Consider the following 100223-nt stretch of genomic DNA (forward strand, 5'->3'; position numbering starts at 1 on the left):
GGGCCGCGACGGGAAGATCGACACCGGGGCCGCCCGGTCGACCGTGCACGTCGGTGCCGAGGTGCAGGGCATGCTCGACCAGTCCCGTGCCGACCAGGTCGAGGCGACGAACCTGAAGACCCACGAGGACTACGAGAAGGCGGTGGCCAAGCGGGCGGGGTGGATCGAGTTCGGCGCCGCGGCCGGAGTGGCGGCCGGCGTCGCCTTCCTCCCCGCGACGGCTGCCGTGGGCGCGGCCGCGGTCCTCATCCCGCTCGCCACCGATACCGCCAGTGGGGCCGTCGAGCAGGTCATCGGCCAGGTCATCGGCGATATTTCCGACAACTCCGTGGACGAGCACAAGGACAAGGTGGAGGACCTCACCCGGGAGGAGAAGACCAAGGTCTACTCCGCCGGCGAAGGAATGGCCGAAGCCCCGATGGAAGCGTTCATGGCGCAACACGGTGTCGACATCAACAGCGAGTTCGGTCAGGACCTGAAGGAGTCCATGAGGATCGGTTACGCGACAGGCAACGACCGTGAGAACCAGCAGGGCAGTGACCCGGAAACCGGCTGACCCGGTGAGCGGCAATGAGACAGAGAGATGCTTGATGTCCATCAAAGGTAGGCGTATCCGCAGCGGGCTCCCCGGCGTGGCCGTGGGTGCCGCTCTGCTCGTCGGTGCCGTCGGCTGCGGCGGGGGCGAGAAGGCGGCCGACGAGAAGTCCGTAGCCGCCGAGGAACTGTGCGGGGGCGCCGTGTCCGCCGAGGCGGGGGCGGCGCTGAAGGTCATCACCGGGTCGGCCCGGTTCGAGGAGTCGGGCGGGACGTCCACGGTCGCTCATGCCGCGGAGGAGATGATCGGCATCTTCTCGCCTCTGGACACCGGCTCTCCCGGCGGGTACGGCGACATCTGCCGGATCTACACCGCCGCCGCAACACACGGTGACGAGCTCAGGGTCACTTGGCGCCTGTCCTACCAGGGCCCTGGGGACGCGAAGCCCGCTTCGAAGTTCACGCCGCTGGACATGGGGGAGTGGGCGGGAACCGCACCGGACGAGGCATTCATCGGCTTCGCCTGCCGCAGCGAAGACCTCCCCGGGTCGGCGCAGACACCCGGCCACATCCGGATCGGCGTCGAGCGGACGGGAATGCCGCAGGAGGCCGAAGGCGACGTCGAGGCGTTGAAGCGGGCTTACGCGACCGTGGCGCACTCGGTGTCGCTCGCCATGGTGAAGCAGCTGGGCTGCGAGGGGGAGACGGGACTTGAGCCCCAGCCCTCGTTGGGCCCGGCGTAGTGCCGGTGCCGGGGCAACTGACGGCGACGCGTACGCGCTTGCAGGCGACGTCCACGACGGCGGGTCAGAGGACCTCGTACGCACGTGGATCGAGGCGGAGGAGACCTGGACCCGGCCGAGGCGCACCGTCACCCGCCGTTGACTAAAGTGATCTCCGAAGCTTCGAGGGGGAGGTTGCTGTGCTGCCGAGCGATCGGGGGGCGAGGGGGGCGGTGCTCGCCCCCGCGCGAACGGGGCTGTTCCGGACGGTGCTTCCGGTGGCTCTGGCGTTGCTGGCGCTCGGAGTGGGTACGGCGCCCGCGCACGCGGACACGGTGCTCTCCGAGCAGTGGCACCTCACCCGGATGCAGGCCCAGGAGATGTGGCGGACCAGCACCGGGGCCGGTGTCACGGTCGCGCTCATCGACACCCGGGTGCGCGAGGTCCCCGAGCTGGCCGGGCGGCTGCTGCCGGGCAAGGACTTCCGGGAGGGAGCCGCCGGTGAGCGCAACGACCGCGGCACCACCGCCGCCTCCGTGATCGCCGGTACAGGCAAGGGGCCCGGCGGCCAGGAGAGCGCGTTCGGGCTCGCGCCCGGGGCGAAGGTGCTGCCCCTGGAGGTCTCCGACGGCCAGGGCACCGGCAACGCCGCCGCTCAGGACGACGCGGTCAACACCGGACTCGCCCCGGCCCTCCGGTACGCGGCCGACTCCGACGCGAAGATCATCAGCGTGTCGCTCTCCGCGTCCAGCGACACCGACGAGGTACGCGCGGCCGTGGACTACGCCCGCGGCAAGGGAAAGCTGATCTTCGCGGCCGTCGGTGAGTCCGTGATCGACGCGCCGCTGGTGCGGTACCCGGCCGCGACGCCCGGGGTCGTCGGCGTCAGTGCCGTCGGCAAGGACCTGAACGGCCTCAAGAAGGCGGGCGCCGGGCTCACGGTGGATCTCAGCGCTCCCGGCGAGGACATCATCAGCGCGTGCGCGGGCTCGACCGGACTGTGCCGGAGCAAGGGCACCGCGGTGGCCACCGCGCTCGCCTCCGCGTCCGCCGCGCTGATCTGGGCCGAGCACCCCGCGTGGACGGCCAACCAGGTCCTGCGCGTCATGGTCGGCACGGCGGGTGGCCCGACCAGCGGGGCCGTACGCAACGACTTCATCGGGTACGGAATCGTCCGGCCCCGGATCGCGCTGAAGACCCCGGGCGACCCGGGGGCGGCCGACCGGGACCCCATCTCCGACTACCGCACCGCGTCCCCCACTCCCCGACCGTCGGCCTCCCCATCGGCTTCCGCGTCCGCCTCGCAGGAGCCCGGCGGGGCGGGCTCCGGTCCGGCGCAGGGTGCGCCGCCGTCCGCCGCGGCGGACGGCGGACACAGCGGGGCCTTCTGGATCGCGCTCGCCGTGTGCGCCACCGGGCTGCTCTGCGTGGGCTTCGCGACGCCGCCGCTGCTGGCCGACCGGCGGCGCACACGGCCGGCCGGCTCCAGGGCCTGATCCGCCGGACGGACAGGCCTCAGTCGTCTTCGAGCCGCCACGCGGCCGTGCCGCCGCCCACGGCGAGTACGGCCCCGCCGGTGGCGAGCGCGGTGAGGAACCTGCGCCGGGCATGACCCATCGGCGCGGGCCCGGGGCCCGCCGGGATCAGCCGGGCCGCCTCGGACTCGTACCGGCCGATCAGCGGCGCGAGTCCTCCCTGCCGCCAGACCTTCTCCGCACGCCGCGAGTGCGCGAACGCGAGAGCGATCTGTTCCGGACCGGGCCGCGCGCCCGGCTCCTTGGCGAGGCAGGGGGCGATGAGGGCCCGCAGCGGCTCGGGGACGGACGACAACTGCGGCTGCCCGTGCACGACTTCGTACTGCACGGCGGCGACATGGCCGCCCGTGAAGGCGCGTTGCCCGCCTGCCGCGTACACCAGCACGGCACCCAGCGAGAAGACGTCGGCGGCCGGGCCCACCCGGTGCCCGAGCACCTGCTCGGGCGCGCCGTAGCCCGGCGTGACGGGGATCTGGCCGGTCGTCGTGAGGGTGAGCCCGTGTTCCGGGCGGGCGATACCGAAGTCGATGATGCGCGGCCCGTCCGACGTCAGCACGATGTTCGCCGGTTTGAGGTCGCGGTGCACGATCCCGGCGCCGTGGATCTCGTGCAGGGCGCGGGCCAGGGCCGAGGCCAGGGCGTGGAGCATCGGGGCGTCGAGCGGGCCGTGGGCCGCGATGGCCTGCTCCAGGTCGGGACCGGCCAGGAACTCGGCCGCGATCCACGGCCGCCCGCTCTCGACCTGCGCGTCCAGCACCCGGGCCACACCCTTGCCGGTGACGGACCGCGCGGTCTGCGCCTCCCGGACGAAGCGCTGCACCAGCTGCTGGTCGTGGGCGAGTTCGGGCCGCAGCGACTTCACCGCGGCCCGGCGGCCGTGGCCGTCCTGCCCGAAGTAGACCTTGCCCATCCCGCCCTCGCCGAGCACACCGAGCAGACGGTACGGGCCGAGCCGGAGCGGGTCTCCAGGGCCGAGCGGTTTCATGGCGGGTCCTTCTCGGAGGGGTGGGGGAAGTGAGGGGGAGGGGACGGTCAGGCGTCGAGGCGCAGGGCCTCCACCTCGCGTTCCGTGCCGTTGCCGACGAGCGTGTCCTTGCCGGGTGCGAGCGCGAAGTTGCGGATCGGGGTCCGCAGCGAGCGTACGTACGTCCGGCTGCTGAGCTCGATCGCCCCCAGCCCCTGCTCGTCCCCGTAGTAGAGGTGCTTGCCGACGACGACGGGCGGCGCCCCCGCGGTGGTGCCGCTGCCCTCGGGAACCGTGACCTCCCAGAGGAGTTCGCCGCGTTTCGGGTCCAGGGCGACGATGCCCCGCCGGCCCTCGGCCGCGTACACCACACCGTCCCGTACGGCCGGCGGCCCGTAGTGGTCACTGCTGTCCGTCGTGTCGCCGAGACCGCGGTCACGGCCGAACTCCCAGAGCACCGCGCCGTTGGACAGGCCGATCGACTGGAGCACGGTCGTACCGATGTAGAGGTGCGTACCGTCGTCGGCGAGCTGGGCGCCGCTGCTCGCCAGGGTGGAGCTGTTGTCGGCCGCCGCCTCCAGGGATCTGCGCCACAGCTCCTTGCCCGAGCCGGTGTCGTGCGTGCTGAGCGCGAGGTCGAACAGGGTCTGCGCGACGACGATCCGGTTGCCGATGACCTTGCCGATCGCCCCGCCGTAGCCGCTGCCCTTCTCCGACTCCTGGATGGGGACGCGCCAGCGGAGCTTTCCCGTGCGCGCGTTCACCGCGTACAGATGCCAGTCGAACGTCTCCGCGCTGTCGCTCCCGGCCGTCAGGTACACCGTGTCGGCGGTGGCGCAGAGGAGTTCGCCACTCGCGTCCTCCGCCAGCCCCAGGTCCTTCAGCGTGGTCACCGTACGGTCCTGCCGGCCGGTGGCCGGGTCGATCGTGACGACCTTGTACGGCTCCGTCGGCTCGCCGACCGTCCAGTAGAGCAGGGAGCCGTCCGTGACGGCCCGGCCCTCGAACAACGTGGGGAAGAACATCCAGAGTTCGCGGCCGTCCACCGGATCGAGGCCCCGCAGCTGGCCCCCCGTCGTCACCACGACGCGTTTGCCCACGAACAGCGGCGGCATCATCGCGTCGGCCTTCCCCTCGCCGGTGGTCCACAGCACGTCCCAGGGGCCCTCCGTGTCCCGGGCCGCCGGGGAAGCGGCCGCGCCCGGCCCGGACGCGGCCGGCGAGCCCTTCGCCGTGCCCTTCGCTTCGGACCGGCCGGGCCTCAGCCACACTCCGGCGCCCGCGACCGCCCCGGCCGCCACCACCCCGCCGAGGGTCAGGAGCCCGCGGCGGGACAGCGCCGCGCGCCGGGTTGCCGGTACGGCGGCGGTGACGGGCGGCTCCGTGGGCGCCGGGAGACGCTCGGGGTGGAACTGCCAGACCTCGGCCGCGCGGCGGGCGATCTCCGAGAGGAGCGGGTGGGGGAGGTGGTCGGCGAACTCGCCGTGCCCGTCGTGGAGCGCGGAGGCCAGCTCCCCGGTGGCCGGGCGCAGCGCGGGGTCCTTCGCCAGACACCGGGCGAGCACCGGGGCCAGCGCCTCCGGAACGCCGGTCAGGTCCGGGTCGGCGTACCGGACGCGGTAGAGGAGGTCGGCGGGCTGCCCGCTGCCGAACGGGCCGTGGCCGGTGGCGGCGAAGACGAGCACACCGGCGAGCGCGAAGACGTCACCGGCCGGGGTGTGCTCCTGTCCGGTGGCCTGCTCGGGGGACATGAACGCGGGGGTTCCGGCGGCCGCGCCCACGCGGGTGAGGCGGTCGTCGCCGAGCGCGCGGGCGATGCCGAAGTCGATGACCTTCGGCCCGTACGCGGTGATCATGACGTTGGACGGCTTCAGGTCGCGGTGCACCACGTCGGAGCGGTGCAACTGCCCGAGCGCGCCGCACAGGGCCGCGCCCACGGCCCGTACGGCGGCCTCGGGGAAGGGGCCGCTCACGGCGACCGCGTCGTCCAGGGGCGGGCCCAGGACGTACTCCGTCGCCATCCAGGGCACGTCCGCGAGCGGATCGGCGTCGACGACCTGGGCGCCGTGCCGGCCGCCGATCACCCGGGCCGCGTCGGCCTCCAGCCGGAAGCGGGTGCGGAACGCGGCGTCGGCCGCGATGTGCGCGTGCACCGTCTTGAGGGCGACGGTCGCACCGCCCGGCGTGCGGGCCAGGTAGACCGTGCCCATGCCGCCGCTGCCGAGCCGGGCGGCCAGCCGGTACGGGCCGATGTGCGAGGGATCGTCGTGGAGCAGGGGTTTGATCATCGGTCAGGCTCCGAGGGGAGGTCGTACGTCGGCTGCGAGGATCTCCGCGGACTGCCGGGCGATCGCCGCGACCACCCGGCCGGGCAGCCGTAGCGCGCCCGCCTCGGGTCCCGTCTCCAGGACGGTGGCGACGGGGGCCGCGGCCGCCTGCGGTGCGAGTGCCTCCAGGACGTCGGTCGCCCGGGGGCGGGCCGCGGGGTCGCGGGAGAGACAGGCGGACACGAGCGAACGCAGCAGGAGGGGGAGTTCGTCCCGGTCGGGGACGGTGTGGCCGGTGGCCGCGTACGCGAGGACCGCGCCCAGGGCGTAGACGTCACCCGGCGGCCGGGGGCGCCCGCCCGCGGCCTGCTCGGGCGGGAGGCTGCCGGGGTCGAGGCCGGGAAGGCCCGACCGGGCCGTGCCGTCCTCGGCGGCGGCGCGCGCGGCGCCGAAGCACGTGAGCCGGGGGCCGTCACCGGCCAGCAGCACGGCGGCGGGTGACACCCCGGCGTGGGTCGTCCCGGCCGCGTGGGCGGTGGCCAGCGCCTCGGCGAGACAGCGGCCCAGGACGCGCAGCGTCTCCTCGGGCAGCGGCCCTCCGTTGACGGCCAGGGCCGTCGGGAGGGGGAGTGCGGGGACGTACGGGCGCGCGCACCACACGGTCGCGCCGTACTCCGCGTGCTCGGTGACGGGGGCGGCCCACGGGCCGAGCAGATACCGGGCGGCCTGCGCCTCGGTGAGGAACCTGCCCGGATCGGTGCCGGGGAGCGGCACGCTCACCAGCGCGGTCCGGTCCCCGTCCGCGGTGCGGGCGATGAAGCGCTGTTCGGGGACGGCGGCGGCGCCGGGGCCCGTCGGGTCCAGCCGTGCGACGACGAGGTAGGGGCCGATCCGCCGGGACGGAGCGAGGTGCGGCAACTGCATGGAACGGAAATCCCCCCGGACGTCATCGGAACAGGGGGAAGCCTACTCAGTGATCGATTCCGGAGCCTTCGCGGCCGAGCGCCGAGCGCCGAGCCCCGAGCGCGGCCGCCTTCGCCCGTAAACGCGACCGCCCGCCCCCGGTGTGAGGGGCGGGCGGTGGCGTACGGAGACCGTGACCGGATTCGAACCGGTGTAACTCGAGTTGCAGTCGAGCCCCTGAGCCTCTCGGGCACACGGTCGGGTGTGGTGTTTCCGTCCTTGCCCTGACGACGTTAGGGCGGCCGTGCGGGGCGTTCAAGGGGCCCGGCGGCCCCGCAACACGACTGCCATACGCCGTTCATGACCGGGCGCGGCCGGGGTGTGGCCCGGGCCGCGGACCTACGACCAAGGGACGAGCGCGGAGCCCGCCCTCCGACAGGGGCCAAACAGGATCTTGCCCCTTACTCTTGGCCCATGACCGCCCTCGAACCGCGCGACGCCGACGTCTCGCCACTCCCCGAGCCCCCCGTCGTCGTCGAGAGCGAAGAGGAACGCGAGGGCGTGCTCGGGCGGACCCACCGGGCGCTCAGCATCGGCATCGTCTCCGTCGTGCTCCTCATCGCCTTCGAGGCCACCGCGGTCGGGACGGCCATGCCGGTCGCGGCGCGCGAACTGCGCGGCATCCCGCTGTACGCGTTCGCGTTCTCCGCGTACTTCACCACCAGCCTCTTCGCCATGGTGCTCTCGGGCCAGTGGGCCGACCGCCGCGGGCCGCTGGGGCCGCTCGCCGCCGGGATCAGTTCCTTCGCGGCCGGGCTCCTGCTCTCCGGGACCGCGGGGAGCATGTGGATGTTCATCGCCGGGCGGGCCGTCCAGGGGCTCGGCGGCGGGCTGGTGATCGTGGCGCTGTACGTGGTGATCGGCCGGGCCTACCCCGAGCGGATCAGACCGGCGATCATGGCCGCCTTCGCGGCGAGCTGGGTGATCCCCTCCGTCGTCGGCCCGCTCGCTTCCGGGACCGTGACCGAGCACCTCGGGTGGCGGTGGGTCTTCGTCGGCATCCCCGTGCTCATCGTCTTCCCGCTGGCCCTCGCGCTGCCCGCGATCCGGCGGATGGCGGCGGGACCCGCCGGCGGTTCGACGGGCGCGGAGCCGTTCGACCGGCGACGCATCCGGCTCGCGCTCGGCATCTCGGTGGGTGCGGGGCTGCTCCAGTACGCAGGCCAGGAGCTGAACTGGTTCGCCCTGCTCCCGGCCACGGTCGGGGTCGCGCTGCTCGTACCCGCCGTACGCGGACTGCTGCCGCCCGGCACCGTACGGGCGGCGCGGGGGCTGCCCGCGGTGGTGCTGCTGCGCGGGGTCGCGGCCGGGTCGTTCATCGCCGCCGAGTCCTTCGTACCGCTGATGCTCGTGACGCAGCGCGGGCTGACCCCGACGATGGCCGGCCTTTCGCTGGCCGTCGGCGGTGCGACGTGGGCGCTCGGCTCGTACATGCAGTCGCGCCCGCGCCTTGAGCAGCACCGGGAACCGCTCATGGTGGCCGGCATGGTGCTCGTCGCGCTGTCGATCGCGGCGGCGCCCACCGTACTGATCCAGGGCGTACCGGTCTGGATCGTCGCCGTGGCCTGGGCCTTCGGGTGCTTCGGCATGGGCATGGTGATCGCGTCGACCAGCGTGCTGCTGCTGAAGCTGTCGGCGCCGGAGGAGGCCGGAGCCAACTCGGCGGCCCTCCAGATCTCGGACGGGCTGTCCAACGTGCTGCTGCTCGCGGGCGGCGGGGCCGCGTTCGCGGCGCTCGGCGGAGGAGCGCTGGGCGCGGCGGTGCACGAGGCGGGGGCGGGGGGCGCGGGCTCGCATCCGGGCGCCTTCGTGGCGGTGTTCCTGCCTATGGCGGGGGTGGCGCTGGCAGGGGCGTGGGTGGCGGCGCGGGTGCGGACAAAGGTGTAACACCAAGTGGTACCACGCGGTACCATTTACCTCATGGCTGGTCTGAATCTGCGGTTCACCGAGGAAGAGCTGGACGCACTGCGAGCGCGTGCCGAGTCGGAGGGGCGCAGCATGCAGGCGTTCGCCCATGACGCGGTGATCACCGCTATAAACGAACACTCGCGCCTCTTCAACGAGGCGGCGGACCATGTGCTGAAGGTGAGTGAGGAGCTCAACCGGAGGCTTGCCTGATGAAGTACTTGACACTCCCCGAGCTGCTCATCCTCGCGCAGCGCCTCGGGACTGCCGAGGTGCGCGACTACGGGCTGCTCGACTCGGCACTCGCCCGCCCGCAGTCGAGCGTGTTCGGTCAGGACGCCTATCCGGATGTGTGGCAGAAGGCCGCGGCGTTGATGGAGTCCCTGGCCCGCAACCATGCGCTGGTGGATGGAAACAAGCGTATCGCCTGGTATGCCACCTGGGTCTTTCTGCACATCAACGGGCACCCGCTGAGCGCGGACTTTGATGTGGACGAGGCCGAACAGTTCGTCCTGGACGTCTGTCAGGGGGTCATGGACATGGCCAAGATTGCGGAGCAGCTGCCTCGGTTCGCGGCGTAGACGTTTCCTGTGAAGAGGGTCTCAGCGACGCCGAACCACGGCTCGTTCGTACGGGGTTCCGGCCGGGCCCCCGGTAAGGTGGCCCGGTTGTCGTATCTCGTACGAGGTTGTGCGAGCCCCGCGGACAGCGCCCCACGTACCCGAGAGACCCGAACCGGAGACCGTGACTACTACCGCCTCCCACCACCTCTCACCCGCCTTTCCCGGCCGCGCCCCCTGGGGTACGGCCGGCAAGCTGCGAGCCTGGCAGCAGGGCGCCATGGAGAGGTACATCCAGGAGCAGCCGCGCGACTTCCTCGCGGTCGCGACGCCCGGCGCAGGGAAGACCACCTTCGCGCTGACCCTCGCCTCGTGGCTGCTGCATCACCATGTCGTCCAGCAGATCACCGTCGTCGCGCCGACCGAGCACCTCAAGAAGCAGTGGGCCGAGGCCGCGGCCCGGATAGGGATCAAGCTCGACCCCGAGTACAGCGCGGGCCCCGTGAGCAAGGAGTACCACGGGGTCGCGATCACGTACGCGGGTGTCGGCGTCCGGCCGATGCTGCACCGCAACCGGTGCGAGCAGCGCAAGACCCTCGTGATCCTCGACGAGATCCACCACGCCGGTGACTCGAAGTCCTGGGGCGAGGCCTGCCAGGAAGCGTTCGACCCGGCGACCCGGCGGCTCGCGCTCACCGGGACGCCCTTCCGGTCCGACACCAACCCGATCCCCTTCGTGGCGTACGAGGAGGGCAACGACGGAATCCGGCGCTCCTCGGCCGACTACACGTACGGCTACGGCAACGCCCTCGCCGACGGTGTCGTGCGCCCGGTCATCTTCCTCAGCTACAGCGGCAACATGCGCTGGCGCACCAAGGCCGGTGACGAGATCGCCGCTCGGCTCGGCGAACCGATGACCAAGGACGCCATCGGGCAGGCGTGGCGCACCGCGCTCTCGCCCACCGGGGACTGGATTCCCAATGTGCTCTCGGCCGCCGACAAGCGGCTGACCGAGGTGCGCAAGGGCATCCCCGACGCGGGCGGGCTCGTCATCGCGACCGACCAGGAGTCGGCCCGCGAGTACGCCAAGATCCTGAAGAAGGTGACCGGCCAGAAGGCGACCGTCGTCCTCTCCGACGAGAAGGCCGCCTCGAAGAAGATCGACCAGTTCGCCGCGGACGAATCGCGGTGGATGGTCGCGGTGCGGATGGTGTCGGAGGGCGTCGACGTGCCGCGCCTCGCGGTCGGCGTCTACGCCACCACCATCTCGACGCCCCTCTTCTTCGCACAGGCCGTCGGGCGCTTCGTGCGCTCGCGGCGCCGGGGCGAGACCGCCTCCGTCTTCGTACCGACCATTCCGATGCTCCTCGACTTCGCCAACGAGATGGAGGTCGAGCGGGACCACGTCCTCGACAAGCCCAAGAAGGGCAGTGACGAGGAGAACCCGTTCGCCGAGGAGGACAAGCTCCTCTCCGACGCGGAGAAGCTGGAGGACGAGGAGACCGAGGAGCAGCTGCCCTTCGAGGCGCTGGAGTCCGACGCGGTCTTCGACCGGGTGCTGTACGACGGTGCCGAATTCGGCATGCAGGCGCACCCGGGCAGCGAGGAGGAGCAGGACTACCTGGGCATCCCGGGGCTGCTCGAACCCGACCAGGTGCAGCTGCTGCTCCAGAAGCGGCAGACCCGGCAGATCGCGCACAGCCGCCAGAAGCCGGCCGAGGAGGCCGACCTGCTGGAGAAGCCCGCCGAGTCGAGGCCGGTCGTCACCCACAAGCAGCTCCTCGGGCTGCGGAAGTCGCTCAACACGATGGTGTCGGCGTACACGCACCAGAGCGGCAAGCCGCACGGCGTGATCCACACCGAGCTGCGCCGGGTGTGCGGCGGACCGCCGAGCGCCGAGGCGACGGCCGGGCAGATCCAGGACCGGATCAAGAAGGTCCAGGAGTGGGCCACCCGTATGACGTGAGTGGGGCGCCGCGCCCTGCGCGTACCGCCGCCGGCCCGGGCAGGAGCACCGCTCCTGACCCGGGCCGGTTGCTTTCTTGGAAAAATTTTGGCTGATTGTTTACGGCCTGTTAACGCTGGTTCACATGTGGTACACAAGCCGTATACGGAGCGTGGCGGACGAGTCGCCCGACCAGGACGCGCGTAGATGTCCGGGTTCCGGACGGTGCCCCGCTGACCGGCGGTTATGCCCGGCGGTCGTACGGGGGTTTCCGCAGACGCCCGGATTCTGGACGAGGTCTTCCGCTGAGCGGACTGGCTCGCTACTGTCCCGGCCATATGAACGCCCCGTGGCAACGCCGCCGCGGAGCGCAGCCGGTGCCATGGCCAGCCGGCGGCCTCTCGGTGCGTCGCCGCTGGGACCGGTGCCGCGACTTCGGCGAGAGAGCCGCCGCCACTCACCAAGAGGAGAGGGCGTCGTGACCGCGGAGACATCCCAGACGCTCGACCGAGGACTGCGCGTCCTCAAGCTGCTCGCCGACACCGACCACGGCCTGACCGTCACCGAGTTGTCCAACAAACTCGGCGTCAACCGCACCGTGGTCTACCGTTTGCTCGCCACACTCGAACAGCACGCACTGGTACGCCGCGATCTCGGCGGCCGGGCCAGGGTGGGCCTGGGCGTGCTCCGACTGGGCCGTCAGGTGCACCCGCTCGTCAGGGAGGCCGCGCTGCCCGCGCTGCGTTCGCTGGCCGAGGACATAGGGGCCACCGCCCACCTCACGCTGGTCGACGGCACCGACGCCCTCGCCGTCGCGGTCGTCGAGCCCACCTGGACCGACTACCACGTGGCCTACCGCGCCGGCTTCCGGCACCCGCTGGACCGGGGAGCGGCCGGCCGGGCGATCCTCGCCGCCCGGCAGCAGACCGCGCCGGACCACCCCGGCTACACCCTCACGCACGGCGAGCTCGAAGCCGGCGCGAGCGGGGCGGCCGCGCCGCTCGTCGGGGTCTCGGGGGTGGAGGGCAGCGTCGGCGTGGTGATGCTCGCGGACGCCGTACCGGAAAGGGTGGGTCCTCGTGTGCTGGACGCCGCCCGGGAGGTGGCGGACGCCCTGCGGTGACGGGGTCCTGCCGTGCCCGCCCGGCGAGGGAGGACAGAGGCGGTGGAGGACAGAGGGGGGCAGATAGATTGGGCGGGTGCTCTCTCGTCTCTCGCGCCCCCGCGCTCTCGCCCTCTGCGCGCTGCCCGTCCTCGCGGTATTCGGTACGGCCGCCTTCGCACCGCTGCCGTTCACCCTGGCGGAGCCGGGGCTGACCGCGGACGTCCTCGGGAAGGACCAGGGGAAACCGGTGATCACCATCAAGGGCACGCCGACCCGGACCACCGACGGTCAGCTCCGGATGACCACGATCGTCGCGACCGGGCCGACCGCCGATGTCGGTATCGGTGACGTGATCGACAGCTGGTTCAGGACGGACCGGGCGGTCATGCCCCGCGACGCCGTCTACCCGACCGGCGGCTCCGAGAAGGAGATCGAGCGGCACAACCTCGAAGACATGAAGGAGTCGCAGGACGTCGCCGTCGACGCGGCCCTGACGTACCTCGGCAAGGCCCCCGGCTCCGTCGACGTCACCCTGAACCTCGCCGACGTGGGCGGGCCGAGCGCCGGGCTCTTCTTCTCGCTCGGCATCATCGACAAGCTGGAGGGCGACGGCTCCGGCGGCGATCTCACCGGCGGCCGCAACGTCGCCGGTACCGGCACGATCACCGCCGACGGCAAGGTCGGCGCCGTCGGCGGTGTGTCCCTGAAGACTCAGGCGGCCCGCCGGGACGGGGCCACGGTCTTCCTCGTGCCGAAGGCCGAGTGCAGGGAGGCCGAGGCGGAGCTGCCGAAGGGCCTGCGGCTGATCCCGGTCACGACGCTGAGCGGCGCGGTGTCCTCTCTGCGGGCGCTGGAGAAGGGGGGCGAGGTCCCGGCCTGCTGACGCCCTTCCGGGCGGCGGCTTCCGGCAGCTCCCTCGTACGGTCCGGCTCCTCCATCGTGCGCCAGGCGGGGAAGACCAGCGGGCTCAGCGTCGCCAGGAAGTACACCCCGCCCATCGCGAGCAGCGCTCCCGCCGCCCCCAGGCCCTCGACCAGCAGGCCGGCCGCCAGACCGCCCACCGGCATGGCGAGTTCACAGCCCGCGGTGAGCGCGCCGGAGACCCGGCTGCGCAGCTCCTCGGGGACGCGTTCGTACGTCATCGTGGTCAGGATCGGGTTCAGCATCCCGCCCGCCACCCCGCCCAGTGCCATCGTGACGGCCAGCGGCAGCGTCGTACTCGTGAGCGCGGCGACCGCGAACCGCGGTGCTCCGCACAGGATCACGCACACGGTGAACACCGTCCGCCGTGAGAAACGGTGCCCCACGGCCCCGTACAGCAGCGCTCCCGTCAGCCCGCCCGCACCGAACAGGGCGGTGAGCAGGCCGAGATCGGTGGACCCGCCCAGCTCGCCCTCGGCGTGCACCGGCAGCAGGACGGCGTTCCAGCCCTGGTCGGTGCCGTTCATGAACATCACCATGACCACGACGGCGAGCAGCAACCGGTTGCCCAGCAAGTAGGCGTATCCCTCGCGGAGTTCGGCACGGTACGCGCGCAGCGACACCGGGGCCGCGGCCTTGCGGGGTTCGGCCGCCCGGACCCCTCGTACCCCTGCCGCGACCAGCAGCGCGGACACGATGAACGTCGCCGCGTCCAGCAGGAGCACGGTCTCGGCGCCGACGAGCGAGATCAGCACACCGGCCAGCGCGGCCCCGACCATCCGGGCGCCGCGCGACACGGCGTCGAAGAGGCTGGCGGCGCGGGCGAGCGTGGTGCCCGCGTGCTCCGCGAGGTCGGGGACGAGGACGTAGCGTGCCGTGTTGCCCGGCGTGTGGACCAGGCCGTTGAGAGCCATCAGCGCACACAGCATCCAGAATTCGAGCGCTCCCGCGTAGTGGAGCAGCGGGATGGTGGCGATGGCCGTACCGCAGATGGCGTCCGAGGCGACGGAGACCCGGCGGCGGCCGATCCGGTCGATGACGGGACCGCCGATCAGCGCGGCGACGACGATCGGCAGGGTCGCGCAGAAGGCGACGACACCGGCCCGGCCCGCGCTGCCCGTGGTCTCCAGGACGAACCAGGGGACGCCGATGAGGGTGAGCGAAGTGCCCGCGGTGGATATGGAGTTGGCGGCGAGTACGGCGGTCAGTGGTGTGCGGTGGCCCATGGAATCCCCCCGGGTCGTGGTTATGCCGTGCGAGGCGCGCGCACTGCCGCGCGGGCGGGGCGCTCCTGGGTGAGTCGCAGGCCGAACTCGATGAGTGCCCAGCCCAGTTGGGTCCGCAGGTGCCTGGCCTCCGGTCGGATCTCCGCCGCCTCGTGACGCAGTTCGGCGGAGCGGTAGGTGTGTATCCGGAGGTGGATGTCGGGGTGCATGGCGGTGTTCCCTTCAGTCGGACGTGCGAGGGAAGGCGTGCAGGTGGAAGCGGACCTTGGCGGACCCCTCGGTGCCGGGGGCCACCTCCCGCTCCCGGTAGCTGTTGATCAGCTCGTGCACCTTGGAGTCCAGTTCCATGGCGAGTTCCGGCGTGAGCCGAAGCGTCCAGTCGCTGAGGTCGTGGGCGTCGGCCCAGTCCGGCCAGTCGCCCATGGTGCCGATGAACGTGTTGAGTTCCTGAGTGTGGAGGGAGGCGACCTCGTGGGTGAAGAGGTTCGCGGCGCCCCGCACTGTCGGGTCGTCGTTGGTGTGGAGCTCGGAGTTGAACCGGATGGACTCGTGGGCCGCCTGCCACCAGCGTTCACGCCCCTTGCCGTGCTCGGGGGCGTCCTCGACGAAGCCGTACGTGGCGAGCTGGCGCAGGTGGTAGCTGGTCGCCCCGCTGGACTCGCCCAGGATCGCGGCGAGTTGCGAGGCGGTGGCGGGGCCGTCGGCGCGCAGCTTGCTCAGCAGGCGGATGCGCAGGGGGTGGGCCAGCCCCCGCAGGGTGCGTGGGTCGAGCTCGTGGGTTCTGTCCTGCGGGATCTCGGGCATGGGCCTACCGTAGAGTCGCAAAGGAATCTTTGCAAGCATTTTTTGCAATGACTTCTTTGCAACTCTGCCTCCCTGCTCACCCCTTCGTGATCAGCCCCTCCTCGACCAGCCAGTCCTTCGCCACCTCGTGCGGGTCCTCCCCGTCCACGTCCACCTTGGCGTTGAGCACCTGTGCCACCTCCGTCGTCAGCTTCCTGCTGAGCGGGTCGAGCAGCTCCGCGATCTCCGGGTACTTCTCGAAGGTCGCCGTGTGGATGACCGGTGCCGCGTTGTAGTTGGGGAAGAAGTGCTTGTCGTCCTCCAGTACGTCCAGGTCCATCGCCCTGATCCGCCCGTCCGTGGTGAACACCTCACCGAGCAGACAGGAGTCGGACTTGGACACCTGGGTGTAGATGATCCCGGCGTCCATCTTCTGGATGCTGGCGGCCGGGATCGACATGCCGTACGCCTTCTCCATGCCCGGCAGGCCGTCGTCGCGCGAGGCGAACTCGTTCTCCACGCAGACCGTCACCGCGCCCGGGTCCTTCTTCGACAGCTCGGCGACGTCCGACAGCGTCCTGAGCCTGTACTTCGTGTTGTTCCTCTTGCTGATCGCCAGCGCGTAGGTGTTGTTGAGGGTGGACTGCGGCAGCCAGGTCACCCCGTTGCGGCGGTCCTGGTCGCGGACCGCCTCCCACTGCTTCAACGGGTCGACGATCGGCTTCGCACGGCCGAGGTAGGTGATCCAGGCCGTGCCCGTGTACTCGTACATCGCATCGGCGTCGCCCTGGATGATCGCCTCGCGCGCACTGATCGAGCCCGGCAGGTTCGTCCGGTCCAGGACCTCCGCACCAGCAGCCTTGAAGATCAGACCGATCATCTGGCCGAGGATGATGTTCTCGCTGAAGTTCTTCGAGGTGACGGTCAGGGATGCGCCCTTGAGCGGTTCGCCCGCCCCGACCGAGCCCGGTTCCACCTCGTCCACCATCGGCGAACCGCTCTTCAGCCCGCACCCGGCGAGTACCACGGACGCCACCACGATCCCTGCCAGCACGCTCCTCGCCCTGCGGCGGCCCACCATCACGGTGCCTCCAGTCCACGCGGCGTCAGCGACACCTCGACCAGCGACGCCATCCAGTCCACCAGCAGCGCGAGCACCACCGTGAGGACGGAGCCGAGCACCAGAACCGGCATCCGCTGGGTCTGGATGCCCGAGGTGATCAGGTCGCCCAGCCCGCCGCCGCCACCGAACGTGGCCAGCGTCGCCGTACCCACGTTGAGCACCAGAGCCGTCCGGACCCCCGCGAGGATCAGCGGCACGGCGAGCGGCAACTCGACCTTGGTCAGCGTGCCCACGCCCGACATCCCGATGCCGCGCGAGGCCTCGATCAGCGTCGGATCGATCGACCTGAGACCGGCGACCGTGTTGGAGAGCACCGGCAGCACGGCGTAGATCACCATCCCGACGATCGCCGTCGACGGGCCGATGCCCAGCCAGATCACCAGCAGCGCCAGCAGGCCGATCGCCGGGGTGGCCTGCCCGACGTTGGCGACGGCCGTGACCACCGGGGCGCCCTTGCGCAATCCGCGCCGGGTCAGTGCGATGCCGAGCGGGATCGCGATGATCAGCACCCAGAAGGTGGAGATCGCGGTCAGCCTGACGTGCTGCCACCACCGCAGCTGCACATTGCCGCCCGAGAGCGAGTTCTCCGCGATCGAGTCGAGAGAGACGTTGGTGATCCACACGTAGGTGAGGGCCAGGACCACCGCGAGGGCGAGCGGCACCACCACCAGCTTCTGCCAGGTGATCCGCCGCGCCGGTCCGGCCGGGGCGGGGACGGGATCTTCCTCCTCGTCACGGAAGGCATGGCCGTCGACGTCGTGCTCGCCGGGCGGCCGGGTCTCCGGCGCCCCGCGCCCCGGCGGAACCTGATGGCTGGGAGTCATGCGGAGGTGCCACCACCCTCCAGCTCCTGTTCGGTCCGGTGGGCCCGCAGCTCCTCCAGATCGTGTTCGTGCTCGATCGCGGTGAGCCGGTCGGCCTCCAGGAGCTCCTGCACGGAGTTCATGAGAGTCACCATGTCGACGACACCGATGAACTCACCGCGCCGCCCCGTCACCGCCACCCGGCCGCCGCTGTCGATCAGCACCGCCTCCAGCGCGTCGTGCAGCGTCGCGTCCCGCGTCACCGTGTCGTGCACCAGCTGCCCTGCGCGGGCCAGGGACCCGCGGGCCCGCATCAGGTCACCGCGCCGCAGCCACTTGTACGGGCGGTTCCTGCGGTCCAGCATCAGCAGCTCGGTGTGCGGGCCGCCGCGCAGCTTGTTGAAGATCGACTGGAGCGGGTCGTCGACCGTCACGGTGGGGAAGTCCGCGATGCCCACGTCCCGTACGCGCGTGAGGTTGAGCCGCTTCAGGGCCGCGCCCGCGCCCACGAAGCCGGAGACGAAGTCGTCCGTCGGATTGGTCAGGATCGCCTCGGGTGTGTCGAACTGGGCGATGTGCGAACGCTCCCGCAGCACCGCGATCCGGTCGCCCAGCTTGATCGCCTCGTCGAAGTCGTGCGTGACGAACACGATCGTCTTGTGGAGCTCGTGCTGGAGCCGGATCAGCTCGTCCTGGAGGTGGTCACGGGTGATCGGGTCGACGGCGCCGAACGGCTCGTCCATCAGCAGCACCGGCGGATCGGCGGCCAGCGCCCTCGCCACCCCCACCCGCTGCTGCTGACCACCCGACAGCTGGCGGGGATAGCGCCCGTGGAACTCCCTGGGGTCGAGACCGACCAGGTCGAGCATCTCCTCCACCCGGTCCTTCACCCGCGACTTCGACCAGCCGACCATCTTCGGTACGAGCGCGATGTTCTCCGCGACCGTCATGTGCGGGAAGAGGCCGGACGACTGGATCGCGTACCCGACCTTGCGGCGGAGCTTCACCGGGTCGATGTCGGTGACGTCCTCGTCATTGATCCTGATCCGCCCGGACGTCGGCTCGATCAGCCGGTTGATCATCTTCAGGGTGGTGGACTTCCCGCAGCCGGAGGGCCCCACGAAGACGACCGTCTCACCGGCCTTGATCTCCATCGAGACGTTGTCCACGGCGGGGCTGGGATTGCCGGGATAGGTCTTGGTCAGGTTCTCCAGCTGGATCGTGGCGCCGGACGTCGCCGTCCTGCCGGCTTCGGCATCGGTCGCGGTCTCAGACACGGATACCCCTAGGAATGGTCAGCCGCCCGAGCAGGACGTACGCGGCGTCGAAGAGCAGGGCGAGGATGACGATGCCGAGCGTGCCGGCGAGGACCTGGTTGATCGCGTTGGCGCTGCCCAGCGAGGCGATCCCGCGGAAGATCTCGTTGCCGAGGCCGGGGCCCGAGGCGTACGCGGCGATGGCGGCGATCCCCATCAGCATCTGCGTGGAGACCCGGATACCGGTCAGGATCGGCGGCCAGGCGAGCGGCAGCTCCACCTTCCACAGCCGTGCGATGCGTGACATCCCGATGCCCGTCGCCGCGTCGACGAGGGACGGATCGACGCCGCGCAGCCCGACGATGGAGTTACGGACGACGGGCAGCAGCCCGTACAGGGTGAGCACGATGACGGTGGGCGGCACACCCAGTCCCACCAGCGGGATCAGGAGACCGATCGCGGCGAGGGAGGGGATGGTGAGGACCGTCGCCGTGGAGGTGATGGCCAGGGACCCGCCCCAGCCGCTCCGATAGCTGACCACACCGATCAGGATGCCCAGCGCGGTGGCGATGACCATGCACTGGAAGACCGCGCTGACGTGCTGGAACGCGTCGGTGAGCAGTTGCTGGTGCCGATTGCCCAGGTACTCCCAGAAGCTCACCCGTCACTCCCCGGTTTCAGTCGGTGTCCTCCGCGGCCTGCTCCACCAGCGGGATGATGCGGAGCGGGACCGGGTTCTCCATGACGATCGCCGTGGAGGCCCGGACAATGCCATCAAATCCGACAACAAGGTCGATCACCCGCTGGAGATCCGCGTTCGAGCGGGCGACGAGCCGGCACAGCATGTCCCCGTGCCCGGTCGTGGTGTGCAGCTCCAGCACCTCGGGAACGCTGCCCAAATGGGCCCGGACATCCGCCCCTTGGCCCTGTTTGATCTCCAGCGTGGCGAAGGCGGTGACCGGGTAGCCGAGCGCCGCCGGGTCCACTTCCGGGCCGAAGCCGCGAATTACCCCGTTCGCCTGAAGGCGGTCCATCCGGGCCTGCACGGTCCCGCGCGCCACCCCGAGACGCCGTGACGCCTCCAGCACCCCGATGCGGGGCTCCCGGGCCAGCAGCACGATGAGCCGTCCGTCCAGTCGGTCGATCGCCATGGTGTGAGCCTCCGCAGGGGTCGAGTGGGCGATGGTCATCATGTACAGATGACCGCCGCCGACGGCACCCCCACTGCGCAGATTGCCCAGTCGGATCGCGAACTATTGCGCACCTTGCGAAGCGGGGAGAACCTTCGGATATGACTGAGACTCTGCACACCACCCCCGACACCGCACGGCAGGCCGACCCCTTCCCGGTCAAGGGAATGGACGCGGTCGTCTTCGCCGTGGGCAACGCCAAGCAGGCGGCGCACTACTACTCGACGGCGTTCGGCATGAAGCTCGTCGCCTACTCCGGACCGGAGAACGGCAGCCGCGAGACCGCGAGTTACGTCCTCACCAACGGCGGGGCCCGCTTCGTCCTGACCTCGGTCATCAAGGCGTCCACCGACCACGGACGCTTCCTCGCCGAGCACGTCGCCGAGCACGGTGACGGCGTCGTCGACCTGGCCATCGAGGTCCCGGACGCGCGCGCCGCGTACGCCTACGCGGTGGAGCACGGCGCCCGTGGCATCACCGAGCCGTACGAGGTCAAGGACGAGCACGGCACGGTCGTGCTGGCCGCCATCGCGACGTACGGCAAGACCCGCCACACCCTCGTCGAGCGCACCGGCTACGACGGCCCGTACCTGCCGGGCTTCGCCGCCGCGGACCCGATCGTCGAGCCGCCGGCCAAGCGCACCTTCCAGGCCATCGACCACTGCGTGGGCAACGTCGAGCTCGGCCGGATGAACGAGTGGGTGGCCTTCTACAACAAGGTCATGGGCTTCACGAACATGAAGGAGTTCGTGGGCGACGACATCGCGACCGAGTACTCCGCCCTGATGTCGAAGGTCGTCGCGGACGGCACGCTGAAGGTCAAGTTCCCGATCAACGAGCCCGCGATCGCGAAGAAGAAGTCGCAGATCGACGAGTACCTGGAGTTCTACGGCGGCGCGGGCGTCCAGCACATCGCGCTGGCCACGAACGACATCGTCGCCACGGTCCGCTCGATGCGCGCGGCGGGCGTGTCCTTCCTGGACACCCCCGACTCGTACTACGACACGCTCGGCGACTGGGCCGGCGAGACCCGCGTCCCGGTCGAGACCCTGCGCGAGCTGAAGATCCTGGTCGACCGCGACGAGGACGGCTACCTGCTCCAGATCTTCACCAAGCCGGTCCAGGACCGCCCGACGGTCTTCTTCGAGATGATCGAGCGCCACGGCTCGATGGGCTTCGGCAAGGGCAACTTCAAGGCCCTGTTCGAGGCGATCGAGCGCGAACAGGAGAAGCGCGGCAACCTCTAGGCCGTGCGCGGCCCCCGCGGGGGCCGCACACCTCCCCTGCGTCTAGGCGCTCGCCGAAGGGCGGGCCGGGCTCTTGGCCGGGGCCGCCGGCTTCGAGGGCCCGGGCGTCTTCGAGGGTTCCGGTTCCGGCGTCTTCGAAGGAGCGGGGGCGGACTCCGTGGGCTCGGGCTCCGGCTCGGGCTCGGGTTCCTGCGACGGGGCCGGGGCGGGCTGCATGTCCTGCGGGCCGCCCTCCGCCGGGGCGCCCAGGGCGTTCAGGGCGTTCTCCGCCAGGGGCGCGGCCAGCGGGGAGAAGGACGGGTTGGTGCGCAGGGCCTCCTCCAGGTGGCGGCGGGCACCGCCGTACTGGGCCAGCTCCCGTTCGATCACGCCCAGGTGGTACGCGTACGAGGCGTTCCTGACACCCGTCTCCATGGCCCTGCGGGCGTACTCCAGGGCCTGTTCCGAGTCGCCCGCGCGGTGCAGCGCCCAGCCCAGGGCATCGGCCACCGCCGCGCTGCGGTGCTGGCCGGACCACTCGGTGCGCAGCAGCTCCACCGCCTTGGCCGGGTCGCCGTGGTCCGTCTCCAGGCGGGCCAGGACCAGGTTCTCGTTCACCCGGGCGGCCTTGGCCCGGGCCACCATCTCGCGCAGCTTCGTGTACTGGGTGAGGGCGTCGCCGTCGAAGCCCAAGGACTCGTACAGCTCGCCCAGTTCGAGGACGTACTCCGGGCGGGGGAGCTTCGCCACCGCCGTCTGGTAGGCGGACAGCGCCTCGTCCGTGCGGTCCAGGGCCACCAGCGCCCGCGCCCGGCCCGCGTGCGAGGCGTGGTGGCCGCTGTCGGTGCGCAGGGCCGCGTCGTACTGGGCCACGGCCTCGCCCGGCTCGCCGCGCTCCCAGGCCAGATCGCCCAGCCGGTGCAGGGCGTCCGCCTTCTCCGCCGGGGTGGTCGCCCGGTCCGCCGCCTCGCGGGCGGTGGCGAGCGCGTCCTCGCGCCAGCCCCTGTCGCGGTACATCTGGGCCGTCCGGGCCAGGGCGGGCACCCCCTGGCGGAGCTGACCGAACTTCTCCGTCGCCGCGCCGGCCGCCTTGTAGTCGCCCAGACCGTTGTAGGCGTCGATCAGGACCTCGTACGTCCGCCAGGACTTCGGCTCCCGCGCCCGTACCGTCTCGCCCCACTTCTTCGCCGCGAGGAAGTCGTGCCGGGCGTTGGCGAGCGCCGCCAGGCCCACCCACGCCTCCCCGTTCCCGCGCTCGCCGGGCTGCGCGGCCAGCGAGCGCCGGAGCGCCTGTTCCGCCTGGGTGTAGTGCGTCGCGTCGGAGGTGCGCCGCCCCCACTCCACGTACGCCGAACCGAGCACCGCCCACTGCGGCGCGTCCTTCGGATGCTCGGCCACCCACTTCCGCCGGTCCCCGATCAGCGCCGTGAGGTCCGGGAGCGCGGCGGGGGAGCCGGCGGTCGTCGCCTTCTGGGCCCGTTCGACCGCGCCGGGCACGCGGGGCCCGGCGCCGCTCCGGTTCTCCGGCACGGCCACCACCGCCCCCGTCACGAGCACGGCAGCCGCCACCGCGCCGAACGCGGCTCTGCGCAGGGTCGTACGCAGCGTGGGGGGAGGCGGTGCGACGGCTGTGGCGCCCTCCGGCGGGAGCGCGGTCCCGCCCGGCGGGGAGGCATGGGGCTCGGGCGGCTGACGGGATTCCGGGTCCTGCTGCGGCATGGCATCCATACCGATCACTCTGCGTCAGTACGAAGAGCACACCGCGCCTTGCGAACGCTGCCGCAGACGGGTTCACACCATTGGCCCCGGGTGTCAGTCTTGGATCATGGACGATCTTCTCGAACAGCTGCGTGCCGGTCTGCCCGCCGAGGCGCTGATCACCGATCCCGACGTCACCGCCGCGTACGCCCACGACATGGCGAGCTTCTGCGACGCGGGCACGCCCGCGGTCGTCGTGCTCCCGCGCACGGTCGAGCAGGTCCAGCACGTCATGCGCACGGCGACAGCACTGCGCGTCCCGGTCGTCCCGCAGGGCGCGCGCACGGGCCTGTCGGGGGCGGCCAACGCCTCCGAGGGCTGCATCGTGCTCTCCCTGGTGAAGATGGACCGGATTCTGGAGATCAGCCCGGTCGACCGGATCGCCGTCGTCGAGCCGGGCGTCGTCAACGCCGTTCTGTCACGCGCCGTGAACGAGCACGGCCTGTACTATCCGCCGGACCCCTCCAGCTGGGAGATGTGCACCATCGGGGGGAACATCGGCACCGCCTCCGGCGGGCTGTGCTGTGTGAAGTACGGGGTCACCGCCGAGTACGTGCTCGGCCTGGACGTCGTCCTCGCCGACGGGCGCCTGCTCACCACGGGCCGCCGCACCGCCAAGGGCGTCGCCGGATACGACCTCACCCGGCTCTTCGTCGGCTCCGAGGGCAGCCTCGGGATCGTGGTCAAGGCCGTCCTCGCGCTGAAGCCGCAGCCGCCGCAGCAGCTCGCCCTGGTCGCGGAGTTCGCCTCCGCGGCAGCCGCCTGCGACGCTGTCTGCCGGATCATGGAACGCGGCCACACCCCGTCACTCCTCGAACTGATGGACCGTACGACGGTCCGCGCGGTGAACGCGATGGCCGCCATGGGCCTCCCCGAAACCACCGAGGCGCTGTTGCTCTGCGCCTTCGACACCCCGGACCCGGCCGCCGACCTCGCCGCCGTCGGGGAGCTCTGCACCGCCGCGGGAGCCACCGAGGTGGTCCCGGCCGAGGACGCCGCCGAGTCGGAGATGCTCCTCCAGGCCCGCCGGATGTCGCTCACCGCCCTGGAGACCATCAAGTCCGCCACGATGATCGACGACGTGTGCGTACCGCGCTCGAAGCTCGGCGCGATGCTCGACGGGACCGCCGCCATCGCCGAGAAGTACGGCCTCACCATCGGCGTCTGCGCCCATGCCGGTGACGGCAACACCCACCCCGTCGTCTGCTTCGACCACACCGACGCCGACGAGTCCCGCCGGGCCCGCGAGTCCTTCGACGAGATCATGGCCCTCGGCCTCGAACTGGGCGGCACCATCACCGGCGAGCACGGCGTCGGCGTGCTGAAGAAGGAGTGGCTCGCCAGGGAACTGGGGGAGGTCGGCGTCGAGTTGCAGCGCGGCATCAAGGCCGCGTTCGACCCGCTGGGGCTCCTCAACCCGGGCAAGCTCTTCTGATCCCCGTCCCGTCACACCTCACCGTCCTGGGACGGGGACTCGTCCGAGGACCACGGGTCGCTCAGCCACAGGTCGTCGGCGGGCAGCGGGGCGAGCAGCTCGGCGAGCGCCTCGTCCAGGCCGAGCCGCTCGCTCTCGGTCCCGGGCGGCACCACCCGCAGCGTCCGCTCCACCCAGGCGGCCACCGCGGCGGACGGCACCTCCAGCAGGGCGTTGCCGTCGGGCGATGTCAGGGCGACGCAGATGACGTTGCGTTCGTCGATCTTCGTCGGCCAGATCCGTACGTCCCCGTGTCCGCACGGCCGGAACACGCCCTCCACCAGCAGCTCCCGCGCGAACGTCCAGTGCACGGGGGTGTCGGAGCCGATGTGGAACGTGATGTGCACGGCGTACGGGTCCGTGGTGCGGTAGCTCAGCCGGGCGGGGACGGGGATGGAGCGCTCGGGGGACAGGACAAGCTTCAGTTCCAGCTCGCGTTCCACGACGTTCAGCATGAGAGTGCACGACCTTCCGGTGCTCGGAGGCCGGTCCCGTGACCGGCCCGCACAAGGAGAGAGCGCCCTCCCTGCCACCTATTACGCGACTTCTCAAAAAAACTTCAGCCGTGCCCGTAAGAAGGTCCAAACGCCGGGACCGGCCCGGGGGTGGGCGGCCGTCTGATAGATGTGGACCCTTGTACGGACGGTCTGAGACCTCGAAGAGATACGGGACCACGGTGATGAGCGCGCCAACCCCGGCACCCGGTGACGACAGCCCCCGCGAGGGGTACTACCCCGACCCCTCCATTCCCGGGTACGTCCGGTACTGGAACGGCGCGTCGTGGGTTCCCGGTACGAGTCGGCCGGCGCCGCAGCACGGTGAGACGGCCCCGGCGCCGCCGCCCGCCGAGACGGCTGCCGAACCGGGGCAGCGGGCGGCCTCGGTGGAGGAGACCGGACCGGTCTTCTTCGACGAGGTCGACGACGTCGACGAAGTCCACGGAACCGGGGGCGAAACGGGGCCCGGTGGGCGGCCGGCCGCCGCAGGCCCTTCCGGGCCGGCGCCCGCCTGGCAGGCCGACACCTCCCGCCAGACCGGCTTCGGCGGAGACCGGGACCGCCGCGTCTCCTGGGGTGGCGGACAGGGCGCCCCCGACGACAGCACTCCCGCGGACGGGGCGCCGGACGGACGTACCCCCGACCGCGCCCCGGTCAACCGTGAACCCGCCGACCCCCGTCGGCCCGCGGCGCAGGACCCGACCGGCGGTGCGCTGCCCGGTATGCGGGACCGCGGCACCCCCGTCCCCGACGGCACGACGGCCATCCGGTCCGACCGTCCCGCAGCGGACGCGGGGCGCCCGCCGGCCGACGGGACGGTCACGATCCGCGCCACGGGAAGCCAGGGACGAAGCCGGGGCGGCCAGGGAAGCCAGGGCGGCGGCGCCGGGCCGAACCGGCCGCACGGCAACGGGCCCGCGCCTGCCGACGGGACGATGACGATCCGCGCGGTGGGCCCCGGCGCCACCCCGCAGACCGCCGCACCCGCACAGCGGCAGGGCCCGCCCGAGGCGGCGCAGCCCCCGCAGGTCCACCACCAGGCCCCCGCACCGGCCCCCGCACCGGCCCCCGCACCGGCCCCCGCCCCCGTGCCCCCGGCGCTCCACACGCCCCTCACCCCCGGCCCCGGCGGCGGCTCCGCCTCCTGGGCCCAGCAGGTCCACCAGCTCGCCCAGCCCGAGCAGGCGGCCCGCCCACCGCAGCAACACCAGCCCCACCAGCAGCAGCACCAGCCCCAGCAGGCACACCAGGGCCCCCGGTCCGACCAGCCCGTCGTGCCCTGGAAGCCGCCCGTCGACGACCACTTCCAGCAGCTCGCCCGCGCCCAGACCTCGGCCAGGCCCGCCGGGCTCGGCAAGCGGCTCGCCGCCCGGCTGCTGGACACCGTCGTGCTCGGCGCGGTCGTCGGCGCGGCCGGCTTCCCGCTCGTCACCCAGGCCATGGACCACATCGACGGGAAGATCGAAGCCGCCAAGCAGTCCGGCGAGACGGTCACCGTCTGGCTGGTGGACTCCACGACGGCCGGCCTGTTCGGCGGGGTGCTCGGCGCCTTCCTCGTACTCGGCTTCCTCCTTGAGGCGCTGCCCACCGCCAAGTGGGGACGCACGCTCGGCAAGAAGCTCTGCGGCCTGGAGGTGCGCGACATCGAGTCCCACGGCCCGCCCACCGTGGGGGCCGCGCTGCGCCGCTGGCTCGTCTACGGCGTGCTCGGCATCCTCGTCGTCGGGGTGCTCAATGTGCTGTGGTGTCTGATCGACCGTCCGTGGCGTCAGTGCTGGCACGACAAGGCGGCCCGCACCTTCGTCGCGGGCTGACGCCCCGTCGCGCGCCCTTCGTCCCGCCCTTCCCCCGAACGCACCTGAGCCGTTGCGGGCGGGGGTGGGCCGGGGTGCACTGCCCCCATGAGTAACGACCAGCCGACGCCCGGCCAGCCGCCCGAGGACGACGATCCGTTCCTCAAGAAGCCGCAGGAGCCGACGCCGCCGTCCGGGGGTTCCCCCTACGGCAGTGTGCCGCCCCCGCCGCCTCCGCCGCCGCCGTACGATCCGGGCCAGTACGGCGGTCAGTACGGTGGGGTCGACCCGCTGGCAGGTATGCCGCCGCTCGCCGAACCGGGCAAGCGGATCCTGGCGCGCCTGATCGACTTCCTCATCATCTCGATCCCGCTGTATCTGATCTCGCTGCCCTTCGGGGGCGCGGTCGACGTCACGAACGACAGCGGTGACGAGGACTTCTCCTCGGCCATCAGCAATTCGTACACCGGGCACCAGCTGCTCTGGTCACTGATCGGTCTCGTGGCCTACGTCGCGTACGACACCTATCTGACCAAGAAGGACGGCCGGACGATCGGGAAGCGGCTGCTGAAGCTGCGCGTGGCGATGCTCAACGACGGCAGGGTGCCGGACACCAGCGCCGCGCTGATGCGCGCGGTCGTGCTGTGGCTTCCGGCGCTGCTGTGCTGTCCCTGCCTGTGGTGGCTGATCAACATCGTGCTGATGTTCACGGACAAGCCCTACCGGCAGGGTCTCCAGGACAAGGCGGCCAAGACGGTCGTGGTTTCCGTCTCGTAGCTCCGGGTCGCCACGCCCTCGTGCTCACGCCACGCCCTCGTGCTCACGGCGCGGCCGGCGTACTCAGCGGCGCAGCGAGTGTTCCTCGACCCGTTCGGCGGAGCGGGCCGCGGGGACCTTCGCCGCGCTTCCGTGGAATGTCTGTCGCGTACGGACTGCGGCCGACGGTGTCGCCGCCCCGTTCGGCCGCGCCGCCCTGGTGCGCTTCGGCAGGGGCACGGCCAGGGCCACCAGGAGGCCGAGCGCGAGCGCGGCGGTACAGACGACGGCCACGCCGACGACCGAACTCGTGCGGGAGACCAGCAGCATGGCGAGGGCCGAGAAGACGACGGTGACCGAACCGTAGGAGAGCTGTGCGGCAGTTGGATGCGGCATGGCGATATCCGTCCTCGGGACGTCGATGGGGGCAGTCTCTCAACACGGTCGCACTGTCAAGCGACTCTACGACGGTGGATGCCCGAGTGGAACGGGTAGTAAGCGTGACCTAACCCACGGTGCCGATGCACGGGGGGCGCACTGGGTCACGTTCCTCGCAACAGGGCGGAACAACGCGCCCGTTGACGTCCGGTGAACGTCCGGATACCGGAAAGGGTCTCCTGCATAGTGCACTTGGCCTGTTCAAGTCAAGATCTGTCTTTTCTTCCGTAACTCCGATCGAATGTCGTCACTTGTGACGCGTTTACGCGCGCGGCCGGTCAGTAACCCCCAGGCCGCGGACGCGGGCGCTGGGGAGGACTGCATCAAGTGACCACTAAGAGACGTGCGCTCCGCGCCACCGCGGTTGCCGTGGCCTTGGCCGCGAGCGCCGCGACGGCTTCGGCTTTCGCCACCGCCCAGGCAGACGACCAGACGTCGGGCTCCGGTGCTTCCCTCGTCGACCGCCGTGACCCGGCGGCTCCGGCGAAGGGGCACGACCACGACCTGGAGGGACCCTTCAGCGAGCAGCAGGACGCACAGCGTCAGGCCGCCCTGGAGCAGGTCATCTCCGGCGAGAAGAAGGTCGCGAACCGCGGCGGTTCCAAGGTCGTCAAGCTCGACGACAAGAAGTACGTCGAGCTCGGCCGCGAGAAGACCGACAAGATCTTCACCATCCTGGTGGAGTTCGGCGACCAGGTCGACAACACCACCATGTTCGACCCGGACGGCGACGGCCCCAAGCCGCCCGTCAAGAAGTTCGGTGGCACGCCCGGCCCGGCGCACAACCAGATAGCCGAGCCCGACCCGGCGAAGGACAACAGCACCGCCTGGAAGGCCGACTACAACCAGGCCCACTTCCAGGAGCTGTACTTCGGCGAGGGCAAGGGCGTCGACTCGCTCAAGACCTACTACGAGAAGACCTCCTCCGGCCGCTACTCGGTCGACGGCGAGGTCTCGGACTGGGTCAAGGTCCCGTACAACGAGGCCCGTTACGGCTCCAACTACTGCGGCAGCACCAACTGCGCCAACGTCTGGGACACCGTCCGCGACGGCGTGAACGCGTGGGTCGCGGACCAGAAGGCCAAGGGCCGCACGCTCGACGAGATCAAGGCGGACCTGGCGCAGTACGACCAGTGGGACCGTTACGACTTCGACGGTGACGGCAACTTCAACGAGTCCGACGGCTACATCGACCACTTCCAGCTGGTCCACGCCGGCGAGGACGAGTCGGCGGGCGGCGGTGCCCAGGGCACCGACGCGCTGTGGGCGCACCGCTGGTACGCGTACGGCACCAACGCCGGTGCGACCGGCCCGGCCAACAACAAGGCCGGTGGCGCGCAGATCGGTGACACGGGCATCTGGGTCGGTGACTACACCGCGCAGCCCGAGAACGGCGGCCTGGGCGTCTTCGCCCACGAGTACGCGCACGACCTCGGCCTCCCGGACCTGTACGACACCTCCGGCGGCGGCGAGAACTCGGTCGGCTTCTGGTCCCTGATGTCGGCGGGCTCCTGGCTCGGCACCGGCAAGGGCGAGATCGGCAACCTGCCGGGCGACATGACCGCCTGGGACAAGCTCCAGCTGGGCTGGCTCGACTACGACGTCGCCAAGGCGGGCAAGCGCTCGCTGCACAAGCTGGGCGTGTCCGCGTACAACACCAAGGACAAGCAGGCGCTCGTCGTCGAGCTCCCGGACAAGGCCGTCACCACCTCTGTCACCAAGCCCGCCGAGGGCTCGAAGCAGTGGTGGAGCGACATGGGCGACGACCTGTCGAACACCCTGACCCGCTCGGTCGACCTCACCGGCAAGTCCGCCGCGTCGCTGGACCTTTCGGGCTGGTACGACATCGAGGCCGACTACGACTACCTCTACACCGAGGTGTCCGAGAACGGCGGCGCCAGCTGGACCGCGCTCGACGGCACGGCCGACGGCAAGGCGATCCCGCGCGACGCCAGCGACAAGCCGGCGCTCACCGACGTCTCGGGCGCGTACAAGAAGCTCTCGTACTCCCTGAACGCCTACGCGGGCAAGAAGATCGACCTCCGCTTCCGCTACCAGACGGACGGCGGCGCGGGCGGCAAGGGCTTCACGGCCGACGCCATCACGGTGACCGCCGACGGTGCCGCGCTCTTCACGGACAACGCCGAGGGCGACGACAACGGCTGGACCGTCAAGGGCTTCTCGCGGATCGGTGAGTCGTTCACGAACGACTACCCGCAGTACTACATCGCCGAGAACCGCCAGTACGTGTCGTACGACAAGACCCTCAAGGTCGGCCCGTACAACTTCGGCTTCTCGACGACCCGTCCCGACTGGGTCGAGCACTACCCCTACCAGAACGGTCTGATGGTGTGGCTCTGGGACAAGTCCCAGAAGGACAACAACACCTCCCAGCACCACGGCCAGGGTCTGATCCTTCCGGTCGACTCCCACGCCAAGCCGATGAAGTGGGCCAACGGCTCGCTGCTGCGCAACAAGATCCAGCCGTTCGACGCGCCGTTCAGCTGGCAGCAGACCGACGGTTTCACGCTCCACAACGCCGACGTGCCGCTGCGCATCAAGCCGTCGCGCGGTGTCCCGGTCTTCGACGACCGCAAGGGCACGTACTGGTACGCGGAGAACCCGACGGGAAGTGTCAAGGTCGCTGACACCAACACCCGGATCTCGATCGTCAGCGAGCCGCGCAGCGGCTCGACGATGACCGTCCTGGTTGGTCCGTCGACCAAGTAATCCGTAACACAGCAGGTCAAACCATGATCGGCCGTCGCCCTCTAGCGGGCGGCGGCCGATCGTGTTTAGGTGCCTCTTGTTCAGATCCTTATTGACACGATGTCTCATGGGGGAGCGCGACAGATGGCTGGCGGAGGTTTCTGCAGACTGCCGAACGGCACGGTGGTGGTGGCACTCACCCTGACCCACACGGCCGGGGGGACCGACCCGGCCGCGCCGGTACGGGTCCTCGTGCACGCGGTCAACCGGGCCCGCGCCCTGACCCGGCTGCGCAACCTGGGCCTGCGTGCCGTCTACCTCCGCGGGAACGCCCAGCCGCCCACTCCGGACGAGATCACCGCTGTGCTGCACCACCCGGACGGCCTGCTGTGGCGGACCTCGCCGCAGACGGGCCAGGAGCTCTGGCACCCGATCCGGGCCCTGCTGCGATCCGGCGGCGGCTACGCGGGCCCGGTCCGCCCGGCCGCCTGAGGGCTCCGGGCGGCTCAGGCGGCCGGCTGGACCACCGGCTTCCCGGTGAGCTCCACGCCCGCCGTACGGAGCTCCGACAGGGCCCTCTCGGTGGTCCCCTCGGCGACGCCGGCGGTCAGATCCAGCAGTACGTGGGTCGTGAAGCCCTCGCGGGCCGCGTCGAGCGCCGTCGCCCGGACGCAGTGGTCGGTGGCGATACCGACCACGTCGACCTCGGTGACGGAGCGGTCCCGCAGCCACTGGGCGAGACCGACCCCGTTCTCGTCGACGCCCTCGAAGCCGCTGTACGCCGCGGCGTGCGCGCCCTTGTCGAAGACGGTGTCGATGGCGCCCGAGGCGACGGCGGGGGCGAAGTTCGGGTGGAAGCCCACCCCCTCCGTACCGGCGACGCAGTGCGCCGGCCAGGAGTGCTCGAAGTCGGGCCGGTCCGAGAAGTGGTCGCCCGGGTCGACGTGGTGGTCGCGGGTGGCGACCACATGGCGGTAACCGGCCTGGGCCTCACCGATCAGGTCGGTGATGGCGGCGGCGACATCGGCGCCTCCCGCCACCGCGAGGCTGCCGCCCTCGCAGAAGTCGTTCTGAACGTCCACGACGATCAACGCGCGGTGCATGGCGGGTGTCCTTCGGTGGGGGAGTGGCGACGGGGGGAGAGGTGCGACGGGCCGGGCCGGGTGGGGATGCCATCGAGCCTAGAGACTCCCGCCCCACAATCAAGCCCGTCCGGGGGCCCCGGTGCCGGCGCGCACCCTCAATTCCTTGCGGCGGTCGGGGGCAAGCGGCGCCCGGACGGCCCGGGCACCCCTCACACGTACTCGGTGGGGATCACCGGCTCACCGCGCGACAGCTGGCCCGCCGACATCGGCAGACCCCCGCGGGCGGCGATGTGCCGGACCCGGGCGGCCTCCAGCGGCTCACGCGCGACGACCTCACCACCCCGCACCAGCTCCACCAGCAGCTGCCGGTCGGCCAGCTCCTCGGGGACCGGCCCGGTGCCGATCACCTCGGCCTCGGCCACCCCGTGCTCGTCCAGCCGGCGCGCGGCCCACTTGCGGCCGCCCACCGAGGACTTGGCCCCCAGCGACTTCTTGGCGACCGGACGCAGCGGGGCCGCGGGGTCGGCCGAGCCGGCGCGGGCGACCAGCTTGTAGACCATCGAGCAGGTCGGGTGGCCGCTGCCCGTGACCAGCTGGGTTCCCACTCCGTAGGCGTCGACCGGCGCGGCGGCGAGGGAGGCGATCGCGTACTCGTCCAGGTCGGACGTCACCACGATCTTCGTCTCGGTGGCGCCCAGCTCGTCCAGCTGCTGCCGTACCCGGTGCGCGACCAGGAGCAGGTCGCCGGAGTCGATCCGTACGGCCCCGAGCTCCGTACCCGCGATCTCCACCGCCGTACGGACCGCCTCGGTCACGTCGTACGTGTCGACCAGCAGGGTCGTGTTCCGGCCGAGGGAGTCCACCTGGGCCTGGAACGCGTCGCGCTCCGTGTCGTGGAGCAGGGTGAAGGCGTGGGCGCTCGTCCCCACGGTCGGGATGCCGTACCGGAAGCCCGCGGCCAGGTCGGACGTGGTGTCGAAGCCGCCGACGTACGCGGCGCGCGCCGACGCCACCGCGGACAGCTCGTGCGTGCGCCGGGCACCCATCTCGATCAGGCCGCGACCACCGGCCGCGGCCGACATCCGGGAGGCCGCGGCGGCGATCGCCGAGTCGTGGTTGAGGATGGAGAGGATCACCGTCTCCAGCAGCACGCACTCGGCGAAGGAGCCCTCGACCCGCAGGATCGGCGAGCCCGGGAAGTACACCTCGCCCTCCGGGTAGCCCCAGATGTCACCGCTGAAGCGGTAGTCGGCCAGCCATTCGAGTGTCGGTGCGTCGACGACGTTCCGGTCGCGGAGGAAGGTCAGCATCTCGTCGTCGAAGTGGAAGTTCTCCACCGCGTCGAGTACCCGCCCGGTGCCTCCGACCACTCCGTAGCGCCGCCCCTCGGGCAGCCGCCGGGTGAATGCCTCGAACACCGAGTGCCGGTCCGCGGTACCGGCCTTCAGTGCGGCCTGCACCATCGTGAGCTCGTACTGGTCGGTGAAGAGTGCGGTCGACGGCACACCGACCCGTCGCCCAAGGTCCGCTGAGTTCATGACACGGATGCTACCCCCTATTTCGTCAAAGTGACGAGATGTAGGGTCCGTTTGTGCGATGAGCCCTCCCGGGTGGCAGCATGGGGTAGGTGAGCGTTGCTGCCCCCGTAGAGATCGAACGTCCCGAATCGGCCGAGGAGACCTCCGTCGTCCCCGAGCCCGACGTCCCCTGGGTGACGCTGGTGCACAACGACCCGGTCAACCTCATGAGCTACGTGACCTACGTCTTCCAGGCGTACTTCGGTTACTCCAAGGACAAGGCCCACAAGCTGATGCTGGACGTCCACCAGAAGGGCCGCGCCGTCGTCTCCAGCGGGAGCCGCGAGGAGATGGAGCGCGATGTCCAGGCCATGCACGGTTACGGCCTCTGGGCGACGCTGACCCAGGACCGCAACTAGCCTCGCCGTCGACCCCGCCCCTCCTTCCGCCCCACCATCGGAGAATCCATGGCCGGCCATTTCGAGGCCACCCCCGGCGGCGGCGCGGCCGTCGCGCTCGACGAGGTCGAGATCGCCATCCTGCGCTCCCTCGCCGTCCAGCTGCTGGAACTGATCGGTCCGGGTGACGAGCCCGCCGAGGGCGAGGACCCGCTGGCCGCACTCTTCGCCGAGGGCCCCAGCGAACCGCCGTCCGACCCCGCCCTGGCCCGCCTCTTCCCCGAGGCGTACGGGGACGAGGACAAGGAGCTGCGGGAGGCGTCCGCCGAATTCCGCCGCTTCACCGAGAACGACCTGCGCTCCCGCAAGCGCGACGACGCCCTCACCGTCATCAGGACCCTGGACGCGCTCTCGCCCGTCGGGGACGGCGGCGCCGTGCTCCGGCTCACCGCCGACGAGTGCCACAACTGGCTGGGGTCCCTCAACGACCTGCGGCTCACCATCGGCACCCGTCTGGAGGTCTCCGACGAGGACGGTGGCGAGGAGGGCTCGCTGTACCGCCTTCCCGACAGCGATCCGCGCAAGCCCATGGTGATGGCCTACCTCTGGCTCGGCGCCCTCCAGGAAACGCTCGTCGAGACCCTGATGCCGTAAGGCCGCGCGTGCGGTGTGCGCCGGAGCCGGCGGTGTTCGCTCAACGGACGCTCAAATCCGAATAACGATCCCGTCACCTGAATGGCCTTTTTTGCTGCGCCTGGAAACGCTTGTCCGCTTTTTCCTGTGGTGTGTGCCACACGATGACTCCTGGGCCGCCCGGGTATGCGTGATAAATCTTCACGACCGCCCGGGGACGCCACCCCTGTCCCCGGGGGCGCTACAGGCCGGCCGAACGCCGGCGGCACTCCATCCATATCCGGGGGGATCAGGACCTGATCCGCAGCCTGCGAGGGCGCGGATCGGCGTGGAGAAAGGCGCACCACCCATGACATCGGCACAGGTCGACAACGGGCACGCGGGCCAGGAGCCCGCGCATGCCGAAACATCGGGCGAGGGATACCAGCGCGGTCTGGGAGCCCGGCAGATCCAGATGATCGCCATCGGCGGAGCCATCGGCACCGGACTCTTCCTGGGCGCGGGCAAGGCCATCGACCGGGCGGGGCCCAGCCTCATCCTGGCCTACGCCATCGCAGGCCTGGTGATCTTCTTCATCATGCGTTCCCTGGGCGAACTCCTCATGTACCGCCCGGTGTCGGGCTCCTTCTCCGAGTACGCCCGCGAATTCGTCGGCCCGTTCTTCGGGTTCGTGACCGGCTGGACGTACTGGCTGTTCTGGGTCGTCACCGGAATCACCGAGGTCACGGCCGCCGCCACCTATATGACGTACTGGTGGGACATTCCCCAGTGGCTGTCCGCGCTCGTATTCACGGTCATTCTGTACGGCGCCAACCTGATCTCCGTGAAGCTCTTCGGTGAGCTCGAATTCTGGTTCTCGATGGTCAAGGTCACCGCGATCATCGGCATGATCCTGATCTGCGCGGGCGTCCTCACGATCGGTTTCTCCGACGCCGGGGACACCGCCACCGTCGCCAATCTCTGGAACGACGGGGGCTTCTTCCCCGAGGGCATCGGCGGCACGCTGATGACCCTCCAGATCGTGATGTTCGCCTTCCTCGCCGTCGAGCTCGTCGGCGTCACCGCGGGCGAGTCCAAGGACCCGAAGACCGTCCTGCCCAAGGCCATCAACACCGTGCCGTGGCGCATCGCCGTCTTCTACGTCGGCGCGCTGATCATGATCCTCTCCGTGGTGCCGTGGAGCACGTTCAAGCCGGGCGTCTCGCCGTTCGTCGAAGCCTTCGAGCAGATGGGTCTCGGCGTCGGCGCCGCCATCGTCAACTTCGTCGTCCTCACCGCGGCGCTCTCCTCCTGCAACTCCGGCATGTACTCCACCGGCCGCATGCTCCGCGACCTGGCACTCAACGGCCAGGGCCCCAAGTCGTTCACCAAGCTGACGAAGAACGGCCTTCCGCTGGTGGGCACCACCTTCTCCGCCGCGCTGATGCTCGTCGGCGTCTGGATCAACTACCAGTGGCCGGGCGACGCGTTCAACTACGTCGTCTCCTTCGCGACCATCTCCGGCATGTGGGCCTGGATCATGATCCTGGTCTGCCAGATCCGCTACCGCGCCAAGGCCGACCGCGGTGAGCTGCCGCAGTCCACCTTCAGGGCCCCCGGCGCCCCCTTCACCAGCTGGTTCGCGCTCGCCTTCATCGGCCTCGTCATCGTCATGATGGCCGTCGACAAGGACGCCAGGATCTCGCTGTACTGCGCCCCGCTCTGGGCCCTGATCCTCGGTGTCTCCTACCTGGTGCTCAAGGCCCGCAACCCCGAGAACACCGCCTTCGTCAAGCGCTGACCCCGCCCGAAGGCCTCCCCGGACGCCCGGCCGCCCCAACGGCCCCGTCCACCATGTGGGCCCGCCCGTACCACTCCCCGGTACGCGCGGGCCCTCATGCATATCCTGAACGCCATGCTGACCCTTACCCAGGCGCTGTACGACCAGATCGTCGCGCACTCCCGAGCGGACCACCCCGACGAGGCGTGCGGCGTGGTCGCCGGCCCGGCCGGAACGGGCCGCGCCGAACGCTTCATCCCCATGCTCAACGCCGCCCGCTCGCCCACGTTCTACGAGTTCGACTCGGGCGACCTGCTGAAGCTCTACCGCGAGATGGACGACCGCGACGAGGAGCCCGTGATCATCTACCACTCGCACACGGCGACCGAGGCCTACCCCTCGCGCACCGACCTCACGTACGCCAACGAGCCCGAAGCCCACTACGTCCTGGTCTCCACCGCGGACACCGACGACGCGGGCCCCTTCCAGTTCCGCTCGTACCGCATCGTGGACGGCGAGATCACGGAGGAAGACGTCAAGGTCGTCGAGGCGTACTGACCCGTCCGTGAGCGCGGTCTGACAGACTGCACGCAGACCAACGAGGCGGCAGGAACCAGGAAGCCGGTGCGAATCCGGCACGGTCCCGCCACTGTGGCCGAACCCCCGGGAGAGTCGTCTCCCGGACGGGGAACGGAAGTCAGGAACTGGCCTGCCGCCTTCTCGCATCGACCAGGGGACGCGGAAATCCCCCGGAGAGGCCCGCCATGTCCAGGCGCACCCCCGCGCTCATAGCCGCCCTGCTGCTGCTCCCGCTCGCCCTCACCGCCTGCTCCACCGCGGACGCGAAGAACACCCCCATGGACGCGAAAGCGGCGCCGGGCTTCCCGTACACCGTCACCAACTGCGGTGTCACCACCACGTACGAGGCGCCCCCGAAGCGCGTCGTCACCATGAACCAGCACGTCACCGAAGTCATGCTGGAACTCGGCCTGGCCGACACCCTCGTCGGCACCGCCTACCTCGACGACGAGGTCCTGCCGAAGTACGCGGAGGAGTACGCGGCCACCCCGGTCCTGGCCAAGGAGTACCCCTCCTACGAGAAGCTCCTCGCCGCCGCACCCGACTTCGTCTACGGCGGCTACGCCTCCGCGTTCGCCGCGAGCGACGGCCGCAGCCGCGAGGCCCTGAAGAAGTCCGGCATCGACAGCCGCCTCAACACCGAGTACTGCGGTACGAGCGACACCGCCATGGACACCCTCTACGAGGAGGTGCGTGAGGTCGGCCGCACCTTCGGCGTCACCGACCGCGCCGAACGCTGGATCCGCGACGCGAAGGCCGCCAACGCCTCAGCGGCCGGGAAGCTCAAGGGCGTCGACCCCGTCTCCGTGTTCGTCTACGACAGCGGCGACAAGACCGCCTTCACCGCGGGCGGCAAAGGCATCGGCAACGAGATGATCACCCGGGCCGGCGGCCGGAACGTCTTCGCCGACCTCGACAAGCCCTTCGGCGACGCCTCCTGGGAGAACGTCGTCGCCCGCGAACCCGACGTCGTCCTGATCTACGACTACGGCGCCACCACAGTCGCCCAGAAGAAGAAGCGCCTCCTGGACGACCCGGCACTCGCGGACGTCCCCGCGATCAAGAACAAGCGCTTCGCCGTACTGCCGCTCTCCGACGCGGTCCTCGGCGTCCGCGCCCCCGCGGCCGTGACGGCCCTCGCCGCCCAGCTCCACCCGGAGACGGCCGCCGCACAGTGAGCTGCCGCACCCCCGACACGCGTCGGCGGCTGCGCCGCACCCTGGTCGTCGGCGTCCTCGCCGCCGTCCTCGGTGCGGCCGTCGTCGCCGCCCTCGCACTCGGCTCCGTCCGCATCCCGCCCGGCCAGGTCCTCGACATCCTCACCGGGCGGGCCGGACCGAGCCCCTTCCGTACCATCGTCCTCGACGTACGGCTGCCCCGCGTCCTGCTCGGCATCGTCGTCGGCGCCGGACTCGCCGTCATCGGCACCGTCCTCCAGGCCCTGGTCCGCAACCCGCTCGCCGACCCCTTCCTCCTCGGCGTCTCCTCCGGCGCGTCGACCGGCGCCGTCCTCGTCATCGTCCTCGGTGTCGGCGCGGGCCGCGCCACCACCGTCACCCTCCCCGCCGCCGCCTTCGCGGGCGCCCTCGGCTCACTCCTGCTCGTCTACACCCTGGCCCGCGGCGGCTCCGGCCTCACCACCAACCGGCTCGTCCTCGCCGGAGTGGCCGTCTCCTACATCCTGTCCGCGCTCACCAGCCTGATCCTGGTCACCTCCGCCCGCGCCGACCACCTCCAGGAAGTCCTCTACTGGACGCTCGGCGGCCTCGGCTCGGCCCGCTGGGACATGCTCGCCCTCCCCGCGACGGTCCTCGTCGCCGGTACGGCCCTGCTCCTCGCCATCGCCCGCCCCCTGGACCTGCTGCTCGTCGGCGAGGAGGGCGCCACCGTCCTCGGGCTCGACACCGCACGCTTCCGGGCCGCCGTCTTCGTCCTCGTATCCCTCCTCACCGGCGCCCTCGTCGCGTACAGCGGAGCGATCGGTTTCGTCGGCCTGATGGTGCCGCACATGGCCCGGATGGCCGTCGGCGCCGGACACCGCGCGCTGCTGCCCGTCGCCGCGCTCGGCGGCGCCGTCTTCCTCGTCCTGGCCGACCTCGCCGCCCGTACCGTCGCCGCACCCCAGGACATCCCCGTCGGCGTCCTCACCGCCCTCACCGGCGGCCCGTTCTTCCTCTGGATGCTGCGCCGCCGCCCCGAAGGAGCGCCCGCATGACGACCCTGCGCACCGAGGGCCTCTCGTACGGGACCGGCGAGGGCCGGCACCTCGTCGACTCCGTCGACCTGACCGCCGCACCCGGCGAGACGGTCGGCCTCGTCGGCCCCAACGGCAGCGGCAAGACGACCCTCCTCCGCTGTGTGTACGGCACCCTCCGCCCCACCCACGGCCGGGTCCTCCTGGACGGCGACGACCTCGCCACCCTCCCCGTCAAGGCCCGGGCCCGCCGGATCGCGACCGTCCCGCAGGACGGCCAGGCAGGCTTCGAGCTGACCGTCCGCGAGGTCGTCACCATGGGACGCGCCCCGCACAAGCGCTTCTGGGAAACGGACACCGCGGCCGACCACACCCTCGTCACCGAGGCCTTGGACCGCGTGGGCATCACGGCACTCGCCCCCCGTACGTTCGCCTCGCTCTCCGGCGGGGAACGCCAACGCGCCCTGGTCGCCCGCGCACTCGTCCAGCAGCCGTCACTCGTCGTCCTCGACGAACCCACCAACCACCTGGACATCCGCTACCAGTTGGAGATCCTGTCCCTCGTCCGGGACCTCGGCACGACGAACCTCCTCGCCCTGCACGACCTCAACCTCGCCGCGTACTACTGCGACCGCGTCTACGTACTCCAGGCCGGCCGGGTCGTCGCCTCCGGCACCCCTGCGGACGTCCTCACTCCGGAGCTGCTCAGCGCGGTGTACGGCGTCACGGCAGAGGTCACAAAGCACCCCACGACGGGCGCGCCGACCGTCGTCTACCTTCCCTGACGGCCCGCTCTGTCCACACAGTGAACACTTCGCATCCATCATGCGAGATCACACTCGGGTTTCCCGGGGGGGAATCGATACGATGACCGCATGGTTCTCCATGACGTGAGCGACAAGACGCCGGGCATGCTGCTCGTCGCGCGGCTGCACGTCGACCTGTGCAGGCTGTCCAGCGCGATCTGTCCCAGCCGCAGCCTGCCCGTGAGCCGCACGGTCTGAGCCGCGGCCCGAGCGCCACCCACACGCCCCACCCCCTGCGCGGGGGCAGAAACGCGCGCCCCACGCCACCTCTCCGCTTCCGACAGGAGCCCACGCCATGGCCATCGAGGTCCGCATCCCGACCATCCTCCGCACCTACACCGACGGCGCCAAGGCGGTCGAGGGCAGCGGGGCGACCGTCGCCGACCTGTTCGCCGACCTGGAGAGCCGCCACACCGGCATCCAGGAGCGCATCGTCGACGGTGGCGAGCTCCGCCGCTTCGTGAACGTGTACCTGAACGACGAAGACGTGCGTTTCCTCGACGGCATCGGGACGAAGCTGAACGACGGCGACAGCATCACCATCCTCCCGGCCGTCGCCGGCGGCATGCGCTGATGCGGTACGACTCCCCGCTGGCGGCCGTGGGCAACACGCCCCTGGTCCGCCTGCCCCGGCTGTCGCCGTCCGACGACGTACGCATCTGGGCCAAGCTGGAGGACCGCAACCCCACCGGCTCGATCAAGGACCGCCCCGCGCTCCACATGGTCGAACAGGCGGAGAAGGACGGCCGCCTGACCCCCGGCTGCACGATCCTCGAACCCACCAGCGGCAACACCGGCATCTCGCTCGCCATGGCGGCCAAGCTCAAGGGCTACCGCATCGTCTGCGTCATGCCGGAGAACACCTCGCAGGAGCGCCGCGACCTGCTCGCCATGTGGGGCGCCGAGATCATCTCGTCCCCGGCGGCGGGCGGCTCCAACACGGCCGTCCGCGTCGCCAAGGAACTCGCGGCCGAGCACCCCGACTGGGTGATGCTGTACCAGTACGGCAACCCGGACAACGCGGGCGCCCACTACGCGACGACCGGCCCGGAGATCCTCGCGGACCTCCCGTCCATCACCCACTTCGTGGCCGGCCTCGGCACGACGGGCACGCTCATGGGCGTGGGCCGCTACCTGCGCGAACAGGTCGAAGGCATCAAGATCGTCGCGGCCGAGCCGCGCTACGACGACCTCGTCTACGGCCTCCGCAATCTCGACGAGGGCTTCGTCCCCGAGCTGTACGACGCCTCGGTCCTCACCACCCGCTTCTCGGTCGGTTCGGCCGACGCGGTCACCCGCACCCGCGAACTCCTCCAGCAGGAGGGCATCTTCGCGGGCGTCTCCACGGGCGCGGCCCTGCACGCCGCGATCGGCGTCGGCAACAAGGCCGTGAAGGCCGGCGAGTCCGCCGACATCGTCTTCGTCGTGGCGGACGGCGGCTGGAAGTACCTGTCCACGGGCGTCTACACGGCCCCCACGACGGAAGCGGCCATCGAAACGCTCCAGGGCCAGCTCTGGGCGTAGCCCGTACGACTGTCCTCAAGCGCCGGACGGGCTGGAACCTCAGCCCGTCCGGCGCTTCGGCACTTCTCGGGCCCGCACCCGCACCGCCGCCTCACCGCGCCCCGCGCACCCGGGCCCACACCCCCGGGTCCACCTCGCCCACCCGTCGCCGAAACCCCCGCACCGCCACACGACGCGTCTCCTCCGGCTCCAGATAGCTCGGCCGCCCCCGCGCGTCCCCCACCGTCCCCGGCGGCAGCGTGATCACCCCGGGCCGCTCGGCGCGGTGCTTGCTGGTGATCTTGGCGACGACGGCCGTGCCACCCCGTACCGACAGCACGAGACACGGCCGGTCCTTCGACCCGGGCCCGTCCTCGTACGGCACCTCGGCCCACCAGATCTCGCCCGGCCGAGGCCCCTGCCCGGCACCGCGCCGCGGCCCCGCGGGCCGGCCCGGCGGACGGGTGCGCCCACCCGGGCGGCCCCGGCCGCCGCGCCCCCGGCCGTCCACCACCGCCACGGCCAGTGCGAGCAGGACGACCGCGGCGAGCGCCACCCACCAGGACGTGTTCATACGAACGACCGTACCGGCGCCTTCCATCGAACCGGTGACACAGCAGGTGAGTTCCCCCACAACGGCAGGCTGTGGAGGAGCGACCGGGTGTTTCGCGCCTTACGCTCGACGAACCGTTCAACGCACCGCTCACCGCACCGCAGGAACCGCACGAACCCTCCCCGTTCCCACGTCTCGGAGGTTCACGCTCCATGAAGCTCACCGTCGTCGGCTGCTCCGGCTCGTTCCCGTCCGCGGGTTCGGCTTGCTCGAGCTACCTCGTAGAGGCCGACGGCTTCCGGCTGCTCCTCGACATGGGCAACGGCGCCCTCGGCGAGCTGCAGCGCCACGTCGGTCTCTACGACCTCGACGCGATTTTCCTCAGCCACCTCCACGCCGACCACTGCATCGACATGTGCGCGTACTTCGTGGTGCGCTACTACCGGCACGACGGGGGACGCTCCGCCCCCATCCCGGTGTACGGCCCCGACGGCACCGAACAGCGGCTGACCACGGCCCACGCCGACACCCCGTCCGACCGGGCGATGAGCGAGGTCTTCGACTTCCACACGCTCAAGTCGGGGTCGTTCGAGATAGGCCCCTTCTCGGTGCGTACGGAACAGCTCTGCCACCCCGTCGAAACCTTCGGCATCCGGGTCGAGCACGGCGGCCGGACGCTCACCTACTCCGGTGACACCGGCCCCTGTGAGGCCCTGGACGAACTCGCCGCGGGCGCGGACCTCTTCCTGTGCGAGGCGTCGTTCGTCGACGGCAAGGAAGACATCCCGGATCTTCACCTCAATGGCCGCGAGGCGGGCGAGCACGCCGCGCGCGCCGGAGCCGGACGCCTCGTGCTCACGCACATCCCGCCGTGGACGGACGCCACCCGCAACGTGGCCGACGCCCGCGAGGCGTACGACGGCCCGGTCGAGCTGGCGGCCCCGGGCGCGGTGTACGAGGTCTAGGGTCCGGCGGCCGGACACGCCGAAGCCCCCGTCCCTCCTGCGGGAGGGGCGGGGGCTTCGGCGTCGTCGTACGGGCGGGGCCTACTTGGCCTCGGCCTTCTGGAGCTCGGCGAGCTCCTCGTCGGACTCGCGGCCCGGCGTCGGAAGGTTGAACTTGGTGATCGCGAAGCGGAAGACCACGTAGTAGACCACCGCGAAGCAGAGGCCGACCAGAACCAGCATCCAGGGCTTCGTGGCGATACCGAGGTTCAGGGCGAAGTCGACCAGGCCGGCCGAGAAGCCGAAGCCGTCCTTCATGCCGAGTGCCCAGGTCAGGGCCATGGAGACACCGGTGAGCACCGCGTGGATCGCGTACAGAACCGGGGCGATGAACATGAAGGTGAACTCGATCGGCTCGGTGACACCCGTGACGAACGAGGTGAGCGCGAGGGAGAACATCATGCCGCCGACGACCTTGCGGCGCTCGGGACGCGCACAGTGGACGATCGCGAGGCAGGCCGCCGGGAGGGCGAACATCATGATCGGGAAGAAGCCGGTCATGAACTGTCCGGCCTGCGGGTCACCGGCCAGGAAGCGGGCGATGTCGCCGTGGGCGCCGTCGTACTCGCCGGCCTGGAACCACGGGAAGGAGTTCAGCAGGTGGTGCATGCCGACCGGGATCAGCGCACGGTTCGCGACACCGAAGATGCCCGCGCCGACGGCCCCGGAACCGACCAGCCACTCACCGAAGTTGTGCAGACCCGCACCGAGGACCGGCCAGATGAGGCCGAAGACGATGCCGATGAGCAGACCCGCGAAGGCGGACAGGATCGGGACGAGACGACGGCCGCTGAAGAAGCCCGCCCAGTCGGGCAGCTTCGTCCGGTAGAACTTCTGGTACAGCAGGGCCACGACTATGCCGATCACGACACCGCCGAGCACACCGGCGTTGACCGGGGCTTCGTTCATGACGATCTTGCCGTCGACGACCGAGGCGACCTTCGGCAGGTTGCTGTCGGTGAAGGTGGCGAGGACCTTCTGGAAGACCAGGTAGCCGGTGACCGCCGCGAGCGCGGTCGATCCGTCCGACTTCTTCGCGAAACCGATCGCGATGCCGACGGCGAACAGCAGCGCCATGTTGTCGAGAATGGCGCCGCCGCCCGCGGCCATGTAACCGGCGAGCTTCGTGATGACGGTCGGGAACGAGTCGCGGCCCAGCATGTCGGTGTTGCCGAGCCGGACGAGCAGGGCAGCTGCGGGCAGCACCGCGACCGGCAGCATGAGGCTGCGGCCGATGCGCTGCATGACAGCCATCGCGCCGGCGCCCTTCTTCTTGGTGACCGCGGGTGCGGTGCCAGCCGTGGACATCAACTTCCTCCATTGGGCAAGGCGCCGCCCAGGTCATGAATGCGAGGAGGCGGCGACTCGAGAAACGCGGCGGGTCAGTGCCGCGTGGTCTGGACCACTCAGTGGTGTAGACCAGTTTTAGCACGGTGAACGTTAGATAAGGAACCTGCGAATTCCCTCTGATCGGAAGTAGTTCGTCCGGCACCCTCCGTGACATGACGAAGGCCCCCGGACCATGCGGTCCGGGGGCCTTCGTGGGGCCGGGTGAAGCCGTGCGCGGCCTACTTCGTGAGATTCTTCTCGATCTCCTCCTCGACCTCGTCGGGCTCGCGCCCAGGGGTCTGGAGATCGAACTTCGTGATGGCGAACCGGAAGATCGCGTAGTACACCACCGCGAAGGCCAGGCCGATCGGGATGATCAGCCAGGGCTTGGTCGCCAGGCTCCAGTTGATGACGTAGTCGATCAGGCCCGCCGAGAAGCTGAAGCCGTCCTTCACCCCGAACGCCCAGGTCACCGCCATCGAGACACCGGTGAGCACCGCGTGGATCGCGTACAGCAGGGGCGCGACGAAGAGGAACGAGTACTCGATCGGTTCGGTGATGCCCGTCACGAACGACGTCAGGCCGACCGAGACCATCATGCCGCCGACCGCCTTGCGCCGGTGCGGCTTCGCGCAGTGGTAGATCGCCAGCGCCGCGGCCGGCAGCGCGAACATCATGATCGGGAAGAACCCAGTGGTGAACTGGCCCGCCGTCGGGTCGCCCGCCAGGAAGCGGTTGATGTCACCGTGCACGATCGTGCCGTCCGGCTTGGTGTAGTCACCGAACTGGAACCAGACGAACGTGTTGAGGAACTGGTGGAGGCCGAACACCAGCAGCGCGCGGTTGGCGATACCGAAGATGCCGGAGCCCAGCCAGTTCAGGTCCACCAGCCACTCGGAGAAGCTGACCAGCGCGTCGCCGACGGGCTGCCACAGCCACGCGCAGAGGGCCGCGAAGAGCAGGCCGACGAAGGCCATGATGATCGGGACGAGCCGGCGGCCGTTGAAGAAGCCCAGCCAGTCGACCAGCTTGACCCGGTGGAAGCGCTGCCAGAACCAGGCCGACATCAGGCCCATCACGATGCCGCCGAACACGCCGGGATTCTGGTACGCGGCCGGAGTCACCGTTGCGTCTCCGTCGACGCAGGTGCCGAACCACGTGCCGCCCGACGTGAACGTCGAACCCTCGGCGCAGTCCACCGGGAAGGCGTGCAGCACCGCGTAATAGACGAGGAAGCCGGTCACGGCCGCCAGTGCCGTCGAACCGTCCGACTTCTTCGCCATGCCGATGGCGACACCGACGCAGAAGAGCAGGGGCAGACCCAGTCCGGAATCGAGCAGCGCGCCACCCGCGGCCGCGAACACCTTGGCGACGTTCGTCCAGCCCAGGCCGTCGTCGCCGAAGACGTCCGGCTGACCGAGCCGGTTGAGGATGCCCGCGGCCGGAAGAACCGCGATCGGCAACTGGAGGCTGCGGCCCATCTTCTGCAGTCCTTGGAAGAGGCCGTTCCACCACTTCCGTTCTGGCACTGCTGCGCTGCTGGAGCTCATCGGCATCCTCCCGGAACACGCCTGGTTTGGCGGTTGTTGCAAACTGGTGTAGACCAGTCGCGGTACGGTGCGGAGCCCGCTCGCAGGACAGGGCGCCGGTGATCGTCATCATTCGTGATCAGCCGGATACGTGCCTGCGAAGTTGGGCCAACCGTGCGTTACCGTGACGAAACGGACCCATGGTGGGCCGCTCACAGCACGCAAAGACCAGGGAGTAGGACATGGCCAGCAAGGCTGAGAAGATCGTCGCCGGGCTCGGCGGTATCGAGAACATCGACGAGATCGAAGGCTGCATCACCCGCCTCCGTACCGAGGTCCACGACCCCAGCAAGGTCGACGAAGCCGCGCTCAAGGCCGCCGGAGCCCACGGCGTCGTCAAGATGGGCACCGCGATCCAGGTCGTCATCGGCACCGACGCCGACCCCATCGCCGCCGACATCGAAGACATGATGTGACCCGCTGACACCGGCTCACCCCACCGGCCGCCGCCCCCTGCCCCCAGGGATCGGCGGCCGGTCCCGTGCGTACGCGTACGACCATTAGGCTTCCCCCATGTCTCGCATCGACGGCCGCACCCCCGAACAGCTCCGCCCCGTCACCATCGAACGCGGATGGAGCAAGCACGCCGAAGGGTCGGTACTCATCTCCTTCGGCGACACCAAGGTCTTCTGCACCGCCTCCGTCACCGAAGGCGTCCCGCGCTGGCGCAAGGGCAGCGGCGAGGGCTGGGTCACCGCCGAGTACTCGATGCTGCCGCGCTCGACCAACACCCGCGGCGACCGCGAATCCGTACGCGGCAAGATCGGCGGCCGCACCCACGAGATCAGCCGGCTCATCGGCCGCTCCCTGCGCGCCGTCATCGACTACAAGGCACTCGGCGAGAACACCGTCGTCCTGGACTGCGACGTCCTCCAGGCCGACGGCGGCACCCGCACGGCGGCCATCACCGGCGCCTACGTCGCCCTCGCCGACGCGATCGCCTGGGCCCAGACCAAGAAGATCGTCAAGGCCGGCCGCAAGCCGCTGACCGGCACCGTCTCCGCCATCAGCGTCGGCATCGTCGACGGCACGCCCCTCCTCGACCTCTGCTACGAGGAGGACGTGCGCGCCGACACCGACATGAACGTCGTCTGCACCGGCGACGGCCGCTTCGTCGAGGTCCAGGGCACCGCCGAGGCCGAGCCCTTCGACCGCAAGGAACTGAACGCGCTCCTCGACCTCGCCACCGCGGGCTGCGAGAACCTCACCGCGATCCAGCTCGAAGCCCTCGCCCGCACCCTCGGCGAGTAAAGAAGCAACCAAGAACGCACCGCACAGCGTCGTTACGAGTACGGGCGCACGGGTCGAACCGTGCGCCCGTCCGCGTATCAACCCCCGGGGAGGGACCGCACCATGGCCACGCGCCACCACCGTCACCACCGCATCGCACTCGCCGTCACGGCCACCCTGCTGACCCTCACCACGGCCGTCGGCTGCAGCGCCCTCGACAAGGCACTCGACTGCGTCCAGACCGCCGACGCGATAGCCACCAGCGTCAACAAGCTCCAGCAGGCCGTCTCCACCGCCGCCGACGACCCGACGCAGGCGTCCGAAGCCCTGGACGAGATCGACAAGGAGCTGAAGAACCTCGGCGGCAAGACCGACGACGCCGACCTCAGCAAGGCCGTCGACGACCTCCAGGCCGGCGTCACCAACGTCCGCGGCTCCATCGAGTCCGGCGACGCCACCCCCGACATCACCCCGGTCACCGACGCCGCCACCGAGATCGGCAAGGTCTGCACCCCCTAGGGCACCGCTCCGCCCGGCGATAATCGGGACATGACCCGCCTCATCCTCGCCACCCGCAACGCCGGGAAGATCACCGAGCTCCGCGCGATCCTCGCCGACGCAGGCCTCACCCACGACCTCGTCGGCGCGGACGCGTACCCCGACATCCCCGACGTCAGGGAAACCGGCGTCACCTTCGCGGAGAACGCCCTCCTCAAGGCCCACGCCCTCGCCCGCGCCACCGGCCACCCGGCCATCGCCGACGACTCCGGCCTCTGCGTCGACGTACTCGGCGGCGCCCCCGGCATCTTCTCCGCCCGCTGGGCCGGCACCCACGGCGACGACAAGGCCAACCTGGACCTGCTCCTGGCCCAACTCGCCGACATCGACGCCCCCCACCGCACCGCGTACTTCGCCTGCGCGGCAGCCCTGGCCCTCCCCGACGGCACGGAACGCGTGGTCGAAGGCCGCCTCCTGGGCACCCTGCGCCACACCCCGTCCGGCATGAACGGCTTCGGCTACGACCCGGTCCTCCAGCCGGACGGCGAGACGCGCACGTGCGCGGAACTGACCCCGTCGGAGAAGAACGCGATCAGCCACCGAGGCAAGGCGTTCAGGGCGCTGGTGCCGGTGGTGCGGGAGTTGGTGGGCTGAGCCATGCGTAAGGGCCGCCCCGGTTGCCGGGACGGCCCTTCCTGGGTGCGGCTGGTGGGACTCGAACCCACATGGGATTGCTCCCAGGTGCCCCTAAAACACCCGCTTATACCATTCAGCAACAGCCGCGCGCTGCCCGTCATGCTACAAGACGAGCAGTCAGCGGAACATGAGGCAGTCGCTGAGAGGCTTTCGCTCGGCGCCCCCGAGAGGGCGCTGGGTCAGAACTTCGGGTCCGGGCTCTGGGCGTGGCAGAGTTCCGCCGCTTCCTCGTCCGTTTCCACCGACGGCGGGGAGCCCGCCAACGGCTTGTTGGCCGTCTCCTTCATGCAGGCCACCGCGATCACGCCGACCAGTGCCGCGGCCATCGAGTAGTACGCCGGCATCAGGTTCGAGCCGCTCCAGCTGATCAGGGCCGTGATCACCAGCGGAGTCGTACCGCCGAAGATCGACGCGGAGATGTTGTAGCCGACCGACAGGGACCCGTAGCGGACGTTCGTCGGGAACAGGGCCGGGAGCGCCGCGGACATCGTGCCCAGCATGCAGACCAGGGAGAGGCCGAGCATCAGCATGCCGATGGTGATCGCGGGGATGCTGCCCTGGCGGATCAGGAGGAAGGCCGGCAGGGAGAGGAACAGGAAGCCGAGCATGCCCGTCATCAGCAGCGGTTTGCGGCCGAAGCGGTCGGAGAGCTTGCCGAACTGGCTGATGACCACCATCAGGAAGAGCATGACGGCGAGCAGGATGAGCAGGCCGTGGGTCTCGCTGTAGCCGAGTTCGTCGGAGAGGTACGTCGGCATGTACGACAGCAGCATGTAATCGGTGATGTTGTACGCGCCGACCAGGCAGACGCAGAGGATCAGCGTCGGCCAGTACTGCCGGAAGATCTTGGCGAGGTCGCCCTTCGCCGTGGTCTCGACGCCGTCGGCCGCCTCCGTGGCGTGGGCGGTGCCGCCCTCCAGCTTCTGGAACGCGGGCGTCTCGTCCAGACGCAGTCGCAGGTAGAGGCCGACGAGGCCGAGGGGGCCCGCGACGAGGAAGGGGACGCGCCAGCCCCAGGACTCCATCTGGGTGGTGTCGAGGAGGGCGTAGAGGGCGGTGACGAGCCCGGCCGCGCCGACGTAACCGGCGAGCGTGCCGAATTCGAGGAAGCTGCCGAAGAAGCCGCGGCGCTTGTCGGGGGCGTACTCCGCGATGAACGTGGACGCGCCGCCGTACTCACCACCGGTGGAGAAGCCCTGGAGCATCCGGAAGAGGATCAGCAGGACGGGGGCCCAGACGCCGATGGTGTCGTGGGAGGGGATGAGCCCGATGGCGAAGGTGCCGATCGCCATCAGGATCATCGTGAGGGCGAGGACCTTCTTCCGGCCGATCTTGTCGCCCATCGGTCCGAAGAACATCCCGCCGAGCGGCCGTACGAGGAAGGCCACCGCGAAGGTCGCGAAGGAGGAGAGGAGCTGGGTGGTGTCGTTCCCGGACGGGAAGAAGACATGCCCGAGGGTGACGGCCAGGTAGGAGTAGATACCGAAGTCGAACCACTCCATGGCGTTGCCGAGCGACGCCGCCTTCACCGCCCGCTTCACTGCCTTGTCGTCGGTGACGGTGATGTCGGTCCGACGCAGCTTGGGGTTCTGACGCTTCCGGATGGCACGGAAGAGGGTGGGGTGGCGTTTGACCGCTTCTGGGTCGGCCCCCTGATGGGGGTCGGAGGCCGCCATGGCCGGTTCCTTTCCTCGGAAGACGTTTCCAGGACAGGCTTCTGTTCGGTCATGGCAGCCGCAAACCGACTCACCGGCCGATTGCGACGTGGGTCACACGCTCTCGGCCTGCGGTGATCGGCACATGGGTCCTCAGATGCCGAGATCCTTGATGATCTTGGCCACGTGGCCGGTCGCCTTCACGTTGTAGAAGGCGCGCTCCACCGAGCCCTCTTCGTCGACCACGATGGTCGAACGGATGACGCCCGTCACCACTTTGCCGTAGAGCTTCTTCTCGCCGAAGGCGCCGTACGCCTCCAGGGTCTCCTTGGAGGGGTCGGCGACCAGGGTGACCTTGAGGTTTTCCTTCTCGCGGAACTTGGCGAGCTTCTCCGGCTTGTCGGGGGAGACGCCGATGACGTCGTATCCGGCACTGGCCAGGACGTCCAGGTTGTCGGTGAAGTCGCAGGCCTGCTTGGTGCAGCCGGGGGTAAGCGCGGACGGGTAGAAGTAGACGATGACCTTGCGCCCCTTGTGGTCCGCGAGCGAGATCTCGTTGCCGTCGGCGTCGGGAAGGGTGAAGGCCGGGGCGGTGTCGCCGGGCTGGAGTCGCTCGCTCATGGTTCTCCTCAAGTGGCACATCAGGTGTTTGGCACCGAGCGTAATAGGGGTGCCGCCGGGTGTCTGGGCGGTCGAGCTGACAGACTGTCGATGAAGGTTTACCGGACGACGACCACGGAGGCGGCGCAGTGTCGGATGCCAGGACCCCTGCGCAGATCGAGGCGGACATCATCACCAGGCGCGACCAGCTCGCCGTGGTGCTCGATGAGATCGGGGTGCGCATGCACCCGAAGACGATCATGGGTGACGCGAAGGCCAAGGTGGCCGGGACGGTGGACCGGACGGCCGGGCGCGCGTTCGTGGCCGTGAACCGTTCGGTGTCGGACGTGAAGGCGCAGTTCGTTTCGAAGGATGGTTCGCCGCGTCTGGAGCGGGTGATTCCGGCGGCGCTGCTCATGGTCGGCGTCGTGGGCCTGCTCACGGTGTCGGCGCGCCGCAGGAAGTGACGGGCCCCACCCCCTGGGGCGTGTTGCGCGGGTCCGAGCAGGTAGGTTTCGGCTCGTGAGCGACAACACCCACGACGACAAGCTGCCCATCCGGATGCTGCACGACCGCGTGCTGGTCCGGACCGATTCGCCCGAGGGCGAGCGGCGCTCGGGCGGTGGCATTCTGATTCCGGCGACGGCCGCGGTCGGCCGACGGCTGGCGTGGGCCGCGGTGGTGGCGGTCGGCCAGAACGTACGGACGGTGGAGCCGGGTGACCGGGTGCTGTACGACCCCGAGGACCGTGCCGAGGTGGAGGTGCGGGGTGTGGCGTACGTGCTGATGCGGGAGCGGGATCTGCACGCGGTGGCCGCGGACCGTTTCGAGGGTTCGGTGGATTCGACGGGGCTGTATTTGTAGTCCGCATGATCCGCGTGGTCCGCATGTGTGGTCCGCGGTATGGGCAAAGAGCCCGGTGACAGAGCCCGGTGACTGGGGTCACCGGGCTCTTTGTCATTTTTTGCTACGGTGGGGGACCCCGACGAGACGCGCCGTACCGGGCCTTGCAAAGACAACGCACCGTGTTGTTCGCGTGTTTCTCGTCGAAAGGTGCCGTCATGGCCTGGGTCCTGCTGGTTGTCGCCGGTCTGCTCGAAGTGGGCTGGTCGATCGGGATGAAGTACACCGAGGGGTTCACCCGGCTGTGGCCGAGCGTGTTCACGGGCCTCGGGATCGTCGCCAGCATGGTGTTGCTGTCCCATGCGGCGAAGACGCTGCCGATCGGTACGGCGTACGGGGTGTGGGTCGGTATCGGCGCGGCCGGTGCGGCGGTGCTCGGCATGGTGGTGCTGGGCGAGCCCGCCACGGCGGCCCGGATCTTCTTCGTCTGTCTGCTGCTGGTGGCCGTGGTGGGTCTAAAGGCGACCTCGGGTCACTGATTCCGGGGCCTAGTGCTCCTGCGGGCGTGCGCCGTGTGCCCCTTCGAAGAAGCCTCCGGCGTCGCCGGGGGCTTCGCCCGTTTCCGGGGTGTCTCCAGTGCCCTGGGTGTCTCCCGTGTCCGTACCGCCGTCGGTCCCGTCCTGCGTGGATGAGGGGCTGGCTGCGGGGCGGCTGCGGGACGGGGCCGTGGACGGGGTGGGGGAGGCGGCGTCGGACGGTGTCTCGGAGGGGGTGTCCTCGGACTCCTCGGGGTCGGGTTCGGGTTCTTCCTCGGTGGGCGGGGCGGGCTCGTCGGCGCCCTCCTGGAGTTCGAGGTCGAACTCCTGGGGTTCGGCGGTGCCGAGGGCGGCGGCGGTGTAGTCGGCCCAGGTGGCGGCGGGCGGGCCGCCGCCGTTCATCCGGGGCAGGCCGAGGGCTCCGTACAGCGGTGTCTGCGCACCGGTGTCGGGGTCCTGGCCCATGACGGCGACGACGGTCGCGAGGTCGGGGGTGTAGCCGGCGAACCAGGCGGCCTTGTCCTCCTCGGCGGTGCCGGTCTTGCCGGCGGCGGGGCGGTTCGCGGCCTGGGCGGCGGTTCCGGTGCCGTCCTCGACGACGGTCCGGAGCATCGACGTGGTGGTGTCGGCGGCCGTACGGCTGACCGCCTGCTCGGTGTCCTTGACCGGGAGCGTGATGTTCTCGCCGTTCTTGGTGACCTTGTGGACGAGGGTGTACGTGCCGTGTCTGCCGTGGTTGGCGAGGGTGGCGTACGCCTCGGTCATGTCGAGGACGCTGGCGGTGGCGGGGCCGAGTGCGATGGACGGGGACGCGGTGAGGTCGGGGGTGTTCTCGGGGACGCCGAGGCCGATGGCGGTCTCCTTGACCTCCGCGGGCCCGACATCCTCGGCCATCTGGGCGTAGACGGCGTTGACGGACCGGTCGGTGGCGATGCGCACGGTGATGGTGCCGTAGTCGGCGTCGTCCTCGTTGGCGGGGGCGTATCCGGTGGATCCGTCCGGGCCTTCGACCATGCGTTTGTTGGTGCCGTCGTAGAGGGTGTTGGGGGTGATGGCCCGGCCGTCCTGGGTGGTGGAGTCGTTGGCGACGGCGGAGGTGAAGACGAAGGGCTTGAAGGTGGAGCCGACCTGGTAGTCGCGGCGGGTGGCGTTGTTGACGTACTGCCTGGTGTAGTCGACGCCCCCGTACATGGCGACGACCTCGCCGGTGTCCGGGTCGATGGAGGCGCCGCCGACACGGACGTTCCGGTCGACCGGCCGGGTGTCGCTGGTCCGGGACATGACGTTCTTCTCGACGGCGTCGACGAAGGCGTCCTGCTTCTTCTTCTCCAGGGTGGTGGTGATGCGGTAGCCGCCGGTGGCGAGGGTGTTCTCGTCGATGATCTTGTTGCTGGTGAGGTAGTCCTCGGCGGCCTGGACGAGGTATCCGCGCTGTCCGGAGAGCCCGGTGGACGGCTTGGCCTCGCCGGGGACGGGGAAGCGGGTGGTGGCGCGTTCGTCGGCGGTGAGCCAGTCCTCCTTGACCATGCCGTCGAGGACGTAGCTCCAGCGGGCGAGGACGTCGGCCTTGTTCTCGGGGTGGGCGACGACGTCGTACGCGCTGGGGGCGTTCAGGAGGGAGGCGAGGTACGCGCCTTCGGCGGTGGTGAGGGCCTCGGCGTTCTTGCTGTAGTACGCCTGCGAAGCGGCCTGGATGCCGTAGGCGTTGCGCCCGAAGTAGCTGGTGTTGAGGTAGCCCTCGAAGATCTGGTCCTTGCTCTCCTCGCGGTTGAGTTTGACCGCGATGAAGAACTCCTTGGCCTTGCGGACGACGGTCTGTTCCTGGCCGAGGTAGTAGTTCTTGACGTACTGCTGGGTGATGGTCGAGCCGCCCTGCTTGCCCTTGCCGGTGAGGGTGTTCCAGGCGGCGCGGATCATGGCCTTGATGTCGACGGCGCGCTCGGAGTAGAAGTCGCGGTCCTCGGCGGCGAGTACGGCGTGCTGGACGGTGAGAGGGACCCGGTCGAGCCGGACGTTCTCCCGGTTGACCTCGCCGTCGCGGGCGATGACCGTGCCGTCCTTGTAGAGGTACGTGTTGGACTGGGCGGTGGCGCTGGCGTTGGCGGGCGGGATGTCGACGAGCTGGTATCCGGCGATGAAGCCGCCGATGAGGAGGAGCGCGATACCGAGGACGGTGCCGAGGACCACGCGCCAGGTGGGGACGGCGCGGCGCCAACCGGTGCGCTTGGGGCGCTTTTTGCGCCCCTTCTTCTCTTTCGCGCCGGGTGAGCCGGTGGGGAGTGGCCGGCCGTCGGGGTCGCGCGGGGCCCAGTGCTGCTCGTCGCTCATGTCGGTGGGGACTCCTCGGCCTCGGTCAGTCGTCCTATAGTGCCCTTTTTGTATGGATTACTTCCGGATTCCCCCGTGGTGGGCGGTCGCGGCGGTGATAACCGGTCGCGCGGCTGCCCGGCGTGGACTAGGGTCGTGCGCTTTGGTGCCGGGGGGCTTCGGCGCTGCCCGCCGGGTGCCGCGCGGGGGAGGGCCGGGGGAGGCTTGCGGTGCGGTTGTACGCGGTGGTGGCGGCAGGCGGCTTCCGGCGCCATGCCACGTACCGGATCGCGACGGCGGCGGGTGTCTTCACCAACACCGTCTTCGGTTTCATCATGGCGTACACCTACATCGCCCTCTGGGACGAGCGTCCGCAGCTCGGCGGCTACGACATGTCCCAGGCGCTGACGTACGTATGGCTCGGCCAGGCGCTGCTGATGACCTGCGCCATGATGGGCGGCGGTTTCGAGGACGAGCTGATGGAACGCATCCGTACCGGCGACATCGCGGTCGACCTGTACCGGCCCGCGGACCTCCAGCTGTGGTGGCTGGCGGGCGATCTGGGCCGGGCGGCGTTCCATCTCCTGGGGCGCGGCATCGTGCCGATGGTGCTGGGCGCCCTGGCGTTCGATCTGGCGCTGCCCGGCTCGTTCTGGACCTGGCCGGCCTTCCTGCTCTCCGTGCTGCTCGGTGTCGTCGTGAGCTTCGCGGTGCGCTACCTGGTGGCGCTGTCGGCGTTCTGGCTGATGGACGGGGCGGGCGCGATGCAGATCGCGTGGCTGGCCGGCCTGTTCTTCTCCGGGATGCTGCTGCCGCTGAATCTGTTTCCCGGGGCGCTGGGCGAGGTGGCGCGGATGCTGCCGTGGTCCTCGTTGTTGCAGGTCCCCGCCGATGTCTTCCTCGGCAAGCGCACGGGCTGGGGCCTGGTGGAGGCGTACGCCTTCCAGGCCGGCTGGGCCCTGGCGCTGCTGACGGCGGGACGGCTGCTGCAGGTGCTGGCGACCAGGAGGGTGGTGATCCAGGGTGGCTGATCCGGATGTCGCGTTCGAGGACCGGTCCCGGCTGGTCGAGGGAGTCAGGGCCTACGGGCTGATCGTCGCGATGTGGCTGCGCTCCACGATGGCGTACCGCGCGTCGTTCGCGATGACGGCGCTCGGGAACCTGGTGGTGACCGCCTTCGACTTCGTCACGATCATGCTGATGTTCTCCCACGTGGACGCCCTGGGCGGCTACTCGCTGCCGGAGATCTCCCTGCTGTACGGGATGTCGGCCACCGCGTTCGGTCTCGCCGACCTGCTGCTGGGGTCGATGGACCGGGTGGGGCGGCGGGTGCGGGACGGCACGCTGGACACCTTGCTGGTGCGGCCCGTACCGATGCTGGCGCAGGTGGCCGCCGACCGCTTCGCGTTGCGCAGGCTGGGCCGGATCACGCAGGGGCTCCTGGTGCTCGGGTACGCGCTGGTGTCGCTGGACATCGCGTGGACGCCGCTGAAGGTGCTGATGCTGCCGCTGATGGTGCTGAGCGGGGCGGCGATCTTCGGGGCGGTGTTCGTGGCCGGGGCGGCGTTCCAGTTCGTCGCGCAGGACGCCTCCCAGGTGCAGAACGCCTTTACGTACGGCGGGACGACGCTGCTCCAGTACCCGCCGACGATCTTCGCGAAGGATCTGGTGCGCGGGGTGACGTTCGTGGTGCCGCTGGCCTTCGTGAGCTGGTTGCCCGCGCTGTACGTGCTGGACAGGGAGTACCCGTTGGCCCTGCCGGAGTGGGTGGCCTTCCTGCCGCCGGTGGTGGCGGGAGGGTGCTGGGTCCTGGCGGGCCTGGCCTGGAGGGCGGGCCTGCGCGCGTACAGGAGCACGGGCAGCTAGCCGGAATTCCGGGGGCGGCGAGGCACCCGTCGAGCCCGTCCGGCGATCGAGGACAACAGAAGGCGGCGAGACCAGGCATGAGCACGGACACGGACTTCATCGAGCTCGACGGCGTCGAGAAGGTCTTCGACGTACGCCGCAGGACCGGCTTCATGCGCCGCGAGCGCCACGAGGTACGGGCCGTGGACGGCATCAGTTTCCGCGTACCGCGCGGCGAGATGGTCGGCTACATCGGCCCGAACGGTGCGGGCAAGTCGACCACGATCAAGATGCTCACCGGGATTCTCACCCCGAGCGGCGGCCGGCTGCGGGTGGCGGGCATCGACCCCTCCCGGGAGCGTACGAGGCTGGCGCACCGGATCGGTGTGGTCTTCGGTCAGCGCACGTCGCTCTGGTGGGACCTGCCGCTGCGGGACTCGTACCGGCTGATGCACCGGATGTACCGCATCCCCGACAGCCGCTTCCGCGAGAACCTCGACCGGTGCGTCGAACTCCTCGACCTGGGAGAGCTGTTGGAGGTACCCGTACGGCAGCTGTCCCTCGGGCAGCGGATGCGCGGGGACATCGCGGCGGCGCTGCTGCACGATCCGGAGGTGCTGTATCTGGACGAGCCGACGATCGGGCTCGATGTGGTCTCCAAGGCCAAGGTCCGGCAGTTCCTGCGGGACCTGAACGCCGAACGGGCCACGACCGTGCTGCTGACCACGCACGACCTGACCGATATCGAGCAGCTGTGCAAGCGGGTGATGGTGATCGACCACGGGCGGCTGATGTATGACGGGGAGCTCTCCGGACTGCACGAGGTGGGGGAGAGCGAGCGCACGCTGGTGGTCGACCTGGAGCGTGAACTCCCGCCGATCGAGCTGAGGTCGGAGCCTTCGGTACGGGTGGTGAAGGTGGCGGGCCCGCGGCAGTGGCTGGCGTTCCCGGCGTCCGCCTCGGCGGCGCCGCTGGTGGCGCGGATCGCCGCCGACTACCCGATGGTGGACCTCTCGGTGCGGGAGCCGGACATCGAGGCCGTGATCGCGAAGATGTACGAGGCGGGCCCGGCATCCGGTGACTGACGTACGTACGACGGTGTATGCCTTCGCGGGTCGATGACGTGAGCGGGTGCGTTCAATAGGGTGCCCGGTATGACAAGTGAACTGCCGGAGATGCGTGCCTCCGATGCCGAGCGTGACCGGGTCGCCGAGCGGCTGCGCGACGCGGTGGCCGAGGGCCGGCTGGAGATGGACGAGTTCGAGCAGCGGCTCGATGCCGCCTTCAAGGCGCGTACGCACGGGGAGTTGGAGCCGCTCGTCCTGGACCTCCCGGCTCCGGGTACGACCGTGGAGCCCGCTGGTGCGTCGTCGCCGGTCCGGCCGGGCCGGGACGGCAGCTGGCCGGAGCGCATCGGCGGGACCGCCACGTCGAGGGGCGGATTCGCCTTCTGGGGCGGGTTCAACCGCAACGGCCGGTGGACCGTGGGCCGGGTGTTCACCTCCTTCACGATGTGGGGCGGCGGCAACATCGACCTGCGCCAGGCCCGTTTCGAGGACCGTGAGGTCGTCATCCGCTGCTTCACGATCATGGGCGGGACCCAGGTCACCGTCGAGCCCGATGTGAACCTTGAGGTGAGCGGCGTCGGCATCATGGGCGGTTTCGGCGAGCACTCCCCGAAGAGCGAGGAGGCGGAGCCGGTGCCGGACGCCCCGCGGGTGCGGGTCGTGGGGTTCGCGCTGATGGGCGGGGTCGACGTACAGCGCAAGTGGACCAAGGCCAAGCGGCGGAAGCTGGCCGGGGGTTCATGACTCCGCCGGGCGCCCGCCGGGGTCACCGGAGGCCGCCCGCCCGCCGGGGCACCGGAGGCCGCCCGTCAGAGTGCGTCGGACTTGCGCGTGTCCATCAGCTTCCCGAGGTCGATCAGGTTGGCCAGCGCGTGGTAGCCGGTGTCGTTGAGGTGGAGCCGGTCGCCGGAGTCGTACGCGGCGAGGAGGCGGTTCGTCGCGTACGGGTCGCGCACCGCCCGGTCGAAGTCCACGTACGCGTCGAAGATCCCGCCCGCGCGGATCTGCTCGTTGACCGCCAGCCGTACCGCGTTCCGTTCGGGCGTCCACGTCGGGTAGCCCTCGTACGGTGTCAGGGTGGCCCCGATGACCCGCAGCCCCCGGGCGTGCGCCTGCGCGGTCAGGGCGCGGAAGCCGTCGAGGATGCGCTGCGGGTCCGGCTCCTGGGGGGCCTGCTGCACGTCGTTGATGCCGAGCGCGATGATCACGGTCTTCACTCCGGCCACCGACAGCACGTCGCGCTCGAAGCGGCTCGTGCCGCTGGGTCCCCCCAGTGCGTTGGGACCGTCGGTCAGGAGCCGGTTCCCGGCTATGCCCTGGTTGACGATGCCGTAGCGGCCGCGCAGCCGGTCGGAGAGCAGGTCGGGCCAGCGGTTGTTCGCGTCGGTCGTGGAGCCGCTGCCGGCGACGAGTGAGTCACCGATCACGACGACCGAGCCCGGCGCCGTCTTGTTGCGGACGTCGACGGCCGTCAGGTAGCGCCAGTTGGTGGTCCGCCAGGTGCCGCGGTCGTCGGCCAGGTAGGACGACTGGTGGGTGTTCGGGTGGAAGGTGACGGGCCCGGAGGCGCGCGGGGTGCGGAAGCTGACGATCAGGTCCGCGTCGGCGGCCACGGGCACGACGACCGGGTCGCTGAGAACCTGCTTGCCGGCCGGGACGGTGACGGTGGGCGCGCCCCGGAAGGTCACCGGACGGGTGTTGACGGTGACTTGGTCGACGACGAGAGGGCTCGTGCCGAAGAGGTTGGACAGGGTGATGCGGGCCGCGTCGCCGCCGACACTCGTGTGCACGGTGTTGCGGATGGTGCGGCCGGGGAGGCCTTGTTCGGTGCGGGGCTCGGCGCTGACGGCTGCCGCGGTCCAGGTCGCGACCCAGGTACCGGCGGAGGTGGCCGGAGCCGCGGGGGTACGGGCCGCCGCGTGCGGGTCCGGCTCGGGACGCGGCCCCGGCCGGGCGCCGGTCAGGAGCGCCGTACCGAAGGCGATGGCGGCGGCGAGTGCTGCTGTGCCTGCCACGAGGGCGATGAGCAGGGCATAGCTGTGGCGCCTCGGCATGTGCGGTGTGTCTCCTCGTGAAGATCGAACTGGTCCCATGATGCGACAGGCCGACGGGAACTCGACATGCGGCCCGGGAGTAGGTGAGGTAAGGACAATGCGTACGGCACGGGGGCGAGGCGTACGCGGACGGGTGGAACGCATGGAACGGACCGAATCCGGAGCGCACGACGGGCAGGACCCGCCGGTGCGCGTGACCGGGCAGGACGCGGAGCAGGGAGCGGGTACGTGACCGAGACCGGGAAGCAGCCGGGGCGGGCGACGGGGACCGGGAAGCGGCCGGGGCAGGCCGAGGCCGGTCCGGCGGCCGGAGACGATGTGGGTGGCGGGCGGCACTCCGCACCCCTTCCCGTGTTCGCGTACACGGCGGCGGACGAGGAGAAAAGCCGTGGTGTACGCCGTATGAAGACCACCGCCACCGGTCTGCTCCTGCTCGTCGCGCTTGTGTACGTCCTGGCCACCTGGGCGAAGAACGCAGGCGTGGACGGCTGGCCGGGCTACGTCGCGGCGGCCGCCGAGGCGGGCATGGTGGGCGCGATAGCGGACTGGTTCGCCGTCACGGCGCTCTTCCGGCGCCCGCTCGGCCTGCCCATCCCCCACACCGCCATCATTCCCACGAAGAAGGATCAGCTGGGGACGTCACTTGGTTCCTTCGTGGGGGAGAACTTTCTCTCCGGAGAGGTCGTTCGTGACCGAATTCACGCTCTCGGGGTCGGTGCGCGGCTCGGTACGTGGCTGGCGGAGCCGGAACACGCCGACCGGGTCACCGCCGAACTGGCCACGGCCCTGCGCGGCGCGCTGACCGTGCTGCGGGACTCCGACGTCCAGGCGGTCGTCGGGGAGGCGATCACGCGGCGGGCCAACGCGGCGGAGATCGGTCCGGGGCTCGGGCAGATGCTGGAGAAGATCGTCTCCGACGGCGGTCACCGCAAGGTCGTCGACCTGATCTGCGTACGCGCGCACGACTGGCTGGTCCTGCACGGCGACTCGGTGATGGACGCGGTGCAGGGCGGGGCGCCGGGCTGGACACCGAGGTTCGTCGACAAGCGGGTGGGGGAGCGGGTCTACAAGGAACTGCTGCGCTTCGTCACGGAGATGCGGGACATGCCGGGCCATCCGGCACGCGACTCGATCGACACGTTCCTGACGGACTTCGCGGCCGACCTCCAGTCGGACTCGGACACCCGGGCGCGGGTGGAGCGGCTGAAGTCGGAGATCCTGGGGCGCGGTGAGGTCCAGGACGTCATCGCCTCGGCCTGGTCGTCCGTACGCTCGATGATCATCGCGGCCGCGGAGGACGAGCAGAGCGAGCTGCGGCTGCGCGCGAGGGCCTCACTGATGTCGCTGGGCGCCAGGCTCGCGACCGACGACCGGCTGCAGGCCAAGCTGGAGGGCTGGCTGGAGGACGCGGCGGTGTACGTCGTCACGACGTACCGCTCGGAGATCACCTCGCTGATCAGTGACACGGTGGCCGGCTGGGACGCGGATCAGACGTCGAAGAAGATCGAGGCGAACATCGGCCGGGACCTCCAGTTCATCCGGATCAACGGCACGGTGGTGGGCGCGCTGGTGGGCCTGCTGATCTACACGGTGTCGCACGCGGTGGGGGCGTGAGGGGCGCTTGCCCCGCCCGGGCGGGCTTGAGCGATCGGGCCCGCCCGGGGATACGGCTGTACGTACTTAGGCGGCCGCGCGGCGGGTGACCGCCCAGGACGCGGCGGCGACGCCGCCCGCCACCGTGAAGACAGCGGGCCAGGCGCCGATCTTCTTGGCGAGCGGGTGCGAACCGGCGAACGCGGCGACGTAGGCGGCGGTCAGCCCCGCGGCGGCGCGGGGCCCGGCCTGCCGGTTCCACTCGTACGCGGCGAGGGTCCCGGCGGCGGCCAGCGCGACGCCGCCGAGCGGCCGCTTCCTGGTCCACCGGGCGACTCCGTACCCGCCGACGAGCCCGCCGGCCGCCACTGCCGCTGCCGGAACCTTCGCCATTGCCGCCACCTCGTCCTTCATGTCGTCGGGCCCCGCGATCGAGGCCCGACGCGCCGCATCGGGCATGTCCAGGGTCTGATCCAATCGTACGAGGGGGGTCTCCTGCGCATCCGGAGGGGTTGCCGCGCTGAGACGGGCCGGGGCGGCCGCCTTCACGCCCGGCCGGGCCGCGGAGTCAGCCGGCCGCCGGGTACTCCGTGGGGGCCACGGCCGGCCGGTGACCCGGCCAGGCGTTCAGCGCGGTCGCCAGCTGGGCACGCGAACGGACGTCCAGCTTCTGGTAGATGCGGGTCAGGCGGGCCTCGACCGTCTTCACGCTCAGATACAGCTTCGCCGCCGCCTCCTGGTTGCTGGCCCCCTGGCCGACCAGGTGGGCGAGGCGCAGCTCCGCGTCGGTGAGGGAAGGCAGGGCGTTCCCGCGGGCCGGGGACGGTTCGGCCGTACGGGACGGGGTCTCCGTCGTCAGCCCCAGCCACGGGGCCGCCCCCGCCCGCTCGAAAACGGCGGCCGCGGCCTGCAGTGCGCTCTGGGCGGCCGACCGCCTGCGGCGGCGGCGCTCCACGCGGGCGAGCGCGATCAGCGCCCGGCCACGCTCCAGCGGCAGCCCCGCCGCGGCGAAACGTTCGGCGGTCCGGGACAGCAGGCTCGCCGCCTCGTCCGGCTTCCCGGTCGCCGCCAGGTACAGCGCGTAGGCCCGGTCGCAGCCGAGCAGCACCGTCGTGTGGCCGAGGCGTTCCGCGACCGGACGTACGTCGGCGAGCAGGGCCGCGGCCTCCTGCGGGGCGTCGTTCGCCAGCAGCGCTTCGGCCAGCTCCTCGTGCCAGCGCAGCATGGAGGGGTCGACGGTCGACTGGGCGCGTTCGTCGGCCTGCACCCGGCGCAGGGTCTCCAAGGCGCTCGCCACCTCCCCGTTGATCAGTTGGACCCGGCCGAGCGCGTACAGACTCCGGGGCAGGAAGATGCGGTCGCCCTCCTCCCCGGAGGCCTGGATGCTGCGCCGGGCGTAGCTCGCGGCGCGCTCGAAACTGCCGCCCGCGGTCTCCGCGAGGGCCAGCGCGTACCAGGCGGGTCCGGGCGAGAGACCGGCCTCCAGCGTCAGGGCGAGGGACCGCCCGGCGTGTGCGAGCGCCGTCGCGCACTGCCCCCGCCGTGCCTCGACCTCCGCGAGCGTACGGAACAGCTCGATGGCGTCCTCCACCGAGCCGCGGCGCTCGACCAGGGGGAGGAGGGCATGGGCCTGGTCGCGGGCGTCGGTGAGCCGGTCGTCGAACAGAGCGTGGCGGATCGTCAGGATCTGTGCGGCGTTACGGATGCCGAGCGGACGCTCGAACAGTTCCAGTGACCGCGCCTCGGCCAGTACCCGTTCCGCGTCCGGCGAGCCGAGGACGCGGTCCATGCGCGCCTGTACGGTCAGCGCCCTGGCCGCCGTCCTCCGGTCACCCACGGAGCCGGCGAGCGCGGCGGACTCGACGGCGGTGGCCCGGGAGCGTGCGGGGTTGCCGTCGGCCAGGACGTACTTCACCGCCAGCCGGAGCTGGACGGCTGCCCGCAGTGCCGTGTCGCCTTCGGAGTCCTCCATGGCGTGGACATAGAGCTCATCGAGGTTGCTCAGCCCCTGACCTGCGGTGTCCAGCACCGCGAGCCTGACCCGGACGCGGTCGGCCGGGGCGGCGTCCCGGGCGAGGAGATCGGTGGCCGCACGGATGGCCAGGTCGGCGCGGGCCGCACGGGCGGCTTCCTGGGCGGCGTCGACGAGCCGGGCGATCCGCCGCGCACCGTGCTGGAGGGGAGTGGAATCGGCCGCGAGCAGGGCCAGTTCGGCGGCCAGGGCGCTGTTCCCGCGGAGCCGGGCGGTGTCGGCGGCCGCCGCGACCTCGGCGGCCAGCTCCTCGTCGGGAGTGTCCGAGGCCAGGGCCCGGTGCCGTACCGCCTCGACCGGGTCGTCCACCACGCGCGCGAGCGCCGCGTGACCGGCACTGCGCTCGGTCCAGCAGGCGTCGTGCACCAGCGTCGACGGCAGCACACCGGCTGTGAAGCGGACCGTTCCGTCCTCCGTGAGGGAGATCAGGTTCGCCCGCTCCGCGGCGGCGAGGTCGGCCGACGCGGTGGGGCGGCCCGCGCGACGTATCAGCGTCGCCGTCGGGCGCAGCGCCAGCGCGGCCGACAGGAGCGTGGAGCGGACCTCCGGTGAGACGACGCCGAGCAGCTGCCGAGCGATCTCGCGGGCTCGCCCGGACAGCGACAGCGACTCGGCGTGGTGCACCGGAGTGCGCGCGTCGGCGAGGGACCGGCCGACGGCGAGCGCGAGGCGCGGATTGCCGCCGCTGGCCTTGTGGATGCGGCCGGCCATCCGGGACGGCAGCCGGTGATGGATGAGGAGTTCGGCGATCTGGTCGGCGTGCAACGGCGGTACGGACAGGACGTCGGCCTCGGACGGCACCCACAGGGGCTCGGGGCCGTCCGCGTCGGACTGCCGCGTACCGGACTGTCGCGCGCCGGTCTGCGGCACACCGGGGTCCGGGCTGTACGCCGCGGGTGTCTCGACGGCGATCACCCGCAGCGAGGCCGGGGCCAGATGGAGCGCGAAACGCAGGAGGTCGGCACTGGCGGTGTCGATGCGCTGGATGCCGTCGACGACCAACAGGGCGGGGCCGCGCGCGGCGAGAGTCCGCAGGATCTGGGCGAGGGCCAGTCGCAGGGCGATGGGGTCCCAGCCGCCGTCGGGGATGGGCGCCTCGCGGCACAGCATGGCGACGGCTGTTCGCTGCGGGCCCGGCAGCCCTTCGAGAATGCCTGGTCCGCCCGAGCCGCCCGGCTCGTTCTGCGTCCCGGGTGCCGGCCAGGACACGCACGCCGATACGGACGCGACGAGGGCGGCGGCCGCCGCACCCGGTATGTCACGGTCGGTGGGGAGCGTGGGGAGCCACAGCACGGTCTCGCCGCGGGACTCGGTGCGCGCGGCGGCGGCCAGGGCGAGCTCCGTCTTGCCCACCCCGGCAGGGCCGGTGAGCAGGGCACGCCCGCGTGTGTGCAGGACCCGTTCGAGCCGGGCGAGGAGTTCCGCCCGCCCGACCGGCGCAGGGCGGTGGGTCACCGACGTCACGTACCCACCCCCCACCTTCCGGCGTGCGCGAGCCCGCTGCCCGTGCGAGAGCAGAGAATACGAAGTCGGCCGCCGCCGTCCAGGCCCGATGTCGGCATACGGACCGGCCGACTGCGGGGCGCGCCCGCGGAAATTCCCGCGAACACGCCCCTGACCTGCGGTGATGCAGTCCGACGGGTGTCTCAGAAGGTGAGACTCCAGGTGTCGATGTAGCCGGTGTCACCCGATGCCACGTCGCGGACCTGCAGTTTCCAGGTGCCGTTGGCGACCTCGCTCGACGCGTCGACCGTGTACGTCGCGATGACGTTGTCGGCGCCGTCCGAGGACGACGAGGCCTTGAGGTTGCGCACCGTGCCGTCCGGCGCGATCAGGTCGACGACCAGGTCGCCGCGCCAGGTGTGCTTGATGTCCACGTCGACCTTGAGGGCGGCGGGAGCGTTGCCCGTACGACCGGTGACCGGGATCGACGAGGTGACGGTCGAGTTGTCCGTGATCGTCACGTTCGTCGCGTTGCTGAACGTCGTGCCGACCGGGGTGGTACCGGTCACGGCGTTCACGGTCTTGGCCGCGTCGGCGATGCCGGCGCCGCAGCCGCCGGTGCAGGTGCCGGGCAGCGGCCGGGCGTTGCTCTTGATCGCGGACTCGATGTCGGCCGGGGTCAGGGTGCTCTTGGCCGACTTGAGCAGTGCGGCGAGACCGGCGATGTGCGGGGCCGCCATCGACGTGCCCTGATAGGGCTTGTAGTTCTCCACCGACTGCGTGGTGGTGCCGGAGTTCAGCGTCGAGAGGATGCCGTTCTCGGGGGTGGTGATGGTACCCGGCGTGTCGGTCGCGCGGCGGGTCTCGCCGCCGGGCGCGGAGACGTCGATGATGCTGCCGTAGTTCGAGTAGAACGAACGGTTGCCCTCACGGCTGGTGGACGCCACGTTGATGACACCGGCGCAGTTGGCAGGCGTGAAACCGGAGGCGTTGGCGTTGCTGTTGCCGGCCGCGACGACCACGGTGGTGCCGCGCGACACGGCGCCGTTGATGGCGGTCTGGTAGACGCTGGGGCAGGTGGCGCTGGCGCCGCCGAGGCTCATGTTGATGACCTTGGCCGGGTTCGCGTTCACCGCGATGCCCGGGACGGTGCCGCCGGACGCCCAGGTGATGGCGTCGGCGATGTCCGATGAGGAGCCGCCGCACTTGCCGAGCACACGCACGGGCTGGATCTTCGCGTTGTACGCGATGCCCGCGACGCCCTTGCTGTTGTTGGCGGTCGCCCCGATCGTGCCGGCGACGTGCGTGCCGTGCCAGGAGGAGTTGCTCGCCGTGGAGCCGGTGCCGCACTCGCCCGCGGTCGCGTTCCAGTCGCCCTCGTCCTTGGCGTCGCTGTCACGGCCGTTGCCGTCACGGGCGTCCGCGGAGGAGGAGATGAAGTCGTATCCGGAGACGACGTTGGCGGCCAGGTCCGTGTGGGCGGCGTAGCCGGTGTCGATGACGGCGACGGTGACGCCGGTGCCGGTTCCCTTGTCCCAGGCGCCGGGGACGTTCATGCCGCCGGTGGCCTCGAACAGGTCCCACTGCTTGGCGTAGTCGGTGTCGTTCGGGGTGACCGCCATCGCGTAGGCGCGGATGTCGGGCTCCACGGACGCGACGGACGGGTCGGCGCGGAAGGCGTTCATGACTTCGGTGACGTCCGTCCTGGACGTCTCGCCGCCCAGGTCGACCAGGGCGGCGCCGCCGGCGAGGCGGCGCTCGAACGACAGGCTCTCGCCGGTCTCCGCGGCCTTGGCGGCCGCGTCGCTCCTGGCCGCCGCGTTGGAACCGGCCTCGGCGGCCTTGGACTTGTAGGTGACGATGACGTCCTCGACCGGCGCGGTCGGCAGCGCGGTCATGGCCTGCGAAGCCGGAGCCGGCTTCGGCGAGGGTGCCGCCGGGGCAGCGGCGAGGGCCACGGAGGAGGTGGCAACGACACCGGCGATCGTGGCGGTCGCCGCCACGACGGATATGAGTCTCCGCCTGGAACCGTTCAAGGTGTTCCCTTTCAATGACTACTCGTGCGGAGCGCGGCGGTCGGCGCGAGAACCGCGGTGCAGCGTGGGGGCTGCGATCCGCGATCCCTGGGCTGGGTCGCCCGTGCGCCGACGCCGACGCCACGGCCCTGGTCAAGGCCGCCACCGGCGGGACCCATGTTTTACATGCACCTGACAGTTAAGTGTCAGAGGACGGGATCCACCGGTGCGGCAGACAGTAGGGAACGGCGAGATGAACCCGATACGGGGAAAACCCTTGTCCCGGGGCGGGGGTCGTGCGGGGGCGGGGCGGGGGCGGAGGTCGGGGCGCGCTTGCGCGCTCAGGGTGAGGGACTTGCGGATTCTGCGTAGCGTGTGACGCAACGCAGAATCCGCAAGCCACCCCCTGGTTGGAACCGGCCGACGGCTGGGGAGGAGGGGAGCATGGCCGCTGCGACGAAAGCCGATGTCAGGACGCTCGACCGGCTCGCCGGCCGCCAGCGGGGCCTGGCCACGCACCGGCAGCTCCAGGCCGCCGGCCTGGCCAGAAGCACGATCAGGCGCCGCTGCGAACCGGGCGGACCGTGGCAACGGGTGCTGCCGCGGGTGACGTTGATACGGACCGGCGCGCCGGACCCGTACCAGCGGATGCTGGCGGCGGTCCTCTACGCGGCGGAACCGTCCTCCGACCCCCTGTCCGGGGCGACGGCCGTGGTGACGGGCGAGGCGGCGCTGTCGCTCTACCGGGTACGGGGCACGGGCAGCGGCACGGTGGACGTGCTGCTCGACGACGCGCGCAGGATCAGGGACGTGGCGTACGTACGCGTCCGCCGCACCCGCCGCCGGCCACCCAGCCTGCTCTTCGAAGGGGTCCCCTGCGTCCGCAGGCCGCGCGCGGCGGCGGACTTCGTCGCCCGCGAGACCTGCCCGGACCGCGTACGCGCGATCCTGGCCAACGCCGTCCAGGCAGGGCGGTGCGACCCGCGGGACCTCCTCGCCGAACTCCGCGCGGGACACGCCCTGCGCGGCGCACCGGTACGCGCGGCGGCGGAAGAACTCCTCGCGGGCGTCCGCTCGATCGAGGAGGGCCGCGCCCGCGACGTACTCCGGGCAGCCGGAGTCCCGGACGCCCTGTGGAACCCCACCCTGCTCACCCCGGACGGCATCTTCCTGGCGGTCCCGGACGCGTACTGGCCACGCGAGGGGGTCGCCCTGGAGGTCGACTCGGAGGAATTCCACCTGGGCGCGGACGCATACCGAGCCACCCTGCGCCGCCGCCTGAAACTGGAATCCCACGGCATCGAGGTGGTGACGGTGGCCCCGGCCCTGGTACGGGACCACCCGGACGAGGTGGTGGCAGCAGTCCTGGCGAAGCTGCGCTTGGGGGCGGGGCGACGGGAGCCGGTTTTGGTGCGGGTGGGGGTGTAGGGGAAGCTGGTCCTAGCGCCTCAGAGTTGATAGGAACTCTGTCCACGCGCTGGGTTGCACGGCGATGCTTGCCCTCTCGGGGCGCTTCGAGTCACGTACGCAAACGGCGGTGTGCAGGTTGGCCACTTCAACGCACTCAGTGCCGCTTCCACCGCTGTACGACGACTTGAACCAAAGTGCGCGTTCGTTGTCCATCAAAGCTCCCCAATGGCCCGCTCCAGGAGCGCGGCAGACTGATCGATATCCAATGCCTGCGCACGCAGATACTCGAACGCCAACCTATAGCGCGCTAGTTCCTGGGGCTTCTCCATAAAGAGGCCACCGCCGATGATGTCCACGTACACGACGTCGAGTTCGGGCGCTGGGCCGCCGAGGATGACGAAGCTACCGACCGCCGCGGCGTGGGCGCCCGCTTCGAACGGAAGTATCTGAACGGTGATGTGAGGCCGAGCTGCTTGCTCGCTGAGATGCTTCAACTGCTCGCGCATGACGTGGTGTCCACCCACCATGCGCCTGATAACTGCCTCGTCAATGACAGCCCAGATGTGAGGAGGCTCGGCGCGGGCGAGGAGCTCCTGGCGCTTCATGCGGATGTCCACCATGTGGTGGATCTCCTGGTCAGTGCACCTCATCTCCGAGGCGCGGTGCACTGCTTCCGCGTACGCACGTGTCTGAAGAAGGCCTGGCACGTACATGCATGCGTAGTGACCTTCGCTCACCACCTCGTCCTCGAGGGTCAGCATGAGATTCATGGACTCGGGAATCGGGTCAGCGAGGGATCGCCACCAGCCCTGGATACGGGCCCCCTTGGCCAAGTCGACCAGGGATACGCGCTCATCGTCTGATGCGCCGTACTCGCGGCACAGGGCATCGACGGCTGGCCACTTGACCGTGCCTTCCTTCGTCTCGTATCGACTCAACGTCGCCTTAGAGATGCCGACTCGGGCGCCCGCTTCCTCCAATGTGAGGCCCTTGCGCTCACGGAGGCGGCGCAGGTCTGCGCCGAGCTGGCGTCTACGAGTGGTTGGTCCGACTGGCATGGCTGTCCTTCGCGTTGATCCCTCAGAGGGTGCATGGTGTGGAGCTTTCCGAGCAAGGCAGCGCACTCCGGGGGCGCGCGCAAAGGTCCGTGCTCCCACAACTCATAGGTGAGAGTTCCAAAATGAGAGTTTCAATGTCACTGTATTGAGCTGAGCGGACACTCTAGGTAGCCGCTGGTTCAGTGGGAGTAGTGATGGAGATGGATGGATGTCGCTTCGGTGTCGTCAGGAAGGCGTGGGATCTGCCCTTTCTGGCTGAGGCTGAAGAGCTAGCCGGCTTGCGGCGGGTGATGCGGCTGCACCTTGAGCTATGGGGCCTGCCGGGCGTGGTTCACGCTGCGCAGCTCTGCGTTACGGAGCTGGCGGCGAACGTGATCAGGCATGTGGGGCCGGGCACTCCGACCTGCCTGACTGTCTCAATGAGGGGAAGCAGCCTCCGAATCGAAATCAGCGATCCTGATACGCGCACACTTCCCACCCTCGTTCAGGTCGTTGACATGGCCGAGGAAGGACGAGGGCTGGCCCTCGTTGAAAGTATCGCTGAGCGGTGGGGTGTCGTCCTTCGCGGCGCCTCCAAGGTCACTTGGTGTGAACTAGCTACGGGCCTTGGCTCGTCGATCGATCATGTCGGTGGGCCACGGGTGGCGAAGGCGGAAGCCGTGCTGGGCTTCGTTCAGTTGCAGGCGGGGTCAGAGCCTTCCGCGCGCAGTCGGCTGAGTGTGGCAAGAGCAGAGGCGGCGGCGGTTGACCTCATCGCTGACCTGCTGCATTGGTTACGAGCTCACGGCTGCGACCCAGATGACGCGCTGGATCGCGTACGAACCCACGTCGAGGCGGAGTGGGCGGAGGTTGGTTGAGTCGTTTTCAGCCAGGTGGGGACGCTTTTCAGGCGCACGCGCCAGCCAGACGGACGCGGTGATCAAGTACGCGCCACCTAGCGGCAGCATGTCCGCATGGCTGCATACAGAGCGACCTTCGGACATATCAATGACATCCTCCCGGGTACTCACTTTGAATCACGCCAAGATGTGAAGGATGCCCAGCTTCACAAGGAGCGCGAGGCGGGCATCTCGTGGGGGCGTGACGAAGAGGGTGAGCGGGCGGCCGACGCGATCGTCCTCAACAAGGGCTATGAGGATGACGTAGATGAGTGGGACGAGATCACGTACACAGGGGCTGGAGGGCAGACCCGAAACTCAAGTCAGCAGACTTCAGACCAGACCTGGGACAACAACGGGAACGCTAGTCTCCGGCGCAGTCGGATCAAGGGGAACTGCGTCCGTGTCATTCGAGGCAGCAAAGGCGAGCAGGACTTCTCGCCGGCTAGTGGGTACAGATACGACGGCCTGTACGAGGTAGTGGCGGACTGGTCAGAGACCGGGCGTGCTGGATTCCGCATTTGCCGCTTCAAGCTGAGGCGCCTCAGCGATGAACGGCAGGAGCTCACCTCGATTGAGCAGCAGGTCCAGGACATGCTTGATCGCAAGGGGCAGAGCTCGATCGATGACTCGAGTGAGGATGCCATCACTCGGAGGCGGACCACGACCGTTGAGCGGATTGTCCGCGACACGGCAGTCGTCCGGCGGGTGAAGCAGTGGCACCGATTCGCGTGCCAGGTGTGCGGCCTTTCCCTCACGGTTGGGGCGGACGGCAGGAGCTACGCCGAGGGTGCGCATATACATGCGCTCGGTGGGCCGAAGGGTGGCCCGGATGTCGACGGGAACGTTCTCTGCCTGTGCCCCAATTGTCACGTGCAGTTGGACCGAGGCGCCCTCTACCTAACTGATGATTTGCAGGTAGTGAACCGGTTTGCTGCGGGCGGGGCTCCACGGTCTGTGCCGTTGAGGACGGTGGAGCAGCATCGTATAGAGGAGCGTTTCATACGCGCTCACCGACGCTTCTGGCGCATACAGGAGCAGGATCTCGATTCTTAACCGGCGGCGATGGCTGAGTACGTCAGCACGTCGGCTGGGATCTCGTGCCGGAGCTTCCAGACGATGCCCATGGGCTTGCTGCCCTTGTGCTTCACGTACTCGGCTGGACCAAGCAGCATCCACGGCTGAGGGCCGCCGATGTCCGTCTTCTTGTACCGGCGGACGAAGAGAAGGACGTGGGTGGCCTTCTCCTTGTGGGTCTGGTAGCGGACACCAGTGGGGGAGGTCTCAGACGTTTGATTCTGAGACTCCCAGTGGAACAAGGAATCGTTGAGGGCGTAGTCCTTGTAGCGCGTCTCTGGGGAGAAGTCTTTCTCATCCTTTTCGAGTGTGATGAGTAGGGCATCGGTTTGGATGTTCTCGCACCACTTCACGCCCTCTCGGAAGTGGCCAGGCATGAAGCCGCCCACAGTGGACTGCCCCAGGGCGGGGAGGATCTCTTCGCGGCTGTACGAGGCGTGGACCGTCAGAGGCAGGCCGGCGTGTGTGCCGAGTAGGGGGACGGGGACATGGTCCGCCTGGTCCAGGACATGGGCGAGGACTTGGCGTAGTTCGTCTCGGACAGCTTGTTGGGGACGGAGGGCGTCGAAACCGGCCTGATAGCTCGCGAAGTTTCCCCCTAGCGGCCACATAGAGAAGAAGAACATTCGGGCGTACGCCTGATCGTGGGTGCTGAGCTCTCCGTACGCCGGTGCATCGTCGGCAACGAGCTTCGCGTACGCGGTGGCTCGGAGTGGATCGTCCACGTGCAGGAAGGCCGATACGCGCTTGAGTAGAGCTTCCTCGCCTTCGGGGCCGGTTGGGTCGAGGAGCTTGGCGCGGCGCAGTAGCCCTGTCCAGGAGTTCCCGTTGCCTCGGTAGATCTCCTTAAGTTCTCGGCCGCTCTCCCGCAGATAGTCGGCTAGGAGCGGCTCGGCGTAGGAGGCCACCTCGCGGGCGAGCTGCGTGACGTTGACCCCGATCTGGCTGCGAATGTTGTCGATGATCAGTTCCTTGGCCTTTGTCTCAAGGATGATCTGACAGCCAGAGGGCAGTTGGGGGAAGTCGTGCTCAATGCTAGCGAGGAGTCGATTACGCGTGAGGTTCGTCAGGGCGCGGAACTGTTCCTCGAAGCGGAACTCCTTGCGGTGCTGTCCGATGAAGTCCAGGACCGTGAGGACGGCCTTGCCCTCGGTTCGACGTAGCCCGCGGCCCAGCTGCTGAAGAAATACTGTGGCGCTAGAGGTAGGACGGAGTAGGAGCAGGGTGTCGACGTCCGGGATGTCTAGGCCCTCGTTGAAGAGGTCTACCGAGAAGATGACCTGGAGTGCGCCTGTTCTCAGTTGATCCAGCGCTGCCTTGCGTTCGTCCCTTGGGCTCTCGCCGGAGAGCGCAACAGCTGCGAGGCCCGCCCGGCGGAAGAAGTCGGCCATGAACCGTGCGTGTGCGACCGAGACGCAGAACCCCAAGGCACGCATGGCACCTGGATCAGCGATCTTGTCCTTCACGGCCTGTACGACGAGTCTGGCGCGAGCATCGTTACCCGTGAAGAGATTGCTGAGCGCTGTCGAGTCGTATGCTCCGCGCTTCCACGTAACGGCACTCATGTCGGTGTTGTCTGTGATGCCGAAGTAGTGGAACGGGCTGAGGAGGTCGTTCTCCAGGGCTTCCCACAGCCGCATCTCGGCGGCGATCCGGCCGCCAAAGAACTCATCTTGAATGTTCTGGCCATCCATGCGCTCGGGGGTGGCGGTGAGGCCGAGAAGTTCCAGAGGCGTGAAGTGGTCCAGCAGTCTGCGGTAGGTGGGTGAAGTGCCGTGGTGGAACTCGTCGATCACGATCACGTCAAAGTGGTCTGGAGCGAAGCGGTCCAGTGCTCGTGGGCTGAGGGACTGGACACTGGCGAATACGTGAGTCCAGTTGTCGGGGATCTCCCCAGCGAAGAACAGCTCTCCGAAGTTCGCGTCGACCAGCACATTTTGGTAGACCCGCAGGGACTGTTCGAGGATCTCCTTGCGGTGAGCCACGAAGAGCAGTCGGGGGTCGCGGCCGAGCGATTGCCGTAGGCGCTTGTAGTCCAATGCGGCCATCACGGTCTTGCCCGTACCGGTCGCAGCGACCAGAAGGTTGCGGTGACGGCCATGCACAGTGCGCTCGACTTCTAGGCGCTCCAGCATGTCGCGCTGGTGGGGGTATGGGCGGACTTCCAGGCCGGAGAGAGTAATGCTGTTTCGGGCTTGAGTGCTGGTGCCGCTGGCGTGTGACAGCGCTTCGTCGAGCCGCTGAGCGTCACTGTCTGGGTCGTATGACTCGAAGGCCTGCTCGCTCCAGTAGGCATCGAACGTTGCCTCGAACTTGCGCAAGACGGAAGGTGTTGCGACGGACGACAGCCGTACGTTCCATTCGAGCCCGTCGAGGAGCGCTGCCTTGGACAGGTTGGAGCTGCCTACATACGCCGTGTCGAAACCACTGTCCCGGCGGAAGAGCCATGCTTTGGCGTGGAGTCGGGTGGAGCGAAGCTCGTAGTTCACCTTCACCTCAGCGTCAAAGTCCTGGACTAGCCGGTCCAACGCGCGACGCTCTGTGGCCCCAATGTAGGTCGTCGTGAGCACGCGAATGGGGACTCCACGCTCCCGCGCGGATGCCAGCGACTCTTCAAGAACACGGAGCCCGTGCCACTTCACAAACGCGCAGAGGAGATCAACACGATCGGCTGTGGCCAGTTCGGCGCGAAGCTCGAAGCCGAGGCTGGGATCCTCCGGCGAGTTGGTGATCAGCGCTGTATCGGAGAGTGGAGTGGCTGGGCGGATGGCGTAGACGCCGGGAGCTTCTTGCTCGGCCACGGCGAGCAGCTGGCGCGGACCATCGGCGACGAGGTCTACCCACTGGGTTGCCCCCTCGATGGTGTTCAGGGACTCCAAGATGTGGTTGGCGGCCAGGACCTGTTCTGCGGGTGACAGGTGCTGAAGGACCTGTCGCACGGTATTGCCGATGTGGCGAGACAGCACGTGCGGAGTGGACTCTTGCCCGACGATTGCGTCGATGGAGCGCCAGCCTGTGGCGTCGAACTCCTTCAGGCGCTCTTCGAGGCGGTGAGTGATGAGCGTTTCGTACAGCCCAGCAACTGGCGCAGCGTCTGCAAAATCGTTGGGCATGGCCGAGTCCCCTCATCTCGTCACGTCGTTACGTGAGCAGTTGTATCAAGGGGTACTGACACGAGCGCGTCTGCGATGCCCATCCATGTGCTGGGCCGGATCGTGGCAACCTGGCGCCACGGCGCGCGCCGGCGGCAGCCGAGCGCTGTCGTCAAAGCGGTGATGGATGTCAACTGGCGTGAAAGAATGGCGGGTTAAGGGACAGGACGTTCCAGGTCGCTGGGTGGGGCGGCAATGGCGCCGATGGGGGTACGCGGATGACGGACGGGTCGAGTGCGGGTGGGCAGGGGTCCGGGGCCGGGGGTGGGACCGTTGAGGTGCGGATCGGGGTGAGTGGTACGCACACCCGGCGTGATGACCTCGAAGCGCTCCATACCTGGCTGCGGAGTGCGCCCGATCTCGAAGAGGTGCGGGAAGCCGATCAGTTGGCTGTCGGGCGGAAGGTCTCCGAGCACCAGACCGAGGGGATGAGCGGTGAGCTGATCCAGGACATCGTGCTCGTGGTGTCCGTCGAGGTGGCTCGTAACGTCGTCGACAAGGTGTGGCGGTCCGTGGAGACGTGGGTCCGTAACCGGCGCAGATTCGCCGATCCCGAGGAGACGCCGCGCGTCACCCTCGACGCGCCCTCCACCGGGCCCGGGGCCGGGCTGGGGCGGGACACCGATCGGGACGGGGAGAGCGGGGAGAGTGCGCGGAGTGGGGAAGGCGCGCGGAGTGGGGAGAGTGGGGGGCAGCCGGGTGACGGGGCCGGTGGCGGGGGCCGGGTGCGTGGTGGCGACGAGGCCGGGGAGGGCTAGGCGCCGTGCCGCCGTACAGTGCGCGCGGCGAGGAGGGCAGGGGCAAGCGGCATCGCGCGGTGATCGTCGGTGTCGAGCCCTACAGCGGTGACCGGAACGACCTGCCCGCTGTCCGGCGGAATCTCCGGCTGGTGGCCGAGGCGCTGACCGCCGAGGGTACCGGGGTGCTCGACCCCGCGGACCTTGTCGTGATTCCGGGGAAGGGCGAGCCCGGAGCCGTCGATCCGCTCCAGGTGCGGGCTGCCCTGCGCGCCGCCCGCGACGAGGTCGACGGGCTGCTCGTCGTCTATTTCGCGGGGCACGGCATCGTGCGTCCCGACGGCAGCGATCTGCATCTGCTGTTCACCTCCTCGCGTGTGACGCGGGACCGGCGGCACCCCTTCGTGGACACGCTGTCCTGGCGCGACGATGTGATGCCGGAGCTCTCCAAGGCCCGCGCCGAATGGGTCGTGGCGATTCTCGACTGCTGCTTCGCCGGGAACGCGCTCCATTCCTTCACCCCTGCCGTGGGGCAGAACTTCGCCCTGCTGACCGCCGCGGAACCGGGCGTCGAGATCCCGCCCGGCGACCCCTCGGCCGGTACGGAGTTCACGGTCCGTCTGCACCGGCTGCTGACCGGGCGGACGGCCGCCGAGGAGCCGGCCACGTTCACCCGGATCGTCACCGAGATACGGGAGGCGATGGCGCCCCTCAAGGCCGTCGACGGGCACCGGTGGATTCCGGACGAGCGGAGGCACGGGGACGATGTGCTGCTCGCCGTCCCGGGCGCCGGCGGGAGCGGCGTACTGCTGCCGCCAGGGATGACGGGGGAGAAGGGGGAGAAGGGGGAGAAGGGGGAGAGTGAGGAGACGGGGGCGACTGGGGAGGGGAAGACTGCGGCTGTCGTGGGGGGTGCTGGGCAGGCCGTTGTGGTCCCTCCCGTCGGGAAGCGGCGGTGGTCACCGCTGCCGCGCCCCGCTCTCGTACGCCCGCGCGGCCGCACGACCGCCCTCGTCCTCGCGGGCGCCGTCGCCGTCGCCGGGGTCGGTACGTGGATGTTCGGGGAGCTGCCGGGCGGGGCGGCGCGTGACTGCCCGCCGCCCATGGAGCTGCGTGTGCTGACCGATCCCGACCTGCGGTCCACCGTCGAGAGGGCGGCCGACGCCTATGTGGAGCGTGGGGGCGGCTGCCGGTCCGTGGGGATCACCACGTACGACGCCAAGGCCACGGACGCCGTTGCCGCCTTCCGCTCCTCGTCCCTCTGGCGGGACCCGCCCGCCACCTGCCCCCCGACCGGTGACTGTCCGCGGCCCCAGCGCGATGTGGGCGCGCAGCCGGACATCTGGATTCCGGCGGCCGGGAGCGCCTGGCGCCGGGTGATGGACGGTGCGGAGGCGCAGGGTGACGCGGGGAGCGCGGCTGCTTCGGCCGCAGGCGCGGGGTCTCAGGGGACCGCCGGAGCGGGAACCGGAGGGGCCGCCGGGAAGCGGGTCGTGACCCTGGAATCCCTGGGGTCCGTCGCCTATACGCCGATGGTCCTCGCCGTGCCCTTCAGCATGGCCCTCGCGCCGGCCGCGCAGACCGGATATCCGCTCGGCTCGATCATCTCCGCACTGCGCGACGCGCAACAGCCGGACCGTCCCGTCTCCGTGCTGCGCCCGGACCCCGAAGGCACCGACGGGGCGCTGCTGGCCACCGAGGCCCTGTACGCCTCGTCCGGGGCCGGGGCGGCGTCGGCCCTCGAACAGAGCATGGTGCAGGCGCTGCGGCCGATGCCCAGCACCGCCAGGGAGCTGATGTGCGCGCTGGCCGACGGCTCCCGCAACCGCCTGGAGGACACCGCCGCCGTGCTCGTACCGGAACAGACCATGGCCCAGTTCAACCTGCCGCCCGCCCACGGCCGTCCCGCCTGCGCGACGGACGCCCTGGAGGTGCGCAAGGCCCAGTACCCCTCCGACGTACCGGCGCTGGACCTGCCGTTCCTCCGGGTCACCTGGGACGGCGCGGGCCGGGACGCGGAGGCGCGTGAGAGGGAGGTGACGCGCTTCCACGCGTGGCTGGCCGAGGACCCGGACGGGCAGAAGTTCTTCACGCAGGACGGTTTCCGCGGGGTGAAGGACGGCAAGCCCGCGCTGCCCGACGCGACCTCGCCGCTCAGGGCGGATCTCAACGAGACGGCCGTACGCCCGTCGTTTCCGCCGACGGGCGCGAGCACCGTCACGGCCGCCTCGCTCACCAAGACCCTGCGCCGCTACCGGCAGGCGCTCGGCCCCGGGCGGGTGCTCTATCTCCTGGACAACTCGACCTCGATGGCCGACAAACGGCTCTGGGACGGCTCCGGGCGGGCCAAGGAGCTGGTCACCCGGTCGATGAGTTCGCTGGGTGCCGGTGACGCGTACGGGGTGTGGTCGATCGCCTCCGAGAAGGACGCGGACGTGGTGCCGTTCGGGCCGCACGGCCGGGCCGCCGCGCAGAAGGCCGTGGCCGCCGCCCGGACCGCCGACGTCGACGCGCGCGTCGTGGACGGGCTCCGCGAGGCGCTCGGCACGCTGCGCGGCGGGCCCGCCGATGACGATCCGCCGCGGCTTCTCGTGCTGGTCACCGATGACGAGGACTCGAAGGACATCAAGAAGAGCGAGCTGGCTGACCTCGTCGCCGATGCCGAACGGGCCCCGCTGGTACGGGTCGTGGTGGTGTCGCTGCGCGGCGGTGGCTGTTCGTCCGGCCGCCTCAACGAGGCGGTCACGGAGGCGACCGGCGGGCGATGCCTGGACCTGTCGGACGACATCCCGACCGAGCTGACCGCCGAGGTCGCCAAGACGGGTACGGGGGACGCGGAATGAACGGGAGCGGGAGCGGGGCCGGGAGGGGGAGTGGGAGCGGGAGTGGGCGTGGCAGGGACGGTGGGAGTCGTCGCGGGTGCCCGGTGGGGGCGCGTCGTCGCGTCCTGCTCGCCGCCGTGCTCGGCTCTCTCCTCGCCGTCTCCTCGGCGGCCTGTTCGGGCGGGTCCGACGGCGCGCCCCAGCCGGAGCAGGACGACAAGGCGGCAGCCCAGGGCCCGATCGTCGTCGCCAGCGGACTCGATGTCACCGGCTCCGGCGGGGTGCGGCAGCGGCTCATAGAGGAGTGGAACCGCCAGCACGCCGGGAAGAAGGCCGAGCAGGCCAAGCTCGTCGAACTGCCGGGCGGCGCCGACCAGCAGCGCAGCCAGCTGCTCGGCGCGTTGCAGTCCGGAAGCGCCGGCTACGACGTGGTGAACCTCGACATCACCTGGATTCCCGAGTTCGCCGAAGCCGGACTGATCCGGCCGATGCCCGACGACGGGGCCGTCGACCTCGACCTCATCAACCGGGTCCACCGGACCACCCTCTGGAAGGGCCGCTCCTACGCGCGGGCCTTCAACACCGACGTGGGCCTGCTCTACTACCGCCCCGACCTGCTGGAGGACGCCGGAATCCAGCCCAGCCGCCAGCCCACCCTCAAGTGGAAGTGGGTCGACCTCAACGCCTCCATCAAGACACTCGCGCTCAGCCCCGGCCGGGGGGACGGCCAGGCGGGCTGGACCACGCAGCTCAAGCAGTACGAGGGACTCACCGTCAACACCGTCGAGGCGTTCGCCAGCGTGGGCGTCGAGCTCGCCGACGAGGAGGGCACCTACACGGCGAGCGAGGCCGACCTCAAGCGCGGCCTCGACGAACTCCTCGAACGGGCCCACCACGAGCGCATCCTGCCCACCGCGGTCTCCTCGGACGAGACGGCGACCCTGGCCGATTTCGCGGCCGGGCGGGTCGCCTTCCTGCGCCACTGGCCGTACGTGTACGGCGCGTTGCGGAATCTGCTGCCGCCCGACGCGTACTCCGTGAGCCGGCTCCCCGGCACCTCCGTGCTGGGCGGACAGAATCTCGCCGTCACCGCCGATTCCCCGCGCGCCCGGAACGCCCGTGCCCTCATCGAGTTCCTGACCTCGCAGGAGAGCGAACGCTGCCTGCTCGACGCGGGCTTCGCCGCGACCAGGGCCTCCGCGTACAACGGGAAGTCCAGGCCCTGCTGGCCCCGGGTCACCGCCGCGCTCCGCCCTGCCGAGGGCGCGCCCCCGGCCACCGGCGGCCCGTCGTCAGCGCCGCCCTCCCCGGTCGGGGAGAGCGGCGCGAAGGACCAGGCGGCGTCGGCGCGGGACGCGTACACCCGGACGCTGAGCGAGGTGCTGAACGACGCGGTGCAGCGGCCCCGTACGCCGTACTACGGGGCGTTCACCCGGGTGTTGCAGTGGCACGTGCACGCGCTGCTGACCGCCGAGTCGCCGGACAGCGACAAGGCCGCCGCCGATCTCCACCGCGCCCTGAGGGACGCCTTCGAGGGCAGGTGACTCACGCGGCCCCGTGGCACTCCCGGTAGGCCCGCTCCGAACCGCACCAGCACGCGGCACTGCGCGCCGGCGGCCACGGGATCGCGCGGCCCCGGGCGGCGAGGGTCGTGGCGTACTGGGGGAGCAGGTCCGGATCGGCCGGGGACGCGGCCTCCGAGGCGGCGAACGCCTCGTACGAGGGGACCGTGCCCGCGACGATGCCGAGGTTCGGTGTGCCCCCCGCGTGCAGGTCGCGCAGCGCGGCCTCCAGGCGGGCCAGGTGCTCGGGGTGGGTGGGGTACTCGTCGGCCAGGGCCGGGTAGGCGCCGAGCAGTTCGGTCAGTTCGGCTTCCGGCCAGTGCAGGACCGCCACCGGGAACGGCCGCGACAACGCCGCCCGGTAGGTGCCCAGTTCGGCGCGGAGCCGGGTGATCTCGGCCTTCAGCTCACCCGGGTCCGAGGAGCCGAGGGACCACAGGCGCTTCGGGTCGTGGAGTTCGTCGAGCGGGACGTTCGCCGTGCTGAGGGCGTCGGCCAGTTCGTCCCAGGCGTCGTGGCCGAGGCCCATCAGCCTGCGTACGCGATGGCGGCCGGTCAGCAGCGACTGGGTGGCGTACGGCACTTCCTCGCCCGGCGCCAGGAGCAGCGTCAGCGCGGTCTGGAGGAAGTCGTGGGCCGCCTCCAGCTCGTCGTGGGCTTCGAGGGTGCCGGCGACGATCTCCCACGGAGCCGCCTGGAGCGGGCCCGCGACGCGGATTCCGTCGATGATCGCGCGGGCCTCGGCCTCGTGCCCGTACTCCCACAGATTGGCCGCTTTGAGAGCTTTGACCAGATGCGGGTTGCCGAGGTCGGTGGCGGGTGCGCTGAGCAGTTCGTCGTAGAGGGTGGTGGCGCGGGCGCGGTCGCCGGCGAGTTCCAGATGGGCCGCGGCCTGGAGGAACAGCGGTTCGTGGTCCTCGGGGTACTGCGCCGCGGTGCGCAGCAGGCGCTCGGCTTCGGTGATGTGGTCGGCAGGCGTGTCGGGGCGCATGGACCACACGGTACTGCCGTACGGGTGCTTGGGGAGAGAGCCGGTCGATGGGCGTGGGTGACGACACATCTCTGGTGGGTTACCGGGATTCCCCCTATCGTGCGGGCCGTGCGGGAGCGGATACCTGTGGTGGTGCAGCGGAACTCGCCGGGCCGGCGGGCCGCTGTGCGTGGCCTGTGGACGGGTGCCGAACTGGTGGTGACGCTCGGCGTCGTGCTCCTGCTCCTCGTCGCGCATCAGCTGTGGTGGACCAACCGGCAGGCCCGCGAAGGCGCGGAGCGCGAGGTGAGGGCCCTCCAGCGGGACTGGGGGCGGGGCCCCGCCGCGGGTGCGCCCGCCGGTGAACCGCCGGAGGGCGGTGAGGGCGGACAGGACGGGCGGAGCGGGCCGGGTGAGCAGGAGCCGGAGCGCCCGGCTCCGAGTCGTGCCGCCACCCCCGAGGCCCCCCGCTGGGACCAGGCGTACGCGGTCCTCCGCATCCCGCGCCTGGGCCTCACCGCGCCCGTCGCCCAGGGCATCGGCAAGCGCGGGGTCCTCGACAAGGGGTACGTCGGCCACTACCCCCGGACCGCGCAGCCGGGGCGGGCGGGCAACTTCGCGGTGGCCGGGCACCGCAACACCCATGGCGAGCCCTTCCGCCGCATCGACCGGCTGCGGCGCGGGGACCGGATCACCGTCGAGACCCGGGACGCCGTCTACACGTACACCGTCGACAAGAGCCTCGCCCGGACATCGCCCTCCGACAGCGGGGTCATCGCCGCAGTGCCGCGCAGCAACGTGCGGACGTCCGCCGGGTACAGCGCGCCGGGGTACTACTTGACGCTCACGACCTGTACGCCCGAGTTCACCTCCCGGTACCGGCTGATCGTCTGGGGCAGGCTGAGCGCGATGCGTCCGAGGTAGCCGCACGGGACGGGGGTAGCGTCCCTGACGTGCTCGGATTCCCTGGACGACGTCCTCAGTTGTTGTGGTTGCTGGTCCCCTATGTGCTCTATCTCGCGGCGGTTCCTTTCGTGAACCGGGTCCGTCCCGTCGTGTTCGGGATGCCGTTCCTGTTCGTGTGGATGCTCGGGGCGACCCTCCTGACCCCCGTCGCGGTGTGGCTGGCCCGGCGGGCGGACCGCCGGTGAACGCGCTGGTCGCGACCTCCGTCTTCGGGGTCTTCATGGTGGCGACCGTCGCGCTCGGACTGCTCGCCGTGCGGGGGCGCGGCGGCTCGGGCGGGCTCGCCGAGTGGTCGGTCGGCGGGCGCAGTCTCGGGGCCGTGTTCATCTGGGTGCTGATGGCCGGCGAGGGCTACACCAGCTTCAGCTACCTGGGGGCCGCGGGCTGGGGGTACAACTACGGGGCGCCCGTCCTCTATGTGGTCGCGTACATGTCCTGCGGGTACGCCATCGGGTACGTCGTCGGGCCGATGCTCTGGGCGTACGCGCACCGGCACGGCCTCGTCGGGATCACGGACATCGTGGCCCACCGCTTCGGCCGGCCCTGGCTGGGGGCGGTGGTCGCGGTGCTCGCGACCGCGTTCCTGCTCCCGTACATCCAGCTCCAGATCACGGGTATGGGCGTCGTCGTCTCGACGATCTCGTACGGGGCGATCAGTCTGAACTGGGCCTACTTCCTCGCCTTCGCCGTCACCACCGGGTTCGTCGTGGTCAGCGGGCTGCGCGGCAGCGCCTGGGTGTCGGTGCTGAAGGACGTGCTCGTCATCGTGACGCTCGGGTTCCTGGCGGTCTATGTGCCGCTGCACTACTTCGACGGGTACGGGGCCTTTCTCGACCGGCTCGTCACGGAGAAGAGCGAGTGGCTGACGTTCCCCGGGCACGGGGGCGGCGGGCCGGGCGGGAGCGGGCTCGGGGAGCTCTGGTTCATCAGCACGTCGTTCCTCAACTCCCTGACCGTGGTGATCTTCCCGACGACCGTCGCCGGATACCTCGGGGCGCGGAACGCGGACGCGCTGCGGCGCAACGCGATGTGGCTGCCCGCGTACAACGTCCTGCTGTTCGTGCCGATGCTGCTCGGGATGGCGGCCCTGTTCGTGGTGCCCGGACTGGTCGGCGCCGAGTCGAATCTCGCGCTCTTCACGCTGGTCGTGGACTCGCTGCCGGCGTGGGCCGTGGGGTTCGTGGGGGTCGCCGCCGCGCTCTCCTCGATCGTGCCGATGGCCGTCTTCATGCTGGTGATCGGCACGATGTGGGGGCGCAGCGTGCTCTCGCTCGTACCGCGCCTGCACCACCGGCAGAAGGCCGCGGCCCAGGTGGTCGTCGTGGCGGCGGGAGGCTTCGCGCTGCTCCTCACCTACACGGCACCCAACACCCTCGTACGGCTCTCGCTCATCTCGTACGAGGGGATGGCGCAGCTCCTCCCCATGGTGCTGCTCGCGCTGGTGTGGCGGCGGCTGACCTTCCTGGGGGCGTTCAGCGGGCTGGCGGCAGGCGTGGCCGTGGTGTGCGTGCTGGTGTTCACCGGCAACGACCCCGTGTGGGGCGTGAACGCGGGGCTCGTGGCGCTCGGGGTGAATCTGGCCGTCGCGCTGGTGGTGACGTTCTCGGGGGCGCGGGATGCCGACGAGCGGCCGGACGCGGAGGTCCTGGCACGGGACGAGGTGGGGGTCGCGGCGGAGCGGGCGGGGTGACCAGGGGGTCTCCGCGCGGTGCCCCACGCGGGTGGCGCGTGAGTGTCCCACCCACATGTTGCGTCTTAATGAAAGACGAAAGAAAAGTCCGGTCGGAGTTATTGACCGTGCGAACGGGGGCGGGCAAGGTTCCGGAGAGCGCTCTCCCATCCAGTCTTGTTTCCAAGGAGACCCCCCCATGCCCGCACCCGGCACACGTGTGGCCGCACCACCACGAAGAGCCGTCAGAACCGCTCGCCGAGGCATCGCCGGCGCCGTCATCGGCGCGCTGGTCGGCACCCTGCTCGTCCTGCTTCCCGCCTCCGCCGCCCAGGCGGCACCCGTCCTCCTGTCGCAGGGCAAGCCGGTGACGGCGTCCAGCGAGGAGAACTACGGCACCCTCGCCGCCTCCGCCGTCGACGGCAACGGCGGCACCCGCTGGTCCAGCGCCCACTCCGACCCGCAGTGGCTCCGCGTCGACCTCGGCGCGACCACCCAGGTCAGCCAGGTCGTCCTGGACTGGGAGGCGGCGTACGGCAAGGGCTACCGCATCGAGCTCTCCACCAACGGCACCGACTGGTCGACCGCCTACCAGACCACCACCGGCGACGGCGGCACGGACACCGTCAACATCACGGGCGAGGCCCGGTACATCCGGATGTACGGCACCGCGCGCGGCACCCAGTACGGCTACTCGCTCTGGGAGTTCAAGGTGTACGGCGAGAGCGGTACCGGCGGCCCGCAGCTGCCCGGCGGCGGCGACCTCGGCCCCAACGTGCACGTCTTCGACCCGTCGACGCCCGGCATCCAGACCAAGCTGGACGAGGTCTTCCAGCAGCAGGAGTCGGCGCAGTTCGGCAACGGCCGCCATGCCTTCTTCTTCAAGCCGGGCACGTACAACAACCTCAACGCCCAGATCGGCTTCTACACCTCCATCGCCGGTCTCGGCCTCAAGCCCGACGACACCACCATCAACGGTGACGTGACCGTCGACGCAGGCTGGTTCAACGGCAACGCCACCCAGAACTTCTGGCGTTCGGCGGAGAACCTGGCCCTGAACCCGGTCAGCGGCACCAACCGCTGGGCCGTCTCCCAGGCCGCCTCCTTCCGCCGCATGCACGTCAAGGGCGGCCTCAACCTGGCCCCGGCGGGCTACGGCTGGGCGTCCGGCGGGTACATCGCGGACAGCAAGATCGACGGCACGGTCGGTCCGTACTCGCAGCAGCAGTGGTACACCCGCGACAGCTCGGTCGGCGGCTGGACCAACGGCGTCTGGAACATGACGTTCTCCGGCGTCGAGGGCGCCCCGGCGACCGGCTTCCCGAACCCGCCGTACACCACGCTCGACACCACGCCGATCTCACGCGAGAAGCCGTTCCTGTACCTCGACGGCTCCACGTACAAGGTCTTCGTCCCCGCCAAGCGCACCAACGCGCGGGGCGTCTCCTGGAACGGCACGCCGCAGGGCACCTCGATCGGCCTGGACAAGTTCTACGTCGTCAAGCCCGGCGCGACCGCGGCCACCATCAACCAGGCGCTGGCCCAGGGCCTGCACCTGCTGTTCACCCCCGGCGTCTACCACGTCGACCAGACGATCAACGTGAACCGCGCCGACACGGTCGTCCTCGGCCTCGGCCTGGCGACGATCATCCCCGACGGCGGTGTGACCGCGATGAAGGTCGCCGACGTCGACGGCGTCAGGCTGGCCGGCTTCCTCGTCGACGCCGGTCCGGTCAACTCCCCGACCCTGCTGGAGCTCGGCCCGCAGAACTCCTCCGCGGACCACGCCGCCAACCCGACCACCGTGCAGGACGTCTACGTCCGCGTCGGCGGCGCGGGTGCCGGCAAGGCCACCACGTCGATCGTCGTCAACAGTGACGACGCGATCATCGACCACACCTGGGTCTGGCGCGCCGACCACGGCGAGGGCGTCGGCTGGGAGACCAACCGCGCCGACTACGGGGTGCGGGTGTACGGCGACGACGTGCTGGCCACCGGTCTGTTCGTCGAGCACTTCAACAAGTACGACGTCGAGTGGTACGGCGAGCGCGGCCGCACGATCTTCTACCAGAACGAGAAGGCGTACGACGCGCCCAACCAGGCCGCCATCCAGAACGGCGACACCAAGGGCTACGCGGCCTACCGCGTCGACGACTCGGTGAACGTCCACGAGGGCTGGGGCCTGGGCAGCTACTGCAACTACAACGTCGATCCCGGCATCCGCCAGGACCACGGCTTCAAGGCCCCGGTGAAGCCCGGCGTGAAGTTCCACAGCCTGCTCGTCGTCTCGCTCGGCGGGATGGGCCATTACAACCACGTGATCAACAACACCGGGGCGTCGACGGTCCCGGCCGGCACCACGACCGTGCCGTCCAACCTCGTCTCCTTCCCCTGAGGGACGGGCCTCTGACGGCCGGGGTCCTGCCCTCGCGCTGATCCCCCTTCCCGGGTGGCCGCCGCCCTCCCCGGCGGCGGCCACCCCCACCACCCCCCCCGCCCCACTGGAGCCGCCATGCTCTCCCTGCGCAGACCCGCCCTCACACTCACCCTCGCCGCCCTGCTCGCCACCTCCCTGACGGTCGTCGCCCAGCCCTCCACGGCACAGGCGGCCGACCCGCTCCTCTCCCAGGGCAAGACAGCCACCGCCTCCTCCTCGGAGGGCGACGGCTACTCCGCCGCCCTCGCCGTCGACGGCAACCTCACCGGCACCCGCTGGGCCAGCCAGTGGTCCGACCCCCAGTGGATACAGGTCGACCTGGGCAAGAAGGCCGGCCTCAGCCGGGTCGTCCTCAGCTGGGAGGGCGCCTACGGCAAGGCGTACGAGATCCAGGTCTCGGACAACGGCACCGACTGGACCACCGCCAGGAAGGTCACCGACTCCGACGGCGGCACCGACGACCTCGCCCTCACCGCCTCCGGCCGCTACGTACGGATGCTCGGCACCACCCGCGCGGGCGGTTACGGCTACTCCCTGTGGGAGTTCCAGGTCTACGGCAGCGAGGGCACCACCCCGCCGCCCACCGGCGGCGCCGTGCGCGTGACCGGTTCCCAGGGGAACTGGCAGCTCACCGTCGGCGGACAGCCGTACACCGTCAAGGGCCTGACCTGGGGCCCGGCCATCGCCGACGCTCCCAAGTACCTCCCCGACGTCCGGTCGATGGGCGTCAACACCATCCGTACCTGGGGCACGGACGCCGGGACCAAGCCGCTCCTCGACTCCGCCGCGGCGAACGGTCTCCGTATCGTCAACGGCTTCTGGCTCCAGCCCGGCGGCGGCCCCGGCAGCGGAGGCTGCGCCAACTACGTCACCGACACGGCGTACAAGAACACCATGCTCACCGAGATCGCGAAGTGGGTGGAGGCCTACCGGAGCCACCCCGCGACCCTCATGTGGAACGTCGGCAACGAGTCGGTCCTCGGGCTCCAGAACTGCTACAGCGGCACCGAACTCGAAGCGCAGCGCAACGCGTACACCACCTTCGTCAACGACGTCGCGAAGAAGATCCACACGATCGACCCGGACCACCCGGTCACCTCGACCGATGCCTGGACCGGTGCCTGGCCGTACTACAAGCGCAACGCGCCCGACCTCGACCTGTACTCGATGAACGCCTACGGCGACGTGTGCGGCGTCAAGGACGACTGGGTGGAGGGCGGTTACACCAAGCCCTACATCATCACCGAGACCGGCCCGGCGGGTGAGTGGGAGGTCCCGGACGACGCCAACGGCGTCCCGGCCGAGCCCACCGACGTGCAGAAGCGCGACGGCTACACCAAGGCGTGGGACTGCACGACCGGCCACCGGGGCGTCGCCCTGGGTGCCACGCTCTTCCACTACGGCACCGAGCACGACTTCGGCGGTGTCTGGTTCAACCTGCTGCCCGACGGGCTGAAGCGGCTGTCGTACTACGCCGTGAAGAAGGCGTACACGGGCACGAACGCCGGAGACAACCTCCCGCCGGTGATCAGCGACATGACGGTCACGCCGGCCGGGTCCGCCCCGGCGGGCCAGGAGTTCACGGTCCGCGCGAACGTCGCCGACCCGGACAACGACCAGGTCACGTACAAGATCTTCCTCAGCGGGAACTACGCCAGTGGCGACAAGCGGCTGGTCGAGGCCCGGTGGAGGTCCACCGGCAACGGCACCTTCGCGGTCACCGCGCCCGAGAAGCTCGGGGTGTGGAAGGTCTACATCCAGGCCGAGGACGGCCGCGGCAACGCGGGCATCGAGACCAGGTCGGTGAAGGTCGTCGCCCCGCCGATGACCGGCACCAACGTGGCCCTGAACAAGCCCACCACCGCCTCCAGCGCGCAGGCGTCGTACGGCGACTGCCCGTGCCCCGCCTCGAAGGCCACCGACGGCGACACCGGCACCCGGTGGGCCAGCGACTGGAGCGACCCGCAGTGGATCTCGGTCGACCTGGGCGCACGCGTCCCGGTACGGACCCTCCAGCTCGTCTGGGACCCGGCGTACGCGAAGGCCTACGAGGTCCGGGTCTCGGACGACGGCACCACCTGGCGGACGGTCCACACCACGACGACCGGCAACGGTGACGTGGACACGATCGCACTGAACGAGACGGCCCGCCACGTACGGCTCCACCTCACCGCACGCGGCACCGGCTGGGGCTACTCCCTCCACGAGTTCGGTGTCTACGGCTGACGCGAACAACCCGACCGAAAGGCAGGAGAACCTCCCATGAGATTACGTACGAAACGGCTCCCCGCACTTCTCCTCGGCACCGCGCTCGTCGCGAGCGTCCTCGGCATCGGCACGATCGCGACCGCAGCCGATCCGGGCAGCGGCCCGGGCGCGCGTACGAGCACGACGGCCGCGGCGCACACCGGGCACACCATGGCGGTGTCCAGCCAGGCAGCGGGTGACGACGCCGACGGGGACGGCTACATACCGGCCGTGCCGCAGGTCACCGGGGTGACTCCGTCCACGGCGACTCCTCCGCGCGCCTACTTCCACGAGTTCCAGGCCAACTGCGCGGTCACGCACACCGCACAGGACGACCCGATCGTCTACCCGGGCCAGCCGGGGAAGTCCCACGACCACACGTTCATGGGGAACAGGTCGACGAACGCGAACAGCACCACCGGCTCGCTCTACGGCGGCGCCACCACCTGCAAGGCGCCGGCCGACGCCTCCGCGTACTGGATGCCCTCGCTGTACAAGGGCGAGCAGAAGATCCTGCCCGTAGGACCGCAGGTCATCTACTACAAGGCGGGCGTCACCGACTACACCAGCGTGCGGCCCTTCCCCAAGGGCCTGCGGTTCGTCGTCGGCAACCCCATGCAGACCGCCCAGCAGTTCCGTGCCCACAAGGGCTTCGTCGAGGGCTGGGAGTGCGGTGACAGCTTCTTCAACACCGACATCCCGGCGAGCTGTCCGAGCCGGCCCGACGTGCAGCTCAACCTGCGGATGCAGGCGCCCAGCTGCTGGGACGGCAGGTACCTCGACACCCCCGACCACCAGAGCCACATGAGCTACCCGGTCGTCAGGCCCGGCACCAACGACAACATGTGCCCGGCCTCTCACCCGGTCGCCCTGCCGATGGTCGAGTTCAAGATGGCGTGGCCGGTCAACGGCGACATGAGCCAGGTCCGCCTGGCCAGCGGACGCGGCTACTCCTTCCACTACGACTTCTTCAACGCGTGGGAGGAGCGCACCCTCAAGGCCATGGTCGACCACTGCATCGTGGGCGGCCTCCAGTGCGACCCGCGCGGTTACGACCAGAACCAGCCGCAGAAGGGCGCGGTACTGAACTCGGAGTACCAGCTGCCCTGACCGGTACGGGCTGTCGTGCCCGGTCGTCCCCCGCCCTCCACCCAAGGAGAGCGGGGGGCGGCCGGGCCCTTCTTGTGCGAGACGTTCTTACGCGAAACGGGTGGTGGCTATGAATGACGAGACGCTCGACGGGCTCATCGGCCGGCTGGACCTGACGGCGAAGGTGCGCCTGCTCACCGGTGCCACGACCTGGCGCACCGCGGCCGAAGGCGCGGTCGGGCTCCGGGAGATGGTGATGTCCGACGGGCCGGCCGGAGTGCGCGGCGAGGCCTGGGACGAGCGGCGCACCTCCGCGCTGCTGCCCTCGGCCTCCGCCGTCGGCGCCCTGTGGGACGAGGAACTGACCGAGGAACTGGGCGGGCTGCTCGCCTCCGAGGCGGTCCGCAAGGGGGTCGACGTGGTGCTCGCTCCCACGCTCAACCTGCACCGTTCCCCGCTGGGCGGCCGGCACTTCGAGTGCTTCTCCGAGGACCCGGAACTGACCGGCCGTACGGGCGCGGCACTGATCCGGGGCATCCAGGCCCGGGGCGTCGCCGCCACCGCCAAGCACTACGTGGCCAACGACTCCGAGACCGAACGGCTCACCGTCGACGTCCGGGTCGCCGAGCGGGTGCTCCGCGAGGTCTACCTCGCCCCCTTCGAGGCCGCGGTCGACGCCGGTGTGTGGCTGGTCATGGCCGGTTACAACGCCGTCAACGGGACGACCATGACGGCCGGCGAGCTCCTCGCGCGGCCGCTCAAGGAGGAGTGGGACTTCGACGGGGTCGTCGTGTCGGACTGGGGCGCCGTCCGGTCCACCGAAGCACCGGGCCGCGCCGCGCTCGACCTCGCGATGCCGGGGCCGGTCAGCCCGTGGGGCGCCTCCCTGGTCCGCGCCGTGAAGGACGGGCTGGTCCCCGAGGCGGCCGTCGACGACAAGGTGCGGCGCCTGCTGCGGCTCGCGGGGCGCGTCGGGGCGCTGGGTCCGCCCCTGCCGCGCAGGGCGCAGGTGCGGGGCTCGCGCGACAGCCGGGCGCTGCTGCGGCGCGCCGTGGCCGCCGGATCGGTGCTGCTGAGCAACCGCGCGGTCCTGCCGCTGGACGCCGACGCGCTGTCGGGCGTCGCCGTCATCGGGGCGCACGCGGCCGCGCCCCGCTCCCAGGGCGGCGGCAGCGCGGGTGTCTTCCCCTCCGCCGTGGTCACTCCCCTCGCCGGCATCCGGGCCCGGCTGCGCGGCCGGGCCCGGGTGGTGCATGTGCCCGGCCCGTCGCTCGGTGTGCCGCCCGCCCCGCTGGACCACACCCGGTGCGAGGACCCGCGGTCCGGGGAGCCGGGTGTCCTGCTGCGGGTGCTGGACGCGTCGGGCGGGGAGCTGTACGCGGAACGCCGCCTGTCGGGGAGGCAGTTGGAACCGGAGGAGGTGCCGGGGGCGCACACGGTGGAGATCGGTGCGCTGCTGCGCCCGCAGGGGGCGGGGGAGTGGACGTTCGGCGTCGGCGGCTTCGGCCGGATGTCCCTCGCCGTGGACGGACGGACGGTCCTGGACGGGGAGTTCCCCCGGCTGACGGACGACCCGGCCGTCGTCCACGTGAACCCGCCCGTCCACACCGTACGGGTGACCCTGGACTCCGTCCGGCCCGTCCACCTGGTCGCGCGGCGCGAGTTGGTCCCCGGAAGCGGGCGGGCCACGGTCCTGGCCGCGTCGCCGCCGGAGCCGGACGCCGGGACCGCCCTCGCCGCCGCGGTGGCGGCCGCCCGTGACGCGGACGCCGCGATCGTGGTCGTCGGCACCACCGAGCACAGCGAGACCGAGGGATACGACCGCGGCACGCTGGCCCTGGGCGGCCATCAGGACGCGCTCGTACGGGCGGTGGCCGCCGCCAACCCCCGTACCGTCGTGGTCGTCAACAGCGGGGGCCCGGTCGAACTGCCGTGGCGCGAGGAGGCCGGTGCGGTGCTGCTCACCTGGTTCCCGGGCCAGGAGGGCGGGGCCGGGCTCGCCGACGTCCTGTTCGGGATCACCGAGCCGGGCGGCCGGCTCCCCACCACCTGGGCGGCCCGCCTCGCGGACGCGCCCGTCACGGGAGTACGCCCGGCCGGTGGCCGGCTGGCCTACCCGGAAGGTCTCCACATCGGCCACCGGGCCTGGCTGCGCGCGGGGCGGGAGCCCGCCTACTGGTTCGGCCACGGTCTCGGTTACACGAGCTGGGAGTACGAGGCCGTGGAGGCGCCGGACACGGTGGAGCGGGACGCCCCGTTCACGGTGCGCGTCCGGCTGCGCAACACCGGGGCGCGGGCGGGGCGCGAGGTGGTGCAGGTCTATCTGGCGCGTCCGGGGTCCGTGGTCGAGCGGCCCGTGCGCTGGTTCGCCGGTTACGCGGCCGTGCGCGCGGCTCCGGGGCGGACGGCGACCGCGGAGGTGGAGGTGGCGGCCCGTGCGCTGCGGCACTGGTGCCCGGACGCAGGGGCCTGGTCCGTGGAGCCGGGCCCGTACCGGGTGATGGCCGGACGGTCGGCCGGGGATCTCCGGTGGGAGGGGACGGTCACGGTCGCCGGGCCGTGACGCGAGGGATTCGCGTGCGGGCCGTGCGTACGGCGCGGGCCGCCCCTCGCCGCACTCAGTGCGCCGCCCGCTGCTGGAGGGTGGCCTGCCAGGCGGGGGCCGGTTCCTCCGGGCCGGTCTCCTGCGCGCGGCCGCCGCGTGCGAAGAAGTCCGCGAGCGGCAGGATCGCCGCGCCGACGGTGACGGCGTCCGGTCCCAGGGTGCCGAGGTCGATGCGCACATGGGAGGCCGGGTACGACAGGGCGTACGACGTGGCGTGGGTCCGTACGGATTCCAGGAAGCGCGCGCCGAGCTGGAGCCCCGCCCAGCCGCCGACGAGAATCCGCTCGGGCTGGAAGAGGTTGATGAGGTCGGAGAAGCCCGCGCCCAGGTACTCCGCGGTCTCCTCCAGTACGGCCAGCGCCGTGGCGTCCGCCTCGGGCTCGGTGCCCCCGGCGTCCGCGCCGGGGTAGGCGGCGGCGAGCATCGCGGTCAGCGCCGTCTCCTCGTCCGCGCCCTCGGGCGGGCGCCCGCCCGCCTCCGCCCAGCGCTGGAGGAGCGCCTCGGCTCCCGCGTACGCCTCAAGACAGCCCTGGGCTCCGCAACGGCAACGGCGGCCCCGGACCCGTACGGTCAGGTGCCCCCACTCCACGGCCCGGCCCGGGCGCAGGGAGTCGGAGACCACGCAGGCACCGACGCCTGAACCGAAGAGCACGACCACCGCGCTCTGGGCGCCGCGGCCGGCCCCGAACCACATCTCGGCCTGGCCGAGCGTCTTGGCGCCGTTGTCGATGTAGTACGGCACGGTCTCGGGCAGCACCCCGGACTCGCGCAGCAGCCGCTCCAGCGGCACGGCGTCCCAGCCGATGGTCTGGCCGTGCACCACGGCACCGTCCTCGGGGGTCCGCGCGACGATGCCGGGCACCCCGATACCGACGCCGAGCAGCCGGTCCACGGGGATGTCCGCCCGGTCCAGGACCTCGGCGATGCCGTCGAGGAGGTGGCCGACGACGACACCGACGTCGTAACGGGTGTTGCGGCCGACGCGGTCGCCGGTGAGGGGCTTCTCGACCCTGGCGAGCTCGGTGAGGGCCAGGTCGAAGAGTTCGATGCGTACGCGGGTCTCCCCGACGTCGACGCCGATCATGTATCCGCAGCGGGGGCTGATGCGCACCAGGATGCGCGGGCGCCCGCCGCCGGAGTCGACGCTCCCGGCCTCCTCCACGAGCCCTTCCGCGACCAGCTCCGCCACCACGTTGCTGACCGAGCCGGAGCTGAGGCCGGTGGCGGGACCGAGCGAGAAGCGGCTCAGGGGCCCGTCGAAATACAACCGTTGCAGAACGGCGGTGCGGTTTTCCCGCCGCAGGTCACGCACCGTACGGCCACTGCGCACTTTCACCCTGCCCCCTCTTCCTGAAGTTCCTACCCGCAACCTACAGGTGCCAAGACCCTTGACGCGACCTTCGCTTGAGGTTTAACTCACATCCTAAATTAAGTCGTGGGGGCCTTCAGGGTCCGAACGCGGGGCGCTGCTCCGGCCTTCATTCCCCCACGGCCCCGCCACTTCCCGAAAGGCCCCTGTCGTCATGCGCAGAAGCCGAGCCGCGGCCGTCGGTGCCGTCACCCTCTCGCTCGTACTCACCGCGGCTGCCTGTGGCGGCGGATCGTCCGGTGCGGGGGGCTCCAACGAGCAGCCCAAGACCCTCACCTACTGGGCGTCCAACCAGGGTGCCAGCCTCGAAGTCGACAAGAAGGTCCTCCAGCCGGAACTCGACAAGTTCGAGAAGGAGACCGGCATCAAGGTGAAGCTGGAGGTGGTGCCCTGGGGCGACCTGCTCAACCGCATCCTCACGGCGACCACGTCAGGCCAGGGCCCCGACGTCCTCAACATCGGCAACACGTGGAGCGCCTCGCTCCAGGCCAGCGGCGCGCTGCTGCCGTGGGACGCGAAGAACTTCGACAAGATCGGCGGCAAGGACCGCTTCGTCGAATCGGCGCTCGGCTCGACCGGCGTCCAGGGCCAGGACCCCGCGGCCGTACCGCTCTACTCCATGGCGTACGCGCTCTACTACAACAAGAAGATGTTCGCGGACGCGGGCATAGCGAAGCCGCCCGTCACCTGGGACGAGGTCGCCGCAGCCGGCAAGAAGCTGTCCAAGGACGGCAAGTGGGGCCTCGGAGCCGAGGGATCGAACCTCTCCAACAACATCCACCAGGTCTTCGTCCTCGGCAAGCAGCACGGCGCCGACTTCTTCACCCCGGACGGCAAGGCCGACTTCACCTCGGACGGGGCCGTCGCCGCCGTCAAGCAGTACGTCGACCTGATGGCCAAGGACAAGATCGTCGCGCCCGGCAACGCCGAGTACGCGCAGAACCAGTCCCTCAGCGACTTCGCCACCGACAAGACCGCGATGGTGCTGTGGCAGACCGCGTCCGCCACCTTCACGTCCCAGGGCATGAGCGAGGACGAGTGGGGCGTCGCGCCCGCGCCGGTGCAGTCCGGACAGCCGGGCCAGGGCACCGCCACCAACTCCATGGTGGCCGGCATCAACATGGCCGTCTTCAAGAACACCAAGAACATCGACGGCGCCACGAAGTTCGTGAAGTTCATGACCGGTGACGAGGAGCAGACGATCCTCAACAAGGCGTACGGCTCGATCCCGCCGGTCAAGGCCGCCCAGGAGGACCCCGCGTTCAACGGCCCGGCCCTCTCGGTCCTCAGGGAGACCCTCGCCACCAGCGCCGCCGCGCTGCCCCAGGTCCCCGAGGAGTCGCAGTTCGAGACCGTCGTCGGTACCGCGGTCAAGGAGCTCTTCGCCGACGCCGCCGCCGGACGCCCGGTGACCGAGGCCTCGGTCAGGGCGAAGCTCGACAAGGCCCAGCAGCAGATGCCCAAGAAGTGAGTGCGGACACCACCATGACCACCACCGCTGCCCCCGACCACACGGGCGCGCGGACAGCACCGAAGGACAACCCCGGAGCGGCGCCCCGCAGGCGCCGCTCCGGGCGGCTGCGCCGTATCAGCCTGCCCTACCTGCTGCTGCTTCCCGCCGTCCTGCTGGAACTCCTCGTCCACCTGGTGCCGATGGTCATCGGCATCGTCGTCAGCTTCAAGGAACTCACGCAGTTCTACATCCGCGACTGGACCACCGCGCCCTGGGCCGGCCCGGACAACTACGCGCTCGCCGTCGACTTCGACGCCCCCGTGGGGGAGGCGCTGCTGAAGTCCTTCGTCACCACCTGCGTGTTCACCGTGATCTCGGTCGCCCTGTGCTGGCTCCTCGGCACGGCCGCCGCGGTCTTCATGCAGGAGAGCTTCCGGGGCCGGGGCTTCCTGCGCACCCTGTTCCTCGTGCCGTACGCGCTGCCCGTCTACGCGGCGGTCATCACCTGGGCGTTCATGTTCCAGCGGGACAACGGCCTGATCAACCACGTGATCCACGACCAGCTGGGCCTCACCGACAGCCCGCCGTTCTGGCTGATCGGCGAGAACAGCTTCGTCACCCTGCTCGTCGTGGCGGTGTGGAAGGGCTGGCCGTTCGCCTTCCTCATCATGATGGCCGGGCTCCAGAACATCCCCCGGGAGATCTACGAGGCCGCCGCCCTCGACGGGGCCGGCGTCTGGCAGCAGATCCGCCGCATCACGCTGCCCTCGCTGCGCCCGGTCAACCAGGTCCTGGTCCTCGTCCTGTTCCTGTGGACCTTCAACGACTTCAACACGCCGTTCGTGCTCTTCGGCAAATCGGCGCCCGAGGCGGCGGACCTGATCTCGATCCACATCTACCAGTCCTCGTTCCAGACGTGGAACTTCGGTACGGGCTCCGCCATGTCGGTCCTGCTGCTCCTGTTCCTGCTGGTCGTCACGGGGCTCTACCTCCTCTTCACCTCACGGGGAAGGAAGGCCACCGATGTCTAGCCACTCCCGGCAGCGGCCCCGCTCACCCATGGCACCCCCGCAGTCGTTCCTGTGGAGCAGGCGGATCTTCCTGTCGCTGCTCACCGTGTTCGTGGTGCTCCCGGTGTTCGTGATGGTGTCCAGCTCCCTCAAGCCGCTCCAGGACGTCTCGGGGAAGTTCCAGTGGATCCCCTCGGGGCTCACCGTGCGCCCCTACTTCGACATCTGGGAGACCGTCCCGCTCGCCGACTACTTCATGAACTCGCTGATCGTGGCGGGCTCCGCGACCGTCCTGTCCGTGATCATCGCCGTCTTCGCGGCCTACGCCGTCAGCCGCTACAGCTTCCGCGGCAAGCGCGTCTTCACCGTGACCGTGCTGTCGACCCAGATGTTCCCCGGCATCCTCTTCCTGCTGCCGCTCTTCCTCATCTACGTCAACATCGGCAACGCCACCGGCATCGCGCTCTTCGGATCACGGGCCGGCCTCATCCTCACCTACCTCACCTTCTCGCTGCCGTTCTCCATCTGGATGCTCATCGGGTACTTCGACTCCGTACCCCGGGATCTCGACGAGGCGGCCAAGGTCGACGGGTGCGGGCCGCTCGGGGCGCTGTTCCGGGTCATCGTGCCCGCCGCGATCCCCGGCATCGTCGCCGTCGCCGTCTACGCGTTCATGACCGCCTGGGGCGAAGTGCTCTTCGCCTCCGTCATGACCAACGACGCCACCCGGACGCTCGCCGTCGGCCTCCAGGGCTACTCCACCCAGAACGACGTGTACTGGAACCAGATCATGGCCGCCTCGCTCGTCGTGAGCGTGCCCGTCGTCGCCGGATTCCTCCTCCTCCAGCGCTACCTCGTCACCGGCCTGACCGCCGGCGCCGTCAAGTAGCCGCAGCGGTCCCCGCGACCCTGCCTCCCCTCCCGAACAACCCAGAGAGGTCCTCTGTGTCCGCACCCATCGACCTTGCCGCCTTCCCCCGCGACTTCGCCTGGGGCACCGCCACCTCCGCCTACCAGATCGAGGGCGCCGTCACGGCGGACGGCCGAGGCCCCTCCATCTGGGACACGTTCTCCCACACCCCCGGGAAGACCGGCAACGGTGACCACGGCGACGAGGCCTGCGACCACTACCACCGGTGGCCCGAGGACATCTCCCTCATGAAGCGGCTCGGCGCCGACACCTACCGCCTCTCCGTCGCCTGGCCCCGGGTCTTCCCCGGCGGCGACGGGCCGGTCAACGACGCCGGACTCGACTTCTACGACCGCCTCGTCGACGGACTCCTCGACGCCGGCATCACCCCCTCGGTCACCGTCTACCACTGGGACCTTCCCCAGGCGCTCCAGGACCGGGGCGGCTGGGCGCGGCGCGACACGGCCGAGCACCTCGCCGCGTACGCCTCCGCCGTCGCCGGACGCCTCGGCGACCGGGTCACCCAGTGGGCCACCCTGAACGAGCCGCTCTGCTCCGCCTGGATCGGCCACCTCGAAGGCCGGATGGCCCCGGGCATCACCGACCTCACGACGGCCGTCCGGGCCTCCTACCACCTGCTGCTCGCCCACGGCCTCGCCACCGAGGCGATCCGCGCGGCGGCCCCCGGCGCGCAGATCGGCCTCGTCACCAACCACTCGACGGTCGCCGCGGCCTCCACCCGCTCCGAGGACATCGCGGCGGCCGTCCGCATGGACGGGCACACCAACCGCTGGTGGCTGGACCCCGTGTACGGCAAGGGTTTCCCCGCCGACATGCGCGAGCTGTACGGGGTCGAGCTGCCCGAGCGCCCCGGTGACCTCGACACCATCGCCGCGCCCCTCGACTGGCACGGCCTCAACTACTACTTCCCCGCCACGGTCACCGACGACCCCGAGGGGCCCGCCCCGTACGCCCGGGAGATCCGCCTCCCGGACGTGCCGCGGACCGGCCTCGACTGGCAGATCGACGCCGACGGTCTGGAGGCGCTGCTGATGCGCCTCACGGACGACTACGGCGTCAGCCGGATCTACGTCACCGAGAACGGCTCCGCCTTCCCGGACACACCGGGCCCCGACGGCGCCGTCCACGACCCCGAAAGGACCCGCTACCTGGAACAGCACGTGGCCGCCTGCGCCCGCGCGGTCCGCAAGGGGGCGCCACTGGCCGGGTACTACGCCTGGTCGCTGCTCGACAACTTCGAGTGGGCCTACGGCTACGACCCGCGCTTCGGCCTCGTCCACGTCGACTACCCGACGCAGACCCGCACCATCAAGAGCAGCGGCCACCGGTACGCCGAGATCATCCGCGCCCACCGGCAGGCGCACGGCTGACAGCCGGGGGCCGACCGGGCGGGCAGGGCGGGGCGGCCCGGTCAGGCGGACTCGCGGACCACCAGTTCCGGTGTGAACACCGTGGACGCGGGCTCGGTACGGACACCGCGTACGTGCTCTTCGAGCAGCTGGGCCATGGTGGCCGCCATCCGCTCGACCGGCTGGCGCACCGTGGTCAGCGGCGGCCGGCACGTCACGGCGATGCTGGAATCGTCGAAGCCGACGACCGCCACGTCCTGCGGGATGCGCCTGCCCTGTTCGCGCAGGACCTGGCAGGCGCCCTGGGCCATCAGATCGTTGGCCGCGAACACCCCGTCGATGCCGGGGTGCTCCGCCAGCAGACGGGCCATCGCCACCGCGCCGCTGTCGAGGGTGAACATGCCCTCGGCGACCGGCGGGTGGTGTTGTCCGGCCCGGGCCAGGGTGTCGCGGAAGCCGTCGAGCCGGGCGCGGGCGGCCGGGATGTCCAGGGGGGCGCGGATCGTGGCGATCCTGCGGCACCCCCTGGCCAGCAGGTGTTCGGCCGCCAGCCGGGCCCCCGCGTAGTGGTCCAGGTCCACGTGACTGAACTGCTGCGGCCGCTCCGGGCGGGCGAAGAGAACGGTGGGGACCCCGGCGGCGGCCAGCAGCTGCGGCAGGGGATCGGCGGCCTGGATGGAGACCACCAGCGCACCGTCCGCGCTGCCCTGGCGCAGATAGTCGACCGCCTGCCCCCGGGCCTGCTCCGACTCGGCGAACATCAGCACCGGATGCGTACCGTGGGCCCGCAGATATCCCAGGACCCCGCTGACGACCCGCCCGAAGAAGGGGTCGGCGAAGACCCGGGCGGCGAACGCGTCCCCCGCCCCCGACACGATGAGGGCCACGGTCCCGGCCCGCCGGGTCACCAGGGCCCTGGCCGCCCGGTTGGGGGCGTACCCGGTCCGGTCGATCGCGTGGCGGACCAGATCCTGGATGCCGGGGTCGACATTGCGTACGCCGTTCACGACCCGCGACACCGTCGCCCGGGACACCCCCGCCTCCCGCGCGACGTCTTCGAGCGTCGGGCCCCGTCTGCTCATGGTGTGAACCTTAAGGGGCTCGCGGGAGGAGCCGGGTCCGGCCGGGGCATCGTGTATAACGGCTTGAGGGGCGAACGCGTGTGCGCGCGCCCCGCCGGACCGTGACCGTGGTGACTGGGGTGAAGGAGAGGCCGATGGGTGACGCGAACCGTCTCCGTGGTGCCTTCGCCCGGCTGCTCCGGCCCCTCGGCCTGATCGTTCTCTTCCTCACCGAGGTCCTCCTCGCCGAAGGCGGCAGCCTCTCCGCCGCGGTCGCGCTCGCCGCCACCGCCGCGGCCGGTTCCGCCCTTCTCGCCTCCGCCGTCATCAGCGCGCGCTGTGCCGCCCCCGTGCCTCGCACCCGGGTCCGCACAGCCATCCGCGACCGGGAGAAACGCACCGCGTTCCTGCCCCAGCGCGATCCCGACGCCCGGGGCCGCACCAGGCCCCGAGCACCCGGCCGTGCCCTCCTGACGGCCACGTAGGGGCTTCGCCGCACCAGTAAGTCGCACCACGAGCGCCACTTGCGTGCACCCCGCGTGGGCCGTCCTGCCGAGTCCGTACGTACTCCCGGCACGACGAGACCCCCGGAGGGCTCACCCATGTCCGCATTCATGTCCGCCTTCGCGAGCCTGGTCGGCTCGCTCGCCGACCTGCTCCAGCCGTTCTTCCAGACGGCGTCCACCGCCGCCGCGATCGTCCTGTTCACCGCCCTCGTACGGCTGGCCGTGCACCCCCTGTCACGGGCGGCGGCCCGGGGGCAGAAGGCGCGGACCAGGCTCCAGCCGCAGATCGCCGCGCTCCGCAAGAAGCACGGCAAGAACCCCGAGCGGATGCAGAAGGCGCTTATGGAACTGCACGCCGCGGAGAAGGTCTCCCCGCTCTCCGGGTGCCTGCCGAGCCTGCTCCAGATGCCCGCGTTCTTCCTGCTGTACCACCTCTTCTCCAGCGCGCGGATCGGCGGCGAACCCAACGCCCTGCTGAGCCACCGCCTCTTCGAGGCGCCGCTCGGCGCCCGCTGGCACGACGCGCTCGGCGAGGGCGGTGTCTTCGGTGCGCAGGGGCTCGTCTACCTCGCGCTCTTCGTGATCGTCGCGGCCGTCGCCACGTTCAACTACGGGCGTACGAAGCGCCAGATGGCCGCCAGCCCCATGACCCCCGCCACGGGCCCCGACGGGCAGCCGGTGCCCGGCATGGGCGCGATGACGAAGCTGATGCCGCTGATGTCGTTCATGACGCTCTTCACCGTGGCCTTCGTGCCGCTCGCCGCCGCGCTCTACGTCGTGACCAGCACCACCTGGACCGCGATCGAGCGGGCCTTCCTGTACCGCGACATGACGGCCCCGGGCGCCGCCATGGCCACCGCGGCGTAATCGGTCCGGCCGATGCTCCGGTCCAGTGTGTGAACAGGGTCTTGCGGGGTGATCCGATGTCTTGGAGGATCGACCAAGCCCATTCGATGGCCGCAACCACCGACGGGCTCGATCTCGACCAAGGGGAGATGGACCGTTGAAGCTGCTTCGAGTCGGTACGGCGGGCGCGGAACGCCCTGCGCTGCTTGACCAGGACGGAACCCTGCGCGATCTGTCGGGCCTCGTCGGCGACATCGACGGCGGGCTGCTCGCCGACGCGCCCGCGCTCGCCCGGATACGGGCGGCGGCCGGGGCGGGCGAGCTGCCCGAGCTGGCCGCGGACGGGCTGCGGGTCGGTCCGCCGCTCGCCCGGATCGGCAAGATCGTGTGCATCGGGCTGAACTACCACGACCATGCCTCGGAGACCGGCGCGGCGATCCCGGAGGAACCGATCCTGTTCTTCAAGGCACCGGACACCGTCGTGGGACCGGAGGACACGGTGCTGGTGCCGCGAGGCTCCCGCAAGACCGACTGGGAGGTCGAGCTCGCGGTCGTCATCGGGCGGACCGCCCGCTACCTGGAGTCGGCCGAGGAGGGACTCGCGCACGTGGCCGGGTACGCGACGGCGCACGACGTCTCCGAGCGCGAGTTCCAGATCGAGCGCGGCGGCACCTGGGACAAGGGCAAGAACTGCGAGACGTTCAACCCGCTGGGGCCGTGGCTGGTGACCGCTGACGAGGTGCCCGACCCGCAGGCGCTGTCGCTGAAGCTCTGGGTCAACGGCGAGCTGAAGCAGGACGGCAGCACCGCCGACCAGATCTTCCCGGTGGGTGAGGTCGTCCGCTATCTGAGCCACTTCATGACGCTGTACCCGGGCGATGTCATCAACACCGGCACCCCGGCCGGGGTCGCCATGGGGCAGCCCGAGCCCAAGCCGTATCTGCGGGCGGGCGACGTCGTCGAGCTGGAGATCGCGGGGCTCGGACGGCAGCGGCAGGAACTGAAGGACGCCTGACGGCCCCGGCGGACCGAGGAAAGATCGGAGGGGTTGGGGGCCCCTTCGCATGCCGGCGGGGGGGGGGGGGGGGGGGGGGGGGTTCCCCCCCCCCCCCCCCCCCTGCGTGGGGAGGGGGGTGGGAGGAAGAAGGGGGAGGGGGGGGGGGGGAAGGGGGTATGGGAGTGGGACCAATTTAACAGGGCCAC

At 70.4% G+C, this 100223-nt stretch carries 89 protein-coding genes, 2 tRNA genes, 1 pseudogene and 1 riboswitch (1 of these 93 running past the window's edge); of the genes and pseudogenes, 58 read left to right on the forward strand and 34 right to left on the reverse strand.

From position 1 onward, the window contains the following. The 3 genes from AC07FA_RS00385 to AC07FA_RS00395 form a co-directional block, all read left to right on the forward strand. A protein-coding gene (locus AC07FA_RS00385; RefSeq protein WP_479072455.1) for a hypothetical protein crosses the window boundary here: on the forward strand, window positions 1-556 show its end. It extends 1787 nt beyond the left edge of the window; only the last 556 of its 2343 coding nucleotides appear in the window; the start codon falls outside the window, past its left edge; its stop codon occupies window positions 554-556. 34 nt (window positions 557-590) lie between these two features. Further along, complete coding sequence (locus AC07FA_RS00390) at window positions 591-1277, forward strand: hypothetical protein (RefSeq protein WP_479072456.1); 687 nt, start codon at window positions 591-593, stop codon at window positions 1275-1277. A 257-nt stretch (window positions 1278-1534) separates the two neighbouring features. Continuing rightward, window positions 1535-2752 (forward strand): S8 family serine peptidase, encoded by a 1218-nt coding sequence (locus AC07FA_RS00395; RefSeq protein WP_479072457.1) that lies wholly within the window; start codon window positions 1535-1537, stop codon window positions 2750-2752. Between the two features lie 37 nt (window positions 2753-2789). Here the strand turns inward: AC07FA_RS00395 and AC07FA_RS00400 are convergent. The 4 genes and pseudogenes from AC07FA_RS00400 to AC07FA_RS00415 form a co-directional block, all read right to left on the reverse strand. Beyond that, window positions 2790-3776: pseudogene (locus AC07FA_RS00400) on the reverse strand (serine/threonine-protein kinase); the annotation flags it as partial. Between the two features lie 47 nt (window positions 3777-3823). Further along, window positions 3824-6043 (reverse strand): protein kinase domain-containing protein, encoded by a 2220-nt coding sequence (locus AC07FA_RS00405; protein ID WP_479072458.1) that lies wholly within the window; start codon window positions 6041-6043, stop codon window positions 3824-3826. Between the two features lie 3 nt (window positions 6044-6046). Then, window positions 6047-6946, reverse strand: a complete 900-nt coding sequence (locus tag AC07FA_RS00410) for a protein kinase family protein (protein WP_479072459.1) — start codon at window positions 6944-6946, stop codon at window positions 6047-6049. A 167-nt stretch (window positions 6947-7113) separates the two neighbouring features. Then, window positions 7114-7185 (reverse strand) — tRNA-Cys (locus AC07FA_RS00415). 214 nt (window positions 7186-7399) lie between these two features. On the opposite strand from AC07FA_RS00415, the gene AC07FA_RS00420 reads away from it, so the two are divergent. The 6 genes from AC07FA_RS00420 (at window position 7400) to AC07FA_RS00445 (ending at window position 13383) form a co-directional block, all read left to right on the forward strand. After that, window positions 7400-8872 (forward strand): MFS transporter, encoded by a 1473-nt coding sequence (locus AC07FA_RS00420; RefSeq protein WP_479072460.1) that lies wholly within the window; start codon window positions 7400-7402, stop codon window positions 8870-8872. A gap of 33 nt (window positions 8873-8905) precedes the next feature. Next, window positions 8906-9103, forward strand: coding sequence for an Arc family DNA-binding protein (locus AC07FA_RS00425; protein ID WP_479072461.1), 198 nt, complete (start codon window positions 8906-8908; stop codon window positions 9101-9103). Then, entirely contained in the window at window positions 9103-9471 is a 369-nt protein-coding gene (locus AC07FA_RS00430) for a type II toxin-antitoxin system death-on-curing family toxin (protein ID WP_479072462.1), read from the forward strand. The genes AC07FA_RS00425 and AC07FA_RS00430 overlap by 1 nt, the downstream gene beginning before the upstream one ends. A gap of 163 nt (window positions 9472-9634) precedes the next feature. Next, window positions 9635-11416: a DEAD/DEAH box helicase gene (locus AC07FA_RS00435; RefSeq protein WP_479072463.1), complete on the forward strand. Its 1782-nt coding sequence runs from the start codon at window positions 9635-9637 to the stop codon at window positions 11414-11416. A gap of 457 nt (window positions 11417-11873) precedes the next feature. Continuing rightward, complete coding sequence (locus tag AC07FA_RS00440; RefSeq protein ID WP_479072464.1) at window positions 11874-12518, forward strand: IclR family transcriptional regulator; 645 nt, start codon at window positions 11874-11876, stop codon at window positions 12516-12518. A 76-nt stretch (window positions 12519-12594) separates the two neighbouring features. Then, window positions 12595-13383 (forward strand): S16 family serine protease, encoded by a 789-nt coding sequence (locus AC07FA_RS00445; RefSeq protein WP_479072465.1) that lies wholly within the window; start codon window positions 12595-12597, stop codon window positions 13381-13383. Here the strand turns inward: AC07FA_RS00445 and AC07FA_RS00450 are convergent. From AC07FA_RS00450 to AC07FA_RS00485, 8 genes are all read right to left on the reverse strand, one after another. Beyond that, window positions 13313-14647 carry an MFS transporter gene (locus AC07FA_RS00450; protein WP_479072466.1) on the reverse strand — a complete coding sequence of 445 codons (1335 nt, stop codon included), beginning with the start codon at window positions 14645-14647 and terminating at the stop codon, window positions 13313-13315. The genes AC07FA_RS00445 and AC07FA_RS00450 overlap by 71 nt on opposite strands. Before the next feature lie 20 nt (window positions 14648-14667). Beyond that, window positions 14668-14856 carry a hypothetical protein gene (locus tag AC07FA_RS00455; RefSeq protein WP_479072467.1) on the reverse strand — a complete coding sequence of 63 codons (189 nt, stop codon included), beginning with the start codon at window positions 14854-14856 and terminating at the stop codon, window positions 14668-14670. 13 nt (window positions 14857-14869) lie between these two features. Continuing rightward, entirely contained in the window at window positions 14870-15451 is a 582-nt protein-coding gene (locus AC07FA_RS00460) for an ArsR/SmtB family transcription factor (RefSeq protein ID WP_479072468.1), read from the reverse strand. A gap of 76 nt (window positions 15452-15527) precedes the next feature. After that, window positions 15528-16511, reverse strand: coding sequence for a glycine betaine ABC transporter substrate-binding protein (locus AC07FA_RS00465; protein ID WP_479073401.1), 984 nt, complete (start codon window positions 16509-16511; stop codon window positions 15528-15530). Beyond that, window positions 16511-17377 carry an ABC transporter permease gene (locus AC07FA_RS00470; RefSeq protein WP_479072469.1) on the reverse strand — a complete coding sequence of 289 codons (867 nt, stop codon included), beginning with the start codon at window positions 17375-17377 and terminating at the stop codon, window positions 16511-16513. Before AC07FA_RS00470 ends, AC07FA_RS00465 begins: the two co-directional genes overlap by 1 nt. Further along, window positions 17374-18633: a betaine/proline/choline family ABC transporter ATP-binding protein gene (locus tag AC07FA_RS00475; RefSeq protein WP_479072470.1), complete on the reverse strand. Its 1260-nt coding sequence runs from the start codon at window positions 18631-18633 to the stop codon at window positions 17374-17376. The genes AC07FA_RS00470 and AC07FA_RS00475 overlap by 4 nt, the downstream gene beginning before the upstream one ends. After that, entirely contained in the window at window positions 18626-19273 is a 648-nt protein-coding gene (locus AC07FA_RS00480) for an ABC transporter permease (protein WP_479072471.1), read from the reverse strand. The genes AC07FA_RS00475 and AC07FA_RS00480 overlap by 8 nt, the downstream gene beginning before the upstream one ends. A gap of 16 nt (window positions 19274-19289) precedes the next feature. Next, window positions 19290-19763 (reverse strand): Lrp/AsnC family transcriptional regulator, encoded by a 474-nt coding sequence (locus AC07FA_RS00485; protein ID WP_479072472.1) that lies wholly within the window; start codon window positions 19761-19763, stop codon window positions 19290-19292. Window positions 19764-19903: 140 nt separating this feature from the next. Here AC07FA_RS00485 and hppD point away from each other — a divergent pair, with 140 nt between their 5' ends. Further along, window positions 19904-21049: a 4-hydroxyphenylpyruvate dioxygenase gene (gene hppD / locus AC07FA_RS00490; protein ID WP_479072473.1), complete on the forward strand. Its 1146-nt coding sequence runs from the start codon at window positions 19904-19906 to the stop codon at window positions 21047-21049. A gap of 42 nt (window positions 21050-21091) precedes the next feature. Here hppD and AC07FA_RS00495 read toward each other — a convergent pair whose 3' ends face one another. Continuing rightward, a complete protein-coding gene (locus AC07FA_RS00495; protein ID WP_479072474.1) occupies window positions 21092-22756 on the reverse strand; it encodes a tetratricopeptide repeat protein in 1665 nt (554 codons plus the stop codon). Window positions 22757-22853: 97 nt separating this feature from the next. Here AC07FA_RS00495 and AC07FA_RS00500 point away from each other — a divergent pair, with 97 nt between their 5' ends. Beyond that, a complete protein-coding gene (locus AC07FA_RS00500; protein WP_479072475.1) occupies window positions 22854-24221 on the forward strand; it encodes an FAD-binding oxidoreductase in 1368 nt (455 codons plus the stop codon). Between the two features lie 11 nt (window positions 24222-24232). Here AC07FA_RS00500 and AC07FA_RS00505 read toward each other — a convergent pair whose 3' ends face one another. After that, entirely contained in the window at window positions 24233-24715 is a 483-nt protein-coding gene (locus AC07FA_RS00505) for an SsgA family sporulation/cell division regulator (RefSeq protein WP_479072476.1), read from the reverse strand. 224 nt (window positions 24716-24939) lie between these two features. Here AC07FA_RS00505 and AC07FA_RS00510 point away from each other — a divergent pair, with 224 nt between their 5' ends. Together AC07FA_RS00510 and AC07FA_RS00515 are read left to right on the forward strand one after the other, a co-directional pair. Then, complete coding sequence (locus AC07FA_RS00510; protein WP_479072477.1) at window positions 24940-26571, forward strand: RDD family protein; 1632 nt, start codon at window positions 24940-24942, stop codon at window positions 26569-26571. Between the two features lie 87 nt (window positions 26572-26658). Then, window positions 26659-27327 (forward strand): RDD family protein, encoded by a 669-nt coding sequence (locus tag AC07FA_RS00515; protein WP_479072478.1) that lies wholly within the window; start codon window positions 26659-26661, stop codon window positions 27325-27327. 63 nt (window positions 27328-27390) lie between these two features. On the opposite strand, the gene AC07FA_RS00520 is transcribed toward AC07FA_RS00515, so the two are convergent. Beyond that, a complete protein-coding gene (locus tag AC07FA_RS00520) occupies window positions 27391-27702 on the reverse strand; it encodes a hypothetical protein (protein ID WP_479072479.1) in 312 nt (103 codons plus the stop codon). 369 nt (window positions 27703-28071) lie between these two features. On the opposite strand from AC07FA_RS00520, the gene AC07FA_RS00525 reads away from it, so the two are divergent. Further along, window positions 28072-30474: an immune inhibitor A domain-containing protein gene (locus AC07FA_RS00525; RefSeq protein ID WP_479072480.1), complete on the forward strand. Its 2403-nt coding sequence runs from the start codon at window positions 28072-28074 to the stop codon at window positions 30472-30474. Between the two features lie 123 nt (window positions 30475-30597). Continuing rightward, window positions 30598-30945, forward strand: coding sequence for a hypothetical protein (locus AC07FA_RS00530; protein ID WP_479072481.1), 348 nt, complete (start codon window positions 30598-30600; stop codon window positions 30943-30945). A 14-nt stretch (window positions 30946-30959) separates the two neighbouring features. Here the strand turns inward: AC07FA_RS00530 and AC07FA_RS00535 are convergent, their stop codons facing one another. Both AC07FA_RS00535 and AC07FA_RS00540 read right to left on the reverse strand, forming a co-directional pair. Next, on the reverse strand, window positions 30960-31556 hold the full coding sequence (locus tag AC07FA_RS00535; protein ID WP_479072482.1) for an isochorismatase family protein: 597 nt from the start codon (window positions 31554-31556) through the stop codon (window positions 30960-30962). Between the two features lie 191 nt (window positions 31557-31747). After that, on the reverse strand, window positions 31748-33076 hold the full coding sequence (locus AC07FA_RS00540) for a nicotinate phosphoribosyltransferase (protein WP_479072483.1): 1329 nt from the start codon (window positions 33074-33076) through the stop codon (window positions 31748-31750). A gap of 89 nt (window positions 33077-33165) precedes the next feature. Between AC07FA_RS00540 and clpS the strand changes: the two genes are divergently transcribed. From clpS to AC07FA_RS00590, 10 genes are all read left to right on the forward strand, one after another. Continuing rightward, window positions 33166-33474 (forward strand): ATP-dependent Clp protease adapter ClpS, encoded by a 309-nt coding sequence (clpS, locus tag AC07FA_RS00545; protein ID WP_185300569.1) that lies wholly within the window; start codon window positions 33166-33168, stop codon window positions 33472-33474. Between the two features lie 48 nt (window positions 33475-33522). Beyond that, window positions 33523-34107, forward strand: coding sequence for a DUF2017 domain-containing protein (locus AC07FA_RS00550; RefSeq protein ID WP_479072484.1), 585 nt, complete (start codon window positions 33523-33525; stop codon window positions 34105-34107). A 328-nt stretch (window positions 34108-34435) separates the two neighbouring features. After that, entirely contained in the window at window positions 34436-35866 is a 1431-nt protein-coding gene (locus tag AC07FA_RS00555) for an amino acid permease (RefSeq protein ID WP_479072485.1), read from the forward strand. 114 nt (window positions 35867-35980) lie between these two features. Then, the gene (locus AC07FA_RS00560; protein ID WP_479072486.1) at window positions 35981-36403 is read left to right on the forward strand and encodes a M67 family metallopeptidase; all 423 of its coding nucleotides are present in this window, start codon (window positions 35981-35983) and stop codon (window positions 36401-36403) included. A gap of 13 nt (window positions 36404-36416) precedes the next feature. Further along, window positions 36417-36572: riboswitch (cobalamin riboswitch) on the forward strand. Window positions 36573-36609: 37 nt separating this feature from the next. Continuing rightward, a complete protein-coding gene (locus tag AC07FA_RS00565) occupies window positions 36610-37602 on the forward strand; it encodes an ABC transporter substrate-binding protein (RefSeq protein WP_479072487.1) in 993 nt (330 codons plus the stop codon). Continuing rightward, window positions 37599-38639: a FecCD family ABC transporter permease gene (locus AC07FA_RS00570; protein WP_479072488.1), complete on the forward strand. Its 1041-nt coding sequence runs from the start codon at window positions 37599-37601 to the stop codon at window positions 38637-38639. The genes AC07FA_RS00565 and AC07FA_RS00570 overlap by 4 nt, the downstream gene beginning before the upstream one ends. Further along, a complete protein-coding gene (locus AC07FA_RS00575) occupies window positions 38636-39403 on the forward strand; it encodes an ABC transporter ATP-binding protein (RefSeq protein ID WP_479072489.1) in 768 nt (255 codons plus the stop codon). Before AC07FA_RS00570 ends, AC07FA_RS00575 begins: the two co-directional genes overlap by 4 nt. 90 nt (window positions 39404-39493) lie before the next feature. Then, window positions 39494-39622 carry a putative leader peptide gene (locus tag AC07FA_RS00580; protein WP_479072490.1) on the forward strand — a complete coding sequence of 43 codons (129 nt, stop codon included), beginning with the start codon at window positions 39494-39496 and terminating at the stop codon, window positions 39620-39622. Between the two features lie 97 nt (window positions 39623-39719). After that, window positions 39720-39998, forward strand: coding sequence for a MoaD/ThiS family protein (locus AC07FA_RS00585; protein WP_479072491.1), 279 nt, complete (start codon window positions 39720-39722; stop codon window positions 39996-39998). Continuing rightward, a complete protein-coding gene (locus AC07FA_RS00590; protein WP_479072492.1) occupies window positions 39998-40948 on the forward strand; it encodes a PLP-dependent cysteine synthase family protein in 951 nt (316 codons plus the stop codon). Before AC07FA_RS00585 ends, AC07FA_RS00590 begins: the two co-directional genes overlap by 1 nt. Before the next feature lie 91 nt (window positions 40949-41039). Here the strand turns inward: AC07FA_RS00590 and AC07FA_RS00595 are convergent, their stop codons facing one another. Then, window positions 41040-41501, reverse strand: a complete 462-nt coding sequence (locus AC07FA_RS00595) for a type II toxin-antitoxin system PemK/MazF family toxin (RefSeq protein WP_479072493.1) — start codon at window positions 41499-41501, stop codon at window positions 41040-41042. A 191-nt stretch (window positions 41502-41692) separates the two neighbouring features. Here AC07FA_RS00595 and AC07FA_RS00600 point away from each other — a divergent pair, with 191 nt between their 5' ends. Beyond that, complete coding sequence (locus AC07FA_RS00600) at window positions 41693-42445, forward strand: MBL fold metallo-hydrolase (RefSeq protein WP_479072494.1); 753 nt, start codon at window positions 41693-41695, stop codon at window positions 42443-42445. 81 nt (window positions 42446-42526) lie between these two features. Here the strand turns inward: AC07FA_RS00600 and AC07FA_RS00605 are convergent, their stop codons facing one another. Together AC07FA_RS00605 and AC07FA_RS00610 are read right to left on the reverse strand one after the other, a co-directional pair. After that, window positions 42527-43792, reverse strand: coding sequence for a PTS transporter subunit EIIC (locus AC07FA_RS00605; protein WP_479072495.1), 1266 nt, complete (start codon window positions 43790-43792; stop codon window positions 42527-42529). Window positions 43793-44052: 260 nt separating this feature from the next. Then, window positions 44053-45363: a PTS transporter subunit EIIC gene (locus tag AC07FA_RS00610; protein ID WP_479072496.1), complete on the reverse strand. Its 1311-nt coding sequence runs from the start codon at window positions 45361-45363 to the stop codon at window positions 44053-44055. 221 nt (window positions 45364-45584) lie between these two features. On the opposite strand from AC07FA_RS00610, the gene AC07FA_RS00615 reads away from it, so the two are divergent. The 4 genes from AC07FA_RS00615 (at window position 45585) to rdgB (ending at window position 47784) form a co-directional block, all read left to right on the forward strand. After that, on the forward strand, window positions 45585-45818 hold the full coding sequence (locus AC07FA_RS00615) for a PTS sugar transporter subunit IIB (RefSeq protein WP_014156020.1): 234 nt from the start codon (window positions 45585-45587) through the stop codon (window positions 45816-45818). Window positions 45819-45915: 97 nt separating this feature from the next. Continuing rightward, window positions 45916-46653: a ribonuclease PH gene (gene rph, locus AC07FA_RS00620; RefSeq protein ID WP_479072497.1), complete on the forward strand. Its 738-nt coding sequence runs from the start codon at window positions 45916-45918 to the stop codon at window positions 46651-46653. Window positions 46654-46755: 102 nt separating this feature from the next. Continuing rightward, entirely contained in the window at window positions 46756-47151 is a 396-nt protein-coding gene (locus tag AC07FA_RS00625) for a hypothetical protein (RefSeq protein ID WP_479072498.1), read from the forward strand. A gap of 30 nt (window positions 47152-47181) precedes the next feature. Next, complete coding sequence (gene rdgB, locus AC07FA_RS00630; protein WP_479072499.1) at window positions 47182-47784, forward strand: RdgB/HAM1 family non-canonical purine NTP pyrophosphatase; 603 nt, start codon at window positions 47182-47184, stop codon at window positions 47782-47784. Between the two features lie 46 nt (window positions 47785-47830). On the opposite strand, the gene AC07FA_RS00635 is transcribed toward rdgB, so the two are convergent. The 3 genes from AC07FA_RS00635 to bcp form a co-directional block, all read right to left on the reverse strand. Then, a tRNA-Leu gene (locus AC07FA_RS00635) sits at window positions 47831-47913 on the reverse strand. 92 nt (window positions 47914-48005) lie between these two features. Next, window positions 48006-49502, reverse strand: coding sequence for a glycine betaine/L-proline transporter ProP (proP, locus tag AC07FA_RS00640; protein ID WP_479072500.1), 1497 nt, complete (start codon window positions 49500-49502; stop codon window positions 48006-48008). A gap of 132 nt (window positions 49503-49634) precedes the next feature. After that, entirely contained in the window at window positions 49635-50102 is a 468-nt protein-coding gene (bcp, locus tag AC07FA_RS00645) for a thioredoxin-dependent thiol peroxidase (RefSeq protein ID WP_479072501.1), read from the reverse strand. 128 nt (window positions 50103-50230) lie between these two features. Here bcp and AC07FA_RS00650 point away from each other — a divergent pair, with 128 nt between their 5' ends. The 3 genes from AC07FA_RS00650 to AC07FA_RS00660 all read left to right on the forward strand — a co-directional run bounded on the left by AC07FA_RS00650 (window position 50231) and on the right by AC07FA_RS00660 (window position 51463). Next, entirely contained in the window at window positions 50231-50548 is a 318-nt protein-coding gene (locus tag AC07FA_RS00650) for a DUF3618 domain-containing protein (RefSeq protein ID WP_479072502.1), read from the forward strand. Between the two features lie 55 nt (window positions 50549-50603). After that, window positions 50604-50945, forward strand: coding sequence for a GroES family chaperonin (locus AC07FA_RS00655; RefSeq protein ID WP_479072503.1), 342 nt, complete (start codon window positions 50604-50606; stop codon window positions 50943-50945). A 197-nt stretch (window positions 50946-51142) separates the two neighbouring features. Next, the gene (locus AC07FA_RS00660) at window positions 51143-51463 is read left to right on the forward strand and encodes a DMT family transporter (protein WP_406450544.1); all 321 of its coding nucleotides are present in this window, start codon (window positions 51143-51145) and stop codon (window positions 51461-51463) included. 9 nt (window positions 51464-51472) lie between these two features. Here the strand turns inward: AC07FA_RS00660 and AC07FA_RS00665 are convergent, their stop codons facing one another. Then, complete coding sequence (locus AC07FA_RS00665) at window positions 51473-53788, reverse strand: transglycosylase domain-containing protein (RefSeq protein ID WP_479072504.1); 2316 nt, start codon at window positions 53786-53788, stop codon at window positions 51473-51475. A 209-nt stretch (window positions 53789-53997) separates the two neighbouring features. Between AC07FA_RS00665 and AC07FA_RS00670 the strand changes: the two genes are divergently transcribed. The 4 genes from AC07FA_RS00670 (at window position 53998) to AC07FA_RS00685 (ending at window position 57423) form a co-directional block, all read left to right on the forward strand. Beyond that, on the forward strand, window positions 53998-54798 hold the full coding sequence (locus AC07FA_RS00670; protein WP_479072505.1) for an ABC transporter permease: 801 nt from the start codon (window positions 53998-54000) through the stop codon (window positions 54796-54798). Then, window positions 54791-55633, forward strand: a complete 843-nt coding sequence (locus AC07FA_RS00675) for an ABC transporter permease (RefSeq protein ID WP_479072506.1) — start codon at window positions 54791-54793, stop codon at window positions 55631-55633. The genes AC07FA_RS00670 and AC07FA_RS00675 overlap by 8 nt, the downstream gene beginning before the upstream one ends. A gap of 77 nt (window positions 55634-55710) precedes the next feature. Then, window positions 55711-56697, forward strand: a complete 987-nt coding sequence (locus AC07FA_RS00680) for an ABC transporter ATP-binding protein (protein WP_479072507.1) — start codon at window positions 55711-55713, stop codon at window positions 56695-56697. A 90-nt stretch (window positions 56698-56787) separates the two neighbouring features. Then, complete coding sequence (locus AC07FA_RS00685) at window positions 56788-57423, forward strand: DUF1707 SHOCT-like domain-containing protein (RefSeq protein ID WP_479073402.1); 636 nt, start codon at window positions 56788-56790, stop codon at window positions 57421-57423. A gap of 65 nt (window positions 57424-57488) precedes the next feature. On the opposite strand, the gene AC07FA_RS00690 is transcribed toward AC07FA_RS00685, so the two are convergent. Continuing rightward, window positions 57489-58733 (reverse strand): SGNH/GDSL hydrolase family protein, encoded by a 1245-nt coding sequence (locus AC07FA_RS00690; RefSeq protein WP_479072508.1) that lies wholly within the window; start codon window positions 58731-58733, stop codon window positions 57489-57491. 228 nt (window positions 58734-58961) lie between these two features. Here AC07FA_RS00690 and AC07FA_RS00695 point away from each other — a divergent pair, with 228 nt between their 5' ends. Then, window positions 58962-60347 carry a DUF445 domain-containing protein gene (locus AC07FA_RS00695; RefSeq protein WP_479072509.1) on the forward strand — a complete coding sequence of 462 codons (1386 nt, stop codon included), beginning with the start codon at window positions 58962-58964 and terminating at the stop codon, window positions 60345-60347. Between the two features lie 66 nt (window positions 60348-60413). On the opposite strand, the gene AC07FA_RS00700 is transcribed toward AC07FA_RS00695, so the two are convergent. The 3 genes from AC07FA_RS00700 to AC07FA_RS00710 all read right to left on the reverse strand — a co-directional run bounded on the left by AC07FA_RS00700 (window position 60414) and on the right by AC07FA_RS00710 (window position 65804). Beyond that, entirely contained in the window at window positions 60414-60719 is a 306-nt protein-coding gene (locus tag AC07FA_RS00700) for a hypothetical protein (protein ID WP_479073403.1), read from the reverse strand. A gap of 175 nt (window positions 60720-60894) precedes the next feature. After that, window positions 60895-63822, reverse strand: coding sequence for a helix-turn-helix transcriptional regulator (locus tag AC07FA_RS00705; RefSeq protein ID WP_479072510.1), 2928 nt, complete (start codon window positions 63820-63822; stop codon window positions 60895-60897). A gap of 182 nt (window positions 63823-64004) precedes the next feature. Further along, complete coding sequence (locus AC07FA_RS00710) at window positions 64005-65804, reverse strand: S8 family peptidase (RefSeq protein ID WP_479072511.1); 1800 nt, start codon at window positions 65802-65804, stop codon at window positions 64005-64007. A gap of 456 nt (window positions 65805-66260) precedes the next feature. Between AC07FA_RS00710 and AC07FA_RS00715 the strand changes: the two genes are divergently transcribed. After that, window positions 66261-67244: a hypothetical protein gene (locus tag AC07FA_RS00715; RefSeq protein ID WP_479072512.1), complete on the forward strand. Its 984-nt coding sequence runs from the start codon at window positions 66261-66263 to the stop codon at window positions 67242-67244. Between the two features lie 12 nt (window positions 67245-67256). Here the strand turns inward: AC07FA_RS00715 and AC07FA_RS00720 are convergent, their stop codons facing one another. Both AC07FA_RS00720 and AC07FA_RS00725 read right to left on the reverse strand, forming a co-directional pair. Then, complete coding sequence (locus tag AC07FA_RS00720) at window positions 67257-67439, reverse strand: DUF397 domain-containing protein (protein ID WP_479072513.1); 183 nt, start codon at window positions 67437-67439, stop codon at window positions 67257-67259. Beyond that, window positions 67439-68284 (reverse strand): helix-turn-helix domain-containing protein, encoded by an 846-nt coding sequence (locus AC07FA_RS00725; protein ID WP_479072514.1) that lies wholly within the window; start codon window positions 68282-68284, stop codon window positions 67439-67441. The genes AC07FA_RS00720 and AC07FA_RS00725 overlap by 1 nt, the downstream gene beginning before the upstream one ends. 194 nt (window positions 68285-68478) lie before the next feature. Between AC07FA_RS00725 and AC07FA_RS00730 the strand changes: the two genes are divergently transcribed. Beyond that, window positions 68479-69141, forward strand: coding sequence for an ATP-binding protein (locus tag AC07FA_RS00730; protein ID WP_479073404.1), 663 nt, complete (start codon window positions 68479-68481; stop codon window positions 69139-69141). 96 nt (window positions 69142-69237) lie between these two features. Continuing rightward, on the forward strand, window positions 69238-70218 hold the full coding sequence (locus AC07FA_RS00735) for a YDG/SRA domain-containing protein (protein WP_479072515.1): 981 nt from the start codon (window positions 69238-69240) through the stop codon (window positions 70216-70218). On the opposite strand, the gene AC07FA_RS00740 is transcribed toward AC07FA_RS00735, so the two are convergent. Then, a complete protein-coding gene (locus AC07FA_RS00740) occupies window positions 70215-73352 on the reverse strand; it encodes a DEAD/DEAH box helicase (protein ID WP_479072516.1) in 3138 nt (1045 codons plus the stop codon). The genes AC07FA_RS00735 and AC07FA_RS00740 overlap by 4 nt on opposite strands. Before the next feature lie 329 nt (window positions 73353-73681). On the opposite strand from AC07FA_RS00740, the gene AC07FA_RS00745 reads away from it, so the two are divergent. From AC07FA_RS00745 to AC07FA_RS00755, 3 genes are all read left to right on the forward strand, one after another. Further along, window positions 73682-74149: a hypothetical protein gene (locus tag AC07FA_RS00745; protein WP_479072517.1), complete on the forward strand. Its 468-nt coding sequence runs from the start codon at window positions 73682-73684 to the stop codon at window positions 74147-74149. 5 nt (window positions 74150-74154) lie between these two features. After that, complete coding sequence (locus AC07FA_RS00750; protein ID WP_479072518.1) at window positions 74155-76971, forward strand: caspase family protein; 2817 nt, start codon at window positions 74155-74157, stop codon at window positions 76969-76971. Between the two features lie 83 nt (window positions 76972-77054). Further along, window positions 77055-78494: an extracellular solute-binding protein gene (locus AC07FA_RS00755; protein ID WP_479072519.1), complete on the forward strand. Its 1440-nt coding sequence runs from the start codon at window positions 77055-77057 to the stop codon at window positions 78492-78494. A 1-nt stretch (window position 78495) separates the two neighbouring features. Here AC07FA_RS00755 and AC07FA_RS00760 read toward each other — a convergent pair whose 3' ends face one another. Then, window positions 78496-79503 (reverse strand): SEC-C domain-containing protein, encoded by a 1008-nt coding sequence (locus tag AC07FA_RS00760; protein ID WP_479072520.1) that lies wholly within the window; start codon window positions 79501-79503, stop codon window positions 78496-78498. 108 nt (window positions 79504-79611) lie between these two features. Between AC07FA_RS00760 and AC07FA_RS00765 the strand changes: the two genes are divergently transcribed. The 7 genes from AC07FA_RS00765 (at window position 79612) to AC07FA_RS00795 (ending at window position 90453) form a co-directional block, all read left to right on the forward strand. Next, complete coding sequence (locus AC07FA_RS00765; protein WP_479072521.1) at window positions 79612-80406, forward strand: class E sortase; 795 nt, start codon at window positions 79612-79614, stop codon at window positions 80404-80406. Window positions 80407-80474: 68 nt separating this feature from the next. Further along, complete coding sequence (locus AC07FA_RS00770; protein ID WP_479073405.1) at window positions 80475-80633, forward strand: DUF3311 domain-containing protein; 159 nt, start codon at window positions 80475-80477, stop codon at window positions 80631-80633. Then, window positions 80630-82138, forward strand: a complete 1509-nt coding sequence (locus tag AC07FA_RS00775) for a sodium:solute symporter family protein (protein WP_479072522.1) — start codon at window positions 80630-80632, stop codon at window positions 82136-82138. The genes AC07FA_RS00770 and AC07FA_RS00775 overlap by 4 nt, the downstream gene beginning before the upstream one ends. A 178-nt stretch (window positions 82139-82316) precedes the next feature. Next, entirely contained in the window at window positions 82317-84512 is a 2196-nt protein-coding gene (locus AC07FA_RS00780) for a discoidin domain-containing protein (protein WP_479072523.1), read from the forward strand. Window positions 84513-84629: 117 nt separating this feature from the next. After that, window positions 84630-86780, forward strand: coding sequence for a discoidin domain-containing protein (locus AC07FA_RS00785; protein ID WP_479072524.1), 2151 nt, complete (start codon window positions 84630-84632; stop codon window positions 86778-86780). A 36-nt stretch (window positions 86781-86816) separates the two neighbouring features. After that, window positions 86817-87911, forward strand: coding sequence for a DUF1996 domain-containing protein (locus AC07FA_RS00790; protein ID WP_479072525.1), 1095 nt, complete (start codon window positions 86817-86819; stop codon window positions 87909-87911). A gap of 109 nt (window positions 87912-88020) precedes the next feature. Continuing rightward, window positions 88021-90453: a beta-glucosidase gene (locus tag AC07FA_RS00795; RefSeq protein ID WP_479072526.1), complete on the forward strand. Its 2433-nt coding sequence runs from the start codon at window positions 88021-88023 to the stop codon at window positions 90451-90453. A 55-nt stretch (window positions 90454-90508) separates the two neighbouring features. Here the strand turns inward: AC07FA_RS00795 and AC07FA_RS00800 are convergent, their stop codons facing one another. Next, window positions 90509-91831: an ROK family transcriptional regulator gene (locus AC07FA_RS00800; RefSeq protein WP_479072527.1), complete on the reverse strand. Its 1323-nt coding sequence runs from the start codon at window positions 91829-91831 to the stop codon at window positions 90509-90511. Window positions 91832-92018: 187 nt separating this feature from the next. Between AC07FA_RS00800 and AC07FA_RS00805 the strand changes: the two genes are divergently transcribed. From AC07FA_RS00805 to AC07FA_RS00820, 4 genes are read left to right on the forward strand one after another with little or no spacing between them, the layout of a single operon-like run. Continuing rightward, a complete protein-coding gene (locus tag AC07FA_RS00805; protein ID WP_479072528.1) occupies window positions 92019-93335 on the forward strand; it encodes an ABC transporter substrate-binding protein in 1317 nt (438 codons plus the stop codon). Window positions 93336-93349: 14 nt separating this feature from the next. Beyond that, entirely contained in the window at window positions 93350-94348 is a 999-nt protein-coding gene (locus AC07FA_RS00810) for a carbohydrate ABC transporter permease (RefSeq protein ID WP_479072529.1), read from the forward strand. A 28-nt stretch (window positions 94349-94376) separates the two neighbouring features. After that, window positions 94377-95216, forward strand: a complete 840-nt coding sequence (locus AC07FA_RS00815) for a carbohydrate ABC transporter permease (RefSeq protein ID WP_479073406.1) — start codon at window positions 94377-94379, stop codon at window positions 95214-95216. Window positions 95217-95272: 56 nt separating this feature from the next. Further along, the gene (locus AC07FA_RS00820) at window positions 95273-96628 is read left to right on the forward strand and encodes a GH1 family beta-glucosidase (protein WP_479072530.1); all 1356 of its coding nucleotides are present in this window, start codon (window positions 95273-95275) and stop codon (window positions 96626-96628) included. A 41-nt stretch (window positions 96629-96669) separates the two neighbouring features. On the opposite strand, the gene AC07FA_RS00825 is transcribed toward AC07FA_RS00820, so the two are convergent. Further along, a complete protein-coding gene (locus AC07FA_RS00825) occupies window positions 96670-97689 on the reverse strand; it encodes a LacI family DNA-binding transcriptional regulator (protein WP_479072531.1) in 1020 nt (339 codons plus the stop codon). 134 nt (window positions 97690-97823) lie between these two features. Between AC07FA_RS00825 and AC07FA_RS00830 the strand changes: the two genes are divergently transcribed. The 3 genes from AC07FA_RS00830 (at window position 97824) to AC07FA_RS00840 (ending at window position 100035) form a co-directional block, all read left to right on the forward strand. Next, window positions 97824-98153, forward strand: coding sequence for a DUF6412 domain-containing protein (locus tag AC07FA_RS00830; RefSeq protein WP_479072532.1), 330 nt, complete (start codon window positions 97824-97826; stop codon window positions 98151-98153). A gap of 117 nt (window positions 98154-98270) precedes the next feature. Then, complete coding sequence (locus tag AC07FA_RS00835; RefSeq protein ID WP_479072533.1) at window positions 98271-99041, forward strand: YidC/Oxa1 family membrane protein insertase; 771 nt, start codon at window positions 98271-98273, stop codon at window positions 99039-99041. 136 nt (window positions 99042-99177) lie between these two features. Then, window positions 99178-100035, forward strand: coding sequence for a fumarylacetoacetate hydrolase family protein (locus AC07FA_RS00840; protein WP_479072534.1), 858 nt, complete (start codon window positions 99178-99180; stop codon window positions 100033-100035). Window positions 100036-100223 lie beyond the last annotated feature (188 nt).

Source organism: Streptomyces sp. NPDC045968, from assembly GCF_056430475.1.

Coding starts and splice junctions, on each gene's coding strand:
- AC07FA_RS00390 (WP_479072456.1), top strand. CDS start 591: ATGTCCATCAAAGGTAGGCGTATCCGCAGCGGGCTCCCCGGCGTGGCC.
- AC07FA_RS00405 (WP_479072458.1), bottom strand. CDS start 6,043: ATGATCAAACCCCTGCTCCACGACGATCCCTCGCACATCGGCCCGTAC.
- AC07FA_RS00410 (WP_479072459.1), bottom strand. CDS start 6,946: ATGCAGTTGCCGCACCTCGCTCCGTCCCGGCGGATCGGCCCCTACCTC.
- AC07FA_RS00420 (WP_479072460.1), top strand. CDS start 7,400: ATGACCGCCCTCGAACCGCGCGACGCCGACGTCTCGCCACTCCCCGAG.
- AC07FA_RS00425 (WP_479072461.1), top strand. CDS start 8,906: ATGGCTGGTCTGAATCTGCGGTTCACCGAGGAAGAGCTGGACGCACTG.
- AC07FA_RS00430 (WP_479072462.1), top strand. CDS start 9,103: ATGAAGTACTTGACACTCCCCGAGCTGCTCATCCTCGCGCAGCGCCTC.
- AC07FA_RS00450 (WP_479072466.1), bottom strand. CDS start 14,647: ATGGGCCACCGCACACCACTGACCGCCGTACTCGCCGCCAACTCCATA.
- AC07FA_RS00455 (WP_479072467.1), bottom strand. CDS start 14,856: ATGCACCCCGACATCCACCTCCGGATACACACCTACCGCTCCGCCGAA.
- AC07FA_RS00460 (WP_479072468.1), bottom strand. CDS start 15,451: ATGCCCGAGATCCCGCAGGACAGAACCCACGAGCTCGACCCACGCACC.
- AC07FA_RS00465 (WP_479073401.1), bottom strand. CDS start 16,511: ATGGTGGGCCGCCGCAGGGCGAGGAGCGTGCTGGCAGGGATCGTGGTG.
- AC07FA_RS00470 (WP_479072469.1), bottom strand. CDS start 17,377: ATGACTCCCAGCCATCAGGTTCCGCCGGGGCGCGGGGCGCCGGAGACC.
- AC07FA_RS00485 (WP_479072472.1), bottom strand. CDS start 19,763: ATGGCGATCGACCGACTGGACGGACGGCTCATCGTGCTGCTGGCCCGG.
- hppD (WP_479072473.1), top strand. CDS start 19,904: ATGACTGAGACTCTGCACACCACCCCCGACACCGCACGGCAGGCCGAC.
- AC07FA_RS00495 (WP_479072474.1), bottom strand. CDS start 22,756: ATGGATGCCATGCCGCAGCAGGACCCGGAATCCCGTCAGCCGCCCGAG.
- AC07FA_RS00500 (WP_479072475.1), top strand. CDS start 22,854: ATGGACGATCTTCTCGAACAGCTGCGTGCCGGTCTGCCCGCCGAGGCG.
- AC07FA_RS00505 (WP_479072476.1), bottom strand. CDS start 24,715: ATGCTGAACGTCGTGGAACGCGAGCTGGAACTGAAGCTTGTCCTGTCC.
- AC07FA_RS00510 (WP_479072477.1), top strand. CDS start 24,940: ATGAGCGCGCCAACCCCGGCACCCGGTGACGACAGCCCCCGCGAGGGG.
- AC07FA_RS00515 (WP_479072478.1), top strand. CDS start 26,659: ATGAGTAACGACCAGCCGACGCCCGGCCAGCCGCCCGAGGACGACGAT.
- AC07FA_RS00520 (WP_479072479.1), bottom strand. CDS start 27,702: ATGCCGCATCCAACTGCCGCACAGCTCTCCTACGGTTCGGTCACCGTC.
- AC07FA_RS00530 (WP_479072481.1), top strand. CDS start 30,598: ATGGCTGGCGGAGGTTTCTGCAGACTGCCGAACGGCACGGTGGTGGTG.
- AC07FA_RS00535 (WP_479072482.1), bottom strand. CDS start 31,556: ATGCACCGCGCGTTGATCGTCGTGGACGTTCAGAACGACTTCTGCGAG.
- AC07FA_RS00540 (WP_479072483.1), bottom strand. CDS start 33,076: ATGAACTCAGCGGACCTTGGGCGACGGGTCGGTGTGCCGTCGACCGCA.
- AC07FA_RS00550 (WP_479072484.1), top strand. CDS start 33,523: ATGGCCGGCCATTTCGAGGCCACCCCCGGCGGCGGCGCGGCCGTCGCG.
- AC07FA_RS00555 (WP_479072485.1), top strand. CDS start 34,436: ATGACATCGGCACAGGTCGACAACGGGCACGCGGGCCAGGAGCCCGCG.
- AC07FA_RS00560 (WP_479072486.1), top strand. CDS start 35,981: ATGCTGACCCTTACCCAGGCGCTGTACGACCAGATCGTCGCGCACTCC.
- AC07FA_RS00565 (WP_479072487.1), top strand. CDS start 36,610: ATGTCCAGGCGCACCCCCGCGCTCATAGCCGCCCTGCTGCTGCTCCCG.
- AC07FA_RS00575 (WP_479072489.1), top strand. CDS start 38,636: ATGACGACCCTGCGCACCGAGGGCCTCTCGTACGGGACCGGCGAGGGC.
- AC07FA_RS00580 (WP_479072490.1), top strand. CDS start 39,494: ATGGTTCTCCATGACGTGAGCGACAAGACGCCGGGCATGCTGCTCGTC.
- AC07FA_RS00585 (WP_479072491.1), top strand. CDS start 39,720: ATGGCCATCGAGGTCCGCATCCCGACCATCCTCCGCACCTACACCGAC.
- AC07FA_RS00590 (WP_479072492.1), top strand. CDS start 39,998: ATGCGGTACGACTCCCCGCTGGCGGCCGTGGGCAACACGCCCCTGGTC.
- AC07FA_RS00595 (WP_479072493.1), bottom strand. CDS start 41,501: ATGAACACGTCCTGGTGGGTGGCGCTCGCCGCGGTCGTCCTGCTCGCA.
- AC07FA_RS00600 (WP_479072494.1), top strand. CDS start 41,693: ATGAAGCTCACCGTCGTCGGCTGCTCCGGCTCGTTCCCGTCCGCGGGT.
- AC07FA_RS00605 (WP_479072495.1), bottom strand. CDS start 43,792: ATGTCCACGGCTGGCACCGCACCCGCGGTCACCAAGAAGAAGGGCGCC.
- AC07FA_RS00610 (WP_479072496.1), bottom strand. CDS start 45,363: ATGAGCTCCAGCAGCGCAGCAGTGCCAGAACGGAAGTGGTGGAACGGC.
- AC07FA_RS00615 (WP_014156020.1), top strand. CDS start 45,585: ATGGCCAGCAAGGCTGAGAAGATCGTCGCCGGGCTCGGCGGTATCGAG.
- rph (WP_479072497.1), top strand. CDS start 45,916: ATGTCTCGCATCGACGGCCGCACCCCCGAACAGCTCCGCCCCGTCACC.
- AC07FA_RS00625 (WP_479072498.1), top strand. CDS start 46,756: ATGGCCACGCGCCACCACCGTCACCACCGCATCGCACTCGCCGTCACG.
- rdgB (WP_479072499.1), top strand. CDS start 47,182: ATGACCCGCCTCATCCTCGCCACCCGCAACGCCGGGAAGATCACCGAG.
- proP (WP_479072500.1), bottom strand. CDS start 49,502: ATGGCGGCCTCCGACCCCCATCAGGGGGCCGACCCAGAAGCGGTCAAA.
- bcp (WP_479072501.1), bottom strand. CDS start 50,102: ATGAGCGAGCGACTCCAGCCCGGCGACACCGCCCCGGCCTTCACCCTT.
- AC07FA_RS00660 (WP_406450544.1), top strand. CDS start 51,143: ATGGCCTGGGTCCTGCTGGTTGTCGCCGGTCTGCTCGAAGTGGGCTGG.
- AC07FA_RS00665 (WP_479072504.1), bottom strand. CDS start 53,788: ATGAGCGACGAGCAGCACTGGGCCCCGCGCGACCCCGACGGCCGGCCA.
- AC07FA_RS00680 (WP_479072507.1), top strand. CDS start 55,711: ATGAGCACGGACACGGACTTCATCGAGCTCGACGGCGTCGAGAAGGTC.
- AC07FA_RS00685 (WP_479073402.1), top strand. CDS start 56,788: ATGCGTGCCTCCGATGCCGAGCGTGACCGGGTCGCCGAGCGGCTGCGC.
- AC07FA_RS00690 (WP_479072508.1), bottom strand. CDS start 58,733: ATGCCGAGGCGCCACAGCTATGCCCTGCTCATCGCCCTCGTGGCAGGC.
- AC07FA_RS00700 (WP_479073403.1), bottom strand. CDS start 60,719: ATGGCGAAGGTTCCGGCAGCGGCAGTGGCGGCCGGCGGGCTCGTCGGC.
- AC07FA_RS00715 (WP_479072512.1), top strand. CDS start 66,261: ATGGCCGCTGCGACGAAAGCCGATGTCAGGACGCTCGACCGGCTCGCC.
- AC07FA_RS00720 (WP_479072513.1), bottom strand. CDS start 67,439: ATGGACAACGAACGCGCACTTTGGTTCAAGTCGTCGTACAGCGGTGGA.
- AC07FA_RS00725 (WP_479072514.1), bottom strand. CDS start 68,284: ATGCCAGTCGGACCAACCACTCGTAGACGCCAGCTCGGCGCAGACCTG.
- AC07FA_RS00730 (WP_479073404.1), top strand. CDS start 68,479: ATGGAGATGGATGGATGTCGCTTCGGTGTCGTCAGGAAGGCGTGGGAT.
- AC07FA_RS00735 (WP_479072515.1), top strand. CDS start 69,238: ATGGCTGCATACAGAGCGACCTTCGGACATATCAATGACATCCTCCCG.
- AC07FA_RS00740 (WP_479072516.1), bottom strand. CDS start 73,352: ATGCCCAACGATTTTGCAGACGCTGCGCCAGTTGCTGGGCTGTACGAA.
- AC07FA_RS00760 (WP_479072520.1), bottom strand. CDS start 79,503: ATGCGCCCCGACACGCCTGCCGACCACATCACCGAAGCCGAGCGCCTG.
- AC07FA_RS00780 (WP_479072523.1), top strand. CDS start 82,317: ATGCCCGCACCCGGCACACGTGTGGCCGCACCACCACGAAGAGCCGTC.
- AC07FA_RS00785 (WP_479072524.1), top strand. CDS start 84,630: ATGCTCTCCCTGCGCAGACCCGCCCTCACACTCACCCTCGCCGCCCTG.
- AC07FA_RS00790 (WP_479072525.1), top strand. CDS start 86,817: ATGAGATTACGTACGAAACGGCTCCCCGCACTTCTCCTCGGCACCGCG.
- AC07FA_RS00795 (WP_479072526.1), top strand. CDS start 88,021: ATGAATGACGAGACGCTCGACGGGCTCATCGGCCGGCTGGACCTGACG.
- AC07FA_RS00805 (WP_479072528.1), top strand. CDS start 92,019: ATGCGCAGAAGCCGAGCCGCGGCCGTCGGTGCCGTCACCCTCTCGCTC.
- AC07FA_RS00810 (WP_479072529.1), top strand. CDS start 93,350: ATGACCACCACCGCTGCCCCCGACCACACGGGCGCGCGGACAGCACCG.
- AC07FA_RS00815 (WP_479073406.1), top strand. CDS start 94,377: ATGGCACCCCCGCAGTCGTTCCTGTGGAGCAGGCGGATCTTCCTGTCG.
- AC07FA_RS00825 (WP_479072531.1), bottom strand. CDS start 97,689: ATGAGCAGACGGGGCCCGACGCTCGAAGACGTCGCGCGGGAGGCGGGG.
- AC07FA_RS00830 (WP_479072532.1), top strand. CDS start 97,824: ATGGGTGACGCGAACCGTCTCCGTGGTGCCTTCGCCCGGCTGCTCCGG.
- AC07FA_RS00835 (WP_479072533.1), top strand. CDS start 98,271: ATGTCCGCATTCATGTCCGCCTTCGCGAGCCTGGTCGGCTCGCTCGCC.